General features: G+C 70.5%; 130 protein-coding genes, 3 pseudogenes and 1 riboswitch (2 of these 134 running past the window's edge). Of the genes and pseudogenes, 21 read left to right on the top strand and 112 right to left on the bottom strand.

Annotation, left to right across the window (positions count from 1 at the left end; translation table 11 throughout):
* The 35 genes from HJD23_RS36005 to HJD23_RS35830 all read right to left on the bottom strand — a co-directional run.
* A protein-coding gene (locus tag HJD23_RS36005; RefSeq protein WP_171117779.1) for a hypothetical protein crosses the window boundary here: on the bottom strand, positions 1-1,272 show its 5' portion. 1,527 nt of this gene lie to the left of the window's left edge; the window shows 1,272 of its 2,799 coding nt (coding positions 1-1,272); the start codon lies at positions 1,270-1,272; its stop codon lies beyond the left edge, outside the window.
* Between the two features lie 136 nt (positions 1,273-1,408).
* On the bottom strand, positions 1,409-1,855 hold the full coding sequence (locus HJD23_RS36000) for a hypothetical protein (protein WP_171117781.1): 447 nt from the start codon (positions 1,853-1,855) through the stop codon (positions 1,409-1,411).
* Positions 1,856-1,868: 13 nt separating this feature from the next.
* Complete coding sequence (locus tag HJD23_RS35995) at positions 1,869-2,396, bottom strand: hypothetical protein (RefSeq protein ID WP_171117783.1); 528 nt, start codon at positions 2,394-2,396, stop codon at positions 1,869-1,871.
* A 14-nt stretch (positions 2,397-2,410) separates the two neighbouring features.
* Positions 2,411-2,890, bottom strand: coding sequence for a hypothetical protein (locus HJD23_RS35990; RefSeq protein ID WP_206326326.1), 480 nt, complete (start codon positions 2,888-2,890; stop codon positions 2,411-2,413).
* A complete protein-coding gene (locus HJD23_RS35985) occupies positions 2,890-3,063 on the bottom strand; it encodes a hypothetical protein (protein ID WP_171117785.1) in 174 nt (57 codons plus the stop codon). Before HJD23_RS35985 ends, HJD23_RS35990 begins: the two co-directional genes overlap by 1 nt.
* Positions 3,060-3,392 carry a hypothetical protein gene (locus HJD23_RS35980; protein ID WP_171117787.1) on the bottom strand — a complete coding sequence of 111 codons (333 nt, stop codon included), beginning with the start codon at positions 3,390-3,392 and terminating at the stop codon, positions 3,060-3,062. Before HJD23_RS35980 ends, HJD23_RS35985 begins: the two co-directional genes overlap by 4 nt.
* An 11-nt stretch (positions 3,393-3,403) precedes the next feature.
* Positions 3,404-3,844: a hypothetical protein gene (locus HJD23_RS35975; protein ID WP_171117789.1), complete on the bottom strand. Its 441-nt coding sequence runs from the start codon at positions 3,842-3,844 to the stop codon at positions 3,404-3,406.
* An 11-nt stretch (positions 3,845-3,855) separates the two neighbouring features.
* Entirely contained in the window at positions 3,856-4,671 is an 816-nt protein-coding gene (locus HJD23_RS35970) for a hypothetical protein (protein ID WP_171117791.1), read from the bottom strand.
* Between the two features lie 12 nt (positions 4,672-4,683).
* Entirely contained in the window at positions 4,684-5,097 is a 414-nt protein-coding gene (locus tag HJD23_RS35965) for a hypothetical protein (RefSeq protein WP_206326327.1), read from the bottom strand.
* Positions 5,094-5,405, bottom strand: a complete 312-nt coding sequence (locus HJD23_RS35960) for a hypothetical protein (protein WP_171111918.1) — start codon at positions 5,403-5,405, stop codon at positions 5,094-5,096. The genes HJD23_RS35965 and HJD23_RS35960 overlap by 4 nt, the downstream gene beginning before the upstream one ends.
* Before the next feature lie 70 nt (positions 5,406-5,475).
* Positions 5,476-6,963 (bottom strand): phage major capsid protein, encoded by a 1,488-nt coding sequence (locus HJD23_RS35955; RefSeq protein WP_171117793.1) that lies wholly within the window; start codon positions 6,961-6,963, stop codon positions 5,476-5,478.
* The gene (locus tag HJD23_RS35950) at positions 6,963-7,934 is read right to left on the bottom strand and encodes an HK97 family phage prohead protease (RefSeq protein WP_171117795.1); all 972 of its coding nucleotides are present in this window, start codon (positions 7,932-7,934) and stop codon (positions 6,963-6,965) included. The genes HJD23_RS35955 and HJD23_RS35950 overlap by 1 nt, the downstream gene beginning before the upstream one ends.
* Before the next feature lies 1 nt (position 7,935).
* On the bottom strand, positions 7,936-9,321 hold the full coding sequence (locus HJD23_RS35945; RefSeq protein WP_171117797.1) for a phage portal protein: 1,386 nt from the start codon (positions 9,319-9,321) through the stop codon (positions 7,936-7,938).
* The gene (locus HJD23_RS35940; protein ID WP_171117799.1) at positions 9,318-9,509 is read right to left on the bottom strand and encodes a hypothetical protein; all 192 of its coding nucleotides are present in this window, start codon (positions 9,507-9,509) and stop codon (positions 9,318-9,320) included. The genes HJD23_RS35945 and HJD23_RS35940 overlap by 4 nt, the downstream gene beginning before the upstream one ends.
* Positions 9,491-12,106, bottom strand: a complete 2,616-nt coding sequence (locus tag HJD23_RS43140; protein WP_206326328.1) for an LAGLIDADG family homing endonuclease — start codon at positions 12,104-12,106, stop codon at positions 9,491-9,493. Before HJD23_RS43140 ends, HJD23_RS35940 begins: the two co-directional genes overlap by 19 nt.
* Complete coding sequence (locus HJD23_RS35920; protein ID WP_240981010.1) at positions 12,042-12,326, bottom strand: hypothetical protein; 285 nt, start codon at positions 12,324-12,326, stop codon at positions 12,042-12,044. The genes HJD23_RS43140 and HJD23_RS35920 overlap by 65 nt, the downstream gene beginning before the upstream one ends.
* A 376-nt stretch (positions 12,327-12,702) precedes the next feature.
* On the bottom strand, positions 12,703-13,146 hold the full coding sequence (locus HJD23_RS35915; protein ID WP_171117801.1) for a hypothetical protein: 444 nt from the start codon (positions 13,144-13,146) through the stop codon (positions 12,703-12,705).
* Positions 13,147-13,152: 6 nt separating this feature from the next.
* Complete coding sequence (locus HJD23_RS35910; protein WP_171117802.1) at positions 13,153-13,338, bottom strand: hypothetical protein; 186 nt, start codon at positions 13,336-13,338, stop codon at positions 13,153-13,155.
* Positions 13,339-13,341: 3 nt separating this feature from the next.
* Complete coding sequence (locus tag HJD23_RS35905; protein WP_171117804.1) at positions 13,342-13,632, bottom strand: HNH endonuclease; 291 nt, start codon at positions 13,630-13,632, stop codon at positions 13,342-13,344.
* A gap of 14 nt (positions 13,633-13,646) precedes the next feature.
* Complete coding sequence (locus tag HJD23_RS35900) at positions 13,647-13,919, bottom strand: hypothetical protein (RefSeq protein WP_171117806.1); 273 nt, start codon at positions 13,917-13,919, stop codon at positions 13,647-13,649.
* Positions 13,920-14,052: 133 nt separating this feature from the next.
* Positions 14,053-14,277, bottom strand: coding sequence for a helix-turn-helix domain-containing protein (locus HJD23_RS35895; RefSeq protein ID WP_171117809.1), 225 nt, complete (start codon positions 14,275-14,277; stop codon positions 14,053-14,055).
* A 130-nt stretch (positions 14,278-14,407) separates the two neighbouring features.
* Positions 14,408-14,923, bottom strand: coding sequence for a hypothetical protein (locus tag HJD23_RS35890; protein ID WP_206326330.1), 516 nt, complete (start codon positions 14,921-14,923; stop codon positions 14,408-14,410).
* A gap of 99 nt (positions 14,924-15,022) precedes the next feature.
* Complete coding sequence (locus tag HJD23_RS35885) at positions 15,023-15,478, bottom strand: hypothetical protein (RefSeq protein ID WP_171117811.1); 456 nt, start codon at positions 15,476-15,478, stop codon at positions 15,023-15,025.
* A 9-nt stretch (positions 15,479-15,487) separates the two neighbouring features.
* Positions 15,488-16,096: a zinc finger-like domain-containing protein gene (locus tag HJD23_RS35880; RefSeq protein ID WP_171117813.1), complete on the bottom strand. Its 609-nt coding sequence runs from the start codon at positions 16,094-16,096 to the stop codon at positions 15,488-15,490.
* Between the two features lie 187 nt (positions 16,097-16,283).
* Complete coding sequence (locus HJD23_RS35875) at positions 16,284-18,368, bottom strand: FtsK/SpoIIIE domain-containing protein (protein WP_171117815.1); 2,085 nt, start codon at positions 18,366-18,368, stop codon at positions 16,284-16,286.
* On the bottom strand, positions 18,365-19,660 hold the full coding sequence (locus tag HJD23_RS35870) for a hypothetical protein (RefSeq protein WP_171117817.1): 1,296 nt from the start codon (positions 19,658-19,660) through the stop codon (positions 18,365-18,367). Before HJD23_RS35870 ends, HJD23_RS35875 begins: the two co-directional genes overlap by 4 nt.
* Before the next feature lie 23 nt (positions 19,661-19,683).
* The gene (locus tag HJD23_RS35865) at positions 19,684-19,875 is read right to left on the bottom strand and encodes a DUF4236 domain-containing protein (protein WP_171117819.1); all 192 of its coding nucleotides are present in this window, start codon (positions 19,873-19,875) and stop codon (positions 19,684-19,686) included.
* On the bottom strand, positions 19,875-20,192 hold the full coding sequence (locus tag HJD23_RS35860; RefSeq protein ID WP_171117821.1) for a hypothetical protein: 318 nt from the start codon (positions 20,190-20,192) through the stop codon (positions 19,875-19,877). Before HJD23_RS35860 ends, HJD23_RS35865 begins: the two co-directional genes overlap by 1 nt.
* 15 nt (positions 20,193-20,207) lie before the next feature.
* On the bottom strand, positions 20,208-20,414 hold the full coding sequence (locus HJD23_RS35855) for a hypothetical protein (RefSeq protein WP_171117823.1): 207 nt from the start codon (positions 20,412-20,414) through the stop codon (positions 20,208-20,210).
* A gap of 95 nt (positions 20,415-20,509) precedes the next feature.
* Positions 20,510-20,680 (bottom strand): hypothetical protein, encoded by a 171-nt coding sequence (locus tag HJD23_RS35850; protein ID WP_171117825.1) that lies wholly within the window; start codon positions 20,678-20,680, stop codon positions 20,510-20,512.
* 59 nt (positions 20,681-20,739) lie between these two features.
* Positions 20,740-20,913, bottom strand: a complete 174-nt coding sequence (locus HJD23_RS35845; RefSeq protein ID WP_171117827.1) for a hypothetical protein — start codon at positions 20,911-20,913, stop codon at positions 20,740-20,742.
* A gap of 347 nt (positions 20,914-21,260) precedes the next feature.
* Positions 21,261-21,479 (bottom strand): hypothetical protein, encoded by a 219-nt coding sequence (locus HJD23_RS35840; protein WP_171117829.1) that lies wholly within the window; start codon positions 21,477-21,479, stop codon positions 21,261-21,263.
* 89 nt (positions 21,480-21,568) lie between these two features.
* On the bottom strand, positions 21,569-21,700 hold the full coding sequence (locus tag HJD23_RS44800) for a hypothetical protein (protein WP_277347787.1): 132 nt from the start codon (positions 21,698-21,700) through the stop codon (positions 21,569-21,571).
* Between the two features lie 73 nt (positions 21,701-21,773).
* Positions 21,774-22,109 carry a hypothetical protein gene (locus tag HJD23_RS35835; RefSeq protein WP_171117831.1) on the bottom strand — a complete coding sequence of 112 codons (336 nt, stop codon included), beginning with the start codon at positions 22,107-22,109 and terminating at the stop codon, positions 21,774-21,776.
* Positions 22,106-22,384, bottom strand: coding sequence for a hypothetical protein (locus tag HJD23_RS35830; protein ID WP_240981032.1), 279 nt, complete (start codon positions 22,382-22,384; stop codon positions 22,106-22,108). The genes HJD23_RS35835 and HJD23_RS35830 overlap by 4 nt, the downstream gene beginning before the upstream one ends.
* A gap of 260 nt (positions 22,385-22,644) precedes the next feature.
* Between HJD23_RS35830 and HJD23_RS35825 the strand changes: the two genes are divergently transcribed.
* From HJD23_RS35825 to HJD23_RS35805, 5 genes are all read left to right on the top strand, one after another.
* On the top strand, positions 22,645-22,890 hold the full coding sequence (locus HJD23_RS35825) for a hypothetical protein (protein ID WP_171117832.1): 246 nt from the start codon (positions 22,645-22,647) through the stop codon (positions 22,888-22,890).
* A 162-nt stretch (positions 22,891-23,052) separates the two neighbouring features.
* On the top strand, positions 23,053-23,691 hold the full coding sequence (locus HJD23_RS35820) for an NUDIX domain-containing protein (protein ID WP_171117834.1): 639 nt from the start codon (positions 23,053-23,055) through the stop codon (positions 23,689-23,691).
* Entirely contained in the window at positions 23,688-24,101 is a 414-nt protein-coding gene (locus HJD23_RS35815; RefSeq protein WP_171117836.1) for an NUDIX hydrolase, read from the top strand. Before HJD23_RS35820 ends, HJD23_RS35815 begins: the two co-directional genes overlap by 4 nt.
* Before the next feature lie 280 nt (positions 24,102-24,381).
* Entirely contained in the window at positions 24,382-24,681 is a 300-nt protein-coding gene (locus tag HJD23_RS35810; protein ID WP_171117838.1) for a hypothetical protein, read from the top strand.
* 129 nt (positions 24,682-24,810) lie between these two features.
* Positions 24,811-25,056: a hypothetical protein gene (locus tag HJD23_RS35805; protein WP_171117840.1), complete on the top strand. Its 246-nt coding sequence runs from the start codon at positions 24,811-24,813 to the stop codon at positions 25,054-25,056.
* Between the two features lie 54 nt (positions 25,057-25,110).
* Here the strand turns inward: HJD23_RS35805 and HJD23_RS35800 are convergent, their stop codons facing one another.
* From HJD23_RS35800 to HJD23_RS35690, 24 genes are all read right to left on the bottom strand, one after another.
* Positions 25,111-25,425, bottom strand: a complete 315-nt coding sequence (locus HJD23_RS35800) for a hypothetical protein (RefSeq protein WP_240980886.1) — start codon at positions 25,423-25,425, stop codon at positions 25,111-25,113.
* 28 nt (positions 25,426-25,453) lie between these two features.
* Complete coding sequence (locus HJD23_RS35795; protein ID WP_171117842.1) at positions 25,454-26,086, bottom strand: hypothetical protein; 633 nt, start codon at positions 26,084-26,086, stop codon at positions 25,454-25,456.
* A gap of 47 nt (positions 26,087-26,133) precedes the next feature.
* Entirely contained in the window at positions 26,134-26,385 is a 252-nt protein-coding gene (locus HJD23_RS35790; RefSeq protein ID WP_171117844.1) for a hypothetical protein, read from the bottom strand.
* Positions 26,382-26,555: a hypothetical protein gene (locus tag HJD23_RS35785; RefSeq protein WP_171117846.1), complete on the bottom strand. Its 174-nt coding sequence runs from the start codon at positions 26,553-26,555 to the stop codon at positions 26,382-26,384. Before HJD23_RS35785 ends, HJD23_RS35790 begins: the two co-directional genes overlap by 4 nt.
* Before the next feature lie 104 nt (positions 26,556-26,659).
* Entirely contained in the window at positions 26,660-27,031 is a 372-nt protein-coding gene (locus HJD23_RS35780; RefSeq protein WP_171117848.1) for a helix-turn-helix transcriptional regulator, read from the bottom strand.
* Positions 27,028-27,555, bottom strand: coding sequence for a hypothetical protein (locus HJD23_RS35775; RefSeq protein ID WP_171117850.1), 528 nt, complete (start codon positions 27,553-27,555; stop codon positions 27,028-27,030). Before HJD23_RS35775 ends, HJD23_RS35780 begins: the two co-directional genes overlap by 4 nt.
* Positions 27,556-27,610: 55 nt before the next feature.
* Positions 27,611-27,847 (bottom strand): hypothetical protein, encoded by a 237-nt coding sequence (locus tag HJD23_RS35770; protein ID WP_171117852.1) that lies wholly within the window; start codon positions 27,845-27,847, stop codon positions 27,611-27,613.
* A gap of 97 nt (positions 27,848-27,944) precedes the next feature.
* Complete coding sequence (locus tag HJD23_RS35765; protein ID WP_171117854.1) at positions 27,945-28,286, bottom strand: DNA translocase FtsK; 342 nt, start codon at positions 28,284-28,286, stop codon at positions 27,945-27,947.
* Between the two features lie 74 nt (positions 28,287-28,360).
* Positions 28,361-28,633 (bottom strand): helix-turn-helix domain-containing protein, encoded by a 273-nt coding sequence (locus HJD23_RS35760; RefSeq protein WP_171117856.1) that lies wholly within the window; start codon positions 28,631-28,633, stop codon positions 28,361-28,363.
* The gene (locus tag HJD23_RS35755; RefSeq protein ID WP_171117858.1) at positions 28,630-29,088 is read right to left on the bottom strand and encodes a DUF4326 domain-containing protein; all 459 of its coding nucleotides are present in this window, start codon (positions 29,086-29,088) and stop codon (positions 28,630-28,632) included. The genes HJD23_RS35760 and HJD23_RS35755 overlap by 4 nt, the downstream gene beginning before the upstream one ends.
* Positions 29,088-29,486, bottom strand: a complete 399-nt coding sequence (locus HJD23_RS35750) for a hypothetical protein (RefSeq protein ID WP_171117860.1) — start codon at positions 29,484-29,486, stop codon at positions 29,088-29,090. The genes HJD23_RS35755 and HJD23_RS35750 overlap by 1 nt, the downstream gene beginning before the upstream one ends.
* 43 nt (positions 29,487-29,529) lie before the next feature.
* Entirely contained in the window at positions 29,530-29,760 is a 231-nt protein-coding gene (locus tag HJD23_RS35745) for a hypothetical protein (protein WP_171117861.1), read from the bottom strand.
* Entirely contained in the window at positions 29,757-31,121 is a 1,365-nt protein-coding gene (locus HJD23_RS35740; RefSeq protein ID WP_240980885.1) for a replicative DNA helicase, read from the bottom strand. The genes HJD23_RS35745 and HJD23_RS35740 overlap by 4 nt, the downstream gene beginning before the upstream one ends.
* On the bottom strand, positions 31,118-31,738 hold the full coding sequence (locus HJD23_RS35735; protein ID WP_171117863.1) for a DnaA/Hda family protein: 621 nt from the start codon (positions 31,736-31,738) through the stop codon (positions 31,118-31,120). Before HJD23_RS35735 ends, HJD23_RS35740 begins: the two co-directional genes overlap by 4 nt.
* Positions 31,719-32,603, bottom strand: a complete 885-nt coding sequence (locus HJD23_RS35730; RefSeq protein ID WP_171117865.1) for a hypothetical protein — start codon at positions 32,601-32,603, stop codon at positions 31,719-31,721. Before HJD23_RS35730 ends, HJD23_RS35735 begins: the two co-directional genes overlap by 20 nt.
* Positions 32,604-32,689: 86 nt before the next feature.
* Positions 32,690-34,408 carry a DNA cytosine methyltransferase gene (locus HJD23_RS35725; RefSeq protein WP_171117867.1) on the bottom strand — a complete coding sequence of 573 codons (1,719 nt, stop codon included), beginning with the start codon at positions 34,406-34,408 and terminating at the stop codon, positions 32,690-32,692.
* Positions 34,408-35,247 (bottom strand): hypothetical protein, encoded by an 840-nt coding sequence (locus tag HJD23_RS35720; RefSeq protein ID WP_171117869.1) that lies wholly within the window; start codon positions 35,245-35,247, stop codon positions 34,408-34,410. The genes HJD23_RS35725 and HJD23_RS35720 overlap by 1 nt, the downstream gene beginning before the upstream one ends.
* Positions 35,247-35,375: a hypothetical protein gene (locus HJD23_RS44795; RefSeq protein WP_277347786.1), complete on the bottom strand. Its 129-nt coding sequence runs from the start codon at positions 35,373-35,375 to the stop codon at positions 35,247-35,249. The genes HJD23_RS35720 and HJD23_RS44795 overlap by 1 nt, the downstream gene beginning before the upstream one ends.
* Positions 35,372-35,746: a hypothetical protein gene (locus tag HJD23_RS35715; RefSeq protein ID WP_171117871.1), complete on the bottom strand. Its 375-nt coding sequence runs from the start codon at positions 35,744-35,746 to the stop codon at positions 35,372-35,374. The genes HJD23_RS44795 and HJD23_RS35715 overlap by 4 nt, the downstream gene beginning before the upstream one ends.
* 61 nt (positions 35,747-35,807) lie before the next feature.
* Positions 35,808-36,575, bottom strand: coding sequence for an ATP-binding protein (locus tag HJD23_RS35710; protein WP_171117873.1), 768 nt, complete (start codon positions 36,573-36,575; stop codon positions 35,808-35,810).
* Positions 36,576-36,586: 11 nt separating this feature from the next.
* Entirely contained in the window at positions 36,587-37,411 is an 825-nt protein-coding gene (locus HJD23_RS35705; RefSeq protein ID WP_171117875.1) for a PD-(D/E)XK nuclease-like domain-containing protein, read from the bottom strand.
* Positions 37,408-37,755: a hypothetical protein gene (locus HJD23_RS35700; protein ID WP_171117876.1), complete on the bottom strand. Its 348-nt coding sequence runs from the start codon at positions 37,753-37,755 to the stop codon at positions 37,408-37,410. Before HJD23_RS35700 ends, HJD23_RS35705 begins: the two co-directional genes overlap by 4 nt.
* Before the next feature lie 163 nt (positions 37,756-37,918).
* Positions 37,919-38,293, bottom strand: a complete 375-nt coding sequence (locus HJD23_RS35695; RefSeq protein WP_171117878.1) for a hypothetical protein — start codon at positions 38,291-38,293, stop codon at positions 37,919-37,921.
* The gene (locus tag HJD23_RS35690) at positions 38,290-38,742 is read right to left on the bottom strand and encodes a hypothetical protein (RefSeq protein WP_171117880.1); all 453 of its coding nucleotides are present in this window, start codon (positions 38,740-38,742) and stop codon (positions 38,290-38,292) included. The genes HJD23_RS35695 and HJD23_RS35690 overlap by 4 nt, the downstream gene beginning before the upstream one ends.
* Between HJD23_RS35690 and HJD23_RS35685 the strand changes: the two genes are divergently transcribed.
* On the top strand, positions 38,726-39,121 hold the full coding sequence (locus HJD23_RS35685; RefSeq protein WP_171117882.1) for a hypothetical protein: 396 nt from the start codon (positions 38,726-38,728) through the stop codon (positions 39,119-39,121). The two genes, HJD23_RS35690 and HJD23_RS35685, sit on opposite strands and share 17 nt — an antisense overlap.
* On the opposite strand, the gene HJD23_RS35680 is transcribed toward HJD23_RS35685, so the two are convergent.
* The 6 genes from HJD23_RS35680 to HJD23_RS35655 all read right to left on the bottom strand — a co-directional run bounded on the left by HJD23_RS35680 (position 39,058) and on the right by HJD23_RS35655 (position 41,791).
* Positions 39,058-39,795: a hypothetical protein gene (locus HJD23_RS35680; RefSeq protein ID WP_171117884.1), complete on the bottom strand. Its 738-nt coding sequence runs from the start codon at positions 39,793-39,795 to the stop codon at positions 39,058-39,060. The genes HJD23_RS35685 and HJD23_RS35680 overlap by 64 nt on opposite strands.
* Complete coding sequence (locus tag HJD23_RS35675; RefSeq protein WP_171117887.1) at positions 39,792-40,046, bottom strand: hypothetical protein; 255 nt, start codon at positions 40,044-40,046, stop codon at positions 39,792-39,794. Before HJD23_RS35675 ends, HJD23_RS35680 begins: the two co-directional genes overlap by 4 nt.
* A complete protein-coding gene (locus tag HJD23_RS35670; RefSeq protein ID WP_171117889.1) occupies positions 40,043-40,288 on the bottom strand; it encodes a hypothetical protein in 246 nt (81 codons plus the stop codon). Before HJD23_RS35670 ends, HJD23_RS35675 begins: the two co-directional genes overlap by 4 nt.
* On the bottom strand, positions 40,285-41,121 hold the full coding sequence (locus HJD23_RS35665; protein ID WP_171117891.1) for a phage antirepressor N-terminal domain-containing protein: 837 nt from the start codon (positions 41,119-41,121) through the stop codon (positions 40,285-40,287). Before HJD23_RS35665 ends, HJD23_RS35670 begins: the two co-directional genes overlap by 4 nt.
* Positions 41,122-41,211: 90 nt before the next feature.
* Positions 41,212-41,502, bottom strand: coding sequence for a helix-turn-helix domain-containing protein (locus HJD23_RS43135; RefSeq protein WP_206326332.1), 291 nt, complete (start codon positions 41,500-41,502; stop codon positions 41,212-41,214).
* Positions 41,503-41,506: 4 nt separating this feature from the next.
* Positions 41,507-41,791 (bottom strand): hypothetical protein, encoded by a 285-nt coding sequence (locus HJD23_RS35655; protein ID WP_171117893.1) that lies wholly within the window; start codon positions 41,789-41,791, stop codon positions 41,507-41,509.
* A 240-nt stretch (positions 41,792-42,031) separates the two neighbouring features.
* Here HJD23_RS35655 and HJD23_RS35650 point away from each other — a divergent pair, with 240 nt between their 5' ends.
* From HJD23_RS35650 to HJD23_RS35640, 3 genes are all read left to right on the top strand, one after another.
* The gene (locus tag HJD23_RS35650; protein ID WP_171117895.1) at positions 42,032-42,469 is read left to right on the top strand and encodes a hypothetical protein; all 438 of its coding nucleotides are present in this window, start codon (positions 42,032-42,034) and stop codon (positions 42,467-42,469) included.
* A gap of 160 nt (positions 42,470-42,629) precedes the next feature.
* The gene (locus tag HJD23_RS35645) at positions 42,630-43,073 is read left to right on the top strand and encodes a hypothetical protein (protein ID WP_171117897.1); all 444 of its coding nucleotides are present in this window, start codon (positions 42,630-42,632) and stop codon (positions 43,071-43,073) included.
* A 15-nt stretch (positions 43,074-43,088) separates the two neighbouring features.
* Positions 43,089-44,387, top strand: coding sequence for a site-specific integrase (locus HJD23_RS35640; protein WP_171117899.1), 1,299 nt, complete (start codon positions 43,089-43,091; stop codon positions 44,385-44,387).
* An 87-nt stretch (positions 44,388-44,474) separates the two neighbouring features.
* On the opposite strand, the gene HJD23_RS35635 is transcribed toward HJD23_RS35640, so the two are convergent.
* A complete protein-coding gene (locus HJD23_RS35635; protein ID WP_171134105.1) occupies positions 44,475-45,851 on the bottom strand; it encodes a peptidase C39 family protein in 1,377 nt (458 codons plus the stop codon).
* Positions 45,852-46,010: 159 nt separating this feature from the next.
* On the opposite strand from HJD23_RS35635, the gene HJD23_RS35630 reads away from it, so the two are divergent.
* Both HJD23_RS35630 and HJD23_RS35625 read left to right on the top strand, forming a co-directional pair.
* Entirely contained in the window at positions 46,011-46,667 is a 657-nt protein-coding gene (locus tag HJD23_RS35630) for a hypothetical protein (RefSeq protein ID WP_171107982.1), read from the top strand.
* Between the two features lie 434 nt (positions 46,668-47,101).
* Positions 47,102-48,967: an AAA family ATPase gene (locus HJD23_RS35625; protein WP_171107984.1), complete on the top strand. Its 1,866-nt coding sequence runs from the start codon at positions 47,102-47,104 to the stop codon at positions 48,965-48,967.
* Between the two features lie 21 nt (positions 48,968-48,988).
* On the opposite strand, the gene HJD23_RS35620 is transcribed toward HJD23_RS35625, so the two are convergent.
* The 9 genes from HJD23_RS35620 to HJD23_RS35580 form a co-directional block, all read right to left on the bottom strand.
* Complete coding sequence (locus tag HJD23_RS35620) at positions 48,989-50,068, bottom strand: hemolysin family protein (protein WP_171107986.1); 1,080 nt, start codon at positions 50,066-50,068, stop codon at positions 48,989-48,991.
* The gene (locus HJD23_RS35615; protein ID WP_171107987.1) at positions 50,065-51,390 is read right to left on the bottom strand and encodes a hemolysin family protein; all 1,326 of its coding nucleotides are present in this window, start codon (positions 51,388-51,390) and stop codon (positions 50,065-50,067) included. The genes HJD23_RS35620 and HJD23_RS35615 overlap by 4 nt, the downstream gene beginning before the upstream one ends.
* Positions 51,391-51,595: 205 nt before the next feature.
* Positions 51,596-52,039 carry a PH domain-containing protein gene (locus tag HJD23_RS35610; RefSeq protein ID WP_171107989.1) on the bottom strand — a complete coding sequence of 148 codons (444 nt, stop codon included), beginning with the start codon at positions 52,037-52,039 and terminating at the stop codon, positions 51,596-51,598.
* Between the two features lie 14 nt (positions 52,040-52,053).
* Positions 52,054-52,902, bottom strand: a complete 849-nt coding sequence (gene hisG / locus HJD23_RS35605) for an ATP phosphoribosyltransferase (protein ID WP_171107992.1) — start codon at positions 52,900-52,902, stop codon at positions 52,054-52,056.
* Positions 52,903-52,950: 48 nt separating this feature from the next.
* On the bottom strand, positions 52,951-53,223 hold the full coding sequence (locus HJD23_RS35600; RefSeq protein ID WP_171107994.1) for a phosphoribosyl-ATP diphosphatase: 273 nt from the start codon (positions 53,221-53,223) through the stop codon (positions 52,951-52,953).
* A gap of 34 nt (positions 53,224-53,257) precedes the next feature.
* Positions 53,258-53,743, bottom strand: a complete 486-nt coding sequence (ribH, locus tag HJD23_RS35595; protein ID WP_171107996.1) for a 6,7-dimethyl-8-ribityllumazine synthase — start codon at positions 53,741-53,743, stop codon at positions 53,258-53,260.
* Between the two features lie 25 nt (positions 53,744-53,768).
* The gene (locus tag HJD23_RS35590) at positions 53,769-55,112 is read right to left on the bottom strand and encodes a bifunctional 3,4-dihydroxy-2-butanone-4-phosphate synthase/GTP cyclohydrolase II (RefSeq protein WP_197973007.1); all 1,344 of its coding nucleotides are present in this window, start codon (positions 55,110-55,112) and stop codon (positions 53,769-53,771) included.
* Complete coding sequence (locus HJD23_RS35585; protein ID WP_171107998.1) at positions 55,109-55,753, bottom strand: nicotinamide mononucleotide transporter family protein; 645 nt, start codon at positions 55,751-55,753, stop codon at positions 55,109-55,111. Before HJD23_RS35585 ends, HJD23_RS35590 begins: the two co-directional genes overlap by 4 nt.
* A complete protein-coding gene (locus tag HJD23_RS35580; RefSeq protein WP_171108000.1) occupies positions 55,750-56,352 on the bottom strand; it encodes a riboflavin synthase in 603 nt (200 codons plus the stop codon). The genes HJD23_RS35585 and HJD23_RS35580 overlap by 4 nt, the downstream gene beginning before the upstream one ends.
* Positions 56,353-56,498: 146 nt before the next feature.
* Positions 56,499-56,629, bottom strand: a riboswitch (FMN riboswitch).
* Between the two features lie 213 nt (positions 56,630-56,842).
* Between HJD23_RS35580 and HJD23_RS35575 the strand changes: the two genes are divergently transcribed.
* Together HJD23_RS35575 and HJD23_RS35570 are read left to right on the top strand one after the other, a co-directional pair.
* Complete coding sequence (locus HJD23_RS35575; protein WP_171108002.1) at positions 56,843-59,176, top strand: chitinase C-terminal domain-containing protein; 2,334 nt, start codon at positions 56,843-56,845, stop codon at positions 59,174-59,176.
* Positions 59,177-59,388: 212 nt separating this feature from the next.
* Positions 59,389-60,144 (top strand): SDR family oxidoreductase, encoded by a 756-nt coding sequence (locus tag HJD23_RS35570; protein WP_171108004.1) that lies wholly within the window; start codon positions 59,389-59,391, stop codon positions 60,142-60,144.
* Between the two features lie 2 nt (positions 60,145-60,146).
* Here the strand turns inward: HJD23_RS35570 and HJD23_RS35565 are convergent, their stop codons facing one another.
* Positions 60,147-61,373: an ROK family transcriptional regulator gene (locus HJD23_RS35565; protein ID WP_171108005.1), complete on the bottom strand. Its 1,227-nt coding sequence runs from the start codon at positions 61,371-61,373 to the stop codon at positions 60,147-60,149.
* 184 nt (positions 61,374-61,557) lie between these two features.
* Between HJD23_RS35565 and HJD23_RS35560 the strand changes: the two genes are divergently transcribed.
* Complete coding sequence (locus HJD23_RS35560) at positions 61,558-62,775, top strand: MFS transporter (protein ID WP_171108007.1); 1,218 nt, start codon at positions 61,558-61,560, stop codon at positions 62,773-62,775.
* A 42-nt stretch (positions 62,776-62,817) separates the two neighbouring features.
* Positions 62,818-62,962 (top strand): annotated as a pseudogene (locus HJD23_RS35555) (nitrate reductase); the annotation flags it as partial.
* A gap of 414 nt (positions 62,963-63,376) precedes the next feature.
* On the opposite strand, the gene HJD23_RS35550 reads toward HJD23_RS35555, so the two are convergent.
* Positions 63,377-64,105 carry a hypothetical protein gene (locus HJD23_RS35550; protein WP_171108009.1) on the bottom strand — a complete coding sequence of 243 codons (729 nt, stop codon included), beginning with the start codon at positions 64,103-64,105 and terminating at the stop codon, positions 63,377-63,379.
* Positions 64,106-64,377: 272 nt separating this feature from the next.
* On the opposite strand from HJD23_RS35550, the gene HJD23_RS35545 reads away from it, so the two are divergent.
* Complete coding sequence (locus HJD23_RS35545; protein ID WP_171108011.1) at positions 64,378-66,132, top strand: protein kinase; 1,755 nt, start codon at positions 64,378-64,380, stop codon at positions 66,130-66,132.
* Positions 66,133-66,569: 437 nt separating this feature from the next.
* Here HJD23_RS35545 and HJD23_RS44345 read toward each other — a convergent pair.
* Positions 66,570-66,683 (bottom strand): annotated as a pseudogene (locus HJD23_RS44345) (type II toxin-antitoxin system YoeB family toxin); the annotation flags it as partial.
* Between the two features lie 65 nt (positions 66,684-66,748).
* Here HJD23_RS44345 and HJD23_RS35530 point away from each other — a divergent pair.
* Positions 66,749-67,255: pseudogene (locus tag HJD23_RS35530) on the top strand (solute carrier family 23 protein); the annotation flags it as partial.
* Here the strand turns inward: HJD23_RS35530 and HJD23_RS35525 are convergent.
* On the bottom strand, positions 67,234-68,409 hold the full coding sequence (locus HJD23_RS35525; protein WP_171111385.1) for a glycoside hydrolase family 6 protein: 1,176 nt from the start codon (positions 68,407-68,409) through the stop codon (positions 67,234-67,236). The pseudogene HJD23_RS35530 and the gene HJD23_RS35525 sit on opposite strands and share 22 nt — an antisense overlap.
* Positions 68,410-68,595: 186 nt before the next feature.
* Here HJD23_RS35525 and HJD23_RS35520 point away from each other — a divergent pair, with 186 nt between their 5' ends.
* On the top strand, positions 68,596-69,282 hold the full coding sequence (locus tag HJD23_RS35520) for a DUF5995 family protein (protein WP_171108015.1): 687 nt from the start codon (positions 68,596-68,598) through the stop codon (positions 69,280-69,282).
* Between the two features lie 86 nt (positions 69,283-69,368).
* Entirely contained in the window at positions 69,369-70,298 is a 930-nt protein-coding gene (locus tag HJD23_RS35515; protein WP_171108017.1) for an LLM class F420-dependent oxidoreductase, read from the top strand.
* Positions 70,299-70,311: 13 nt separating this feature from the next.
* Here the strand turns inward: HJD23_RS35515 and HJD23_RS35510 are convergent, their stop codons facing one another.
* The 11 genes from HJD23_RS35510 to fmt form a co-directional block, all read right to left on the bottom strand.
* Complete coding sequence (locus HJD23_RS35510; protein ID WP_171108018.1) at positions 70,312-72,009, bottom strand: NAD(P)/FAD-dependent oxidoreductase; 1,698 nt, start codon at positions 72,007-72,009, stop codon at positions 70,312-70,314.
* A gap of 41 nt (positions 72,010-72,050) precedes the next feature.
* Entirely contained in the window at positions 72,051-72,839 is a 789-nt protein-coding gene (locus HJD23_RS35505) for a carbon-nitrogen hydrolase family protein (protein WP_171108020.1), read from the bottom strand.
* Positions 72,840-73,102: 263 nt separating this feature from the next.
* Complete coding sequence (locus tag HJD23_RS35500) at positions 73,103-74,254, bottom strand: MFS transporter (protein WP_171111387.1); 1,152 nt, start codon at positions 74,252-74,254, stop codon at positions 73,103-73,105.
* 79 nt (positions 74,255-74,333) lie between these two features.
* Positions 74,334-74,786 (bottom strand): Lrp/AsnC family transcriptional regulator, encoded by a 453-nt coding sequence (locus tag HJD23_RS35495; protein ID WP_171108022.1) that lies wholly within the window; start codon positions 74,784-74,786, stop codon positions 74,334-74,336.
* 10 nt (positions 74,787-74,796) lie between these two features.
* Entirely contained in the window at positions 74,797-76,293 is a 1,497-nt protein-coding gene (locus tag HJD23_RS35490; protein ID WP_171108024.1) for an amino acid permease, read from the bottom strand.
* A 321-nt stretch (positions 76,294-76,614) separates the two neighbouring features.
* Positions 76,615-78,060 carry a GuaB1 family IMP dehydrogenase-related protein gene (locus tag HJD23_RS35485; protein WP_180685275.1) on the bottom strand — a complete coding sequence of 482 codons (1,446 nt, stop codon included), beginning with the start codon at positions 78,058-78,060 and terminating at the stop codon, positions 76,615-76,617.
* A 131-nt stretch (positions 78,061-78,191) separates the two neighbouring features.
* Complete coding sequence (locus HJD23_RS35480) at positions 78,192-78,503, bottom strand: barstar family protein (protein ID WP_171108027.1); 312 nt, start codon at positions 78,501-78,503, stop codon at positions 78,192-78,194.
* Positions 78,504-78,578: 75 nt separating this feature from the next.
* Positions 78,579-79,622, bottom strand: a complete 1,044-nt coding sequence (locus HJD23_RS35475) for a sugar-binding domain-containing protein (RefSeq protein WP_141309410.1) — start codon at positions 79,620-79,622, stop codon at positions 78,579-78,581.
* A gap of 89 nt (positions 79,623-79,711) precedes the next feature.
* Positions 79,712-80,398, bottom strand: a complete 687-nt coding sequence (rpe, locus tag HJD23_RS35470) for a ribulose-phosphate 3-epimerase (RefSeq protein ID WP_141309409.1) — start codon at positions 80,396-80,398, stop codon at positions 79,712-79,714.
* 215 nt (positions 80,399-80,613) lie between these two features.
* Positions 80,614-82,032 (bottom strand): transcription antitermination factor NusB, encoded by a 1,419-nt coding sequence (locus tag HJD23_RS35465; protein ID WP_171108029.1) that lies wholly within the window; start codon positions 82,030-82,032, stop codon positions 80,614-80,616.
* Between the two features lie 69 nt (positions 82,033-82,101).
* The gene (gene fmt, locus HJD23_RS35460; protein ID WP_171108031.1) at positions 82,102-83,034 is read right to left on the bottom strand and encodes a methionyl-tRNA formyltransferase; all 933 of its coding nucleotides are present in this window, start codon (positions 83,032-83,034) and stop codon (positions 82,102-82,104) included.
* A gap of 324 nt (positions 83,035-83,358) precedes the next feature.
* Here fmt and HJD23_RS35455 point away from each other — a divergent pair, with 324 nt between their 5' ends.
* Positions 83,359-83,901 carry a hypothetical protein gene (locus HJD23_RS35455; RefSeq protein ID WP_171108033.1) on the top strand — a complete coding sequence of 181 codons (543 nt, stop codon included), beginning with the start codon at positions 83,359-83,361 and terminating at the stop codon, positions 83,899-83,901.
* Positions 83,902-84,029: 128 nt separating this feature from the next.
* Here the strand turns inward: HJD23_RS35455 and HJD23_RS35450 are convergent, their stop codons facing one another.
* From HJD23_RS35450 to pyrR, 14 genes are all read right to left on the bottom strand, one after another.
* Complete coding sequence (locus HJD23_RS35450) at positions 84,030-86,183, bottom strand: primosomal protein N' (RefSeq protein ID WP_171108034.1); 2,154 nt, start codon at positions 86,181-86,183, stop codon at positions 84,030-84,032.
* A gap of 103 nt (positions 86,184-86,286) precedes the next feature.
* On the bottom strand, positions 86,287-87,495 hold the full coding sequence (gene metK, locus HJD23_RS35445; RefSeq protein ID WP_171108036.1) for a methionine adenosyltransferase: 1,209 nt from the start codon (positions 87,493-87,495) through the stop codon (positions 86,287-86,289).
* A gap of 238 nt (positions 87,496-87,733) precedes the next feature.
* Entirely contained in the window at positions 87,734-88,939 is a 1,206-nt protein-coding gene (coaBC, locus tag HJD23_RS35440) for a bifunctional phosphopantothenoylcysteine decarboxylase/phosphopantothenate--cysteine ligase CoaBC (protein ID WP_171108038.1), read from the bottom strand.
* Positions 88,940-89,046: 107 nt separating this feature from the next.
* Positions 89,047-89,319 (bottom strand): DNA-directed RNA polymerase subunit omega, encoded by a 273-nt coding sequence (gene rpoZ / locus HJD23_RS35435; RefSeq protein ID WP_003988945.1) that lies wholly within the window; start codon positions 89,317-89,319, stop codon positions 89,047-89,049.
* A 51-nt stretch (positions 89,320-89,370) separates the two neighbouring features.
* Complete coding sequence (gene gmk, locus HJD23_RS35430) at positions 89,371-89,928, bottom strand: guanylate kinase (protein WP_171108041.1); 558 nt, start codon at positions 89,926-89,928, stop codon at positions 89,371-89,373.
* A 59-nt stretch (positions 89,929-89,987) separates the two neighbouring features.
* On the bottom strand, positions 89,988-90,311 hold the full coding sequence (locus tag HJD23_RS35425) for an integration host factor (RefSeq protein ID WP_003977346.1): 324 nt from the start codon (positions 90,309-90,311) through the stop codon (positions 89,988-89,990).
* A gap of 254 nt (positions 90,312-90,565) precedes the next feature.
* On the bottom strand, positions 90,566-91,408 hold the full coding sequence (gene pyrF, locus HJD23_RS35420; protein ID WP_171108043.1) for an orotidine-5'-phosphate decarboxylase: 843 nt from the start codon (positions 91,406-91,408) through the stop codon (positions 90,566-90,568).
* Entirely contained in the window at positions 91,405-92,511 is a 1,107-nt protein-coding gene (locus tag HJD23_RS35415; RefSeq protein WP_171108046.1) for a quinone-dependent dihydroorotate dehydrogenase, read from the bottom strand. The genes pyrF and HJD23_RS35415 overlap by 4 nt, the downstream gene beginning before the upstream one ends.
* A 98-nt stretch (positions 92,512-92,609) precedes the next feature.
* A complete protein-coding gene (gene carB, locus HJD23_RS35410) occupies positions 92,610-95,918 on the bottom strand; it encodes a carbamoyl-phosphate synthase large subunit (protein ID WP_171108048.1) in 3,309 nt (1,102 codons plus the stop codon).
* Positions 95,911-97,053, bottom strand: a complete 1,143-nt coding sequence (gene carA, locus HJD23_RS35405) for a glutamine-hydrolyzing carbamoyl-phosphate synthase small subunit (protein WP_171108050.1) — start codon at positions 97,051-97,053, stop codon at positions 95,911-95,913. The genes carB and carA overlap by 8 nt, the downstream gene beginning before the upstream one ends.
* Entirely contained in the window at positions 97,050-97,619 is a 570-nt protein-coding gene (locus HJD23_RS35400; RefSeq protein WP_171108052.1) for a hypothetical protein, read from the bottom strand. Before HJD23_RS35400 ends, carA begins: the two co-directional genes overlap by 4 nt.
* Positions 97,616-98,902 (bottom strand): dihydroorotase, encoded by a 1,287-nt coding sequence (locus HJD23_RS35395; RefSeq protein WP_171108054.1) that lies wholly within the window; start codon positions 98,900-98,902, stop codon positions 97,616-97,618. The genes HJD23_RS35400 and HJD23_RS35395 overlap by 4 nt, the downstream gene beginning before the upstream one ends.
* A gap of 5 nt (positions 98,903-98,907) precedes the next feature.
* Entirely contained in the window at positions 98,908-99,885 is a 978-nt protein-coding gene (locus HJD23_RS35390) for an aspartate carbamoyltransferase catalytic subunit (protein ID WP_141309394.1), read from the bottom strand.
* A gap of 104 nt (positions 99,886-99,989) precedes the next feature.
* A complete protein-coding gene (pyrR, locus tag HJD23_RS35385) occupies positions 99,990-100,550 on the bottom strand; it encodes a bifunctional pyr operon transcriptional regulator/uracil phosphoribosyltransferase PyrR (protein WP_141309393.1) in 561 nt (186 codons plus the stop codon).
* 277 nt (positions 100,551-100,827) lie between these two features.
* Here pyrR and bldD point away from each other — a divergent pair, with 277 nt between their 5' ends.
* Entirely contained in the window at positions 100,828-101,331 is a 504-nt protein-coding gene (gene bldD / locus HJD23_RS35380) for a transcriptional regulator BldD (protein ID WP_004990661.1), read from the top strand.
* Between the two features lie 178 nt (positions 101,332-101,509).
* On the opposite strand, the gene nusB is transcribed toward bldD, so the two are convergent.
* From nusB to mltG, 8 genes are all read right to left on the bottom strand, one after another.
* A complete protein-coding gene (gene nusB / locus HJD23_RS35375; protein ID WP_171108056.1) occupies positions 101,510-101,947 on the bottom strand; it encodes a transcription antitermination factor NusB in 438 nt (145 codons plus the stop codon).
* 2 nt (positions 101,948-101,949) lie between these two features.
* Positions 101,950-102,516, bottom strand: coding sequence for an elongation factor P (gene efp / locus HJD23_RS35370; protein ID WP_171108058.1), 567 nt, complete (start codon positions 102,514-102,516; stop codon positions 101,950-101,952).
* A 61-nt stretch (positions 102,517-102,577) separates the two neighbouring features.
* A complete protein-coding gene (locus tag HJD23_RS35365; RefSeq protein WP_171108060.1) occupies positions 102,578-103,684 on the bottom strand; it encodes an aminopeptidase P family protein in 1,107 nt (368 codons plus the stop codon).
* A gap of 208 nt (positions 103,685-103,892) precedes the next feature.
* Positions 103,893-104,756, bottom strand: coding sequence for a Pro-rich N-terminal domain-containing protein (locus HJD23_RS35360; RefSeq protein ID WP_171108061.1), 864 nt, complete (start codon positions 104,754-104,756; stop codon positions 103,893-103,895).
* 184 nt (positions 104,757-104,940) lie between these two features.
* The gene (aroB, locus tag HJD23_RS35355) at positions 104,941-106,584 is read right to left on the bottom strand and encodes a 3-dehydroquinate synthase (protein WP_171108063.1); all 1,644 of its coding nucleotides are present in this window, start codon (positions 106,582-106,584) and stop codon (positions 104,941-104,943) included.
* A complete protein-coding gene (gene aroC, locus HJD23_RS35350; protein WP_171108065.1) occupies positions 106,581-107,765 on the bottom strand; it encodes a chorismate synthase in 1,185 nt (394 codons plus the stop codon). Before aroC ends, aroB begins: the two co-directional genes overlap by 4 nt.
* Before the next feature lie 200 nt (positions 107,766-107,965).
* Complete coding sequence (locus tag HJD23_RS35345) at positions 107,966-108,793, bottom strand: shikimate dehydrogenase (RefSeq protein WP_171108067.1); 828 nt, start codon at positions 108,791-108,793, stop codon at positions 107,966-107,968.
* Positions 108,793-110,379, bottom strand: the 3' portion of a protein-coding gene (gene mltG / locus HJD23_RS35340) for an endolytic transglycosylase MltG (protein ID WP_171108069.1). 105 nt of this gene lie beyond the right edge of the window; only the last 1,587 of its 1,692 coding nucleotides appear in the window; its start codon lies beyond the right edge, outside the window; the stop codon is at positions 108,793-108,795. Before mltG ends, HJD23_RS35345 begins: the two co-directional genes overlap by 1 nt.

Below are 110,379 nucleotides of genomic sequence, written 5' to 3'. Positions count from 1 at the left end.
GCCCAAGGTGATGAGCAGCAGACCAATACCGGTGCCGGCCATGGCGAGCTTGGCGGTACGGGACAGGGCGCCGATGGCTGCTCCGGTCGCGGCGAGCGGACCTGGGGCTGCGGCTGCGGCCGTGCGCATGGCGGCGATCTGGACGCCGAACGCGGCCAGCGCCGTGCTCGCGGCGGCCATGCCTGCAGCGGCCAGCTTCACCGCTTTGATGGCAATGGCCAACTGGAGGATGACGGCGATCGCCTCCGGCGGCACCGCAGAGACGATGCCTGTCAGGACGTTGACGACATCGAGCATGCCGACGCCGACGTCGGCCCCGGCTTCCAGCACGTTGAGCAGGGCGTCGGCGACGTTCTCCAGGGTGTCGGCCACGACGGGCCCGACCTCCCGGGAGTAGTCCCACCACTGCTGCAGCTGGCCACCGTCGTACTGGCCGCTCTGCAGCTTGGCCAGGAAGATCGTCAACCGGTCGACGCCGTTGGTGAGGGTGTCCGTCGCGAAGTGCTCAAACCGTTTGGCCATGGCGTCGAAGCCCGGCGTGGCGATGGCACCACCGACGAGGGTGATCAGGCGGTCGAACTGGCCGGACGCGCCCTCGACCAGCCCGGTCGTCTTGGGCAGCAGTTCATTGGTGACGGCGACGCCCTTGATGAACGGGGCCATCACGTCGTCAGAGAGCGCGTCGCTCCACTCCTGGTAGTTGTCCTTCAGCAGACCTACCGCGACGGCGGCCTCACGGGTGGCAGGCGGCATCTTCGCTAGCTGCCGCTGGTACTCCAACTGCGCCTTGATCGCTTCCTCGGACTGGGCGCCGGACTCCGCGACAGCGTCCTCGTACTTCTGCTGCGCTTCGACGGCCTCGCTGATGGCGGAGATCTGGGGACCGAGTGCGAGCGCGTAGGCGCCAGCCGCTACACCGACAGCGCCGAGCTGCCCGGCCAGCACAGCGGCCGATCCGGCGAGCCCGGCCACAGCCGGGATCGCCGCGGGCAGCAGGCTGATCAAGTTCGCCTTGAGGGACTCACCGAACGCACCGGCCGCGTCCGACATGGACGTCATGCTCCGCCGGACCGCGCCCGCCCTGTCGTCGACCAAACGCTGGGCTTCGGCCAGTGACAGGAACCGGCCTTGCAAGTCGCGCAGGTTTCCGTCAGCGTCGGCGGTGATGCCGGCCAGCCGCAGCCGCAGCCGGTCCGCGGAGTCGGCTGTCCCGTTCATCACGCGCGACAGTTCGTCCCGGCCAGCGAGGGTGAAGGTGAGGCGCTCCGGCACCGGCCACCTCCTTACCGCGTGGCGGCGTGCTGCTGGACCCAGGCGACCAGGCGCAGGAACCGCTCGATGGACAGCCGGTCGATCTCGGATGGCTGGATGTGCAGGTAGTGCATGAGCAGCGGCTCGTACTGCTGGATCAGGCCGCGGAGTCCTTCAGGCGGCGCATCAAGTGGCCTTTTCCCAGGGCGTCGAGGGCAGCGTCGACGTCGTCCGGGTTGTCGGCCAGCTTCCGCAGGTGCGGCGCGACCGCGTCGATGGTGCTGTCCTCGCTCTTGGCGAGCGCCTCGCGCATGATGTTGGTCAGGGCCTCGTCGATCTCGACGCGCTCGATGCGCGCCCTGAGCCGACGCCGCCAGCCCGGAATGTCGAACTTGTCGAACTCAAGGCCGGGGTCGTCACGGCGGCGGAACGCCCACAGGACGGCCCGCATCGCGGTGGGGTCCTGCGCCTGCAGCCTGCCCTCGATAGCCCGCCAGGGCACGTCGCCCATGGCTTCCTCGATGGCCGCCGCCTCCAGCGCCGACAGGTCGTCGGTGGACACGCGGAGCGCGGTGCCGTCGTCCTGCACATGGGTGATGATCATGTGGGGTTCCTTTTCACTGGAGATTCCGGCGGACATCGCCGAGGATCCGCTCCACTTCGGCGCGCATGCGCGGCGTGCCAGCCGCGACGGTGCGCGACCACCAGCCCGCCTGAGACCTCTGGTTCACCCAGCGCTTGCGATTACCGAACACGGGGTGCCGCAACCGGCCGTCCTTGTTGATCTGGTTGAGCACGTTCCTGGCCTTCGGTTCGATCCGGCTTCGGTCGATCCAGATGCGCGCGCCCGGATTGCCCGTGGTGCGCACAGAGAGCCGGACACCGCCAGCGAGCATCTGCCGGAATGGGCGCGTTGTCGGCGATGGCCCCCCGTGCGGAGTGCGGCCGTCTCGGTTTCGCTTCCGCCCCTCGGACTGCAAGGGCATTGTTCGCACTGCGTTCTGCAGGTCCTTGTGCAGCGGCTCGGCCGCCCGCCGGATCCGGCGGCCCATGTTCTGCCGCAGCCTCGGGCCGCCCGCGCTGCGCAGGCGGCGGGAGACTTCCACCAGCTGACCGGTGCCCAGGATCTGTACCGAACTCGGCATCGCCCAGCCTCCTCTCAGGCGGGGATGGTGACGTTCTCGGCCGGCTCGGACGTGATGGCGAACTGGGCCATGATCTGCGCCGCCTGATCGAGCTCACGCACCTTGGCCTGTGAGGTGACCGTCACGGGGTAGACGTCCATCGTCTGCCCGGGCACGTCGCCCTCGTCCATCCACACGATGAATCCCGTGGCCTCGCGGGTCAGCAGGGTGCGGACGTCGTCGCCGTCCTTGGAGGCCCAAAACGTGAGACTGGAGTCAGCGGCAGTGATCTCACCGCCCACGACCGGCGTGAACCGCGAGCCGAGGGCCGGGGTGGGAACGGTGCCGGACGTGGTCTGCCAGCCCGCCATCGCGCCGGTCTCGCCCTCCAGGGCCGTGCCCGCGTTCAGCTCCGCCCGGGTCGGGCTGTTCTTGTTCGCGATCGCCGGTACCCACAGCACCTTCGTGGTGCCGCGCCGGTAGTAGCGGATCGACGCGTTGATCGGAGTCGCCATCAGCTTTCATCTCCCCTCAGGGTCTGCCGGCGGCGCCTCGCCGCGGCCTTCGTGGTCTTGTCCGGCCGCTCCGTGACGACCTGCCAGCCCGACGCCTGGTAGTGCGGCACCGACACCTCGTCAACTTCGATCTGCTGATCAAGATCGGGGTGCGACATCGTCACCTGACTCATGACACCGGCACCCGGATGACAGCGACCGTCACCGAGGTGACCGCGTCGTAGGTGATCGCGGCCCGCCCGGTCGACGGGTCGCGGTAGTCGTTCGTGACGGGAATCGCGACCTCGGCGCCAGCCGCGACGGCCACCTGCCGGTCGGCGATCGCCAGACCGTTGACGGTGCCCGGCGTCACCAGCGTCACGGTGTGGCTGGAGGCATCGTCGTTCTTGACCAGCAGCAGCACACCGGCACCGGTGGCGCAGTCGTCACCGCCCGCCGCCGCCGCGGTGTACGCGACAGCCGCGCCGGTCAGCGGCACCACCGTCGTCGTGAGTGCAGCCATGTCGTGTCTCCTTAGGTGAAGGCGCGGCCAGCCACCGTCAGCAGCAGCACGGCCTGCACGCCCTGATTCGTCTGATCCTGGGTCAACTGGGTGGCTTCGATGCCGGCTTCCAGCGAAGGCAGCCCGATGCTGGGTTCGGCGCGCAGCCACGCCTCGACCCGTGCGCCAATCTCGTAGGCCCGGGCGCGGGCGGCCCGCACATCGGTGTCACCTCGCTGGGAGATCGCCGCGACGGTGACCTGGAACTGCTCCTCGCGGCCAGTGCGCAGGTCGGACCAGCCGCCCACGCTCTGCGCGGCCTGGAAGTCGCCGTTCGGGTCGCCATCAAAGCCGACGATCAGCCAGTCCATGGCCGAGTCGTCGGTGACCTCCGGGCCATCCGACACGCGGACGTCAGACAGGTCCGGATCCGCCTTTCCGAGCATGACCAACTGATCGATGATCTCGGGCACTCGTGAGCCCACTACGCCACCCCCGGGGGAAGTCGGTCCGGCTCCAGCAGCTGAAGCGCGCGGTTCGGCACGGCATAGCCGAGGCCGGGGATGGGTTCGGTGACGCTGTAGTCCTCGCCGCCGCCAGCCAGTCCGCCGCGCGCGGGCCGCTGGGTGCGCCACAGGTGCTCCAGGATGATGCGCGCCCCGGCGGTGATGTGCTCCTGCACGACCATGCGGCCGGCCCGGTAGGTGAAGAGCAGCCGACCCGACAACCGACCACCGTCCAGGCGGAACACCTCGCCGGTGGCGCCGTCCACGTCCAAGTCGTCGACCGCGTAGGCGGTGCCTCCCGCGGTCAAAGTGTCAACGGCTGTCACGGCGATGACAGGTGTCTTGAGCAGCACGACCGTGCGTGCGTCACACACCTGGTGCTGCTCAGTGAAGGAGCGCGGGACGACGGGGCCGACGTAGTACTCCACGGCCTTCGTCGTGGCGTTGTTCCAAAATCGGATCTCGTCGTCATCCCGCGCACTGGTGATGTTGAGATGCTTCTTGGCGTCGGCCAGCGAAAGGATCGCCGGGGCCGCTGCCTCCTGCACGTCGAAGACATCCGTGTAGGCGGCGGCCGGCCCGGTCCACACCCAGCGCACCGAGTGCCGCCCCGGCTGCTCGGTCACGTAGTCGGCCCTGTAGACGCCCGTGTCCTCCTCGGTGACGGCTGGCGTGGCGGCCGTCCCGTCCGGCAGGGTTACCGTCACAACGGCCGTCGCTGCAGTGGTGAGGGTGCCGCCCGGGTCCCGGCACTCTCCGGTCAAGCGCACCGTGGCGCCGAGATCGAACGGCACCGCTGCCCCCCGTCAGGCCCTCGCGGGCGGCATGTGCCGCGGCCAGCCCAGCAGGATCACTGCGTCGTAGAAGCCGCCGGTCACCGGAGAGCCGGTGACGTTGACGACGACGCGAAGGTACCGCTGGTGCCCGGTGTAGCCGATCTCGTAGACGGTGCCGTCGTTCGCCGACGTGATCGCGGGCTCGCTGCCCTGGAGGAACTCGTCCGCAACCGGCGTCCACACCGAGTTGTCCGGGGAGTCCTCCAGTACGACGGTGTGGGTGCCGTCGGTGACCACACCAGCGTTGACGACGGCCATCGCCGAACGGAAACCGCCCTCGTCGGTCATCCGGTCCACAGCGGCCCCGGTCACGGTCGCGGTCCGCTCGGCGGCCGGCGCGATCGTCGGCCGGGTCAGCGCCGTGTTGTACAGGCTGCGCCTCATGATGCCGTCCCCTCCTTGGCACCGTCCGCAGCCTGCGGCCCGGACTGCTCGCTCTCCTGCTTGGCGGGCTTGGGCTTCGCCGCCGCCTTCTTGACAGCCTGCCGGGTCAGCGACCGGCGGCGGCCCGGCGCGGCCGACGCGTCCTCGACGCGGACGGGTTCCTGCACGGCTGCCTCGACATCCTCGAACAGATGCTCCCTCCCCTTCAGGACAGGGTCGTCGTCGCTGACGAGCGCACCCACCCTCATCACTCGGGGCACACCTCGCACCGACGCCGCGAACGACGCCTTGCAGCGCTTGATCGCCACAGCACATCTCCTCTCTGCGCCGCGCGGCCCGGAAGCAGAAGGCTCCCGGGCCGCGCGTCAGGTCGTCGTGTCAGGCGGTGGTTTCGACGTTCAGCAGCCGCATGCCGGCGTTGTTCACGCTGTCGGCACCGACCCGGTACCAGGCGTACCACCCACGCTGCCCCGTGGGCCTGCGGTTGGTGCCCACCAGGTGCGGCAGGAACTCGATCGTCATACCGATCCGGTCGGCGATGACGTAGTTGGACAGGTCGCCGAAGACGAGGATGTAGTTGTCGGCGGTCACGGTGGCACTGAACGTGCCGTCCATGTCCTCAGACTCCAGCGCCGGATAGCCGAGCAGCTCGTTCGGCTGGCCGTTGCCGATCCGCTCCCACAGGTCCGCGCCGCCGGACGTGTCGAACTGGCGCACCAGGTTGTAGATGCGCTTGTTCGCCACCCACGAGCCGTTGCGCCGGTAGCGGGCCGGGAGGGACTCCTCCATCTTGTAGATGTCCGCCGCCGCGAACGTCTCCGGCGTGGTCGGCGCCACCTCGCTGGAGGTGCCGGCGAGGGCGGTGACGATGCCGGTGGGCTGTCCGGAGCCGGTGCCCGTGGCGAACGCCTCGGCCTCCAAGATGTCCTTGCCCTCCGCGAGGAGGCGTCCGACTTCGGTGGTGACGTTGGCTTCGTCCTGGAGGGCTTCGATCGAGATCGGGACGAACCCGTCAGCCTTGTGGACCGGCACGGTCGGCTGGCCGAAGCTGGGGGCGTTGTCCCCGGCCTCGGAGCCTTCCGCCGCCCACCGCCACGACACCGCGCCGGCGGAGACGCCGTTCCACACGTCGCCGGTCGCGATGACCTTGCGGGCAGCCATGCGGATGTCCGACTTGGACCCGTCCGACGTGAGGATGATCGTCGGGTCCAGCTGGAACGGCACCAGGTAGCCGCCCTCATTGTCGGTGAGAGACATCGCCCGCTCCAAGGCGTGCTGCTCCTCCGGCGTGATCATGTGGGCGTGGCCGCGGGCCATCTTCGACCAGGCGCGGAGATACTCCGGGGAGCTGGTGGCAAGGCAGAGTCGGGCGATGGTGCCGTTCTCGTCGTCCCAGCGCTCCATGATGTCCGTCGCGGTGGAACGGATGCGGTCGTTGCAGCCCCGCATCTTCTCGATCGCCGACTTCGCGCGGGATCGCAGCTCGGTACTGATGTCCTCCTTCGACCGGCCGAAGACCCGCATCTCGGACAGGTCCCACGGGTTGCGGAACCGGCAGTCCTCCACCGAGTCCGGGTGCAGGATCGGGTCCAGGTCGTAGGAGTCGCGGGAGTTGACCGGCGTCCCGCCCTCGATCTTCGTGGCGGACGGGCCGCGCTCGATCGCCGTCGTCGAAGACCGCACCCTCTCCAGAGCGGCCTTGCGCTCCAGCTGGCGGCGGTGGTCGTCGACCTCACCGAACTCGCGGGTGAGCTCCTCGAAGGTGCGCTCGTCCTCGGCCGTCAGGTCGGTCTTCTCGCCGAGCCTCTCCAGCTCGTCCTTGATGTCCTTCAGGCGGATCACCGCCTGGGAGTGGCTGAGTTCCATCAGCTCTCGTCCTTATCGATCTCAGCCAGGCGCGCGCCCATGAGATCGGTGATCTCACGGATGTTGCTGCGCAGACGCATGGCATGCGGATTGGGTGCTGACGGGTGCTCTGGGGCGAGCGGCGCGTCGGCGGTGTTCGGGGTAGGCGGGTGCCCGTCCTGGGGCGGCGCGCCAGTCGTGCGTGTCACGGCCGGGTGCTCCTCATGAAGCGGCGCGGCCTTGGGGATCTGGTGGTCCGGCTGCTGGTACAGCAGCACGGCGGCGACCTCGCGGCGAAGCTGCGGATCGTCGGGCACCTGAGGCGCCGCGGTCGCAGCGTCACGCGCCAGCGAGGCACGGATCTGGCGGGTCATCTGGTCGCTGTGAATGAGCCCAGCCGCCATGTCCCGGGCTCGCACAGACACGCTGGTGCCCACGTAAGCGGGGAAGACGACCGGCCCGAGCTCACGGCATTTCAGCTCGATCAACTCACGTTGCAGCGGTCCGCGGTCGCCCGGCATCCACAGAAGGTCCAGGACCTCTTCCGGCTTGACCAGCTTGCCGTTGGCGTCGCGCCACTCCTCACGGACCACCTCGAACCGGAAGCTCATGCCGTTCACGGTCTGCTCGGCGATCGCGTCACGGATCGGCTGCATCAGCCAGTTGTCCGTGATCCGGCCCTCCACGTAGAGGCCCTGATCGTCCTCCCGCAGGTCCGTGATGGAGCCGATCGGGATGCTGCCGATCAGCGGGTGCCGGCCGTGGTCGAACTGCATGACCGGGGTGTTCTCGCGGATCGTCTTACGGAAGGCGCCCTTGCGGATCGTCTCGGTGAAGTTCCCTTCCCACGAGTTGATCTCGGTCGGCTCGCCGAACAGGGCGGCGTACCCGGACAGGGTGCGCCCGTCGCCCTCCTCGTCGGCCTCGGCGCGCAGCATCTGGAACGGCGCCGACCGCTGGAGGTCGCGGGCGACGGACTGCATGACGGGCATCTCAGGCCCCTCCCTCAATGGGTCGAAGTGCGTCCTGGAGTTCACCGATCAGGGCGCGGACGCGGGAGGCCGGCGGCCCTCCCTCTCCGGGTCGCTGAAGCTGCACGGAGAACAAGCCGGTATGGACAAGCAGAGACCAGTCGTTGGCCGTCACCGCGGCCATCACCGACTCGGGGGTGTATCCGGCGTCGACCAGCGTGCGGATTGTGCGGGACTGCACACCCTGGATCTCCGCAGCGTCGCGGGCGTCCTCACGAAGAAACGGCACGTCCCTCGCGTCGTACCAAAGCCGCACCGCCCCAGACAGGCCACCGCCTGGCGGTCGCACAAGGCGGCCGAACGATCCTGCGGCGTTCTGCCACAGCGGATGGATCGTCCCGTCCGCGAAGCGCCGGCGGGCCTGCCCGTAGTTGCTGTACGTCGCCGCCTGCAACCCCTCGGACAGGCCGACGATGATGGGAGGCACCCCCGCGGCAGCAGCCACGCGTGTCTCCCCGGCGCCCTGGACCTTCGCGAAGTCCAACTGCTTAAAGTCGGCACCGACCACGGTGACGTCCGCGCCACCGCCCAGGTAGAGCGTCTTGTAGGCGTTCTCGACGCCGCGGTGGTTGGCCTCCATCTTGGCCTTGAACTTGGCGAACGCGTCTGGGCTCACCTCGCGCGCCAGCCGCACCACCATGTTCGGCGTCGCGGCGTTCTCCAGGAACTTCCGCTTGTGCGTGGCCATCAGGTTGTCGTTCTGCGTCTCCCGGATCACCGGCGTCAGCCACGACATCCCCCGGTACGTCGCAAGCGGGTCCGGAACCGGCGCGAAGTGCGCCACCTCATCCGCGAGCAGCGGCACAGGCTCCTCGCCCGGCTCCTGGTAGACGTAGCCGAGCTTCCGCCAGCCGAGGACACCCCCGCGCAACTGGCGCCGCTCCAGCACGATGTACGTCCAGTCGGGACGCAACCGCACCAGCTCGTCGTCAGCGACCGTCCAGTAACTGTTGCCGCTCAGGTCAGCGTCCTGGATCACCCGAGACAGCAGATCCTGAGTGGTACCGCCCATCCACGGCTCCTCAAGCAGCCGCAGATCCTGAGTGCCGAACATCTGACTGGGGGCACCGTTGTTGAGTCGCTGCCAGATGAACCGCGGCGCCGAAAACACCATCTGCCGGGCCACCATGCAAGCCCAGACCACCGGGTTCGTCGCGAACAACTGGGCGTACCCCGGCAAGTCCCCCGGGGCCTTCTCCGCCGCCTGCCCGGGCTGCGTTTGCGTGATCCCCAGCGCCGACCAGCCGCCGTACCCAAGAGCCTCCTGAAGCGCCATCGCATAGTCGTCGATGGTGCTGATAGCCCGCGTCTCGTCACGTCCGCGAGCGGCCCGCCACAGGCTCGTCACGGGCCGCCACCCCCGCCATCAGCGTCCACGTCCTGCAGCAGCAGGCAGTACGCCACCAACAGCACCCCGCCCACGACCAAACCCACCGCGAGGCCGAGCCCGAGACCGGCACCCACCGCCGCCATCGCACCGCCCGAAACCACGCCCGCCCGAGCGCGGCCCGCCGGCGTCACCCGAATTCGGCCCACGGTTCCACCTCCTCCTCCGGCTCCTCGATCTCCACGAAGACGCCCCAACGTGCCTGCGTCACACCGACCAGGGGCGTGATGTCCACACCAACCCCGCGCCGGGCCCACGCCCACGCCTCACCCAGGTCGCGCTTACGGGCGCCCGCCAATGCGGTCGCCAGCGGCGCCTGGTCCAGGTGACGAACCCGGCCTGAGACCACGGCGTCGTAGAACTGGCCGGTGGCCTGGACGACATCCCGCGTCTTTGTCTGGACGACCGGCATGAGGAGCCGAGGCTCCTCGTCCTCGTCGACCTCGGCGTCCGGGTCGACCTTCAGCTTCTCGACCACCTCGGTGATGAGCGCTCCCGCCGGGCTGCCCGGGTCGATGACCACGCAGCGCGGCCCGTGACGTTCCGCCAGCTCCCGCAGGCGGCCAGGAACCCAGTCGGTGCCGGGCCGGTTGTCGACGACCTCGACGTGCACGAACTCACCGTTCCGGCCGGCCGCACAGATCGACGCGTGCGACCGCTCCGGTGTGACGTCGACGGCCAGGGCCACCGGGTCGTCCATCTGGCTGTCGCCGTCCGCCAGCGCCTCCCAGACGTCCTTGCCGATGACCGCCCACGCGTCGCCCTCGTCGGACGGGTACTCCCCCACCCCGAGCCGCTCGCGGGCATAGCCCTCAGGGCTCAGCGTCGCCCGCTCCTTCGCCACCTTCTCCAGCGTCAGCCGGTATCCGACGGCGGGATTCGCCTTCATTACCGCCTCGTCGGAAGCCGGGTCGTCATGGGCCGTGCAGCCCTTCGGGCACTCCTTGACGTGCAGGTTCGCCGACCACTCAAAGTAGGCGAGCGACGGGTCCGGAGCACCCACCTCGATCGCCGCCAGGGCCCGCTTCCGTAGCCGCGCCAGTTGCACCGACAGCGCGCCAATGCCCGCCGACCCCAGGTACCAGATCTGCGGGTCCTCGACGGCCGCCATCGTGGGCAGCAGGGCGTCCATCTCGTTATCGCCCAGGATCATGTCCTCGTCGAGGATGTTGCAGTGCCCAGTGAAGCCGCGACCCGATCCCTTCGAGCGGGCGATGAAGCGGAGCACCTGGCCGCTGTGCAACTCAATGCCCTCTTCACCGACCGTCTGCCGGTACGTCCTCACACGTTTATGCAGGTCAGGAGTCTGTCGGATCAGGCGCTCGATGCGCTTGAACGCGGCCTTCGCCGTGTTGTGCGTAACCGTGAACCCGCGGCCGACGACGAAGCAGCCGGACTCGTGGGCCACGGTGATGCAGCGCGTGGGCCGCGTCGGGACCAACTCGATACCGACCACGGCGTTGTAGCGCGATCGCCCAGACTTGAGCCGTTTGATGGCAGCGTTCTTCCTCGCAAGTCGGAAGGGCTCGCTGGAGCCGGCCGAGAACTGCACCCGGTGCATCGCACCCGCGTCCTGGCCATTAAGGGACGCACGGAACTCCCGCAGTGTCGCCCGGTAGCCCAGCGAGCGCACCAGCGACGCCACATCCTCCATCAGGTTCCGGTTCACCATGGTCACGGCGACCTGGTGCGCGGACACGGTGCCGTCCGTGTCGAGGACTCCGGCCAACAACGCGCGCCGCTGCTCTATGGACGCCATGGCGTACACGTCAGGGATTCGCTTGTCACCCAGCACACCAACGTCCCGCAGGCGAGCACGCAGGCCATACACGCCCACGCAGTACACGCGGCCATCGGTCCGCTTGTCCGGCGCGACGTGATACTTCTCCCCGAGCGCATCCAGAACAGCAAGGAAGTCCGGCAGGTCCTGCGCGCCAACCGTGAGCCGGCCACCGCTGACGTCGCCATCCCCGAGCCATGCGCCGAGCAGGTATGGGTCTATGGGGAGGTCAGCGCGCGGCGAGTCGAACGGCTCGGACAACTCCACCCGCCACCGGTACACATTGCGATCCCGGCCCCCCTCGCGCTTCCACGTGTGAACCAGGCCCGCCGTGCGCATCGCCTCGGTGGTCACGACGCGCTGCTGCACGGCACCGGAGCGGCTGACCTCGCTGACCTGCCACAGATGGCCGGAGCCAGCGACGAATGACTGTCCGTCGGCAAACGTCACCCGGTAGCAGTGACTCGTGGTCAGCACAGGGTGGGCGGCGAGCACCTTGGTCGGCTGCCCGTCCGGGCCGTACACCTCGTCGCCATCGCGGAGTTCACCCATCGTCGACCAGCCGCGATTCGCGGTCAGAATCGGGGTGGTGACATCCAGGTCTTTGAACTCGTGCGCCGAGTGGAGGATCAGATCCTCGCCGCCAATGAACAGCCCCCACAACTCCCGGGCCTCGATCAGCGCGCCCTTGCCGTTCTGCCGCGGCACGTTGACGGCCACCTCGAACGCCGACCAACTCCCGTCCGGCTTCTCCCCCATGCCGACCCGCAGCACGTGCTGCTGCCACGGGTCCAGGTGCAGGCCGGCTCGCGCCGCGAGATCGATCGCTTCCTGCCCGGCGCTCGACACGGACGGCGGGGCAATCTGGATCGGCGGCGTCTGCCAGCCGTATGCGCTCCCGTCATCCGTCGGCGACCCGCTCGCGGGCTGCCGCTCGGCGCTTCGCTCGCTGCTCAGCAATGTCATCGACCGCGTCCCCCTTCGACTGGACGGGCGCGAGCTTGCGCAGGTCAGCCATGACGGCTCGCAGTTCGCGGGCGGCGACCGCCCGGGCTGTCGGCGCATCGGCTTCGTCGACCGACCGGGCAAGGCTGGTTGCCAGTTCGGCCAGGCCAGGCGAGACCGGTTCGATACCGAGCTGGTTGATCTCTGCATTGATCGCGTCGGTGACCGCCCCCAAGATCACCACCCCCGTCACACAGTGTCACATCACACAGAGTGACGGCCACTAAAATGGTCGAACTCAGTTCGCGCGAATAGATCTTGAAATCGGGCCGCGCAAAAAATCGGGCGACAAGGGCGGTTGGGTCGCCCGGTCTTCAAAATCCACGATGACCAAAGGCCCCCTCCCCTTGCCGCAGAGCACCTGCATCTCTGCTGCTCAGCGCGACAATTGCTGAATGTGACTGAGCTGAGCGTGAGCGTCTCGCCTCGGGTGTCCGGCCACTCGGCCCGCACTCCGTCGGGGGGTGGTGCCGCCTGCCCGGGCCGGGGCCCCTGCCCTGCACCCTGCCTCGGTGGCAGGGTGCACGATGGGTGACCGAGTCCGGGGTAACGGTGCGTCACCAGGCGCGGGAGGCCTGGCGACCGGCTGGCTTACCTCGCGGCTGCTTGGCCTGCTGTGCGTACCAGCGGGTGGCCACGGCCTGCAGTCCTGGCGCGCGCATGTCCTGGATGCGCTGCATCACGATGTCACGGCCTGGGTCCACAGCGACGATCTCAGCGCCGTGCCTGCGGTACCGGGCCAGCCACTTAGGGCTGGGCATGGTGTGGATCAGGTAGACGTCAACCTCGTCGAGGTGCTTCACAGCCTCGTCGATGGCCGCGTACCGGGCGCGGTGCGCAACCCTCATGGCGACTGGGTGCTGCGACCAAGCGGGGGCACCGGGGCCCATCAGAGCCTGGGTGATGCGGTCCAGGTCGATCACGATGTCCGTCGCCCGGGCGCGCGCCTCGATCCACGACGACTTGCCTGCAGCCGGCGGGCCGGTGACGACGTAGAGCACACCGCGTCACCTCCGCCGCTGACACCAGGCGTTGCCGCAGTCGATCAGATCAGGGTTGGCGAGCTGATCGGTGAAGCTGTCAGGCGGGGTGCTGGGCTCCATGCCGAGCTGCCGCTCAAGCCGCGCGGTGACGGCGTATGACGCCCGGTCGTGCGTCTCGCAGCGACGGGCGATCCGGCGTAGCAGGCTCACCGATCACCACCTCCGTGAGGACCGTACCGGCTGACGCATATGGTCGGTGCGGTTCCCGCGGGCGCTGTTGCAGCGGCGGTGTGCGCTGCGGGCGTTGGCCGGGTCGAGGAGGTCACCACCGCGCGAGAGAGGCACGGCGTGATCGAGCGTGAAGGCGTCCCGGTGGCGGCCAGCCAGCGGGCCGGTGATGTCGTAGCGGATCTGCCCGCCGCACCACCAGCATGGCAGCTGGAGTGCGCGCTGAGCGTCGCACAGCCTGCGGTAGGGGCGCCCGTTGCGCGGGTTGCCGGCCACGGGCGCCTCCTTGACTACTGGCTGTCGTCCAGAAGTTCGCTCATGTCGACGTCACCGTTCTCGTCGATCAAGCCGCTGTCCTGTAGCCGCTGCGAGAAGACCAGCGCCTCGTAGTCGTCCTGAGAAAGCCCTTCGCAGGCTTCAGGTCGGTCGTCCTTGAGGTCGACGGTCGTGGTGGCGAGCACCTTCTGGCAGTCCTCTGCGATCTCTTCTTCGGACTTGCCGCAGGCGGCGGTGAGGGCCGCGAGGGCGAACAGGGCGGCTACGGCGGCTGTGCGGGTTCTCATGGTCCCCCCAAGGACGTTCTTTGCTGAGGGGGCATCATCCGGCCTGTGAGGGCGCGGTGTACGCGCCGTGGCCGTGTTGTGACGTTGAAGCCCCGCCGCCCGGGGACCGGAGCGAGCGCGGGCGGCGGGACGATCAGGCGGCGCGGGCGCCGGCGGGAAGCGGAGGTGGGTCGCCGAGGTTCACCTCGCCGGTCCACTCGTCGACCGTGCGGGCGGGCAGCTCGTGCACGTCGTAGCGGACGGTCTTGCCGCTGCCGTAGCGGGTGATGCGGCCTTCGGATGCCCACCGCCAGATCGTGCCTACGGAGCGGCCCGTGTAGTGCGCGGCGTCCATGGCCGTCACGAGGGCTGGAGGCATCGGACACCTCCCCCGGGAACGTCTAAAGGGCCACCGCGCGCGCGATGACCCTTTAGACACGTGTACTAGGTTGATCCGAGTTTGCTTCGGTGCTGGTCAGAATGTCAAGTGGCCTCTGGTGTGCAGCGGGTCAGCCGAGGCTCGCGGCCAGTTCCCCGTTTTCGGCTTCCTCCGCGCTCAGTTGCACGGTGCCGCGATGGGACACTTCGACCTTGTAGAACTTCTCGCCCTTGGGCACGTCTTCGATAGCGATGTCGAACTTGCAGGTGAAGGAGTCGTAGGTGGAGTCGCCGAGCGACCCGGTCGCGATGACGTCTCCCGAGGCGCCGTACACCGTGACGCCGGTACCTTCTGCGATGTCGTCATAGCCGCTGTCGTAAGCCCCTCGACAGCCGCCATTGCCATCGCTGTCGGTGCTCTCAGTAAGTTCGAAGGTGCCTTCGAGCGTGAAGGTGGCGGGCTCCGAGGGGCCGCTGTTGGCGGTGATGGCCCAGATGCCGCCGACGGCCCCGGCGCCGAGTGCGACGCCGAGGAGTCCGGCGGCGAGCGGGCTGAGTCTCTTCTTCGCCGGCTCCGGCGCGGGCATGGCGGGTGGTTCGGCGGGTGGCGGCAGAGTGGTTGGCTGCTCGGGAATGTCGCTCGTCATGGTCCCCCCAGGGATGTACGGAAACGGGATCGTACTGCTGAATGATGTTGGTACGGGATGGTCGCGGCGAGGTTCACCGATTCGAGATGTAAGCCGCACCTACTGCCGGTTGGTGTTCTTGACCCAGACGCCGCTGGTGCGGCTGTGGACGGTGGTCTGCCGGACGTTGCCGTGGAAGTGCTGGTGCACCTCCGGCTCGGGCTTGGCGCCACGCAAGAGCTTGGCAACGGCGACAATCGGCACGGCGATCGCAGCGGGCGCGGCACAGATCATCCCGATGACGACGGGGTCGGCGTACCTAGAGGCCAGCATGACGCCGATGGCGATGGCGCCCGGCGGGATGGTGGCGGCGCCCGCGGACAGCATGACCGTGCTCAGGTCGACGGCCTTCTGGCTCATGGGCGGCCGGCCGGGCTGCGGGACGGGCGGGGCGGTTCCGTGGCGCGGGAGGGGGGTGTCGTCGCGGAAGGCGGTGGGTCGGTAGGCGTCGGCGATGAGACGGTCGGCTTCCTTCTCGGCGACCTCCTCGCTCATCGGGATGGTGGGCTCGGGCATGCGGTTCTCCTATTCGATTTCGCCGGTGCCGTGGCATACGGAGCAGCGGACGTGGGTGTTGCCGTGAAGGCGGGATTCGATGGCGTGGTGGCCCTTGCCGCGGCATGCGGGGCAGGGGTTGATGGGCTCGGGCGTGTGATCGGGGTCGGGCTCGTGGCCGCCGGCTTGTAGACCCCAGGCGGCGCCGAGGGCTGCAGCTTTGGCGGCTGCGACGCCGTTGCGGACGGGCTGCTTGGCCGCACGGATGACGGCGCGCTTCCGCCGCTTTATCGCGGGTTTGATGAGGCGCCGCCAGTAGACGCGAGTCCAAACCTGCTTGATGTCGTCGACGGTGACGTCGGGGTAGAGGATCCCGGCGAGGACCGCACCGCCGACGGTGACCTCGAAGACGTCGTCGTCCTCGGCCCGCGCGCGGCCGGTGGACGCGGCCTTGATCTCCTTCAGCATGCCGAGGGTGATCAGGGGGTCTTCCCAGCTGTGGGACTGCCAGCAGTTGCCCATGACGGGGAAGGCGTCGACGAAGCCGGTGCCGTCGAGCGTGAACGCCTCGGAGGCGCACTCGGGGCACGTGTAGGGGTGCCCGTCGATCGTCATCTGCTGGATCTTCAGGGTGAGCATCGGCTTCGGACCTTCCTCGCATATAGGTCGGACAGGGGTTGGACGGGGCAGGGAAACGTGCAGGTGAGAGGTCGGACAGAGGTTGGACACTGGCGGTCAGTCGAGGGCTGAGCTGTCCTTGCCTGTCCGACCTGTGTCCAACCTGCGACCTGCGGTTATGCGGCGCGTGTCCGACCCCTGTCCAACCTCAGGGCCGGGCATTTCGGGCGGCGGTGATGTCCGCGAGGGTGTAGCCGAGGGTGCGCTCCCCGTCCGGCCCGGCGACCTTCTTCGCCTCCAGGTTGGTGCCGACGGACTCCAGCTCGTCCTTCAGCAGCTTGCCGACGCGGGACGACCAAGCGCGGTCCGTCTCGCCGTCTCGCTGCCCGTACTTGTCGGCCTGCGCCGCGGCCAGCGCGCGGAACACCTCGGCGTTCGTCGCACAGTCACGTCCGGTGGATCGGGCGACGATCTCCAGCCGCTCCAGGAGGGTGACGCGGACGATACGCCCGTTGCCGCGCTCGCCGCCGGCCGCCGAGGAGACGCCGGTCCAGGCGATCAGCTTCTCCTCGATCGGGTCGCGCCACTGGCCGGGCAGACGGCCTGCCGCCTTCCGCAGCTCGTATCCCTCGGCGATGACCGGCGGCCGGTCGTCGTCCTCGACGAGACCTGAGCGGGCGGGGATGGTTCCGGTGTCGGGGGTGGTGAACCAGCAGCGCCCTCGCTGGTTGAGCGGGATCAGCGAGGCGTCGTAGCCCTGCCCGGCCATGCCGTCACCCAGGATCGTGTTGGATGCCTGCGGCGACTCGGTGTTCATCGCCGCTCGCGCGACGAGGTTCTGCCGCAGCCGGCCGCGCACGACATCAACTTCCGGCACCTGCGTGGCCAGCTCCAGGAGAACACCGAGGCCGGCGCCGACGGCGGCGATCTGGCAGAGGTTCTCGACGATCTCCTCGACGAACGGGCTGGTGCCCTTGGCGGTGTAAGTCGCGAGCTCGTCGATCTCGATGACCTCGATGCCACCAATCTCCTCGATCAAGTCCTCGGTAAGCTTGGACTTGCCGCGCTCGTCGAGGAAGTCGGCCCGCCGGTCCAGGTCCTCCAGCACGGCCCGCGTGAACCTCACGAGCCGCTCAGGGTTCTTCTTCACGAACGTGGCCAGCAGCGGGGCGAGGGCGTTGTGCTCGCCGGACGCCTTGCCGTCGAACAGGCGCAGATTGATGCGCACTTCCTTGGCCATGGCGAGGTTCAGGTTGGCGAGGAGCATGCCCTTGCCGCTGCGGGTCCGGCCACCGATCAGCATCATCAGGTCACGCAGACGCATCCGGATGACGTTGCCGCGCTTACCGAAGAGGATCGGCGCGCCGTCGTTCCACAGATCCAGGGCGCCCTTGTGGCCGATGAGCGGGGACCGCCGGACGACACCGAACGGGTCCTCGCTGGCAACCCAGATCAGCAGCAGCGTCTCCACGCTGCCGACACTGAGGTCGAGCCAGTCGGAGTGCACGCCGAGCGCGGCAGCGACCTGCTGCTTCCTCGCGACAGCCACCGCTGCCGGGATGCCGGACGGGGTGTGGGCGGCGTAGGCGATGCCGGGGCCTTCGGTGTGCGGGATACCGACGCCGCGAATCTCATCAGCCCGCTTCTCGGGCACGGCGCCGGCCTCGACGAGGACGCGCCGCATGGTGTCCTCGCCCAGGTGGCTGGTGCGGGTCGGGGCCTGTATCGGTTTCACTGCGGGCTCCGTGGGCCGGCCGAACCAGGCACCGGTGAAGATGACGGCGAGCGCCATGAGGATCTGCACCCACAGCCCGCCCGCCACGGCGCCGACAGTCCCGCCGACGGTGAGGAGCAGGCCGCTGATGCCGGTCTTGATCCAGTGCCGCTTCTTGTGCGCCTTGAACTCGCTGCGGCGGACGTCGACGATCGCCTTGTACTTGGCCTCGTCGGCAGGCTTGCCCTTGGAGGCACGCAGCATCTGCTTGGCGGTGGCGATCTGCTGCCGGTAGTCGTCATTGCGGGCCTCCCACCACCTGAGGCACAGCCACCTGTAGCCGCGGACCGACCATCCGAGGTAGTACGGCGAGTGGGTGGCGTGGTAGCGGATCGCGTCGACCGCGTTGTCGCGGGCGTACACCGTCCACTGCCGCAGCTGCTCGCCGGACATCATCCAAGCCGGGCGGGGTCGCTTCTGGAACTCGAACCGCACCGGCTCGGGGTCTTTGACTAGGGTGGCGGTGATCTGCTCCCACTCCGGGTCCGGCGTGCTGCTCGGGGTCGTCTCGATGCTCACTGCGAGTCCTTCTCGGTGGTCTGCTCAAGGCGCGCCTGGCGCCGGGCGATGGGGCTGTACGGGGCGGTGTCGCCGGGCGTCCGGCGGGGCGGCGTGCCGCCGTTGTTGCGGCGTCCGTCGGGGGCGTTCGGGTCCTTCTTGGCGCGAGGGCCCTTTTGGGAATCGACCAGCGAGAAGTCACCGATTATCGGAACGTCGGTCGCGGCCTTCACGCGGGCCTGCTGGGCGCGTCCGCGAGCCTCGATGTCGAGGGTGATCCCGACCGTCTTGCAGCCGGTGACGAGGAGCCACGCCTCGGCCCAGATCTGCTCGGTGACGAACGCCGAACCGCGGGCAGAGCGAAGGGCGTCGGCGACCGCCCACACCTCCGGGTGGTGCTCCTTGCGGTCGGCGTCCTTGCGCCGCTGCTCCTCCTCGGCGCGCGCCTGCGCGGCTGCCTTCTCGGCGGCGGCCCGGTCCTCGGCGGCCTGCTTTTCGGCGCGGGCCTTCTCGCGGGCGGCGTCCGCCTCGCGCCGGGCGCGCTCGGTCGCGCGGCGCTCCCTGAACGAGGGGATGCCGTCGGCCTTCTGCGCGATGCCGTGCTCGTAGGCCATGAGGACGATCGGCCCGCCGAGGGAGGCGAGGGCGCCGATGAGGCCGGCGTTCAGCCCGATGTGGGGGTCGGTCAGGCCGTGCCACAGGTTGATCCCGGCGGCGATGAGCGCGCCGGCCATGATGCCGATCCGGTACGGCAGGACGTCCCGCCGATGCGCTACGGCCCAGGCGGCGCCGGCCGCGAGCACGAGGGCGAGGCCTTCCAGCAGGGCGGGGGCAGCCACGAGGAACGGCCGCTCGGGGTCCCAGAACGCGAGGAACTGCACAGGGGCGGCGATGATGAGGCCGACGATGTAGATGCCGCGGGCGCCCCACTTCCACAGGTTCTCGCTGCGCTCCTGCTCGGCCAGCTGCTGCGCCTCCCGCTCGGCTTCGTCGGCGGCGGCCTGCTCGGCTTTCTCCTTCTCGGCGTCGGCTTTGGCCTTCTCGGCGGCCTTCTTCGCGAGGTGTGCGGCGTGGTCGGCCTGCTCCTTCTCCAGGCGCATGCGCGCCCGCTCGTTCGCGATGCGGTCCTTCTCGGCTTGCTCGCGGGCGAGGGTGCGCTCGGCGTCGGCCTTACCCTCGGCTTCGATGCGGGCGGCTTCGGCTTCGGCGGCGGCGCGGGTCCGGATCGCCTCCGCCTCAGCCAACGCCACCGGATCGAACCGAGGCTCGGCCGCGGCGTGGCCGTTGACCTTCTCAATCGACGTGGCGGTCACGGGTGATCAGTCCTCTCGGTGGTCTAGCGACGGCGGTGGTTGTGGCGGAACCCGAAGGGGCCGGGCAGGTCGATGGAGGTGGTGCGGCGTCCGGTGCTGCTGATCGTGTGCCGGGGCCCGGACCGGGCGCCGAGCGTGATTGACCAGGAGCGGCGGTTGATGTTCAACCGGACACCGGGCAGGATCCGGAAGCTCTTACGGAACGTGATCGGCATCAGACGGCCTCCCTCTCAGCGAGACCGAAGCTGGCGGTGACCGCCTCGGCGGTGACCTCGAACAGATAGGTAACGTCGAGGTCGGAGTTGAACTTGCTGAAGCCGTGACGGCTGCTGCCTGGCAGGTAGCGGGCGTAAGCCACGTGCATGCGGGTGCCGTCCCTTGCAGCGAACTCGTAGGCGTGGAAAACGTCGGCGTAGCGGCGCCCGGAGCGGACAGCGGCGTGGCCCTCGGTGAGGCTGAGGTTGAGGTGGTCGCGCTGGCCGTTGACAATGGCCCGCTGAATGACGCGGTGACGGCGGGTACTGGCGGACATGGGCGGCTGCTCCTCTCAGGCGGTGGCGGGCTTGGGGGTGGGGCGGTGCTTCAGCCAGGCGACGACGCCGGCAAGCAGCAAGACCGGGCCGGGGACGACGCCGATGACGGTGGCCGCGCCAGCGGCAGCCAGACCGATCGGGGCGGCTGCGGCCGGCCACAGGCCGATCACGACCAGGACCAGCCCCAGCAGCAGCCAACGGGCGAACGGACGACGGAACATGACGACCTCACTCGGGTCGAAGGTGGACGGTGGGGGTTGCTGCGCCAGATCTCCTTGACCGGGCCCGCGCGGCGTCGGGCCCGGCGGACAGCCGGTCAGCTGAGGCGTTCGACCTTGACGTCGAGGTCACGGGGGTCGGTCTTGTCGGCCTTGACGCGGCGGTCGAGGTCGGCCTTGTCGTAGACGGTGACGGTGTCGGTGTCGCCGCCGAAGGGGTTGACCTTCTGGCCGGTGCGGCTGGTGGCGGTGAGCGCCCACTTCGGCATGTGCTGGTCCTCTCTCGGTTCGGTGGTCGTGTGGGTGGTGCTGGCCGGGGGATAGGGGGTCAGTTGCGGATGTCGAAGACGAGGCCGTCGGCGTACTCGACGATCGTCGGGCACGAGCCGCACGCGAAGACCAGACCGGCCCGCAGCATCGGCTCGCCGTGGCAGACCGGAATGTCTCGGTCGTCGACCTCGTCACCGGGCGACAGTTCGACGCCCTGCACGGTGGGGGTCATCAGTTGCAGTCCGGGCAGTGCTGGCCCTGACAGTTGTTGCAGCCGCCGTACAGCTGCTGCTCCTCCTGGATCTCTCGCAACTCCTGTTCCAGACTCTTGTCCTCGTCAGCCATCAGTCCGGCTCCTCTCTTGTTTCAGGGATTGGGGGGTTGGTGCGTGTCCCGGCCTGCGTTCGAGGCGTAGACCCTGGGTCGGTCGGGCCGGGACTTGCTGATCAGATCGGCTTGGACGGGATGCGGATCGGGTACTCGCGCTCGTCGTCGGACATGAACACCTCCCTCCGACTGATCGCGGGGCTAGGTGCCGGGCGCGGCTGGGGGATGTACCGCGCCCGGCAGTCGGTGGGGTCAGGCAGCGGCCGGGTAGTCGGCGTCGCCGTCGCGCAGTTCGTCGACGAGGGGCGGCTCGCCGGGGTGGGCCCTGTCGTAGGCGGCGGCCTCGGCGAGGACGCTCAGCTCGACCGTCCAGTCGCGGGCGGCGTAGAAGCGGGTGACGACGTCCGCCCGGTAGGCGGCGTCCTCGTCCTCGGAACGGGCCGGGGCGGTCGTGACCAGGGACAGAGACATGGCGGGATAGCCCTCTCGGGTCAGTGGATGGGGGGTTGGAGCCGCGGGGCGGAACGGGGGGACGGATACCGCCCCGCGGCGGTCGGGGGTTACTGCTGCTGCTCGGCGGCCCGGCGGGCGGCCTCCGCAGCAGCCTCGGCGGCCTTCTTCGCCGCCTCCAGGGCCTGCCGGGTCTGCTCGGCCAGCCCGCGCGCCAGCGGGCCCTGCTCCGCCGGGGTCACGGCGTCACCCCCTGCGGGTGCGGACGCGGCGGCCGGACCGGAAGCGGCGGCTTCGCCTTCTCGTGCTCGGCGCTCACGACACACCGTCCTCGTCGAGCGGCGGGTAGATCGAGCAGCGGATCGCGCCCCGCACCCGGTCGCCCTGCCACGAGAACTGCGTGTACAAGCGGACGACGCCGTCGTTGGTGCGCTCCGGGAAGACCTTCGCGTCCAGGTGCCGCGCCCACGCCTCGAACGCGGCCCGCTGCTCAGCCGGCGTCGACGTCAGCGAGTCCACGTCCCCGACCAGCGCCCCGGACGTGGCGATCGTCCAAGAGACGGCGGGCAGGTCGTCCGACTGCAGGAACTCGCCGAGCGCCTGGTGCGCGTCACGCTGCCACCGCCGCTCGTACATGGCCGAGGCGCTCACGACGCCACCTCGACGATCACGAGGAAGTCGTCCGTGGCGAGGTCCATGACCACCCGGGCGGGGACACCCTCACGGCGCTTCTGGGCGGCGAACGACTCCGCCGGCCACTGGCCTCGCGGGCCGCCGGCGGGGAACCGCTCCAGGACGGTGCGCTTCGGGCGCGGGGCCGGCGGCGTGGAGCGGACGAAGGACGCGGCCTCATGGGCCAGGCGGTCGGCCAGGGTCATGCCCTGGTGATCGGCGCGCTCGGGCGCCGGTACGATCTGGGTAGCCACAGGATCTCCTCTACAGAACCTGGTGGTCAGGCCCCGGCCAGGGAGTGGAGTCCCTGTGCTGGGGCCGTCTTCGTTTGTGGGTGCGGCCGGTGGAGCGGCTGCTGAAGCTTCGGGCGGTGGAGCGCCGTCGTCTTCAACACCCCCATTGAAAGGGTCTGCCGACGACCTGTCAACTCCCTTGGACCGAAAGGCTGAGACCAACCAGCCGCGATCATCAACACGGGGTTGAAGCGGGTCGAATCGATCCCTACCCTGACCGCATGACCAATTCGCTCACCGACGCCTTTGAGACCGCCACCGCCGCCGTGACGGCCATCGACGATCCGGTCGAGCGCTTCCAGAAGGCGCGCGATCTGCGCAGCGAGCTCGTGGACGCAGACCGCACCCTTCTGGAGATCCAGCGAAACGTGATCTGGGCCCTCTACGAGGGACGGACCTGGGCTGAGGTCGGCCGCATGCTCGGCTTCAGTGGCTCTCGCGCGGAGGCCATCGCGCGAGGCAGGTAGACGTGACTTGACCATGCCGTCCAGCCAACGCCCCCTGCGCGCGCGGTAGAAGGACAGCGCCCCGACACGACAACGCCATAGCGAGCACCACCCGACACCGCGGCGACACCGACCCGCCGCCAGCCCGCCAGACCCGAGCGCCACGAGCACGGGAGCCCCATTGTGGACGTCGTAGAGACCTGGACCGGTCGCTCCGCATGCCTCCTCCAGCAGGCCATGCGGCTGACGAACGAGGCGTTCGCCGAGCGCCTCGGAATCAGCGAGCGGACGATCAGCCGGTGGCATGCGTCACCGGACATGGTCCACCGGACCGAGGTACAGCAGATCCTGGACATCGCGCACAGGGAGGCGGGTGAGGACGTGCAGCGACGTTTCGCACTCCTGCTGCGCCCGCCCAGTCCGCGCATGGAAGCGCAGGCCCTGCGGGTAGCGATAGCGGTCGTGATCCGAGGCGACGACATCCTGCTGGTATGCAGGCGCGGGGACGGGGAGCTGCGCTGGCAGTTCCCGGCCGGCATGGTCAAGCCCGGCGCCGCACCGGAGACCGTGGCCGTGCAGGAGACGCACGGCGAGACCGGCGTGCACTGCACGATCCGCGAACAGCTGGGCGAGCGCATCCACCCGGTCACCGGCGTCGTCGCGTCGTACTACCTCGCCGACCATCTGGCGGGCGACGCGTCGAACCTCGACCCGCTGGAGAACGTTGACGTCGCTTGGGTTCCGCGCGCCGCGCTGACCCGCTTCATCCCGCAGGACCAGATCTTCCCGCCCATCCTGACCGCTCTGGAGGCGATCGCATGACGACCGAGACGACCACCGAGAAGCCTGGCATCAGCGCCGCCATCATCGTCCGGGACGGACGTGTGCTCATGGTCAGGCGCCGGATCTCGGAGGGCGAGCTGATGTGGCAGTTCCCCGCGGGCGCCATCGAGCCCGGCGAGGGCGCGGAGGACGCGGCCGTGCGTGAGGCCGGCGAGGAGACCGGGCTGACAGTGAAGGCGATCCGGCTGCTCGGCGAGCGGGTGCACCCGAAAACGCAGCGACTGATGAGCTACACCGCGTGCGAGGCGGTCGAGGGCGAGGCCCGCGTCGCCGACGCTGACGAGCTCGACGCGGTCGCCTGGGTCGCCCACTCGGAGATCACCGACTATGTGCCGTACCCGTTGTACGACCGGGTGCAGGAGTACCTCGACGAGGTCTTGCCTCACTGACGACTTTCGGCCACCCCTCCGCAGTGTCCGAATTGTTCGCGCTGAGGGGACGGAGGCGCGACGAATCCTACCGGACCAGCCAAATCGCCGATTACCGCAGATGAGAGGTGCGGCGAGTACCGGACCGGATCTACATTCAACGGCCCGAGAGGAGGCCGGAAGTGGCCTAGCGTGTGCCCCACTGAAACGCGAACGGCCCGGTGCTGCGAACACCGGGCCCGTTCTACCGGCGAGTTCAGGCTCGCCGATTCGGAAACCCCACCCGGGAAGGAAGGGAACCTTGAGCCAGCTTACCCATGCCGCGTTAGAGCGGCCCATGAAATCCGCCACGGACTACCTCCTCGACAGCCCGCTCCCCCAGTTGCTGGCCGAGCTGGACGTGGAACTGGCCGACTCGTCGATCACCGACCCGACGTTCTTCGGCGCGCTGGTCGAGCGTCGTGACGGCTCGCTGCTTCTGTCGATGCCGCCGGGCCGGTCCGCGTTCGAGCGAGACACCGCGGCGCGGATGCTGCTCGCAGAGGGTCTGGGGTTGGACACCCCGCCGGTGCCGGCGCCGCTCGCGGTGTCGCGCGGCTGACCCTCTCGCATCTCCCACCCCGCCTGTGTTGCACAGGCGGGGTGTTGTCGTTCGCGCCCTTGTGCGCGCCCTGCACTGCGCTGACCGTGGTCTATCAGCGGGGTGTCGCGACCACGACAGGGGGGATGCATGGCGCGCAGGTTGGATGACGCGGCTGGCCGGCTGCTGCTGGGTGTGGCGGTGGTGCTGCATCGGGCGGTGGCTGGTCGGGTGGCGCGGGTGCGGTGGCAGCAGCGGCGGAATGCGGCGTTGCGGTCCGCGCACCAGCGCGGTGTACCGGTGGAGGAGCTGGCCGTCCGGCTGGGCTTGTCGGCTGGCTGGGTGCGGCAGGTGTTGAACGGGAAGAGGCCGCCGGAAGTGGAGGAGGCCGCGTAGGCGGGCACACGAAAGGGCCCCGACCGCGGGTTGCGGTCGGGGCCCTTCGTCGTGTCAGGGCTGGTCTCGCTGCTGTTTACGCCTCTTGTAGTACTCGTCGCGCTCGGCTTCCTGCCGCTGGCGGTACTGCTCGTTCCACAAGCCGGCGAGTTCGCCGAGAGCGTCGCTGACGCGGCCGAGTTCCCACAGCAGGTAGAGGCTCGCCCCCGCGAAGGGGATCCAGTCGGCCCAACGGAGGATGTCGACCGGGATCCAGAGCAGGAAGGCCAGGACGAGGAACTTGGCGAAGGTCTCGCCCATGTAGGTCGGGTTGCGTTCGACGATGACGTGCTGGCCTCTGGCGTGGATCCACTGCAGGCGCGATTTCACAGGTCCCCCCTCGGGTTGCGGGTGGGCATCATGCCGCAGACCGGGCGGCGAGCGGCAGCCGGAGCGCTTCGCTGTGCCCGTACTGCGCCGAGCACGACGGGCAGCGGACGCCGGCGGTGTCGAGGGTGACGCGGAGGGTGCGTCCGCAGGTGCAGGTGACGCCGACGCGGCGGGCCGGCCGCTCCCCGCCGGTGGCCGCTTCGCACTGCCGCCGCAGGTGCGCGACCTCGCGGGCGAACTCTTCGAAGGCGCCGTGCTGTTCGGCCGCCCAGGGCAGGAGTATGCGCAGCCGCTTGACGGCCTGGTCGCACTGCTGCTGCAGGCCGCCCTCCCACCTCGGGTGCCGGTAGCCGAGCAGGTCGTGCCAGTCGACAAGCCACGTCTGCAGGATGGTCACAACGCCCCCGCGGGCGGCGAGGCTGAGCGGCTCCAGGCGGACGGGCAGCGGTGCGGTGCGGCTGCCGGAGACGACGGGCCCGCCACTGCCCGACCCGGGCGCCAGGCTGTCGCTGAGGCGGGCGTACAGCCCATCAGCCCCGGCGAGCGCCCGGAGCTGCTGATCGACGCGGTCGGTGCAGGGGCGGCAGGCCTGGTGGGTGAGCTCGTGCTCGTACAGGCCGTTGCCGCAGACGGTGCAGGTCGGCGGGAGGGGCTCGTTCACGGCGGTGCCTTTCGTGCGGGGCGGTTCGGTGTTGGGGCGGTGGGCGGCTATTCGCCGTGCTTCTCCAGTGGCCAGCGCCGGTCGTCGGCTGCTGCTTCGCGGACGGTGGGCCCGGCGTCGTGGGCGGGGGCGGGGGTGTCGTCCTCTTCGCCGAGGCGTCGAAGCTCGGCCCGCATGTCGTCGGCCCAGTCGGCGGGTACGGAGACGGGCACGTTGTCGCTGCGGCAGGCCTGTTCGACGAGGCCGTTGCAGCGCCAGCAGTACCAGCCGATGTGGACGAGTTGGGGGTTGTCGGTCACAACTCACCTCGGTGCTGGAGTTCGTCGAGGAACTGGTTGGCGATCTGGTGCAGGGCGTCTTCCTGCTTCTTGGGGCCGGTGCGGGCGTAGTGCTGTGCGTCGCGGCCGACGAGGGTGAGCGCGGTCTTGATGACCTCGGTGGGCTTTTGGCGGTGCGGGCGGTCGGTCATGGGGTGCCCCTTCCAGGTGGCTGGGTTGTTGTCTGACGGCCGTTCGGCCGGTGCTTGGGGTGACGGGCCCGGGCGGGTGTCCCGGGCCGTCTGTGGCCCGCCTGTCATGCCGCAGCCTCTGTGCGCCTCCGTGACGGCCCGGCAGCGCTCCGACCCACCGGAGCCCCACTCGCGCCCTCCGAGGCCGTGAGGCGGGCACTGAGCCGTTCTCCCGGCGGCAGTTCGACGCTCACCGGGTCGAGCAGTCCAGTGACGAGGGCGATGGCTACGGCGTGCGCGCGGTCGCGGGCACCGAGCTTCCGGTACACGCGGTGCAGGCGCTCGTGCACGGTCGACGGCTGAATGCCGAGCCGGGCCGCTGTCTGGGCAGCGGTGTAGCCGGACGCGGCGAGAGCGAGGATCTGCAGCTGCCGACTGGTGACCGCGGCACGGGGCTGGGCGGGTCGGCGGACGGTCGCCCGGTGCACGGCGGTCACTGCCCGGCTCCGTCGTCCGTGGCCGGCCCGTCCTGCCGCGCCCCGGCGGCGCGCGACTTGAAGCCGCCCCGGGCGACGGCCCGCCGGACGGCTCGTGCCTGGTGTTCCCAGAGCGCCTTGTCTTCGTCGGGCACGTCGCTCCAGGGTTGGCCATGCGGACCGAAGCGCCAGTGCAGCCACTCGGGGAGCGTGTCGGGCACGGCCTTGGTGGTGGGCTGCGCCTCGTCGGCCATGCGGCGCAGCTCGGAGACGGCGCGGTTGACGCCCTCCGCGGCCTTCTGGCCCATGTCGTCGTAGACGGCGGGGAACAGCGCGGTGTACAGGCGCTGCGCGGCCTCGCGGAGGACGACGGCCCGGTCGGCGGGCTCGGGCAGCACGGCGGCACGGGCCTTGGTCGCAGCCACAGCGGCAACGGCCCGGGGGTTGGCCAGAACCAGGCCAGTAGCGGACTGCTGAGCGCCCTCGTAAAGGTCCCAGATGGCGGATTCGATCGCCTCGACGAGCGGGTCGGTGGTGTTGTTCACGGTGGGTCTCCAAGGAGGGGGCCGCCCCACAGGCGGGGCGGCAGACGGGCTGGGGTCAGGACTGGGCGTTGAGCTTGCGGGCGGCGGCAAGAGCGGGGGCCAGCCAGTGGGCCGTCTCGTCGAGCTCCAGCCCGTGCCGGGTGACGGCGTCGCACGTTTCGGCCGTGGTGCGCAGCAGGTGCGCGTAGCAGGCGTCGACGTCCGGGTACTCGCCGGTGAGCTTCGGCGGGGTCTCGGGCTCGGGCGCCAGCTTGTCGGCGGCTGCTCGGAGTTCGTCGGCGGGTGTGGTCATGGGCTTCTCCGGTGTGCGGGGTGGGCGGTCGTAGGCTGAACACGAGCCCGCGGCAGATAGCAGCTGCCGCGGGCCGTCTTGCGGAATCACGGGGCGGTCAGTCGTCGTCGCGCGCAGGCTTCGGCCAGCGCTTGCGGCAGGCAGCCTTGTTCGAGCAGACGGTGATGCTGATGCCGTGCTCGTCGTTGCTGAGGGTTCGGTAGCCGCGCTTCCCAATCCGGCCGCACTGCTCGCAGTACCGGACGAGGACGTCGCGGGCCCTGCTGCCATCAGCAGGCCCGACGAAGCCGCGGCGCTCCAGTTCGTCCAGCAGGGCGCTGGCATCACGGAACGAGATCCGCATCCATCGCTGCACAGCGGAAGCGGCGGCGAGGTTGCGGGAGGCGACGAGGCGCAGCGCCTCCTCGACTTGCTCCTCGCTGATGGTCTGTACGGTCACGGGTGTCTCCTCAGGGTTGGTGCCCGGTGTCACGGGCCGGGCCGGGGTGGTCGCCGCACAGCAGGCGGCACAGGTCAAGCGGCGGGCTCGCGGAGCGCAGCGGCAAGGCGTTCACGGTTCGCGGCCTGCTGCGCCGGCGACAACGGCAGCCGACCCGAGGGGGCCTTCAACGCGCGCCCGGTGGGGATGGCTTCGGCGTACAGCCGGCCGAGCTTGTCCGCGGGCGGCAGGTTGAGGGCGTGACGGTGGCGGGCGACGGTGGATCGGGCGCAGCGGAGTTGGTGGGCGATGTGGGCGTTGGTGTGGCCTTCACGGATCAGGGCGGCTATGTCGGCGCGGATCTTCACAACACGGCCTCCTTGGTGGCGGCGTACATGGGCTTCTCGCCCCACGCGATTCGCTGCCGGTTGACGCGGGCCCGCACGACGGTGATCCACGCGGCCAGTTCGGCGGGCGGCATGTTCGCCCTGCGCAGCAGCTCGTCGGCGTGGCAGGCGCGGTCGAGCGGGCAGGTGCAGGCGAGGTCTTTCCCACGCAGCAGGTGCAGTCCGGACAGGATCCGCTCGCGGCGCCGGTCTGCCTCGTCGGTGGGGGCGTCGGAGCGGGACCCGGCGAGCCAGATCCGGAAGTTCTCTGCTGCGGCGGCGTGCGGGTCCTCGTAGCCCATCTCCTGCATCAGGCCGACCTTGCAGGGGTTCCCGAAGCGGCTGGGGCGGCTGACGATGACGCCGCCGTGAATCGGGTGGGCTGCGCCTGCGAGGCGCCATCCCTTGGTGCGGCGGCGCTGGATGCGGTTCGGCATCACGCGGTCTCCCACTCCGGGTCGACCTCGGGGTGCGTGAACCACACGGGCTTGCCCAACTCGCGGGCGTAGGCGATCTCGGCGGTGGTCGACTGGCCGATGTAGTCCCCGACCACCAGCACCTCGTTGGCGAGGCGGATCTTCGCCCGGTGCAGATCGTCCAGGCGCAGCTTCAACGCCTCGGCCTCTGCCGGGTCGGCCCACAACTCGTGCGGCTGCTTCATGTCACAGCCGGGCTTGACGACGATCCGGCCGGCCGCGGTCTCCCGCAGGTCCGCCTCGGCCATCTCCGACATGAAGCGCGTGCTGCCGCAGATGGCCACGATCTTCGGGATGCCCAGCCGCTCCTTTGCGTCGGCGAGCTTCTCCTCGGGGGACAGCAGTTCGGGGTACGACATCGGTTCCTCCTGGTTGGTTGCCGCACAGCGCGGCAGGGCGGGGTCAGGCGGCGGGTGGCTTGCACTCGTCGCAGGGCTGCGGGGTCGGGCCGGACGGGGCGGTCCCGCACGGCCACGCCCCAGGGCGGGGGATGTGGTAACTGGGCGCCGCCCGCTCGGCCTTGGCCGACTTGGGCTTGGTCGGCGTGCGGCCCGTGAGCGAGATCAGGTACGGGAGGAGGTCGCCCTCTGCGCGCATGGCCGCCAGGTCGGCGCGGTCCGGCTGGGCGTTCACGTAGCGGCCATATCCACGAAGCGACTGAAATGGAGCTGCGCGGCGACGGTGATCGTGGCGGTAGGTCCGCCGCGGTGCTTGCCGACGATCAGGTCGGCCTCGCCCGCTCGAGGGCTCTCCCGCTCGTAGGCGTCCTCGCGGTGCAGCAGGATCACGATGTCGGCGTCCTGCTCGATCGACCCGGACTCGCGCAGGTCGGACACCATCGGCTTCTTCTCGGTGCGCTGCTCGGGCCCGCGGTTGAGCTGGGCGAGGACGACGACGGTGATGCCGAACTCCTTGGCGAGGAGCTTCAGTCCGCGCGACAGCATCGACACGGCGACCTGCCGGGACTCGGCGCGGGGTGCCTGCATGAGCTGCAGGTAGTCGATGACGAGGAGGCGCAGGCCGGCGGTGCGGACGAGGTTGCGGACGATGGCGCGCAGGCCGGGCAGCGTGACGAGCGCGTTGTCGTCGATGTGCAGCGGCGCGTCGGCCATGGCGGGCAGCCTGAGCGCGGCTCGAGCCAGGTCGTCGTCCTGGACGATGCCCTGCTTCAGGTGATGCAGGGCGATCTTCGCCTCGCCGCAGAGCATGGTGTTGGCGAGTTCGTCCTTGCCCATCTCGAGCGACGCGAAGTACGTCGGGATCTTGTTGGTGATGGCTGCGGCTCGGGCGATGCCGGACGCGAACGTGGTCTTGCCCATCGCGGGGCGGGCGCCGACGACGACCAGCTGGCCGGGCGCCCAGCCTCCGGACAGCAGGCTGTCCAGGTCGATGAACCCGGTCGGGATGCGGTCCTCTGCGCTCGGCGGGGTGACAGCCCGCTCCAGCACGGCAGGCAGCAGGTCGCCGAGCACGGACGCCTGCGACACGGCGGCCGGGCGGACGAGGTTGTCGATCTCGGCCTGCATCTCGGCGATGTCGGCGGCCGGGTCGAACGCCGGAGACTCGGCCTTGAGCTTCATCGTCACGCCGAGGGCCGCGGTACGCGCGGCGACAGCGACGCGGGCGATCCGTTCAGCCCAGTAGCCGGCGGCACCGGGCATCGCCTGGTTGTACAGCTCGGCAAGCTGAGGGCCGGTCAGCGGGCGGCTGGCCATGCGGCCTTCGGCGTGCCACGTGTCGAGCTTGCGGGCGACGGCTTCCCAGCGGATCTCGCCGGAGGTGAGGGTGGGGGCGAGGTCTTCGACGGCGAACCACACCATGCGCAGACGCTCGTCGCTGATGTCGGCGGGGTCGAAGCCTTCAGCGGCGAGGGTGTCGACGAGGCTCGGCTGGGCCATGACAGTGGCGGCGAGGATGCGCTCGGCCTCGAGGTCGGCGGGCGCCGACGATACGGGCGCGGCGTCCGGGCCCCACATGTCGATGTCGGTGGTCACGCCGCCGCTCCCTTCCGGCGGTCGCTGCCCTGCAGGAGGACGACGCTGCCGCGGCACATCTCGGCGAGGCGGGACGCGACCCGGGGGCCGACGACTTCGGACAGCTGGTTGGGCAGCACGTCGCACGTGATGATCACAGGGCGGCGGTTGATGTACCGCTCGTCGAACAGCTCGAACAGCCGCTCCTGCGTCCAGTCGGAGGCGCGGGCCGCAGCGAGGTCGTCGATGAACAGCAGGTCGCTTTCCTGCAGCTGCTTCACCAGCGCACGCCCCTCGCCCCCGGGGGCGTCCGGGCGGAGCGCGTCGAACAGGGCGGTGGACCGGTAGATGCTCAGAATCGGGGTGCCCTGCCACGGCATGTTCGGCGCGTACTGGGCCTCCAGCCAGCGGCGGCAGGTGTGCCACGCAGTGTGGGTCTTGCCGACACCGATCGGCCCGGTGAGGAAGAGGCTGGATCCGCCCCAGCCGCCGATCCAGTCGGCGACCTGCTTGGGCAGGTCGTAGCGCTGGCGGTAGATGGCGGGGATGCGGGAGTCGAACCGGTCGAGGGCGGCGAGGCGCCGCTCGACGAGGACGGATTCGCGGGGGCTGAGCTCGTCAGCCGAAGCGGAGTGCACTGTCGATCTCCTCCTCGGGGATCTCTCGGGGTGCGGTTGTGGGGCCGGCGGGGCGCTGCTTGCGCTGCTCGGCGAGGGCCTGGCGGCGGAGGGTGTCGTACTTGGCCCGAAGCTTGGCCGGGCTGAGGATGTGCGCCTGCCAGAAGTCGTTGGCGTGGGCCCAGTCGATGGCGGCTACGGCCTGCTCGGGTGTGATGCCGTCCTTGTCGATGAGCAGCCGGATGTCGTTGCGCCACTTCTTGGTGACGGCCGGCTTCTTGCTGCCGCCTTTCTCGATCACGGCGGCGAGGTGTCGGCAGACGCGTTCGACGTCGGCTCGGGGTGGTGCATCCGCGGGCTCCGCAGGAGTTCGCGTATATCTCTTTTCTTCTTCTGTCTCTGTCTCTGTCTCTGCTTCGGTTTTGCTTCCGTTTTGCTTCACCAAAGTCGAAGCAAGTGCTTCGCCGTTTGCTTCGCGGTTCGAGGCGGCTCGGCGGGACTCGCCGGACCGCTTGCCGCCCCTCTGACCTGCGGCGGAGCGCTTGGCGCTGAGCTCCCGCACCTCGGCGGCGGACCGCTGGTGGCCGAGGTAGTCGTGGATGACGTAGGCGTCGGAGGGTGCTGCGGGGCACTTCGGGCAGTCGTGTTCGCCCTCATGCCACAAGCCAACGCGAAGCAGTGCCGAAGCACTTGCTTCGGGTTTGCTTCCGTCCGTGAGCCGGGGCACGAGACGCTTCGGGATCACGCCGTCGGTCAGCTGACGGGAGGCGTAGGCGAGCCCGCAGATGTAGAGCCAGCCGGCCTCGCCTCCCGCTTCGATGATCTTCGGGTGGTCCGGCAGGCCGTCGTGCACCTTGACGTAGGTGCGCTTGTCCTTCTCGGCCATCAGACGTCTCATTCCTGGCTGTTGCGGATGGGTGGGGTGTCGGGGTGTTGCTGGTCAGGGCTGGTCGCGCGGCCGGCGGCCCGCGGTCACGCGGCGGCCTCGTAGTCCGGCTCGGTGTCGCGGTCATGGGGGCTGTGGAGGACGGCACGCAGCCGGTTTCCGATCCAGGTGCCGACCTGTGGGCTGACGGCGTTGCCGAAACCGTCCACTTGATCGCGGGCGGAACCCCAGACGGTGAAGGTGCCGCGGTAGTCACGGAAGTCGACGTCGAATCCGCAGCCTCTGCCGATCTCGTGGGCGCCCATCATGCGGTAGAAGCACTCTTCGAACGGCACCTGGGACAGTGCGGGCCCCCAGTTGGCGGTGAGGAGTGCCGTCGTGTCCCGGGACGTGAGCGTGCCGAGCGGATCGGTCACCGGGTGTGCTGCGGTCTCGGTGCCCGTGGAGCCGTTCTGCTTGAACCAGCCGGCCGCGGTGAGCAGTCCGGGGATCTGCTCGGAGGTGAACGTCGACATCGGCTCCGCGTGCACCGCAGGCACGGTGTGCTTGCGGTACGGGATGACCCCGGAGGTCACCAGCGCGAGCGTCTCGGAGGCGACCTGGGTGGGCAGCGGCTCACCGGCGCCTCGCGGTGTGCCCTGGTAGTTGTCGACGGCGAGCGCCAGCGATGGCTCATCCCACAGCCCCTGGCCGGTCGACAGGAGCGCCGCCTCCTGCTGGCTGGTCTGTGTTGCCAGTGGCTGCAACAGCAGCCGTTCCGAGCCGTGCACGCCCTTGGCGGGCATGAGAATGGCCGGGAAGTCGGCGAACTTCTGGCGACACCGCTCGATTCGGGCTGTCGTCGACGCGGCGAACGGGCCGCGGTGGCCGTCCTTGAACGTCTTGACCGGCCGGTCACCGATGCGGGTGCCGAGGTCGCTGAGGTCGAGCGCGGTGATTGACGGTGTCATGGGCGGGATGACCGCGGTGCGGCAGGACGGGCACCGGTACTCGTACTGTTCGCCGTAGGCGACCTTCCCGGTCGGCGGAATCCCGGTGCGCCAGGTCCAGACCGCTTCGACGTCCTTGTCGCAGCGGTGGCAGCGGGACAGGGGCCGATGCTCCAGGTCCGGCATGGGCAGGGACTTGTGGACGAACACCCAGTAGCCGCGGTTGCGGGACTGCGGCACCCCGAAGAACTGGCTGTTCAGGAACAGCACCGTGTGGTTGTAGTCGAGCAGGTCAAACTGCTTGAGCCACCACCGGTAGGTGGAGCCGTCGCCGACCTTCTTGCTGCCCGGGAGGAGTGGGCCCCAGGACTGCAGCTCGGTCGTGCACTCGACGAGGATCATCCGCGGCCGGTGCGTCTGCGCGTAGTGCAGGACGCAGTTGGCAGTGGCCCGGTCGCGTTCGGAGCGGGTGACCCGTTCCTCGTAGTCGGGGTCTTCCATCCCGAACAGGGTCAGACCCTGCGCGTAGGCCTTGAGCGTGTTGGCTTGCGAGTGGTTGACGCAGCTGACGCCGGCTACCAGCAGATCGGCCGGGGGCAGGTCGCGGACCGAGTGGTAGTCGGACGATTCCGGGTTCACGAGGTTGGCGATCCAGTGCTCGGCTTCCGGGTGGTTCGCTTCGTGAACCTCGACCTTGTAGGTGTTGTGGTTCGCGGCCATGATCGTGGTGAATCCGGCGCGCCTGATGCCCTCGGTGAGGCCTCCGAAGCCGGAGAACAGGTCGACCGCGACGTACTCGTCGTGGCGGAACCGGCGCTGCTTGACTGCCGGCCGGTGCGTGGCGGTACGGGTCTTCTTGGTGGACGCGCGAGACATCAGGCCGCCACCTCCACGGCGTACTCGGGGTGCTCGCGGAAGGCGTGGTCGATGTAGGACTTGCTGACGCCGAGGCGTTCGGCGGCGGCGGCCCGGTCGAGGCCGCTGACACGCATGAGCCAGGTCGCGTTTTCGGCGATGGCCTGGCGCCGCGTGGTGGTCTCGGCGGCCGGCGCGTAGTCCGGGTCGTCGAGGCTTTCCTCGTCCCACCAGGCGGTGCCGAGCCATCCCTTGGCGGCGGCTCGGTCCCGGGTGCGCTTGGCGATGTGGGCGGGGACGCCGTGCTCTTCGGGCTTGAGCCCGTCCAGTTCGATGTACAGGCGGTTCACGTAGTCGGCGACCCAGCGGCGCACGGTCCGGGTGTCGGGCTGGTTCTGCAGGTAGACGATGAACTGCTTGTGCTTGCCGCAGCGGCGGGCGAGTTCGGTGGCGGACCATCCGTCGGCGGCGAGAGCACGGAGGCGGCGGCTGGTGCCGAGGCCGGGGATGCGGTTGCCGGAGCCGGGCAGGTCGGTGGTGGGCCGGACTGCGAGGACGCGGGTTTCGGTGCTGCGGCGGATCGGCCCGTCCTGGCGGATGATGCGGTAGAGGACGTACTGGCCGATGAGTGCGTCGGCCATGATCTGCGTGTCGGGCATGCCAGCGGCGCGGAGGCGTTCGATGTGGCGGGCTGCTCGTTCGGGGGTGGTGAGGTTGCCGCGGCCGGTGGCGCGGAGGTATCGGCCGCGGCGGACTTCGGCGGTGACTGCGCTGGTGCAGGGGCGGCACTTGCAGCCGCGGCGGTAGCGGCGCGGGTCGCCGTGCTGGAAGGCTTCGGCGGGGATGGCGGGGCGGCCCATCAGTCCTCCTTCCGGGCGTTGTTGTTGCGGCGGTTGGCGAGCCAGCCGATGCCGGCGCCGATGGCTCCGGCGGCGACCGCGGCGATGTACAGCCAGGCGAGGTTGAGGTGGTTGAGGGCGTCGATCACGCTGCGGCCCTCCCCTGCTGGGTGCGGGCGGCCTGCCGGTCCTCGATGAACTTCCGGCCCTCGGCGGTGAGGAGGTACAGGTTCACCGGCTTGCCGTGGGCCTTCGGGTTCACGGACGGCTCGTCGCCGACCTTCACCAGCACGCGCGGCTGGCGGCGCTTGGTGAGGTTGGTGAAGTACAGGCCGGCGGTGCCGCGGCCCAGCTCGGGGACGATCGCCCACAGGTCGTTCGCGGAGAACGGGCGGTTGCCGCCGGCTATGGCGAGGACGGCCTGGTCGAGGGTGGCCTCATCCCACTGGGTTACGTTGGCGTAGAGGGTGGCGAGCAGCTGGTTGGCCTGCTCGCGGGCCTGCTCGGGTGTGAGTGTCATGTACGGTCTCCTTTGACAGGCCGCCCGCGATTCGCCCGCGGGCGGCCGTTCGCGTTGCGGGCTACTGCTCGGTGGGCTCGGGGCTGGCGTTGAGCCAGGCGAGGAGCGGCGCAGCAATGTCGCGGGCCCCGTTGGGCCGGTCGAACACCTTGCGGTTCAGGCCGGGGCAGCGGGACTTGAGGACTTCGAGGCGGTTGTCGATGTCCATCGCCACGGCGACGTCGAACTCGTACTCGATGCCCTTGCGCTGCTCGGGCCGGGTGCCGACCTGCTTCGGCTTGCCGTTCTCCAGGACCCACTCGGTGTAGGAGCGCATCGAGGCGACGACGTGGCCGGGGTAGGCGAGGATCGCGGCGACCATGTCGTTCTGCAGTGGGGTGCCGTCCTTCCAGCCGGCGAACTTGTTGCCGCCGTACCTGCTGCTGGCTTTCTCGACTTGGTCGAGGGTGCCGTCGGTGCCCTTCCAGAAGTGGGAGAGGCTGTCGACGAACACGGTCGGGTAGCCGGCCTGTGCGGCGGCGTCGAGGGCGCGGGCGAGGTCGCGGGGGTCGTAGCGGTCCATGGCGAGCGTGTCGAACTGGATGCCGCCGATCCCGGCGTAGAGGCTGGCGGCGCCTTTCTCGGTGTCGATGACGGCGAACCGTCGGCCCTCGGACAGGCCGTGGGAGATGCCGAGGCCGGTCCAGGTCTTGCCGGAGCCGGACAGGCCCTGGATGGACAGGCGGGCCTTGCGGCCGGCCTTGCTGGCGGGTCGGAAGGCGAACTGTTCGGCGGCGGCCTGCTGCTGCGCGGGGCGGGCGGTGCGGACGGGCTGGCCAAGTTGGGACATGCGGGGTGCTCCTAGGCGTACTGGCGCTCGACCCAGGCGGGGAGCGCGATCATCGGGTTGGGCAGGTAGCCGGGCCATTCGCCGCGCTCTCGGCAGATGGCGTAGGTGTTGAGGGCCACGTCGTTGAGGTGGCGGCCGATGCCGCGGGCCATCGGGTCGCAGGTGGTGACGACGACCAGGTAGGGCGGGTCCTTCTCCTGCACGACGAACTGCATGGGCCGCTCGGGGTCGGCGACGTTGATGGCGGCGCCGCCGTCCTCGTACCAGCCCTGCTGTTGGTGGTAGCCGTGTTCGTTGAACGCCTTCTCCAGGTCTTCGCGGCGGCAGGAGCGGGCGGTCTTGTAGTCGACGATCTGGCCGTCGTCGCGCAGCCAGTCGAAGCGGCAGCGGCGCCAGACGCCGTTGTCCTCCCAGAAGGCGGACTGTTCGGCGAGCCCGGACCCGGGCTCCAGGAGCTGGGCTGCTTCGTCGTGCGCGCGCAGGGCGGCGGCCATGGCGCGGACCTGCTCAAGCTCGTGGCGCTTGAGCGGGATGTCGCCGGCCGCCCTTATCGCGGCGACCTCGGCCTTGATGCTGTCGGTGTTCCACTTGTCGGCGTCGACGAGGACCAGCTGGGGGCCGTCGTCGAGGACGAGCTTGTGTGCGGCGGTGCCGAGTTCGAGGGCCTTGTTGTGGGGCTGCGGGTTATCGAGCTGCCACTTGAAGGCGGCCGGGCACTTCTTCACCAGCGTGCGGGCGCCGGTCGAGGAGAGGCTGCCGCCGGGGATCGGGTCCCCGTGATAGACGTCGGCGGGGATGTCGTACAGGCCGGGCTCGACCTCGGTCTCCGTGGTCATGCGACGCCGTCCAGGGGCATCGGTCGGGCGCACGCCTCGCACAGGCCCTCGGGGGTGAACGGCCCGTCGACATCCCAGCAGCGGGTGCAGGTGATGGGCTTCGGCTTGAGCCCGGACAGCCGCTGCAGGGTGGCGATGCCTTCCTCGTCGTACTTGGCGAGCAGGACGGCCGCGCCGTACTCGGGGAACGCGGCGAGGAGCTTGGCGCGGTTGGTCATGTCGGCGCGGTCGATGAGGGTGATCAGGGACTCGGTCCAGTCGCCAGCCGGGTAGCCGCCGCGGCCGAAGTGGCTGAGGACGTGCGCGGCGACGTCGGCTGGGATGGTGGGGCTGCTGGTGCTCATGGTTCTCCGTTTCGGGATGTGTTGGGCCGGGCCCCGCCTCCTTGGGGGGTGGTGGAGGCGGGGCCTCAGCTGCCGCGGAGCGCTGGGGGCGCTGGCACGCGGCGTATTCGGTTGGCTTGGGCGCCGGCCGTGGCAGGAGCGGGCACCGCCAGGGCCGGCGGGTTCAGGTGCGACCGGGGTCGGTGGTCGCGAACGGCGCCTGGTGCAGCGGCATCACGCAGTGCTTCCGGATCTCGTCGACGCTCAGCTCCTGCGTCTTGGCGATGACGTGCTCGGCCTTCACGCCGACGTCGACCTTGCGCTTGAGGTCGGCGATCTCGCGGTCGCGGAGGCGGATGACCTCCTCGGCCTGCTGCAGTTCCTTCTCGGCGGTCTTCCGCCGTTCCTGCTCGTCGGCGAGGTCGCGCCGCAGGAGGGCGATGTCGTCGCCGGCGCGGTGGGTGATGGTGAGGAGGCGCCGGTTCTCGTCGCGGAGCTCGGCGACTTTGTCGACGGCGCGGCGGCGACCGGTGCCCTTCGGGAGCAGGCTGCGGGTCACCGGTTCCCCCACACCTCGATGGCGGCCTCGACGGGGGCCCGCAGGTGGTCGTGCCACAGGCTGGTCATCGGCGTCGCGGTGCCGGTGTGGACTAGGGTGGCGACGGTCGCGGCGAGCATCGCCGGGGCGACCCAGCCGGGCACGGGCAGCGCCTCCAGCTCCCAACTGGAGCCGTCGTCGTTGAGGCGGGCCCACTGCCAGATGGGGCCGCGGTCGTAGTCCTCGTCGCGGCCGGTGTGCCAGTCCCACACGAGGATCAGGCCGTGGCGGAACCGGGTGTCGGGGTAGTCGGAGGTCTCGGGCGTGAGGGTGACGACGCCGCGCAGGTAGGCGACGTCGTAGGAGTCCTCGACGAACGCATCCGTCTGCTCGGGCGTCAGCTTTGCCTCGGTCAGGGCGGCTTCCACGGCCTCGATGTACGGGGCGTGGGGCGTGTGGAAGGTGGTCACTTGGGTTCCCCCTGTTGCGGTGGGCGGTGTGTGCGGCGGCAACCCGCTGCTCAAGCTCGGCGACCCGGGCCCGCTGGCAGACGATGTAGAAGCAGGCAGCGAGCGCGAGCCGCTTCTCGATCTGCCGGAGCGTGGGCTGGTCGCGGGTGACGAGGTCGTCGTCGATGTCGATGAGTCCGGCCTCGATGGACGCGATGACGTTCGGGTCGGTGATCCACGCGGGCACGCGGCGGCGGGTGATGCCGAGGCCGGACAGCAGGCCGGGCACTATCACCGGGGCGGCGGTGGCCGGGGTCGACGGCAGGCCGGTGAGGGTCATGACACGGCCGCCAGTTTCCGGGCCGCGTCGTACTGGCCGATGGCCCACGACGCGGCGTAGCACTGGTAGACGAAGTGGTAGTTCAGCTTGTGGATCGACCAGTCGCCGACGTCCGAGAAGGCGAAGCCGCCGACCTCGCGGACCTTGACCTTGTGCTCACCGCCGCCGCTCCGACGTGCGTGCTCGCCCCACTCCCAGCGGTAGGCGTCGCTCCGGTCGTCGTGATCCTTCGACGTTCCGCATGAGCACTCGGCGCGGTACGTCACTCCGTGCTCGAAGTTGTAGACCGCTTCCATCGCAAGGTCTTTGGAGTCCAGCAGGCCGCTGTCGAGGATCTGCTCACGGACCGCTGCCCGCAGGCCTCGCGGGGCTCCATCCCGGACGGCCTCCGCTACCTCCGCCTTCACCTGCTTGATCAGGCGGTCGGGGTCGTACTCGCGGACCGATTCGCGTCCGTTGACCAGCTTCGACGCCCACCGCGTCGGCTCGACGCGGATGCCGCGCAGCCAGTCGAACATGTCCTTCGTGTCGTCGCCATGACGCTCGAAGTGGTACGAGCCGTGAGAGCCGGCGACCAGGAGGTTGTAGGGCCAGGTCACGAGGATGATCCGGGACCATCCCTGCATGGCCTTGAACTCGACGTGCCGGTACAGGCCGTCCTCGCGGAGCTCGGTCAGCTTGCCGTCCTTCACGTCACGGGCGACGTGAGCGGCGATCTCGGGGTAGTCGGTCACGACGCCTCCTCGGCGGTCGGGTAGGGGAATGCGGGTGTGGTGGCGTCCGCGTCGGCGTCGTAGAGGAGATGGCGCATCTCGGCGAGGTAGCCGGCCTTCGCGGGCTCGCCTTGGGCGGCGCGCTCGGGGTGCGCGAGGAGGTCGGGGAGGCGGGCCATGCGGGCGGCGAACTTCTGCCTGGCCAGCTCGCGGCGCATGGCGGTCTCAACCTCGGCGGCGGGCACGTCCACGGCGGAGATGGGGAGGGTCATGACCGGACCTCCGTCGGCTCGCCGGGGCGGAGGGCGGTCGAGGCCAGCACCTTCTTCGCGCGGTGCCAGTCGGCGAGGACGATCTCCCGGTCGCCCCAGTCCTCCACCGACAACGGCGACATGGGGCGGCTGAGGACACGCTCGGCGTCGTCCATCGCCAGGGCCGCCTCGATCACGTGAGGCCGGGTCAGGCGGGCTGCGAACAGGTGGACCGCCTCGGGGGTCGGGATGGGGGCGCTCACGACGCCTCCCCGAGCCGCTGCTGGGCGGGGTAGCGGTCGGCGTAGAACTCGCCCCAGACCTTGTCGAACATCGGGCGGTCCGCCTCGGTGTACGACTTGACCGTGCGCTCGCGGCCATCGACCAGGCCGATCGAGTCCTTTGGCTTCTCGCCGTGCTGCATCTCGTAGGCCAGCGAGACGCGTCGGCCGAACGATGACCGCACCGAGCGGCGCTCGTCCTTCGACAGGCCGCGGTCCTTCAGGTAGGTGTCGACCAGCAGCGCGCGTTCCTCAGCGGGGATCTCGGCGATCTCGCCGGCCGCCTCCGCGTAGTGGTGCAGTTGCCGGGACCGCTTCCACTTCGGGTCGACGCTGTCGTCCATCGCGGCGATCAACTGGACAAGGCCCAGCGCGCGGCGGATGCGGCGCTCCTCGATCTCCTGCTGCAGCGCATCCAGCTGCTCGTCCGTGGCGCGCTCATTGATGGCGCCCCCGCGTGTCCAGTAGTCGTTGACCGCGGTGGTGGTCTCGCGCTGGTAGGCGACGAGAGTGGGGCGGACCGACTCGGCGACCTTCGTCTCGTTGACGGTGGCGAGCCACATCAGGAAGGTGCGGACGTCCACCGCGGCCATGCGGTAGGTCTTGCCGTCGGCGCCAGTTGTGGGGATATCCCTACGACTGGCCCATGAGCGGTCGCGGAGCTTGCGGAGCTGGGTCGAGTAGTCGAGGCCGATCGCTTCGACGGCCGGACGGAACACAACGTGGGGTTCGCCATCGACCAAGACGGTGTCGATGGAGCCGGCCGACAGGTCTAGCTTCACGACCTTGGTCGACTCGTGGGGCAGAATGGACACAGGCGGTCCCTTTCGCTTCGTGCGTTCTGGGCGTGGGATCGCGAGGTCGTCCCGGGGTTGGCGTTTCGGGGCGGCCTCTTCGTTTGCCGGTTAGGCGGCGACGCGGGCCGGCTTGCGCGACAGGCGCGGCTCCGGCGGGCGGGACTCGTGGGCGCGGTCGGTGTCCGGCTCGGTGGCGGCGCGGTACTGGCCGTCGAGGTAGGCGTCCAGGTCGGCGACCTTGTAGGCGACGTATCGGCCGACCTTGTAGCCGACCGGTCCCTTGCCGAGCAGTCGCCACTTGCGGAGCGTTGTGAGCTCCAGGCCGAGGTGCGCGGCGGCGTCCTCGATCCAGAGGGAGCCCTTCGGGGGGCTCGGGCGGGGCCCCTTCCTGTTGTGCACTGGCTTACTCCTTCTTGGTGGGGGGAGAGCTAGGAGACGCATCGTCCAGTTCTGGAGACGCCTTGGGCGCGAAGAGCACCAGCAGGGCGACACCGAGGGCCTCCACGAGGGAGTGGGCGTCATTGACGTCCGCGTTGTCCTGCCTGCCGGTGGCGAGCTTCTCGATCAGACCGCGACCGCAGCCGCTGGCTTCAGCGAGGCTGTCGTAGCCGTAGGGGGTGCCCCTGCCTGGGTGCTTCATGATCCATCTGAATATTTCTGCACTTCGAAGCAGGTAGCGACGACTCATGGATCCCCCGTGGTGCGGAGCGGCCTTGATGAGACGAGTTAAGCACACGAGAGACGAATCGTCTATGAAACTGGACGACCGATCGTCAGGAACCAGTAAAGATCTTGGCGCGATAACATTGATTTGTAGACGGTTCGTCTCCAACACGAGAAGGTTGTACGGGCCGACCTGCTATTTTTCCGGCGCCCACCCGTATCCCTAGAGACAGTCGGTGCGAACGTGACGCGAGAGGAAGAGGACATGACGGCAGCGGCCCCCGCCCCTGACCAAGGCGCGGCCGAGCGGTCGTCGCCTATCGGCGCGCTCTCCCAGCTCATCCAGGAAGCACTCGACAAGGACGACTCCTACCAACGCATCGCCGACCGGGCCAGCAAAGCCAACACGGGAGAATCCGTCTCCAAGGCGTATCTGCAGCGAATCGTGAAGAACCCGCCAGCGAACCCCCCCTCCGCCAAGCAACTCGCCGCCATCGCCTACGCACTCGGCAAGCCGGTCAATCGCGTCCGGGAGGCCGCAGCGGAACAGTGGCTGCAGTACGAGGCGACCGAGCTGGCCGGCTACGACGCCGAGGTCCGCATCATCGTCGGCCACCTCGCCGGCAAGTCCCCGGAGGAGATCCGGCGCTGGCGCTACATGATCGAGGCAGACGAGAAAGCCCGCCGGGAATCAGGAGATTGACGGACTGTCACATTCCGCTGCGGGCATCCGATCGCGAATGTCCGTAAGTAGACATTTCTCGAACCGATTGTCGACGACACAGAGTAGACGTACTCTTCACCAACCGTGCACATTCGGCCAGTCTGGCTCAGTGTGCACCGTTGCAACGTGGGGAGGGCTCATGCTGGACGTCGCCTACGAAGCGGTTGACGATCTGCCGCCGGGAAGACTGGCACGCATCGACGAGGACCGCGGGCGGGTGCGCATCCGGCTCGACAGGGCCGCGCCCCTCGCCGCCGTCGTCCGCCAGCTGAACATAGAGGTCGACGACCTCATGCGGCGAGCCAACTGGTTCCAACTGTGGGGCGACGAGATCGTCTCCCACGACACCCCCGGCTGCCCGCTCCGGGTCGAGTATCTCCTCACGTCGGAAGCGCCGGACGGCGTAGCGCTCGGGGAAGGCCGAGGCGTGGTGCGTATCTACATCAACCCCGACCAGACCGTGACGCAGTTCGCCGCCGCCATGAACCCGGTAACGAAGGACCAGCTCAGCGGGGGCCGCTGGTTCCAGTTGTTCGGCGGGGAGATAATCGACAACAGCCCGGAGCCAATGAGCCAGGTGTGACGAACGGGGGCCGCGTTGCCCGGATACATCGAAGACCGCTGGTGGACGAAGAAGCCCGACCCGAAGACGGGGAGGAAGCGCAAGACGACCCGCTACGGGCAAGGGAAGCGCTATCGGGTCGCGGGCATCCCAGGCGTCAAGGACCGCTCCTTCGAGAAGCTCGAAGGCCCCGAAGGCGCCAAGGCCTGGCTGGCGAAGGCGCAGCACGAGTCCACGGCCGGCGAGTTCGTCGACCCCCGCCGTGGCCAGATGCTCCTCAAGGACTACATCGAGCAGGAGTGGTGGCCTCGCCGGGACTACGACAATCCGTCCACCGAGGCGACCGTCAAGGGCCGCGTGTGGACGCACATCGTGCCGCATCTCGGCCACTACCAGCTGAACGCCATCAAGACGAAGCAGCTCGGTGAGTGGCTGAAGACGCTCAAGGAAACGGCTGGCGCCGGTACCGGGAACGAGGCCTGGCGATATCTGTCGGCCATCTTCCAGGCCGCGATCGACGATGAGCGGCTCACCCGCAACCCCTGCAGGAAACAGACGACGCTGCGAGTGCCTTCCAGGCCGCCAGCCAAAGCCCGGGCGTGGCCCAAGAATCAGGTCCTCGCCGTGCAGGCCGCGATGGACGAGCGGTTCCAGTTGTGCGTCGACCTCGGCGTGGGCGCAGGGCTGAGGTCCGGTGAAGTCTTCGGTCTGTCGGTGGACGACATCGACTTCACCGGGCAGCGCATCCTGGTGCGCCGTCAGGTGAAGAAGGTGGGCGCCAAGCTGGCGTTCGCTCTACCCAAGGGAGAGAAGACGCGGGAGGTGCCCGTGCCTGACTACCTTCTGAAGCGGATTGAGGACTCGCTGAGTCGACGGCCCGCACGGCCGGTGACGCTGCCGTGGAGGGATCCCCGGCCGCCGAAGACGGACCGGGAGGCGGAGGAACGCGCACCGCAGACCCACGCGCTCATCCTGACGGCCGCGCGAGGTGGAGCGATCCGGCGGGACGGATTCGACTTCCGAATCTGGAAGCCGGCCCTTGCGGCGGCCGGGGTCATCCCTCCCCCGCGGGAGGAGAAGCAGCCCATCAAGCATCGCCCTGGGGTGTTCCGCACGGTGCTCACCTTTGAGGAGAGTCGGGAGAACGGCTTTCACGCGTTGCGGCATACTTTCGCTTCGGTGCAGCTGGACGCGCGCGAGCCGATCGTGGCAGTCTCGAAGTGGCTGGGCCACGCCGATCCGTCGATCACGCTCCGGATCTACGCGCACATGATGCCCGAGGCGGACGGTCGGGGCCGTTCGGCGATGCAGAACTGGTTTGAGACTCCCTCGTAGTGGATCTCCCCAGATTCTCCCCAGTGTTTGTGGATCAAGGAAAGTGAAGGGCTCCCTGACGGCTACGGGGAGCCCTTCAACATACCCTTACCGGATGCCCACGGAGTCCAGTGCACGCCTCTGAGCTGCTGAAACCCGCGCCGGGAAATACAGGTAGCAGACGCCGCCGGTGCCGGAGACGACCTTGCCGGAGGCGTTGTACCGCTTGGTCCTCAGCCAGATGTTCTCCCACTCGCGCCGGTCGTAGACCCGCCGCACCGCCTCGTTGCTCGGCGACGCCGGGTCGTTGGCGATCACGTCGCCGTCGGCGGTGAAGCCGATCACGGTCATCAGGTGGCCCGCGGTGCCGTAGCCCGCGCCCGTCAGCTCCTTCTCCAGGAAGGACTGGGACGTGATGGCCGGGATACCGGCCGCGATCAGCGTCTCCAGGTCGGTGAGCGAGCCGAGCCGGGTGACCACGCCCTGCAGGCCCTGGAAGGTGGCCGCGTAGGCGGCGTTGAAAGGCCAGTTGCCGCATCCCGCGTACTGGTAGTCGTACGTGTACCGGGCCGCGTGGCACACCTGCGGGTCGGCGTAGCTCGGGTCGACCCAGGCCAGCTGCTCCTCGGTGAGCCGGCCGCCCCAGTACTCGATGATCATCTGCGAGGAGGTGGGGCTGCACCAGGCCTCGCCGCCGTTGTCGTACTCGGGGTACTGCCCCTTGTGAATTTCCTGGGAGTACCTCGGCACGATCAGTTCTCTGGCGAGGCGGGGCGTGGAGGCCGGGACCGTGAAACGGTCCGGGACGTCGGAACCCATCGCGCCGAGCCGCCAGACCGTGGGGGTGAGCGTGGTGCCGGGCTTGCGGTAGAGGGTCAGACGCAGCCGGTAGGAGGTGAGGCGCAGGCCCGACGCCGGGTCGTCGACGGCGAAGGTGTCCGTCCAGATCGTGCTCTTGCCGTCGGTCTGATCGTCCACCGAGGTGCGCCTGATGTCCCGGTCGCCGGCCGCCCAGCGGCCCATGACGTACCAGGGCGTGTCCGTGCCGTCGGAGTAGGTGCCGCGCAGATCGACCTGGATCCAGGTGCCGGCCGGGGTGTGCGCGTTCCAGGAGGCGATCACCTCGGTGGCGGGGACGGCGAGCTGGTGGACCGGGGAGGTCCAGGTCGCGTACTCCCAGGGGGAGGACGTACCGGTGTGCGGGTCGGGGTAGGTGGTGGTGCCGGCCGGGCCGGCGATCACCACGCCGGGGCGGATGCCGGGGACGGCACGGGTGCCCTGGACGGTGCCACCGCGCCAGTCGGCGTACGTCGTCCAGAAGCGGTTGTCGACCGGGCGGGCCGGCGCCTTGGCGGGGTCGGCCGTCGCCGGGTCCTCGGCATGGGCGGACGGGGCGGCCACCGCCGGGCCCGCGCCGCCCGCGACGGCGGCGGCGACCGCGGCGGCCAGGAGGGCTCTGCGGGACGGCTGTTCGGCTCTGCTCATGGGCGGATGACTCCCAGGGTCCGAGTCGGGGCAGGTCCAGTGCACGGATGTGTGCGCCAACTATGGCCGCACAAGGCCGCCACGGCCAGCACTTCGGGGCATGCCACGCCCGGCAATATTGGTCGGGACCACTGGCATGAGCTGGGAGATGATGAGGGCGTGTCGCACTCGTACCGCCTCGCCCCGGCCACCGCCCTGTCCGCACTCGCCCGCCTGCTGCGCGACCTGCCCCCGTCCTGCGGCCCCGTTCGGCTGATCGGCGTCGACGGGCACGCGGGCTCCGGAAAGACCACGTTCGCCGGGCAGTTGGCGAACGCGCTGGGCGGCGCGCCGGTGCTGCACCTCGACGACATCGCCAGCCACGACGAGCTGTTCGCTTGGACCGACCGCCTGCTCGGTCAGGTGATCGAGCCCCTCCGCCGGGGCGAGACCGCCCACTACGCCCCCTACGACTGGCGGACCCGCCGCTTCGGCCCACCCCGCCCGCTGCCGCCCGCGCCGGTGATCCTCGTCGAGGGCGTCGGCGCCGGCCGGCGCGCCCTGCGCCCCCATCTGGCGCGACTGCTGTGGCTGGAACTACCGCACGAGGAGGCCTGGGCACGAGGGCAGTTTCGGGACGGGGATGAACAGCGCGAGTTCTGGGCCGGATGGGTTCAGGCGGAACGGCGCCATTTCGCCGAGGACCCCTCGCGCCCCTTCGCCGACCTGCTGGTGCGCCCGTTGCCCACGGGGTATGAGGTGCTGCCGGGGCCCGCGGGGTCTTCTGGTCCGGACCAGGATATGACGCACGGTGACGGGCCATCCGCAATGTGCTGAACCTGTGAAGACCCTTGCGGCTGAACTTGGCCGAGTGCTTCAACTCGGCTTGACCGGGGGGCCGTACAGGACTTACGTTCTCAATGTGCGACCGAACACGGTCGCCGACAGACGCGAAGCCCCCGGTTGTTCCCCCGTGATCGGGGGCTTCGTTCTGTCCTCTTCACTTACGCCGGGCGCTCCGAGGCGCTTTCCGCTCACCCTCGGTCACCATGCGCGCCGCGCCCCCTCCGCTCCCCACCTCGCCAAACGCCTCTCGCGGCACCCTACGGCGGGCACCGACCCGCAGGTACGATGCCCTCGGTGCGACCTGTGGACGGCTGCTCCGCGCACCGTCGCAACTCCGGTCCGCTGCACAGCGGTTCGACCAAAGTCGGCCGACGGGTGACGGCCCGGCGGCGAACCAGCGGGGGCACGGTTTGTGGGGGGACGTGATGGACTTCGGCACGCAGGGCCCCGAGGCCCCGGCCGACCTGGCCTGGCTGCGCGGCGTGGACGCCTACACCATGGGCGCGTATCCGCAGGCGGAGGAGGAGTTCCGGAGCGCGGTCCGGCTGGACCCGGGGATGGCCGACGGCTGGCTCGGGTTGCACGCGCTGCGGGTGGACACGACGACCGCGCTGCTGCGGATGTTCCGGCACCGGGACCGCTTCGGTGAACAGCGCACCCGGCACCGGCGCACGCTCAACTCCTGGTACTGGCTGGGCTGGTGGGTGCAGCCCGTGCTGGAGAGCCCGCGCGACCTGCTGCTCGCCCACGCCTCGCACTGGCTCGACGGCCGCCACGTCCCCGAGCTGGATCGTGCCCTCGCGGGCCTGCCGCCCATCGACACCGACCCGCAGGTGCGCTTCCTGCACGCCTGCCGCGCCTACCTGGTCAAGGACTGGGAGCAGTTGGTACGGCACACCGACCCGCTGCTCGACGACCCCCTGCTCGGTATCGAGGCCGGTCTCTTCGGCGGTATGGCCCGGGTCCGGCTGGAGATGTACGGGCAGGCCGAGCCGCTGCTGTCGGCGGCCCTGATGCGCTGCCGCAGCGAACAGCCGCAGCGCAAGGAGCTGCGCTACTGGCTCGCCCGCGCCCACGAGGGCACCGGCCGCTCGGCCGCCGCGCTCCCCCTGTACCGGGCGGTGCACCGCGTCGACCCCGCCTTCATGGACACCTCCGCCCGGCTCGCGGCGATCGCCGAGGGCGACGGATACGACGACGCCGCCGACCTCGCCTCGATCGCGCTCACCGGCGCCGGGCAGGACAGCGTCGACGGCCCCGACGTGCTCGATCCGCTGTTCGGCACCGAGGGCCGGGACCTCAGACTCTCCGACCCGGCCCCGCCGCCCACCGGTCCGCCGCCGTCGGTCACCGATCCGGCGGTGCGGGAGAAGACAGCGGTCCCCTCCCCGCCGCTGCCCGCCGGTCCGACCGACCCCGCGTTACTTGAGGAGGCGCTCGCCGAGCTGGAGCGCATGGTGGGCCTGGAGCCGGTGAAACGCCAGGTCAAGGCCCTGTCCGCACAGTTGAACATGGCCCGGCTGCGAGCCGTTCAGGGCCTGCCGGTGCAGCCGCCCAAGCGGCACTTCGTCTTCTCCGGCCCCTCCGGCACCGGGAAAACCACGGTCGCCCGCATCCTGGGCCGGGTCTTCTACGCCCTCGGGCTGCTCGGCGGCGACCACCTCGTGGAGGCCCAGCGGGCGGACCTGGTCGGCGAGTATCTCGGGCAGACCGCCGTGAAGGCCAACGAGCTGATCGACTCCGCGCTCGGCGGCGTCCTCTTCGTCGACGAGGCGTACTCGCTGTCCAACTCGGGCTACGGCAAGGGCGACGCGTACGGCGACGAGGCGCTGCAGGTGCTGCTGAAGCGGGCCGAGGACAACCGCGACCACCTCGTGGTGATCCTGGCCGGCTACCCGGAGGGCATGGACCGCCTCCTCGCCGCGAACCCCGGACTGTCCTCCCGCTTCACGACCCGCGTGGACTTCCCCTCGTACCGGCCCCTCGAACTCACCGCGATCGGTGAGGTGCTGGCCGCCGAGAACGGTGACGCGTGGGACGCGGAGTCGCTGGACGAGCTGCGCTCGATCGCGGGGCATGTGGTCGACCAGGGGTGGATCGACGAGCTGGGCAACGGGCGGTTCCTGCGCACGCTGTACGAGAAGAGCTGCGCGTACCGGGATCTGCGACTGTCGGCCTACCCGGGGACGCTGTCGCGGGAGGACCTGTCGACACTGCGGTTGCCGGATCTGATGCAGGCGTACGGCGAGGTGCTGTCGGGGCGGGGCCCGCAGGATCCGTCGGCCATGTGACGGATCCCGCGGCCCCGGCCTTCAGCCCGCCAGTACTTCCTCGCCGGAGCGGGGCTCGGACACCGCGGGTGCGGGAGGCGTCTCCCGGTGCGCCGGATCCCGTACCTCACCGACCAGCAGCTCCAGTACGTCCTCCAGCGCGACGAGCCCCAGCACCCGTCCGGAGCCGTCCGCCACCTGCGCCAGGTGGGTCGCGGCGCGGCGCATGACGGTGAGCGCGTCGTCCAGGGGCAGCTCGGACCTGAGCGTCGTCATGGGCCGCCACACATGCTGCGGAACGGCCCGTTCCGACTCCTGGAGATCCAGTACGTCCTTCACGTGCAGATAGCCCATGAAGGCCCCGTTCTCCGCGGCCACCGGAAAGCGGGAGTACCCGGTGCGGGCGGTCAGCTCGATGATCCGGCCGGGCGTCACCGAGGGGCTGACCGTGATCAGCGACTCGCGCTTGAGGAGCACGTCGGTGACCGGGCGGGAGCCCAGCTCCAGCGCGTCCTCCAGGCGTTCGGCCTCCTCGGGGTCGAGCAGGCCGGCCTGCCCCGCGTCCTCCACGAGCCGGTTGAGCTGCTCGCTGGTGAACACGGCCTCGACCTCGTCCTTGGGCTCGACCCGGAACAGCCGCAGCACACCCTGGGCGCAGGCGCCCAAGGTGACCGTGATCGGCCGGCAGAGGCGGGCGAAGGCAACCAGGCCGGGGCTCAGCCACAGCGCGGCCTTCTCCGGCGCCGCCATCGCCAGGTTCTTCGGCACCATCTCGCCGATGACGAGGTGGAAGAAGACGACCGTGGCGAGGGCGATGACATAGCCGAGCGGGTGGACCAGCCCGTGCGGCAGGTGGATCCATGCGAAGAACGGCTCCAGCAGATGCGCCACCGTCGGCTCGGCGACCGCGCCCAGGGTCAGTGAGCAGACCGTGATGCCGAACTGGGCGGCGGCCATCATCTGCGGCAGCCGCTCCAGGCCGTAGAGGACCTGGCGGGCCCGGGCCGTGCCGAGCGGTTCGATCTGGCTGCGGCGGACCGAGACCAGCGCGAACTCGGCGCCGACGAAGAAGCCGTTGGCGAGCACGAGCAGCGCCGCGAACAGCAGTTGGAGCACGCTCATCGCACGGCCTCCCGGACGGGGGCGGTGCGCACGAGGCGTACCCGCTCGGCGCGGTAGTGCCCGACCTGGCGCACGGCCAGCCGCCAGCCGGGCAGCTCGGCGCGGTCGCCGACGGCCGGGATCCGGCCGAGCAGGTCGGCGACCAGACCGGCGACCGTCTCGTACGGGCCCTCGGGCACGTCGAGGCCTATCCGCCGCAGGGTGTCGATCCGGCAGCTGCCGTCGGCGTCCCAGGCGGGGCGGCCGTCCTCCGGCGGCGCGGAGGCCAGTTCGGGCAGGTCGTGACCGTCGTGCTCGTCACGGACCTCGCCCACGATCTCCTCGACGATGTCCTCCAGCGTGACGACTCCGGCCGTGCCGCCGTACTCGTCGACGACAACGGCGATCGGCTGCTCGCTGCGCAACCGGGCGAGCAGCGGCCGTACCGGCAGCGTCTCGGGGACCAGCAGCGGCGGCTTGGCGATCCGGCCGACGGGGGTGCGCAGCCGCTCCGGCGCGGAGACGGCAAGGGCGTCCTTGAGGTGGACCATGCCGACTATCTCGTCGATCCGCTCGCGGTAGACCGGGAAGCGGGACAAGCCGGTGGCGCGGGTCAGGTTGACCACGTCCTCGGCGGTCGCCGTGGACTGCAGGGCGCTCACCTTCACGCGCGGGGTCATGACGTGCTGCGCGGTCAGCTCGCCGAGCGACAGCGTGCGCACGAACAGGTCCGCCGTGTCCTGCTCCAGCGCACCGGCGCGTGCGGAGTGCCGGGCCAGGGAGACGAGTTCGTCGGGGGTGCGGGCGGAGGCCAGTTCCTCGGCGGGCTCGAAGCCCAGGGTGCGGACCAGACGGTTGGCGACGGCGTTCAGACCGGCGATCACCGGCCTGAACACGCGTGCGAAAAGATGCTGCGGACCGGCGACGAAGCGCGCGACCTGCAGAGGGCGGGACACCGCCCAGTTCTTGGGGACGAGTTCACCGACCACCATCTGTATGGCGGAGGCCAGCAGCATGCCGATGGCCACGGCCACCCCGGACACCGCGCCGTCGGGGATGCCGACGGCCGTGAGGGGGCCGTCCAGCAGCTGGGCGAGGGCCGGTTCGGCGAGCATGCCGACGACCAGGGAGGTGATGGTGATGCCGAGCTGGGTGCCGGAGAGCTGGAACGACAGCTCCTTCAGCGACTCGACGACCCGGCGGGCCCGTCGGTCGCCCTCGGCGGCGGCCCTCTCGGCGTCCGGGCGGTCGACCGTCACAAGGCCGAACTCGGCCGCGACGAAGAAGCCGTTGGCGAGGATGAGCAGGAAAGCGGCTGCGAGCAGCAGCAGGGGGGTGGTCATGATGCCGCCGCCTCCGCGCTATGTCGGCAGGGGGCGGCGCAGGTACTGCAGGACGATCCGTCCATCGCCGGAGAGGGTCACTCCTCGGGTAGCAGGGACCCCTGTGCGCCGGCCGGCACAACAGGGGCGGAGGCGTCACGGACAACGCCTCCGCCAACAGATTAATCAAGACACCGGCCGGTACGGCAGGGTGAATGGGCCCGAGTCAGTCCCGAGGCCCGCCGGAACGGGCCTCGACCAGCGCCCGCAGGGTGCGCGCGTCGGCGACGGCCTGCGCCTTGGCGATACCGGGCTGGATACCGATCGCGGCCAGGCTGGTGCCGTCGCTCAGGTCCAGGAACACCCACGGGTCGCCGACCCGCAGATGCACCTGCACGATCTGCGCCCACTCCAGCCGGCGGGTGCTCGCGAAGTTCACGACGGTGACACCGGTCTCGTCGGCGACGACCTTCGGGCGGGCCAGCAGCAGCGCCACGGCCGACAGCATGGCCGCCGTGAGGACGAAGCTGATCCGCTCACCGGGTCCGAGCCGGTCCAGCAGCAGTGCGATCGTCGACACGACGACGAAGACCGCGCCGGCCGCGGAGAGCAGGACGGCGCGGGTGCGGCCCGGCCGGAAGGTGACGGGCAGCGTGGGCAGGTCCGACATCGGTGCGGTGTCCCTCAGAGGCGGCAGGCGTGGATGGCGGTGGTCAGGATGGCCCGGGCGCCGATGTCGTACAGGTCGTCCATGATCCGCTGGGCGTCCTTGGCGGGCACCATCGCGCGGACGGCGACCCAGCCCTCGTTGTGCAGCGGGGAGACCGTGGGGCCCTCCAGGCCGGGGGTGATGGCGACGGCCGCTTCCAGGTGCTCGGCGCGGATGTCGTAGTCCATCATCACGTACGTCCGTGCCACCAGGACGCCCTGGAGCCGGCGCAGGAACTGCCGCACCTTGGATTCCTCGCCGTCCGCGCCGGTACGGCGGATGACGACGGCCTCCGACTTCATGATCGGCTCGCCGACGACCTCCAGGCCCGCGTTGCGCAAGCTGGTGCCGGTCTCCACGACGTCGGCGATGACCTGGGCGACGCCGAGCTGGATGGCGGTCTCGACGGCGCCGTCGAGGTGGACGACGGAGGCGTCGATGCCGTTGTCGGCGAGGTGCTTGGCGACGATGCCCTCGTAGGAGGTGGCGACCGTCTTGCCGTTCAGGTCCGCCAGGCCGCTGATGCCTCCGGGTTTGGTGGCGTAGCGGAAGGTGGAGCGGGCGAAGCCGAGCGGCAGGATCTCCTCGGCGTTGGCGCCGGAGTCGATCAGCAGGTCACGGCCGGTGATGCCGATGTCGAGCTGACCGGAGGCGACGTAGATCGCGATGTCGCGGGGGCGGAGGTAGAAGAACTCGACGTCGTTCGACGGGTCGACGATCCGCAGTTCCTTGGAGTCGCGGCGCTGCTGGTAGCCGGCCTCATGCAGCATGTCCGCCGCAGGGCCGGAGAGGGAACCCTTGTTGGGGACGGCGATGCGCAGCATGAGGTCGGCTTCCTTTGTGTGAAGGGGTGTTCTTGTGCGGCGTGTGGTTCACAGGTGGGCGTAGACGTCGTCGAGGGAGATCCCGCGCGCGACCATCATCACCTGGACGTGGTACAGCAGCTGCGAGATCTCCTCGGCGGCCGCGTCCTTGCTCTCGTACTCGGCGGCCATCCAGACCTCGGCGGCCTCCTCGACGACCTTCTTGCCGATGGCATGGACGCCCTTCTCGACCAGTTCGGCGGTGCGGGAAGTGGCGGGGTCGCCGTGGGCGGCCTTGTGCTGGAGCTCGGTGAAGAGCTCCTCGAACGTCTTCTTGGACATGGTGGCGCCCACTTTACGCGGTGTGCCGGGCCACCTAACGCCATGGTTCGGATACTGAGCGGAGGGTGGCCGCGGTCGCGACCGCCGCCGTCACCGCCTCGTGCCCCTTGTCCTCGTTGGAGCCGTCCAGTCCGGCCCGGTCCAGGGCCTGCTCCTCGGTGTCGCAGGTGAGTACGCCGAAGCCGACGGGGACGCCGGTCTCGACGGAGACCTGGGTGAGGCCCTGGGTGACGCCCTGGCACACGTAGTCGAAGTGGGGGGTGCCGCCCCGGATGACGACGCCGAGGGCGACGATCGCGTCGTAGCCCCGTCCGGCGAGTACCTTGGCGACGACCGGGAGCTCCCAGCTGCCGGGGACCCGCAGGAGGGTCGGTTCGTCGATGCCCAGGTCGTGCAGGGCGCGCAGGGCGCCGTCGACCAGACCGTCCATCACCTTCTCGTGCCACTGCGCCGCGATGACGGCGACCCGCAGGTCACCCACGTTGCGTACGGACAGTTCCGGTGCGCCCTTGCCGCTCACGTTCTCGTGTCTCCTCGGTGTGCTCTTACTGGGTGCTGCAGGTGGACACGGGGGCCGTGTCCAGCCACGGCAGATCGTGACCCATCCGGTCCCGCTTGGTGCGCAGGTAGCGGAGGTTGTGCTCGCCCGCGGTCACGGGCATCGGCTCGCGCTCGGTGACCTCGATGCCGTGCCCCACGAGCGCGTCGGTCTTCTCGGGGTTGTTGGTCATCAGGCGCACGCTGCGCACGCCGAGGTCGGTGAGGATCTGCGCGCCGGCCGCGTAGTCGCGGGCGTCGGCGGGCAGGCCCAGCTCCAGGTTGGCGTCGAGGGTGTCCCGGCCGCGCTCCTGGAGCTCGTACGCCCGGAGCTTGGACAGCAGGCCGATGCCGCGGCCCTCGTGTCCGCGCAGGTAGACCACCACGCCCCGGCCCTCGGCGTGGATGCGCTCCAGGGACGATTCCAGCTGGGGGCCGCAGTCGCAGCGCAGGGAGTGGAAGACGTCGCCGGTGAGGCATTCGGAATGGACGCGGACCAGGACGTCCTCACCGTCGCCGATCTCGCCGTGCACGAGGGCGACGTGCTCGACACCGTCGACGGTGGAGCGGTAGCCGTACGCCGTGAAGGTGCCGTGGGCGGTGGGGAGCCGGGTCTCGGCCTCGCGGCGGACGGTGGGCTCGGAGCTGCGGCGGTAGGCGATCAGGTCCTCGATGGAGATGATCGTCAGGCCGTGCTTGCGGGCGAACGGGATCAGCTCGGGCAGGCGCAGCATCTGGCCGTCCTCGCCGGCGATCTCGACGATGGCGCCGGCCGGGCGCAGGCCCGCGAGGCGGGCGAGGTCGACGGCGGCCTCGGTGTGGCCGTTGCGGGTGAGGACGCCGCCGGGCTTGGCGCGCAGCGGGAAGACGTGGCCGGGGCGGACGAAGTCCACGGGCTCGGCGGTGCCGCTCGCGAGCAGTTGCAGTGTGGTCGCCCGGTCGGAGGCCGAGATGCCGGTGGTCACACCGTGGGCGGCGGAGGCGTCCACGGAGACGGTGAACGCGGTCCTCATCGACTCGGTGTTGTCCTCGACCATCTGCGGGAGCCGCAGCCGGTCCAGTTCCTCGCCCTCCATGGGGGCGCAGATCAGGCCGCGGCACTCGCTCATCATGAAGGCGACGATCTCGGGGGTCGCCTTCTCCGCGGCGATGACGAGGTCGCCCTCGTTCTCGCGGTCCTCGTCGTCGACGACCACGACGGGCCGGCCGGCCGCGATGTCGGCGATGGCCTGCTCCACGGGATCGAGGGTGAGGTCGTCGAAGTCTTCGGTGCTGTAGAGAACGGGTGGAATCGAAGGAGCGGCGCGAAGCGCCTCGTTTGGGGTGGTGGCGGGAGACGGGGGGGCGGTCATGCCGGTGCTCCTTCCAGGACGGGCCGCGCGTCCTTGCGGGAGCGCAGCCACCAGTCGCGCATGCCCCACAGGACGAGCGCGCCGTAGATGACGTAGACGAAGCCGGAGAAGGCGAAGCCGTTGGCGAAGTTCAGCGGCACGCCGACCAGGTCGACGAGCAGCCAGGCGAACCAGAACTCGACCATGCCGCGCGCCTGGGCGTACATGGCGACGACGGTGCCGACGAAGATGTAGGCGTCCGGCCAGGGATCCCAGGACAGGGACGGGTACGCGGTGAACAGGCCGCCGACCGCGAGGGTGCCGAGCGCCGCCGCGCCGAGCAGCACGCCGCGCTCGCGCCAGGTGGCGAACCGGACGGCGATCGAGCCGTCCTGTGCCTGCTGTCTGCCGCGGTTCCACTGCCAGAAGCCGTAGCCGGCGACGAGCATGACGACGATCTGCTTGCCCGCGCTGCCGGAGAGGTGGGCGGTGGCGAAGGCGGCGAAGAGGATGAGGCCGGAGACGAACTGGGCGGGCCAGGTCCAGATCGAGCGGCGCCAGCCGAGCGCCAGGGCGACCAGACCGATCACGTTGCCGATCATGTCCGACCACTTGATGTGCTGCCCGAAGACGGTGAAGGCCTCGGAGTTGAGCCAGTTCACCGGTTGGCCCCCTGACCGGCCAGCAGCCGCTCCACGTACTTGGCGATGACGTCGACTTCGAGGTTGACCGGGTCGCCGGGCTGCTTGCGGCCGAGGGTGGTCAGGGCGAGGGTGGTGGGGATCAGGCTGACGGTGAAGTAGTCGGGGCCGGCTTCGACGACCGTGAGGCTGATGCCGTCGACGGTGATGGAGCCCTTCTGCACGACATAGCGGGCGAGGTCCGCCGGGAGCGAGATCTTCACGATCTCCCAGTGCTCGGACGGGGTGCGCTCCAGGACGGTGCCGGTGCCGTCGACGTGACCCTGCACGATGTGGCCACCGAGGCGGGCGCCGACGGCGGTGGGCCGTTCGAGGTTGACGCGGGAGCCGACGGTGAGGACGCCCAGGCTGGAGCGCTTGAGGGTCTCGGCCATGACGTCGGCGGTGAACTCGTCGCCCTCGTGGTCGACGACGGTGAGACAGACGCCGTTGACGGCGATGGAGTCGCCGTGCTGCGCCCCCTCGGTGACGACGGGGCCGCGCAGCCGGAAGCGGGAGGCGTCGCCGAGGTTCTCGACGGCGGTGACCTCGCCCAGCTCTTCGACGATTCCGGTGAACACTTCCCGGGTCCTCCTGCCTCTTCGGGCACGGACTCCGGGGCTGTCACGACGACAGATGTACGAGCGAGGACACCGGGAGCGACGCCGGACGGACTCGTCCCCCTACGGGACGATCACAGTCGGCGGCGCGCACGAATGCCCGCTCGCCGCGCACTGCCTCCCATCCGGACTTTAACCGTCGGTCCAGGAATTTCACCTGGTCAACCGGCCGCTGGAGGCGACCGGGTCGCGGACTGTAACCGCCGGTTCGGACTTTCACCGACCCCGGAGTGCGCTGCTTCTGGTACAGGGCCAGTGTGCCACGACCGATCGACATCCATACGGGCGAGCGATGTGGAGTGGCTCACAGGCCGCGTCGCCGACCCGCTCGGGCGGGCCGAACCGGTCCCAACTACCGCACAGCAACACCCGCTTGAATTGGTCCATACCTATTGACGCACTGGTCTAGTCCTCTCTAGGGTCTGCGCAACTCCGTGGAGAGGAACCGACCGTGCTGTCCCCCTCACGTCACAGATCCAGATCCGCCCTGCTCACGGCCGCCGGGGCCGTCGCGGGCCTGGTCCTCGCCGGCCTGCCGGCCACCGTCTCGCACGCCGCCGACCAGGAGTCCTGCCGCCCCGACGGGCTCTACCGGACGCCCGGCGTGGACGTCCCGTACTGCTCGGTCTACGACTCGGCCGGCCGGGAGAAGATGGGCGCCGACCACCAGCGCCGGGTGATCGGCTACTTCACCGGCTGGCGCACCGGCAAGGACGGCACGCCCGCCTATCTGGCCTCGGACATCCCGTGGGACAAGGTCACCCACATCAACTACGCCTTCGCGCACGTCGACGGCGGCAACCAACTCTCCGTGGGCACGGACGGCCCCACGAATCCGGCGACCGGGATGACCTGGCCCGGTGTCACCGGCGCCGACATGGACCCGGCGCTCCCCTACAAGGGCCACTTCAACCTGCTGAACAAATTCAAGAAACAGCACCCTGACGTCAAGACGCTGGTTTCGGTGGGCGGTTGGGCCGAGACCGGCGGCTATTTCGACGACAGCGGCACGCGGGTGAACTCCGGCGGCTTCTACTCGATGGCCACGAACGCCGACGGCTCGGTCAACCAGACCGGTATCGACACCTTCGCGGATTCGGCGGTCGAGTTCATCAGGAAGTACGGCTTCAACGGCGTCGACATCGACTACGAGTACCCGACGACCATGAAGGACGCGGGCAACCCGCTCGACTGGTCGATCTCCAACGCCCGCCGGGCCGGGCTGGTCAAGGGCTACGCGGCCCTGATGAAGACCTTGCGCGAGAAACTCGACCGCGCGGGCGCGGCGGACGGCCGGCACTATCTGCTGACGGTGGCGGCGCCCTCCTCCGGCTACCTGCTGCGCGGCATGGAGACCTTCCAGGTGCAGAAGTACCTGGATTACGTGAACATCATGTCCTACGACCTGCATGGTGCCTGGAACGAGTACGTCGGCCCGAACGCCTCGCTCTTCGACGACGGCAAGGACGCGGAACTCGCGGCGGCGGGCGTGTACTCCACATCCCAGTACGGCGGTATCGGCTATCTGAACACCGACTGGGCGTACCACTACTTCCGCGGCTCGATGCCGGCCGGGCGGATCAATATCGGTCTCCCCTATTACACCCGAGGGTTCAAGAACGTCACCGGCGGCACCGACGGACTCTGGGGCAGGGCACCGTCCACCGACTGCCCGGCCGGGTCCGGCCTGACCAAGTGCGGCGACGGCGCGATCGGCATCGACAACCTCTGGCACGACCTGGACACGAGCGGCAAGGAGTCGCCCGCCGGTTCCAACCCGATGTGGCACGCCAAGAACCTGGAGAAGGGGATCGTCGGCGACTACGTCACGCGGTACGGCTTCCCGGCCGACACCACGCTGACCGGGACGTACGCCCGGAAGTACGACGCCACGCTGGTCGCGCCCTGGCTGTGGAACGCCCAGAAGAAGGTGTTCCTGTCCACGGAGGACGAGCAGTCGGTGGCCGCCAAGGCCGACTACGTCGTGGACCGGGGCATCGGCGGCACGATGGTGTGGGAGCTGGCCGGTGACTACGCCTGGAACGCGGCCGAGGGGCAGTACGAGCCGGGGTCGGCACTGACGACCCTGATGTACGAGAAGTTCAAGTCGGCCTCGCCGTACGGCGCGCAGCGGTCGACCATCGACCTGCCGGCCGAGGCGCTGGACATCGACGTGGAGTTCGGGCAGTTCCCGCTCGGCGACTCCAACTACCCGATCAGCCCCAAGCTGAAGATCACGAACCGGACGCAGACGACGCTGCCGGGCGGTACGGAGTTCCGGTTCGACTACGCCACCTCGGCGCCCGGCAACGCCAAGGACCAGTCCGGGTGGGGGACTTCGGTGATCCGCAGCGACCACACCGGGACGAACGTCGGCGGTCTCAAGGGTGACTATCACCGGGTCTCGCTGAAGCTGCCGAGCTGGCAGACGCTGGCGCCGGGCGCGTCGGTGGAGCTGGACTTCGTGTACTACCTGCCGGTGTCGACGCCGTCGAACTGGACGGTGACGTTCGGCGGGACGACGTACGCGCTGGCCGGGGATCTGGCGCGCGGGACGACGGTGGTGGAGCCGGGGACGGCGACACCGACGCCCACGCCCACGCCGACCCCGACGGGCGGCACGGGGCAGTGCACGGCTCCGGCCTGGGACGCCGTGACGGAGTACGGCGGAGGCAGCACCGTGGCCCATCGTGGGCACTCGTGGAAGGCGAAGTGGTGGACGAAGGGCGAGGAGCCCGGCACCACCGGTGAGTGGGGGGTCTGGCAGGACCTCGGCGCCTGCTGACCCCGGCCAGGACGGGCCCGGCGGCGGTGACGACGGCCCTTGCCCGCCGCCGGGCCTCCCCAGGGCGGCCCCGCACACACGCCGGGCCTTCCCCGGAGGGGGGAACGCCTGACGACCGCTCCGGCGGTTGTCACATTCCACCGGGGCTACTCGGTCCGTGTTGGCGAAGGGCGCTCCCCGGGAGCGCACGGCGTCCGAAGGGGCTGAACGGCATGACCACGATCCTGGTGACCGGCGGTACCGGAACCCTCGGCCGGTTCCTCACCGAGCGGCTGCAGGCGGACGGCCACGACGTGCGGGTGCTCAGCCGGCACGCCCAGCCGTACGCCGTCGACCTGCGCGAGGGCGGCAGCGCGCTCGACGCGGCCGTCACGGGCGCGGACACGATCGTGCACTGCGCGACCACGCCGCGCGGCGGTGACGAGGAGGCGGCGGCCCATCTCGTCGCGGCGGCGCGCCGGGCCGGAGTGGGCCACCTGATCTACATCTCGATCGTCGGGGTCGACCGGGTGCCCCTCGGCTACTACAAGACGAAGCTCGCCGTGGAGCGGCTCATCGAGGAGTCGGGGCTGGGCTGGACCGTGCTGCGCACGACCCAGTTCCACGATCTGATCGTCCGGCTGTTCGACACCCTGGCCAGGCCGCCGGTCATGCTGCTGCCGGCCGGGCTGAAGGACCAGCCGATCGAGGTCGCCGAGGTCGCGGCACGGCTCGCGGAGCTGGCGTCGGGCGGACCGGCGGGGCGGGTCGAGGACATGGGCGGACCCGAGGTGCGGACGTTCGCGTCGCTGGCCCGCTCGTACCTGAGGGCCACGGGCCGCCGACGGCCGATCGTGAACGTACCGATGTGGGGGCAGACGTACCGCGCCTTCCGCGGCGGCGGTCACCTCACGCCGCTGCGGGCCGTGGGGAAGGGCACGTTCGAGGAGTACCTGGCGGTGCACATCGGGGGTGGCCGGAGGGCGTGAGCCTAACGGCCAGGGGGCGTGAACAGCTCGTCCTGGGCCCGGTCCCGCGCGGTCAGCAACGCCCCGCGCAGTACGGCACCGCCGCCCAGGACACTCGCCCGTACCTCCGTGACCAGCGGTGACAGTCGCCGCACGCGCTCCTCAACCAGCCCGGCGAGCACCTCACCGCCGGCCTGCCCGACCTCTCCGCCGAGCACCACGCAGCCGGGGTCCAGGACGGCGACGACGGAGGCGACGCCGATGGCGAGGCGGTCGGCGAGCGCGTCGAGGAAGCGAGCGGCGGCCCCACCCGATGCCGCCGAACCGCCGACGGCCCCGCGCACCAACTCCGCGGCGCCCAGTCCTCCCCCGTCCGCCCCCACCCCGCACTCGTCCGCCAACCGCACGATCGCCCCCGCCGCCGCCAGCGAGTGGAATCCACCCGCGCAGTCCGTCGCCGACGGCAGCCCACCCGTCCCCGGCACCGGCAGAAACCCGATCTCCCCGGTACCCCCGGACGCGCCCCGCCGCAGCGCCCCGTCCAGCACGACGGCCGCGCCCGCCCCCTGCCCCAGCCACAGCAGCACGAACGTGTCCCGGTCCCGGGCAACCCCGTCCCGCTGTTCCGCCAGCGCCGCGAGGTTGGTCTCGTTCTCGACGATGACGCGCGCGTCGGGCAGACGTTCCTGCAGGGCCGCCACCAGCCGCCGGTGCCAGGCGGGCAGGCCGGAGGAGTCGCGCAGTTCCCCGGTCGCGGGGTCGATCAGACCGGGCGCCCCGATGCCGACGGTGTGCAGCCTCCCCCACGTTCGAACGCCCTCGCGCGGGGGCGCCCCCACCGCCCCCGCCTCCTTCGCGGCCCGCTCCACCAGCGCGACCGCCTGCTCCACCGCGGGCCCGGTGCCCGTGTCGTCGCCGATCGGCACGGACGCCTCGGCGAGCACCCGGCCGAGCAGGTCGGACACGATGACGGAAACGCCTTCGGTGCGGACGTCGAGCGCGGCCAGGTACGCCCGGTCGGCGACGATGCCGTACAGCTTGGCGTTGGGTCCGCGCCGCTGCTCGCCCGCCTCGCCCACCACCGCGATCAGGCCGGCGACGGACAGGCGTTCGACGAGGTCGGCGACCGTGGGCCGGGACAGGCCGGTCAACTGCTTCAGCTGCCCGGCCGTCAACGGCCCCTCCTGCTGCAACAGCCGCAGGGCGAGCCGGTCGTTGATGGCCCGGGCGGTGCTCGGGGATGCGGGCATGCCGTGATCCTTCCAGATGGGCCTGTCCCATGCCCTCTATCTATCAGGCAGGGTCCCTGATAATTTACCGCCGAACGTGGTCGGCGCCGGGACTGGACGGGACCCGGGGCGGGACTGGACGGGACCCGGGACGGGACTGGACGGGACCCGGGACGGGACTAGGGGCGGGGACATGGGCGGGAACATGAAAGACGTGGTCTACGAGCACCGAGAGGTGAAACGCGCCCGGTACGCCGTGGCCGCCGTGTTCGCCGTGCACGGCGCGGTCACCGGCTCGTTCGCCACCCGCGTCCCCTGGATCCAGGACCACGCCTCGGTGAGCCCCGGCCAGCTAGGCCTCGCGCTCGCCTTCCCCGCCCTCGGCGCGTCCGTCGCGATGCCGCTCGCGGGCCGGATCAGCCACCGCTTCGGCGCCCGTACGGCCCTGCGCGGACTGCTCGCCCTGTGGACGCTGGCGCTGGTCCTGCCGGCCCTCGCGCCCAACCTGCTCGCGCTCTGCCTGGCCCTGTTCACCTTCGGCGCCACGGCCGGCATGTCGGACGTCGCGATGAACGCGCTCGGCGTGGAGGTCGAGAACCGCCTCGGCCGCTCGATCATGTCCGGCCTGCACGGCATGTGGAGCGCGGGCGCCCTGATCGGCTCGGCCGGCGGCACGCTCGCCGCGCACCTGGGCACGGACGCCCGGCTGCACCACGCGCTGGCGGCCGCGTGCCTCACCCTGCTGGGCCTGCTCGCCTGCACCTGGGTGCTGGACCTCCAGCCCGCCGAGGACGAGGAACCCCCGCCCCGCTTCGCGCTGCCGCCGAGGTCGGCGCTGCTGATCGGCGCGGTCGGGTTCTGCGCGGTGTTCGCGGAGGGCGCGAGCCTGGACTGGTCGGCGGTCTATCTGAAGGACGAACTGGGCACGTCGGCCGGTCTCGCGGCCGCCTGCACGACCGGCTTCACCCTCACCATGGCGCTCGCCCGGATCGCGGGCGACAAGGTGGTCGACCGCTACGGCTCGGTCCGCACGGTCCGCACGGGCGGTGTCCTCGCCACGGCGGGCGGTCTGCTGATCGTCCTCGCGGACCACCCGGCGGCGGCCATGGCGGGGTTCGCGCTGATGGGTCTGGGCATCGCCGTGGTCGTCCCGCTGTGCTTCGCGGCGGCGGGCCGCAGCGGACCCAACCCGAGCCAGGCCATCGCGGGTGTCGCCACCATCACGTACACCTCCGGCCTGATCGCGCCGAGCGCGATCGGCACGCTGGCCCAGGCCACGAGCCTGGTGGTGTCGTTCGGTCTGGTGACCTTCCTGTCCTGCGGGCTCGCGGTGTTCGCGGGCGTGCTGCGCTCCGGGGACCGGGACCGCCCCAAGGTGGTGGCCGACCGACCGCGTGTACGAAGCACCCGCGACCAGCCCTGACAATGGTCCGGCACTGCTGTTGCGACGAGAGCGGCACCTGCCCTGGATCTCGGCGTCCGCTGGAAACTGCACGGCGACGGACGCACCCCCGGCACCCGGAGCGGTGGTCCGGCCCGACGAGCGGCTGTCCCGGCCGCGCACGGCCGGGCTCGGCGCCCAGCACGTGGTGGCGATGTTCGGGGCCTCTGTTTAGCGCCACAAGAGGGACGGACGCGACGTGTACGCACTTTCCTGAGCTTCAGGTCGGGCACGCTCAGCAGCCGGCAGATGCCAACGACATCGACGTCATCCTCGAGCCGATCATGGACCTGGCCATTCCGGTCGAGCCGCTCAACATCACGGCAGCGCCGGTCGCGGAAAGTTCGGCTACTACCGCTGTGACACTTGCCCGCCCCCGAGAAGGGCAAGCCCATGGACAAGTGCCCGAAGTGCAAGGAAGGCATTCTCAAGCTGGACGAGCGCCAGCGATCGTAAGGGGGTCCACCTCCGGCAGAGGTGGACCAGAATCAGCACCGTGACGGGCCGCCCAGCACACCAGATCACCGCGCCTCGCTCAGAGGGAATCTCCAGCGTCTTCGAGGGCTGGGCCGCACCACTGCGGTCAGCCGAAGGTGACCATTTCCGGTGCCCAGTGCGACACTGCCGCGCAGGTGAGGACCGAGAGGACAAGGGACACACCGACCAGCGCGACGGCCTCACCGCGCACCCGCTTGCGGGACGGCCGTGCGGCGCGTGACGGCCCCTTCGGACGGAAGGTGAGGCCACTCACCCACTCCACCCGAACCTCGGGGGCGAACCGCTCCACCACCTCGGCCAGTTCATGTGCCCGGCTCCGCCAGACCTCCCCGGTCACCCGCAGCGTGTCCGTTTCGGTGCACACCTCCAGGTGGCACTTCTTGATCGAGCCGGGCCCCTCCAGGTCGTTCGCCGCCCCGACCTCGATGTCCTCGTACCCCAGGCGCAGCACGCGGACCGTGTTCCAGGGATGGATGTCCCCCTTGATCGTGATGCCCTCGCGGGAGCAGTGAACGACCACCGCGCCCAAGCCCCACCCGAGGTGCAACGGCATCCACAGACCCACCGTCAGTATTCCGCCGCCCACGATGAGCAGGCTGCCCATCAGCAACGCCGCATACCAGTCGCCCACCTGAGCAGCGTTCCGCACCACGGCATACGTGATCAGGGCCCCGAAGGCCGTCGACAGCGGGGACAGAACGACAGGCCAGAAATAATCGCGCCAGTCCTCCCAGAACTCGGCCTCGTCGGCGTGCGCCCTCGGCTCGTCGGGCAAACGCTCGCCCTCGGGAGCCCAGACCCCTTCGGCATCCATGGAAGCCACCCCTTCCCCCCGTTCTCCCCCGTTCAACAGCAGCGCACGCCTTGCCGCTCCCCTACCGTCGCCCGACATCCACCGATCGGTCAATGCCCGACTCTGGGGGGCGCCTTGATGACCAGTCATCCGTACTTGGGCGAGCCGGTACTGGCTCCAACAGGTGGACCACCTGGCCCAGCTGTGGTTTCTGGCCCTGCACGTTCGTCTCCAGTAGCCTGCTCGGTTGTCCGTGCGCCGGGGGCGCGCGCGAGACGGGGAGGCTTTGGGCAGTGCGCGCGCTAGGAGTGGAGGATCCGGAACGGGTCGCGGACTACCGGCTGCTCGGCCGGCTGGGCGAGGGCGGGATGGGCGTGGTGTACCTCGCCCGTTCCCCCCGGGGCCGGATGGTGGCGGTGAAGTCGATCCGTGCCGAGCTTGCGGCGGTGCCGGACTTCCGGAGCCGGTTCGCCAAGGAGATCGCGGTGGCCCGCCAGGTCGGCGGTGACTGGACGGCTGCCGTACTGGACGCCGACCCGCACGCGGAGCGGCCCTGGATCGCCACGGCCTACGTGCCCGGGCCGACGCTGGCCGAAGTGGTGGCCCGGCACGGCCCGCTGCCGGAGGAGTCGGTGCGCGGCCTGGCGTCCGGACTGTGCCGGGCGCTGGGTGACATCCACGGCGCCGGGCTCGTCCACCGTGACCTGAAGCCGTCCAACATCATGATCACCATCGACGGCCCGAAGGTGATCGACTTCGGTATCGTCCGCGCCCTGGACGGCTCGACCGGCGGCGGACTGACATCAACCGGGGTGATCGTGGGTTCCCCCGGATTCATGGCCCCCGAGCAGGTCCTCGGAGAGCGGCTCACTGGGGCGGCGGACATCTTCTCGCTGGGTGCGGTGCTCGCCTTCGCCGCCTCCGGCCACATGGCGTTCGGTTCGGCCGAGGTGCATCCGCATGCCCTGATGTATCGGGTGGTCCACGAAGAGCCAGACCTCGCCGGCGTCCCGGAACCCCTGCTCGCACTGATCCGTGACTGTCTGGCGAAGGACCCGGCCGCACGTCCGACCCTGGCGGATCTGTGGGCCCGAGAAGGGACATCGCACCGCCGGCTCGGGCCGTGGCTGCCGGCCGAGGTCCTGGCCCGGCTCGGCCAGGACGCGGCACAACTGCTCGCGCACGAAGATCCACACACCCGGGCCACCGTCGGTGCCGTCACCGCTCAGCCGGACCCGCCTTCGTCCGAGAACGTGACCGTCCGTCCCGCCCAGCCGCCGACAGCCCTGGCTGCGCCCGAGCACACGGCCGAGCACACGGCCGAGTGGCCGGACCGCAGCGAGGAGCCCGCGGAGCCGCGGCCCACTCTGGCCGAGGAACGCAACGCGAGAAAGGGCGCAAGACCCTTCGCCGTTGCCGTGCACGTGTGGCTGGCCCTGTACGCCGCGGTCGTCGCGGGGGCGTTGCTTCACCTGCTCGAAGTGCTGAACGGCAGGTACGACGACAGCATCGGCGAGGAGTACGTGTTCGGCTGGACGACGGCCCAGGGCATCGCCTGCCTCGGCCTGGTCGTGAGCTGGCTGCTCTGGTTCGCCAAGGCGCGTGCCGTTGCAGAGGGCTTTGCTCCGGGGCGCCTGCGCCACCGGCCGTCCATGGCAGTACTGGCGTGGTTCATACCGATCGGCAACCTCTACCTGCCCAAGCAGATCGCCAACGACGTCTGGCACGCATCCAGCCCACCCCGGCCGGACGGCGGGACAGCCCCGGCCGGACGGCTTCACACCTGGTGGGTCTTCTGGCTCGTCACCTTGCTGACCTGGCCGCTGCTCTGGGGCCCCGTCTTCCTGGAGGAGGAACTCGGCGAAAAGTGGCACAGCACTCAGGAGGACCCTTCCGACCGGGACTACGTCACCTGGTACACGTACGACCTCGACGAGTTCGGGGCGATAGGCCTGGTGCTCCGGATCCTCGCCATCCCCACGGTCGTGGTCACAGCCCGCTACGTCCACGGGCTGACGGCTTTGCAGACCGCCCGCCTCAGCGCATGACCGAGCCGGACGCATCCATCTCCAGGTAGCCGTCGCTCCAGATCCCGAGGATGTCACGGGTGCCGTCCACGGTTACCGCCATCATGAGATGGACCGGACGGTTCCCGACGTGCCCGTCCCGGATCTTGACGTCCCTCTGGCCACCCCCTACGCGGCAGCACTGCCATGCCCGGGGCACGAGGTGCCCGTAGATGTCGGCGATGACCTTGACGGGCCTGTGGGCAGCGGGCCTGGGTTCATTCGTCGTTCTGCTCGGCCGGCACCACGCCGGTTGGGCGGATGGAGAGCGGTGCGGTCGGGGAAGATGCCGACCACGCCGGTGCGGCGGCGGATGACGCTTCGGCTTACGTTCCGCGTACACCATCCCGGCCGCCGCTCACTCGTCTTCGCCGTCGTGGGTCACCCTGCCGTTCCACGGTCAGTAGTGGTAGCGAGCGGGGGTCCCGCTTGACGTCCTCGATGAGCTTGTTGATCCGAGCCAGCACATTGGGACCGTTCTTGAGCCAGGACGTGCAGTCCTCCCAGCCCTGATCCTCAAAGACGAGCCTCACGCTCCACTCTCACGTGCCGCATCGGGCGAGTCAGGGTCGATCAGCTCCCGCTCAGACACCGAGACGAGTACGGCGGCCTGCCCACCTTCCACGGGTCGTCCTTCGAGTGGTCGGCGATCCTGGTGGCGCTGCCGGTCGTGATCGGCGTGATGGCCGCGACCCGCGTCTACTCGACGGCCGCCTACTGGGCAGCCGCCGGTTTCGCCCTGCTGTTCGGCCTGTGCCCGAAGTTCGGCGCGGTGGTGGCCGCGATCCCGGGCGGGGTCCTCGGCGGTATCACCGTCATCCTGTACGGCATGATCGGCCTGCTCGGCGCCCAGATCTGGATCAACGCCAAGGTGGACCTGCGCAATCCGCTCAACCTGGTACCGGCCGCGGCGGGCATCATCATCGGCGTCGGCAACGTCTCCATGGAGTTCACCGACACGTTCTCGCTGAGCGGCATCGCCCTCGGCACGCTCGTCGTCATCACCGGCTACCACGCGCTGCGGGCGTTCGCCCCCGCCCACCTCACGACGCAGCAGCCGCTCCTCGACGAGGGCACGTCCCGCTACGACGAGGCCAAGTCGTAGGCGTACGACGGTGAGAAGGTCCCCGGCGTCCCCTTGCACCCGTCCGACTCCCCCGGCAGCTTGACCCACAGGTAGGCGTCGATCCGCGCCTCGCCGGTGTGCAGGGTGGGCGTCCGGCCGATCTTCCGCCCGGCCGGGTCGCACCACGCCCCGTTTGCCGGTGCCCCGTTGCCGTTGCGGCTGGTGTCGATGACGGCGCCGAGGCTCTCCGGGCCGCCGAGCGCGTCCAGCACCTGCCGGTCGTAGGCGATCTCGTCGGCCGTGCGGTGGAAGTTGGAGACATTGCTGAAGATGCCGTCGGAGGAGGCGGGCGAGGCCGCGCCCGCCCGCCTCAGCAGCGCGGCCTGCTTCTCGGCGGGGTTCCAGCCGGAGTGCCCGGCGTCGTAGTACACCCGCGCCTTGGGGTTGGCGGCCTTCAGGACGCGGCCCGCACGGGCCAGTGAGGCGAAGCGGTCGGCGCGGTCGGCGGCGGGAAGACAATCGGCCTGGGCGACGGAGTCGGGCTCCAGGACCACGATGACCTCACCGGAGCCCAGCCCGGCCGCGAACCGCTCGATCCAGTCGTCGTAGGCGGCCAGATCCGGTGCGCCGCCCTGGGAGCGGCCGCCGCAGTCCCGGTTCGGGACGGCGTACGGCACGACGACCGGTACCCGGCCCCGGGCGGCGGCGCCGGAGGTGACGGCCGCGACCCGGGAGGTGATGGTGCTGGGCGTGAAGTCCGCGAACCACACGGAGGCGGGCTGGTCGGCGATCCGGACGATGACCGCGCGCCGGGGATCGTCGGGGTGGGCGCGGACCCAGTCCAGGATCTGGGACTCGGGGTGGCGGTAGAGGCGGGTGTGCCCGGCTCCGGTCCGGCGCTCGCGCTCGGTACGGCTGGGCGAGGGCGTGGCGGTCTCCTTCGTGGGGGCGGTCTCCTTCGTGGGGGCGGACTCGTTCGTGGCGGCGGTCTCCTTCATGGACGCGGAAGGTGTCGGTGACGCCGGTGCCGGAGAACGCCTGACCGCCGACGGCACGACGGGCAGCCGATCCAGCCGCGCAGAGGCGGACACCTGCGACGGCCTCGCCTGCTGCGGACCGTCCCCCTCGTCCAGCGCGGTCAGCGTCCCGGTCACGGTGCCGACCACGACCACCACGGAGGCCGCCGTCACCATCGCGCCTCGCCGGGCGGCACGCCTGCGCGCGGCCCTGCGGGCAGCCAGGCGCTGAGCACGTAAGCCTGACACGGTGCTGTTCCCCCCTCGTGCTCTCCCCCACGCGCGGCGGCCGCGTTCCCCCGTTCTGGGGAAGCGTCGGGCTCGTCGGCGCCCGGGCCAGCCTAGGGCTGGGACCCTGCCCCCATGACGCAGTTGGAAGAGTTCACCACCCCCGTCGACGCGGTCGTCTCCCGGATGCGCGCGCTGGCCGCGGCCCTGCCCGCACAGGACGGGGTCGCGGTCTTCAACCGCGTCTACCTCGCCGTCACCGAGGCCGTCGACCACCGCATCGACACCGGGGCTTTCCCCGACGCACGGGCCGCGATCACGCTGGACGTACGGTTCGCGGAGCGCTATCTGGCGGCCGTCGACGCGGTCGCGGCGGACCGGCGTCCACCGGCCTGCTGGCGGCCGCTGTTCCAGTTCCGCCGCCATCCCGGCGTACGGCCGCTGCAGTTCGCGCTCGCGGGCATCAACGCGCACATCGGGCACGACCTGGCGCTCGCCGTCGTGGACGCCTGCCGTACGTTGGACTGCGAACCGGCGGAGCTGGAGGACGAGTTCGACCGCGTGGGCGACCTCCTCGTGACGCTGGAGGAGCGGGTCCGCGAAGATCTGATGCCGGGTCCCGACCTGCTCCAGATCGCCGACCCGCTCACCCATCTGCTGAGCGCGTGGAGCCTGGAGCGCGCCCGGGACGCCACGTGGTCGGCGGCGCGGGCGCTGTGGGCGCTGCGCAGGCTACCCGACCTCGCCGCGGAGTTCGCCGAGCGCCTGGACACGGCGGTGGGCTTCGCGGGCCGGATGATGCTCACCCCGCTGCCGGACTGATCCGGCCTCGGCCCTGCCGCGCCCCGGAACTCCTGTGTGAGAGCTGTATTCGACAGAAACGGACCGCTTGCAAAGGAGCACAAGGTATGGCGACACGCCTCGGACTCAGCCTTCCTCAGAACAAGCAGTACGACCTCGGACGGGACGTGCCCGACGTGGCGCGCGCCGCCGAGGGGACCGGCTACGACAGCCTGTGGGTGTACGAGCGGGCGCTGTTCCCCGAGCCCGCCGCCCAGGGCCTGTACGGCATCGAGGGGCTCCCCTGGCCCGACTCCTACCGGGGCGTGGCCGACCCGCTGGTCACCCTCACCCTGGCGGCCGCGGCCACCGAGCGTGCCGAGTTGGGCACCAGCGTGCTGGTGGCACCGCTGCACGTGCCGTTCCAGCTCGCCAAGGGGCTCGCCTCGCTGGACGCGGCGAGCGGCGGCCGGGTGGTCGCCGGGTTCGGCACGGGCTGGTCCCACGACGAGTACGCGGCGGCGTCGGTACGGCCCTTCGAGGAGCGCGGCCGGATGCTGGACGAGCTGATCGGGGTGTGCCGCGCGGTGTGGGGTCCGGACCCGGTGTCGTACGACGGGCGCGTCACGAAGATCGCCTCCGCCGTGGTCGGCCCCAAGCCGGCCCGGCCGATCCCGATCCTGCTGGCCGCGAGCACCCCGAGGGCGCGGCGTCGCCTCGTCGACCACGCCGACGGCTGGATGCCGGTGGGCATGGGCGCCGAGGCCGTGGCCGCGCAGTGGCGGGAGCTGCAGGACCTGGCGGCCGAGCGCGGCCGCAAGGAGCCGATCCGCACGGTGCTGCGGGTGAACCCGCAGTACACGGCCGCGGCCTACGACGGCCCCGACCGGGGCCCCTTCCAGGGCAGCGTCGACCAGATCGTCGAGGACCTGGTCGCGCACGCCGAGGTCGGCCTGGAGGAGATCTTCCTCGACCTCCAGTCCAGCGTGCGGGACGCCCAGGAGCTCAAGGACGTCGCCGCCCAGGTGTACGAGCAGGCGCGAGCGGCCGGAATCTAGGGCCGGACAGGTCCTAGTCCTCGGGCAGTTCCACCGGCGCGATCTCGTCGTAGCGGTCGCCGGGGCCGGGGTTGGTCGGGTCGGTGGTGCCGCCGAAGTGGTGCATGACGCCCCAGACCGCGTTCAGCGCGGTCTGGACGGCGCCCTCGGCCCAGCCGGCCGTCCAGGAGATGTCGTCACCGGCGAGGAAGATGCCCCGCTTGTCCTCGGGCAGCCGGTCCTGCATGAAGTGCGTGAACAGGCGCCGCTGGTAGCGGTAGTGCCCGGGCAGGTTGGCCTTGAACGCGCCCATGAAGTAGGGCTCGTTCTCCCAGGAGACCGTCACCGGGTTGCCGATGATGTGCTTGCGGATGTCGACGTTCGGGTAGATCTCGCCGAGCGACTTCAGCATGACCTCCATCCGCTCGTTGGCGGACAGCGGCAGCCACTTCAGGCTGTCGTCGCACCAGGTGTACGACAGACAGATCACGGCGGGCTTGTCGGGACCGTCGTCCAGGAGGTAGGTCCCGCGCGTCATCCGGTCGGTGAGCGTCATCGACATGACGTCCCGCCCGGTCTGCTCGTCCTTGTCCAGCCAGAACGGCCGGTCCACGGGCACGAAGAGCTTGGACGACTCCATGTAGTGGGTGCGCTCGATCGCGGTCCAGTGGTCGATCGGGAAGAGCGAGTCGTCGCAGGCGATCTTCGACAGCAGCATCCAGGACTGCGCGGTGAAAATCGCCGCCTGGTAGGTGCGGATGTCGCCGTTCGCGTCGGTCACGGTGATGCGGTTGCCCGCGGTGCGGTGCAGCCGGGTCACGGCCGGGCGGGGCTCACCGCCCTCGTGCAGCGTGGCCAGCGAGGTGCCGTACGGCCAGTGCACGATCTTCTCCGGCTCGCGCTCCCACAGCCGCAGCGGCAGCTGCTGGGAGCCGCCGACGATGCCGCGGTGGTGGTCGTCGGCCTCGGTGTAGACGACCCGCAGGATCTCCAGGATGGAGTTGGGGAAGTCGGTGTCCCAGCCGCCGGTGCCGAAGCCGACCTGGCCGAAGATCTCCCGGTGCCGGAAGGACTTGAAGGCGTCGGAGTCGCAGAGGAAGCCGTAGAAGGTCTGGTTGTCGAGCTTCTCGACGAGCTTCGCCCAGATCTCGCGGATGCGCGGCACGTCCCGCTCGCGCATGGCCCGGTTCATGTCGGAGAAGTCGGCGCCCTCTTCCAGGCACTTGTTCCACGCATCGGCCACGTCCCGGTAGACCTGCGGCAGGTCGTCGATGGTCTCGGCGTAGTGCGACTCGCCCTTGAGGTCGACGACGGTCGAGGGGGTCGCCTCGGCCAGCGGGTTGGGGAAGGGACGGGTCTCCAGGCCCACCAGGTCGATGTAGTGCTGCAGCGCCGTGGAGGACGGCGGGAAGCGCATCGCGCCCATCTCGGCGGTCAGCGACGGGTCGCAGCCCTCGAAGCCGACGGTCCGCAGCCGACCGCCGATCTTGTCGGCCTCGTACACGACCGGCTTGAGGCCCATCTTCATCAGCTCGTACGCGGCCACGATGCCGGACAGGCCGCCGCCGATGACCGCTACCTCGGTGCCGTGCTCGGTCGCCGGAATCTGGCCCAGGCCCGCGGGGTGGGCGAGGAAGTCGTCGTAGGCGTACGGGAAGTCCGGGCCGAACATGGTGATCGGCGGCTGCTGCTCGCCGGCGTGCTCGACGGCGTTGGGCACCGTGGACGTCATGGGGTACGGACTCCTTGCGCGAAAACGGGGGGTGAGGGGGTTCAGACCAGGGACCCGTAGAGGCCGGGGCGGCGGTCCTTCAGGTACGGGTTCGCCTCCCGGGAGGCGGCGAGGAAGGCGGGGTCCACATCGGCGAGGACGAGTTCTTCACCGCGCCCGGCGCGGGTGCGGGCGAACCCGTCCGGCCCGGCGAGGGTGGACAGCCCCACGAACTCGAACTCGCCCTCGTGGCCGACCCGGTTGACGTACGCCACGTACATCTGGTTCTCGAAGGCCCGCACCGGCACCAGCGACTCGGCGACGAACTGGAACGGGTGCATCTGCGCGGTCGGCACCAGCAGCAGGTCGGTGCCGGCGAGGGCGTGGGCGCGGACGTTCTCCGGGAACTCCACGTCGTAGCAGATCATGATCCCGACCCGCACCCCGTCCAGCTCGGCCTGGACGACCGGCTGCTCGCCCGGCGTGAAGTGGTCGTGCTCGAAGCAGCCGAAGAGGTGGGTCTTGCGGTAGTTGGCGAGCCGCGTGCCGTCGGCGGAGATCAGCTGGGCGGAGTTGAAGACGACGTCCGCGGCGCGCTCCGGGTAGCCGTACGCGATCGCCAGGCCGTGCCGCGTGGCGATCTCGGCGATCGCGTCGGCGGCGTCACCGTCGGCGGGCTCGGCGAGGCGGGCGATGTCGTCGCCGATCGCGTAGCCGGTCAGGAACATCTCCGGCGCGACCAGCAGCCCGGCACCGGCGGCAGCGGCACGGCCCGCGGCCTCGTCGAGGACCTTGAGGTTCTCGACGGTGGAGCCGGGCCGGCCGGAGCTCTGGAGCAGGGCGGTGCGCATGCGTGTTCCTCACCAGGACGGATGGGTGTGGGGGCCACGTAGACGGTACGGGCGGCGGGCACGGCGGGACAAGGAGGAGCCGTTGCGCGCTGATGGCCGGATTGTTGCGTCCGTTCCGCATGGCCCGGCGATTCGTTGCGCGCCTCCGCCGTAGTGCCCTCCTCCTCGGGGCACCCGGCGCGGCCGGGTCCCCGCCGGGCGTCGGAGACGCGTTGCCGCCCGGCACGGTGGGGCGCGGACATGCCGCCGGTCAGTTCCCTGCCCTAGGAGGGCTCACTCCGCCGACGGGTCACCCTTCCCGCACTCGCCACCAGCGCCGCGGTCACCAGATACGGCACCCCGAACACCGCGAAGGCCGTACTGTGCCCGGTCGCCGAGCCGATCGCCGCATAGGCGCCGAACACCGCGACCGTGGCCAGTTCGGTGCCCAGCCCCGCGATCGAGGTGACCGTGGCCCGCGCGCTGTCGTCGATGCGCCGCTGGAGCCGGGCGTCGGCCAGCACACTCGCCAGCTGGAAGCCGCCGAAGGCGACCGCCACCAGCACGAGACCGGCCGGCGCCCGGGCCAGGGCGCCCGCGGCGAGTGCCAGCGCGGAACCGGCGAGCAGGCCCGCGAACCCGGCCGCGCCGAGGCGTTCGCCCGGACCGGCGAGCAGGCTCCCGGCGGTGGCGCCCGCCCAGATCAGCAGGAGCAGATAGGGACCGGCCCAGTCCGGCACGCCGGTGTCCCGGACCAGCAGCGGCGTGTACTCGTCGAGCGCGCCCCACACCGAGCCGACGGCCGCGACGAGCAGCAGGGCGGCGGTGACCGGCCGGTCGGGGCGGCGTACGGCGCGCAGGGTGCCGTACCAGCTCTCGCTCCCGGACGCCGTGGAGCGGTGCTCCGGGAAACGGGTCGCCACCGCCGCCGTCAGCAGACAGGTCAGCACGCTCGCCACCCCGACCAGCGGATAACCGCCCAGCGCGAGCACCGGCCCCGCCAGCCCCATCGCGGCCATCACCGCCACCAGGCCCGCGGCCCGCGCCCGGCCCGTCACGCGGGCGTAGTCGTCGGCCGCGCCGAGCCGGTCCAGTTCCTCGTACACCAGCGCCTCCAGCGCGCCGGAGCCGAGCGCTCCGCCCGCGCCCCAGAGGACGAAGCCGAGCGCGAACGCCCCGTACGAGGGGATGAGCACCCACAGGGTGAAGCCGAGGGCGGTCAGCAGCGGGCCGAGCCACAGCAGCAGCCGGCGGGAGACGGCGTCGGCCCAGGCGCCGGAGGGGACCTCCAGCAGCACGCCGGTGATCGACCACAGGGCGAAGAGGGAGGAGATCTGCCCGAGGGACAGGCCGGTGTCGCCGAAGAGCAGGGCGTAGACCGGGTACAGCAGGACGAAGTCGTCCAGGAAGGCGTAGCCGTACAGCGTCCGGGTCAGTCGCCGGACGCCGGGCTCAGGGGCGCGTGAAGGTCAATGTCGCCAGGTCATGCGACCGATGGTAGACCGCACGCCGGGATCAGGTGGGCGATCCCGAGGAAAAGCGCCGCAGCAGCGGCGACAGGACGAGCACGGACTTGGTCCGCTCCACGAACGGCTCCCCCGCGATCCGCTCCAGGACCCGCTCGAAGTGCCGCATGTCGGAGGCGAAGACCTGGGCGACCGCGTCCGCGTCCCCGGTGACGGTGGACGCGGCCACGACCTCCTGGTAGCGCTCCAGTCCCCGCTGGATGACCTCCGGCGAGGTGTTGCGGCGGCAGTAGATCTCGACGAACCCCTCGGTCTCCCAGCCGAGCGCCGACGGGTCCACCCGGACGGTGAACCCGGTGATGGCGCCGGTCGCGCGCAGCCGGTCCACGCGCCGCTTGACGGCCGGCGCGGACAGGCCGACGAGCTGCCCGATGTCCGCGTAGGAGCGGCGGGCGTCCTCGGCGAGGGCGTGCACGATGCGTTCGTCGAGATCGTTCAGCACTGCGGGTGGTTCACTTCACTTCTGATGCGACTGATGCGTCTGCTGCGTCTGCCGCGGCGAGACGGGAACGGCGGTAGCCGTACAGGAAGTAGAACACGAGACCGGCGGCCATCCAGAACCCGAAGACCACCCAGGTCACGGTGTCGAGGCTGAACATGTTGTACGCGCAGAAGACGAAGCCCAGCACTGGCAGCACCGGCCCGAACGGCACCTTGAACGTGCGCTCCAGCTCCGGCCGCCTGTAGCGCAGGACGATCACCGCGATGTTGACCAGCGCGAAGGCGAACAGCGTGCCGATGCTGGTGGCGTCGACGAGCTTGCCGAGCGGGATCAGCGCGGCGAGCACACCGCAGAACAGGGAGACGATCACGGTGTTGAGGCGGGGCGCGCCGGTCTTGTGGTGGACCTTGCCGAGCGCCTTGGGGACCAGGCCGTCGCGGGACATCGCGAAGAGGATGCGGGTCTGGCCGTAGAGCACGGTGAGGACGACGCTCGCGATGGAGATGACCGCGCCGAGGGCGAGCAGGGTGCCCCAGAAGCTCTGGCCGCTGACGTCGTTCATGATCGCGGCGAGGGAGGCGTTCGAGCCCTCGAACTTGGTCCAGTTCCAGGCACCGACGGCGACGGCCGCGACGAGCACGTACAGCGCGGTGACGATGATCAGCGAGAGCATGATCGCGCGGGGCAGGTCCTTCTTGGGGTTCTTGGCCTCCTCACCGGCGGTGGAGGCGGCGTCGAAACCGATGTAGGAGAAGAACAGCGTGGCACCGGCGGCGCTGACGCCGGCCATGCCGAGCGGCATGAAGTCGGCGTAGTTGCCGGACTTGAAGCCCATGAAGCCGACCGCGCAGAACAGCACCAGCGCGGCGATCTTCACCACGACCATGATGGTGTTGGCGCGGGCGGACTCGCGGACGCCGCCGAGCAGGAACACCATCGCGAGCAGGACGACGAGCAGCGCGGGCAGGTTGACGATGCCGCCCTCACCGGGCGCCGAGGACAGCGCGGCGGGGATGGTGACGCCGATCGTCCCGTGGAGCAGCTCGTTGAGGTACTCGCCCCAGCCGACCGCGACGGCGGCCACCGACACTCCGTACTCCAGGACCAGGCACCAGCCGCAGACCCAGGCGACGAGTTCGCCCATCGTTGCGTACGCATACGAGTACGAGGACCCGGCGACCGGGATGCTGCCGGCCAGCTCGGCGTACGACAGGGCCGAGAACAGTGCCGTCAGACCCGCGATGACGAACGCCAGGGTGACCGCCGGGCCGGCCTCGGGGACGGCGTCGCCGAGGACGACGAAGATGCCGGTGCCGAGCGTGGCACCGATGCTGATCATGGTGAGCTGCCACAGTCCGAGGGAGCGCCGCAGTGAGCCTCCCTCACCCTGGCCACCCTCCGCGACCAGGCGTTCCACGGGCTTGCGGCGCAGCAGGCGGGCGCCGACCCCCAGGGACGTGGGGTCGGTCTGGCTGCTGTGCTGCGGGGGTGCGCCTTGGTCGAGCACGCGCTGGCTCCTTTGTTGCTGCCGATCAGGGGGACGGGGACCGGCGGCATCCCCACAAGACGGGGGACCCACCGAGCGGGGTCCCCGCCACGCCACGTACGAGGCGACAGCCTATGAGCTGGGGCGTTGCCGTTGTAATGCAGCAACCTTGCGCATGCCCGCAAGATCATTGCGTTCCTGGGGGCTGGGCGTGCGTTCGTTGCACGACCGCTGTGGACCGTTGCGTGCGGGCCCTCGCAGGACGTGCGACGAGGTACGTGCGCTGCGGGAACGCCGAACGGCCCCCGATGTTCACCGGGGGCCGTTCGTAAGGCGGTCGGGTCAGTCCCAGCTGGCGTGCAGCGGCTTGCCCTCGGCGTAACCGGCGGCGCTCTGGATGCCGATGACGGCCTTGTCGGCGAACTCCTCCAGGGAGGCGGCGCCGGCGTAGGTGCAGGAGGAGCGGACGCCCGCGATGATCGAGTCGATCAGGTCCTCGACGCCGGGCCGGTCCGGGTCGAGGAACATGCGGGAGGTGGAGATGCCCTCCTCGAACAGGCCCTTGCGGGCGCGGTCGTACGCCGACTCCTCCGCCGTGCGGTTGGCCACCGCGCGCGCGGACGCCATGCCGAACGACTCCTTGTACGCACGCCCGCCGGCGTCGTGCTGAAGGTCGCCCGGCGACTCGTACGTGCCCGCGAACCACGAGCCGACCATCACGTTGGACGCACCGGCGGCCAGCGCCATCGCCACGTCACGCGGGTGCCGGACACCGCCGTCCGCCCACACGTGCTTGCCGTACTTCCTCGCCTCGGCGGCGCACTCCAGCACGGCCGAGAACTGCGGCCGGCCCACGCCGGTCATCATCCGGGTGGTGCACATGGCGCCCGGGCCCACACCGACCTTGACGATGTCCGCGCCCGCCTCGATCAGGTCGCGCACGCCCTGGGCCGAGACGATGTTGCCGGCCACGATCGGCACCTGCGGGTCGAGGGCGCGCACCAGCTTGACGGCGCTGATCATCGACTCCTGGTGGCCGTGCGCGGTGTCGATGACGAGCGTGTCGACGCCCGCGTCGAGCAGCTGCTTGGCCTTGCCCGCGACATCGCCGTTGATGCCGACGGCGGCGGCGATGCGCAGCCTGCCCCGCGCGTCGACGGCCGGCTTGTACAGCGTGGCGCGCAGCGCGCCCTTGCGGGTGAGGATGCCGGCGAGCTTGCCGTCGGCGTCGACGGCGGGGGCGTAGCGCCGGTTGTGGTGGTCGAGGGTGTTGAAGGCCTCGCGGGGGTCCATGTCGGCGTCGAGCAGAAGCAGCTCGTCCTTGGACATGACCACTTCGAGCTGGGTGAAGCGGTCGACGCCGGTGAGGTCCCGGTCGGTGACGACACCGATCGGGCGGTGCTCCTCGTCGACGACGACACCGGCGTTGTGCGCCCGCTTGGGCAGCAGGGAGAGCGCGTCGGCGACGGTCTGGTGCGGGGCCAGCACGATCGGGGTGTCGAGGACCAGGTGGCGGCTCTTCACCCAGGAGACGACCTCGGTGACGACGTCGATCGGGATGTCCTGCGGGATGACCACGAGGCCGCCACGGCGCGCCACGGTCTCGGCCATGCGGCGGCCGGCGATCGCGGTCATGTTGGCGACGACGAGCGGAATCGTGGTGCCCGTGCCGTCCGGGGAGCTGAGGTCCACGCCCTGACGGGAGCCGACCGCGCTGCGGCTCGGCACCATGAACACGTCGTCGTACGTCAGGTCGTACGAGGGCTGGATGTCATTGAGGAAACGCACGTGCTGCACATCCCAGTCGTTCAGAGGTGGCCCCCGGACAGGTCAGCCAGGGGGAAGAGCACGTACTTCATTGTCCCATGCCGACCGGAACGCCCTGCACGGTCGCTTCATACGAGCAGGTCAGAGGGGCCTTAGGAGGATCCTCCGAGAGCGAGCATCACCGTGAGTGACGGCGCCCGGTTCACAGCCGCGGAGAACACCTCCTGGGCGATCTCCCAATCCTCCGGCCGCGCCTTCGCGTACGGCTGCCAGTTCCGTACGACGACCAGGAGCCCGTCCGCGGCCTCCGCGGGCCACACGGAGGGGTCGGAGAGGCTGTCGGCGAGTGCGTCCCAGTTACGGCCGAACCAGTCGGGCAACTCCAGGGTCTCGGCGCAGCGGTCCATCAGGTCCGCCTTGTCCATGACCCCGTCGAGGTCCAGAGTGACCACGAGTTCTGTCATCTCGGTACCGCCCAGGTCGTAGTGATCGTCGATGAACGAGGGGGCGGCCGTGGCCGCCCCCCTGCTGATGTTCTGTCAGGGTCCGTCCGGGTCGGCCCGGTTCAGCGCCGGTCGCGGTGTCGGGCCGACCGTCATCAGGTAGTCGGCCGCGGAGGTGTCCGTGACCAGGCTGGTGACGAGCCCCGACCGCAGCACCGCGTCGATCGCGGCCGCCTTGCGCTGCCCGCCCGCGATCGCGACGACCTCGGGGATACGGCGCAGCTGGTCGGCCTTGACCGTGATGCACCGCTCCCCCAGGTCCCGGCCGACCCGGCGGCCGTCGGCGTCGAAGAGGTGCGCGGACATCTCGGCGGCGACACCGAGGGACGCGTAGTGGGAGCGCTCCTCGTCGCTGAGCATGTCGTGCACCGTGGAGATGCCCGGCTCCCAGGAGCCGATGGAGACACAGGCGACCGTGACCTTGTCGAAGTACTCGAAGGCCCGGGCGATCCCCGTCTGGTGGCGCAGCGCGGCCGCGGTGGCGGCGTCCGGCAGCAGCATCGGCGCGTAGATGGGGTGGGCGTCGCCGCCGGAGACCTGCGCGGCCCGGCGGACGGCCTCGACGGAGCCGCGCTCGGCGGTCCCGGCGTCGTACACGCCCGTCAGCTGCACCACCGTGCAGGGTGGCAGCTTGTCGAGGGCGGCGGCCATGTGGATGGTGGACCGGCCCCAGGCCAGCCCGAGCACATCGCCCTCGTTGACCAGCTCGCCGAGCAGGTCGGCGGCCACCTCGCCCAGGTTCTCGGGGTCGGGGGTCTCCTCGGCCTCGGCCGGGGACTCGACCACGACGGCGTGCCTGAGGCCGTAGCGGGCGCGCAGCGCGTCCGAGCGCTCGGCGTCCAGCTCGGCCGGCACACGGATCTCGATGCGTACGAGATCCCGTTCGAGGGCGGTCTCCAGGACCCGGGCCACCTTGAAGCGGCTGACGCCGAACTCCTCCGCGATCTGGATCTTGGATTTGCCCTCGAGGTAGAAGCGGCGGGCCATGGCCGCCGCCTGCACCAGCTCAGCGGGTCCCATCCGCATGGCTGACCGGCCCGCCGACATACCCGACACGGCGATCTCCTCACTGCTGTTCACACTCTGGATTCGCCGTTCATCCTTGCAGATACGGCGCGCTTGATCAGCCCTGCTGGGCGCCCGATGGGCGCCGTTCACGTAACCGTGGCTCAGTGGTCGCACGCCCATGCCGCATGCTTCGTCGCGGTCTCCGCCTTGGCGCGCAGGGCACGCACCGCGGCGGCCGGGTCGGCGGCCCCGTACACGGCGGAACCGGCCACGAAGACATCGGCGCCCGCCTCCGCGCAGCGCTCGATCGTCGCGTCCGAGACCCCACCGTCGACCTGCAGCCAAAGCTCCAGGCCGTGCTTGCTGATCAGTTCCCGGGTGCGGCGGATCTTGGGAAGCATGATGTCCAGGAACGCCTGCCCACCGAAGCCCGGTTCAACCGTCATGATCAGCAGCATGTCGAGTTCGGGCAGCAGATCCTCGTACGGTTCGATGGGCGTCGCCGGCTTCAGCGCCATGGACGCCCGGGCGCCCTTGGCCCGGATCTCCCTGGCCAGCCGTACCGGCGCGGCGGCCGCTTCGACGTGGAAGGTGACCGAGGATGCGCCCGCCTCCACGTACTGAGGGGCCCACCGATCGGGGGCCTCGATCATCAGATGGCAGTCCAGCGGGGTGTCCGTCGCACGGGCCAGGGACTCCACGACCGGCACGCCGAGCGTGAGGTTCGGGACGAAATGGTTGTCCATGACGTCGACGTGGAGCCAGTCGGCCCCTTCGACCGCCCGCGCCTCGTCGGCGAGACGGGCGAAGTCGGCGGACAGGATGCTGGGGTTGATCTGCACGGCCATGCCCTAAGCGTGCCATGTCCCTGCACGGATGTTCGCGCCGTTCGGCATATCGGACGCTCTTCGGATGTTCCGGGCGGCACCGCAAGGGACTTGAGACGGCGGTGACCGCGTCCGCCGGGACCCGAGGAACCCCGACCTGTACCTGACCGGCGCGTCCGACGGGGCACCGCTCACCCTGCAGCACGCGGCCGGTGACGGCTCGCAGGAGCGGAAGCTCAGGCGGTCCGGCGGATGATCGCCAGATACATCGCGTCCGTCCCGTGCAGATGCGGCCACAGCTGTACGTCGGGACCGTCCCCCAGGTCCGGTACGCCCGGCAGCAGCGGGCGGGCGTCGACCAGTTCGGCCTCCGGGACCTGCTTGAGCACGTCGGCGACCACGGCCCGCGTCTCCGCGAGATGCGGCGAGCAGGTGGCGTACCCGACGATCCCGCCGACCCGCACGGACTCCAGGGCGGTGCGCAGCAGCCCGCGCTGGAGCGGAGCGAACCCGTCCAGGTCCTCCGGGCGGCGCCGCCACCGGGCCTCGGGCCGACGGCGCAGGGCGCCGAGCCCGGTGCAGGGCACATCCATCAGCACCCGGTCGAACGAGCCGGGCCGCCACGCCGGCCGGGTCCCGTCGGCGGTGATGACCTGGTACGGCCCGGGGTTGCCGTGCAGTGCCTTCGCCACCAGCCCCGCCCGGTGCGGCTGCTTCTCCGCGGCGAGCAGCGAGGCGCCCCGCTCGGCGGCGAGCGCGCCGAGCAGCGCCGCCTTGCCGCCCGGCCCGGCACACCCGTCCAGCCACTTCTCGTCGGGCCCGTCGAGCGGCGCGTTTGCCAGGGCCAGCGCGACCAGCTGGCTGCCCTCGTCCTGCACACCGGCCCGGCCTTCCCGTACGGCCTCGATGGCCCCGGGCTCCCCGCCCTCGGTGAGCCGTACGGCGTACGGTGACCAGCGCCCCGGCACGGTGGCGTCCTCGCGCAGCAGCTCGTCGGTCGTGGCCCGGCCCGGCCGCGCGACCAGCGTCACCTCGGGCCGCTCGTTGTCGGCGGCGAGCAGCGCCTCGACACCGGCCCGGCCACCGCCGAGCGAGTCCCACAGCGCGGAGACGACCCAACGCGGATGCGAGTGGACGACGGCGAGGTGGTCCTCGGGGTCCTGGTCGTAGGGCGGCGCGACCCGCTCCAGCCATCCGTCGAGGTCGTGCTGCGCGACCTTGCGCAGCACGGCGTTCACGAACTTGGCGCGTCCGTCCCCGAGCACGACCCGGGCCAGCTCCACCGTGGCGGACACGGCGGCGTGCGAGGGGATCCGCGTCCCGAGCAACTGGTGCACGCCGAGGCTCAGCACATCCAGGACCGGCGGATCGACCTCCCTGAGCGGCCGGTCGACGCACTCCGCGAGCACGGCGTCGTACGTCCCCTGCCGCCGCAGCGTCCCGTACACCAGCTCAGTCGCCAGCGCCGCGTCCCGCCCGTCGAACTCCCCGCCCTCCCGTGCCTTCCGCAGCAGCGGCGGCAGTACGAGATTGGCGTACGCGTCCCTCTCGTCGACGGCCCGCAGCGCCTCGAAGGCAAGGATGCGGACGGGGTCCTTCTTGGGCCGACGATAGGGCTTGCCCGGTTTGCGGGGCCGACGGGAGGTGTCGCTCACGTAAAGGTGCTCCGGATTTCTGTATACGGTGTGCACCCCAGCGTACGTCGAACGACCTGCGGCTCGGGCTCAGCCCCCGAGCGTCTCACCGTCCGCGATCCGCACGCCACGGGCCCAGTCCGCGGCCCGCATCGGCTTCTTGCCCTGGGCCTGCACCCACAGCAGCTCGACGGCGTGCGAGCCGGTGCCGACGTACACATTGTTCTTGCCGACGGACAGCTGCCGCGGGGCGAGGTCCGTCCGGTCGGGTACGAGCGCGACCTGCACGAGCTTGAGCCGCTCACCCCGGAAGGTGGTCCAGGCACCGGGCGCGGGCGTGCAGCCGCGCACCACCCGGTCCACGCGCAGAGCGGGGGCCGACCAGTCGACCTGGGCGTCCTCGACGGTGATCTTCGGTGCGACGGTCACGCCGTCGGCGGGCTGCGGTACGGCCTTCAGGGTGCCGTCCGCGATGCCGTCCATGGTCGCGGCGAGCAGCCCGGCGCCGGCGAAGGCGAGCCGGGTCAGCAGGTCGCCGCTGGTGTCGGTGGGGCGGATCGTCTCGGTCACGGTGCCGTAGACGGGCCCCGAGTCGAGCCCCTCCTCGATGAGGAACGTGGACGCGCCCGTGATCTCGTCGCCCGCCATGATGGCGTGCTGCACGGGCGCGGCGCCGCGCCAGGCGGGCAGCAGCGAGAAGTGCAGATTGACCCAGCCGTGGGTGGGGATGTCGAGGGCGACCCGGGGCAGCAGCGCCCCGTACGCCACGACGGGGCAGCAGTCGGGCCCGATCTCCCGCAGCCGCTCCAGGAACTCCGGCTCCCGCGGCCTGACCGGCTTCAGCACCTCGATACCGGCCTCCTCCGCCCGCTCCGCCACGGGGGATGCGACCATCCGGCGCCCACGCCCGGCCGGGGCGTCCGGCCGCGTGACGACGGCGACCACTTCGTGCCGCCCGGAGTCGAGCAGGGCGTCCAGAGCGGGAACGGCGACCTCGGGGGTACCGGCGAAGACGAGCTTCATGTGCGGACACGGGCCTCTCGGCTGGGATGGTCAGGGGCAACGCACAAGTCTAGAAGCCCGGCAAGCCGCCGACGGCGATCAACCCCCACGGGAGAGGCCAGCCTCTTGCCCGACTGGAAACGGGTGGTGCGCGGGTGGGTGACAGCGGCGAAGCCGAAGGCGAGCCGTCCAGCGCAGACCGGCTTCAACGGCGCACGCATATGCCCATACGCCCCCACAGCGTGACCCGCGGAGCGAATCTGCGTTGGTCAAGAAAGAGTTGACCAACGGGCCGCCCCAGCGGCCCGATCCTTTCTCTTCAACGCCGGTTCGAGAGGCTTGTTCATGGCCGACCACGCAACCCACGACGCCCAGGCTCGGGCCAGCCTGCACTTGCTGGTGCGGGACATCGAGCGGGTCCGCCGGCAGGTGGACGCACTCCGCACGCTCACGGCCCAGTTGGGCAACGTCTACCGCCCGCGCCGCTCCGGCCCCTCCACGGGCTTCGTCGTCTACGGACGCGCCCCCGCCCCGACGGTCCGTCTGGCACAGGAACTGCGGGACAGCGTCGAGACCCTGGTCACGGCCGCGGTGGACTTCGACCGTTCGCTCGGCTTCTCGTGGGACGCGGTGGGCTCCGCCCTCGGAGTCACCAAGCAGGCGGTGCACCGCCGCTACGGCTCCCGCCGCGCCACCGCCCAGGCGACCGCCGAGGCCGAGCGCACCACGGAGCCGTCGGGCACCCGCACGGTGAACGTCGGCACCGGCATCTCCACGGTGCCGACGGTCCCCGCGGCCCGTTCCATGCCGACCCAGCCGACGGCGGGCAGCCCGGCACTGCGCGACGAGGCCAGGCCGACCGCCTTCCCCGGCCCTCGCAACGGCTGACCCCGATGGCTGGCCCTGGGGCTGATCCCAAGGGCTGACCCACCCCGGCTGCCAGACCCGCCCTCCCGGCCGCGCCCGGGAGGGCAGCCGTATACCCCGCCGGGATCCACCCCGGCCAATGGGGCAACTCAGCCGATGTCGGGCGGATCGATCCGCACCCACACCGCCGCCCCACTCCCCCGAGCCATCCGCGCGGCCTGCGCGGCCTTCAGCGCCGCCGCCAGCGCGGCCCCCCGCCCCGGCGGCACGCGGACCAGCGCCCGCACCCACTGTTCCCCGGCGGGCGGCGCCCCCGCCCGCCGCGACCGCCCCGCCGCGACCGGCGTGACCGGCAGCGGCACGGGCCCCAACACCTCGGCCTGGGTCGGTAGTTCGACCATCGCCAGGAACTCGGCGACCGCCTCCGCCGTCCCCGACACGGCCGCCATCCGCGATACCGGCGGAAACCCCAGCTCCGCCCGCTCGGCCAGCTCCCGTACCGCATGCCCCACGGGGTCCCACCGCACCAGCGCCTGCACGGGCCGCAACGTCGCCTCGGCGACCACGACCACGGTGCCCCCGGCACCCTGCGGCCGTACGAGCGCCGAGGCCGCGATCCAGCGCCGCAACGCGTCCTCACCGGCGCGCAGATCGGGCCGCCCGAGCATGGCCCACCCGTCGAGCAGCAGCGCCGCAGCGTACCCGCCCTCGGCGACGGGCTCGGCCCCCGGCGTGCTCACCACCAGCGCGGGCGCCCCCGGCACCGTGTCCAGCACATGCTCCCGCCCGGACGTCCGCACCGGCACGGCCGGAAACGCCCGCCCCAGTTCCTCGGCGGTCCGCCGCGCCCCCACGACCTGCGCCCGCAGCCGGAACGCCCCGCACTCCGGGCAGTGCCACGAGCCCTCCTCGCGCCCGCACCACCCGCAGCGCAGCGCCCCGGCGTCCCGCGCCTGAAGCGGCCCCGCGCACTGCCGGCACCGTGCGGGCGCCCGGCACTGCGCACAGGCCATCCGCGGCACGTAACCCCGCCTCGGCACCTGCACCAGCACCGGCCCGTGCCGCAGCCCGTCCCGGACCACCTGCCAGGCGAGGCTCGGCAGCCGGGCGGCGCGCGCGGCCTCGTCCCGCGCCAGATCCTGATCGCCCACGGTCCGTATCAGCGGCGCCGCGGCCCGCACCTGGTCCCGCACGGCGACCAACGGGCGCGCCCACCCGCTCTCCACCAGCTGTGCCGCCTCCACGGTGCAGCTCCAGCTGCCCAGCAGGAAGGCGCACTTGTCCTGGGCGGCGCGCAGCAACAGCACGTCCCTGGCATGCGGCTGCGGCGCGTGCTGCTCGCTGTGGCTGTCGTCCCCGTCGTCCCAGATGGCGACCAGCCCGAGGTCCTGAACGGGCGCGAACATCGCGGCCCGCGTCCCCACCACGGCCCGTACCGACCCGCGCCGCACGGCGAGCCACTCCCCGTACCGCTTCTCGGGCCCCGCCTCGGCCGTCAACACCGCATGCCGCCCCTCACCCAGGAGAGCCGTCAACTCGGCGTCGACCCGGGAGGCGGTCCGGCCATCCGGTACGACAACCAGCGCACCGCGTCCCGAGGCCAGGGTCGCGGCGACGGCGCGGGCCAGCTCCGTACTCCACTCGGGCCCGGGCAGGGCGTTCCACACGGCCCGTGGAGCGCCACCGGAGGCCAGCGCCTCCAGGAATGCGGCCCCCCGCTCGTAGCGCGCCCAGGACCCCGCCTCGGGCGCCGGGGGCGGAGGCAGCGATGCGGGTGACGGTCGCTGCTCGGCCCGGGCGCTGCGCGGCGGCACGGCGAGCTGCAGCACATCGGCGAGGCTCCCGGCGTACCGGTCGGCCACGGCGCGGGCCAGTCCCAGCAGTTCCTCACTCAGCACCGGCTCCGGCGACACCACCTGAGCCAGCGCCGCCAGCGGCCCCGAGTAGTCCGACTCGGCCCGCCGCTCCACGAGGAACCCGTCGATCAGTCCCCCGCCCTCACGGCGCCCTTCGCGCACTCGATGCCGTCCGGCCCCGAACCGCACCCGCACCCGCACCCCGGGCTGCGCGTCGGCGTCGAGCTCCTCGGGCACGGCGTAGTCGAAGTACCGGTCGAGATGGAGCACGCCCTTGTCCACGAGCACCCGTGCGACGGGCAGCTCCTTGGCCAGCGCGGCCCCGCGCCACGTACGGGGCTTGGCCCGGGGCTCCTTGGCCTTGCGGACGCTCTCCCGGATGAACGCGAGCTGCTCCGGCGGCGCACCCTCGGCGCCGCCGTCCCCCCGGCTGTTGTCGCTGCTCACGCTTGCATTCTTACCAAACGCCACTGACAACCGACGCCGGCCCGGGAACGCACCGAGGCCCGGCCCCCGAAGGGAACCGGGCCTCGCGCAGGGCGAAGAAGGCTTACAGCCCCGCGGCCGCGCGCAGCGCGTCCACGCGGTCCGTGCGCTCCCAGGTGAAGTCGGGAAGCTCACGGCCGAAGTGGCCGTACGCCGCGGTCTGGGCGTAGATCGGGCGGAGCAGGTCGAGGTCGCGGATGATGGCGGCCGGGCGGAGGTCGAAGACCTCCTCGATCGCCTTCTCGATCTTCTCGGTCTCGATCTTGTGGGTGCCGAAGGTCTCGACGAACAGACCGACCGGCTCGGCCTTGCCGATGGCGTAGGCCACCTGGACCTCGCAGCGGGACGCCAGGCCCGCGGCGACGACGTTCTTGGCGACCCAGCGCATCGCGTACGCCGCCGAGCGGTCGACCTTGGACGGGTCCTTGCCGGAGAAGGCGCCGCCGCCGTGGCGGGCCATGCCGCCGTACGTGTCGATGATGATCTTGCGGCCGGTGAGGCCGGCGTCACCCATCGGGCCACCGATCTCGAAACGGCCGGTGGGGTTGACCAGCAGGCGGTAGCCCTCGGTGTCGAGCTTGATGCCGTCGTCCAGGAGCGCCTTCAGCTCCGGCTCCACGACGAACTCGCGGATGTCGGGAGCGAGCAGCGAGTCCAGGTCGATGTCGCTGGCGTGCTGCGAGGAGACGACGACCGTGTCGAGGCGGACGGCCTTGTCGCCGTCGTACTCGATGGTGACCTGCGTCTTGCCGTCCGGGCGCAGGTAGGGGATCGTGCCGTTCTTGCGCACGTCGGACAGGCGCTTCGACAGGCGGTGCGCCAGGAAGATCGGCAGCGGCATCAGCGTCGGCGTCTCGTCCGAGGCGTAGCCGAACATCAGGCCCTGGTCACCGGCGCCCTGCCGGTCCAGCTCGTCGTCGTCGCCCTCGACCCGGGTCTCGTACGCCGTGTCCACACCCTGCGCGATGTCCGGGGACTGCGCGCCGATCGACACCGAGACGCCGCATGAGGCGCCGTCGAAGCCCTTCTTCGAGGAGTCGTAGCCGATGTCCAGGATCTTGTCCCGGACCAGCTGCGGGATCGGCGCGTAGGCCTTGGTCGTGACTTCGCCGGCCACGTGCACCAGACCGGTCGTGATCAGGGTCTCGACAGCGACCCGGGACGTCGGGTCTTCGCGCAGCAGCGCGTCGAGAATGGTGTCGCTGATCTGGTCAGCGATCTTGTCGGGGTGACCCTCGGTCACGGACTCCGAGGTGAACAGGCGACGGGACACAACGCTCCCTGGGGTTGCAGCGGCTGCTGGCTGATCATTGGTGGACGGGACGGGGGCTGCGCCCGACGACGTCCGACAACAGTTTATCGGTCGCTCTCCGCCACGAGGTCACCCGTCTCGCCTCTCGGGAGCCCTGTGACCTGCGGCACGGGCATTCTGCCCAATGCGCGGTGACGTTGGCCAGGGGGCCACACCGCGAATGGGCGGGTCCGGGTGCGGCGTACAGAACGTGTGGCCGTCACCCCAGACGTTCCGCGACGAGATCCCAGACCGTGTCGGCCAGCGCCTCCTTGGGGCCGTACGGCACGGGGGTCTCGGTGCCGTCGGCGCCCAGCACCACCGCTTCGTTCTGCTCTGAGCCGAACGTCTTGCGCTCGCCGACCTCGTTCACCACGAGCAGGTCGCAGCCCTTGCGCTGAAGCTTCCTGCGGCCGTTGGCGAGGACGTCGTCGGTCTCGGCGGCGAAGCCGACGATCACCTGTCCCGGGCGGGCGCGGTCGGCCGAGATCTCCGCAAGGATGTCCGGATTCCGAACGAGCACGACCGGTTCCGGTTCCTGGCCGTCCTGCTTCTTGATCTTCCCGGCCGCGTACGTCGCCGGGCGGAAGTCGGCGACCGCCGCCGCCATCACGACCGCGTCGGCCTCCGCGGCCGCCTTCAGCACCGCCTCGCGCAGCTGCACGGCCGTGCCGATCTGGACGAGGTCCACGCCCGCCGGTTCGGGCAGCCCGGTGGTGTTCGCGGCGACCAGCGTGACGCGGGCGCCCCGCGCGGCGGCCGTACGCGCGAGGGCGTAGCCCTGTTTGCCCGAGGAGCGGTTGCCGAGGAAGCGGACGGGGTCGAGCGGCTCACGGGTGCCGCCGGCGCTGACGACGACGTGGCGGCCCTTGAGGTCCGGCTCGGTGACACCGCGGGCCAGCACGCTGCGGCAGACCTCGAAGATCTCGGCGGGCTCGGGCAGCCGGCCCTTGCCGGTGTCGACGCCGGTGAGGCGGCCGACGGCGGGCTCGATGACGACCGCGCCCCGGCGGCGCAGCGTCGCCACGTTCTCCTGGGTCGCCGGGTGCTCCCACATCTCGGTGTGCATGGCGGGGGCGAAGACGACCGGGCAGCGGGCGGTCAGCAGGGTGTTGGTCAGCAGGTCGTCGGCGAGGCCGTGGGCGGCCTTGGCGAGCATGTCGGCGGTGGCCGGGGCGACCACCACCAGGTCGGCCTGCTGGCCGATGCGGACGTGCGGGACCTCGTGGACGTCGTCCCAGACCTCCGTGGAGACGGGGTGGCCGGACAGCGCGGACCAGGTCGCGGCGCCGACGAAGTGCAGCGCGGAGGCGGTGGGGACGACGCGCACGTCGTGGCCCGACTCGGTCAGCCGCCGCAGCAGCTCACAGGCCTTGTACGCGGCGATGCCACCGCTCACCCCCAGAACGACCTTGGGCTTGTCCACCGTCTCTCCCCGGACTCGACACGTACGGCGTACGCGTCTATGACACACCACAGGCCCGACAGTCGTGCTGCCGGGCCTGTGGATAAGTCTGCTGCGAGCAGGAAATATTACTGCGCCGGGCCCTCGACGGCCTCGGACGTCAGCAGCCCCGCATTGATCTCACGAAGGGCGATCGAGAGCGGCTTCTCGTGGACGTGGGTGTCCACGAGCGGACCGACGTACTCGAGCAGACCCTCGCCGAGCTGCGAGTAGTACGCGTTGATCTGGCGGGCCCGCTTGGCCGCGTAGATCACGAGGCTGTACTTCGAGTCGGTGGCCTCGAGAAGCTCGTCGATCGGCGGGTTGATGATGCCCTCGGGCGCGGAGATGGAAGAGGACACGCTCTACCTTCCGATGGATGGGAAAGATTCAGTGTGAATGATCGGTGACGATCACACAACGTCCATCAAGGCTAGCAGCTCACGCGCCACGTCCTCGACGGAGGTGTTGACCAGGGTCTCGTCGAACTCCGGCTCCGCCGCCAGTTCGACCTTCGCCGCGGCAAGCCGGCGCTCGATCACCTCGGGCGGCTCGGTGCCCCGGCCGGTGAGTCTGCGCACCAGCTCCTCCCAGGAGGGCGGAGCCAGGAACACCAGCTGGGCCTCGGGCATGGACTCCCGCACCTGCCGGGCACCCTGGAGATCGATCTCCAGCAGGACGGGCTCACCCTTCTCCAGCCGCTCCAGCACGGCCGTCCGCGGCGTGCCGTAGCGATTGCCGGCGAACTCGGCCCACTCCAGCAGCTCGCCGTTGGCGATCAGCTTGTCCATCTCCTCGTCGGTGACGAAGAAGTAGTGGACTCCGTGCCGCTCGCCGGGGCGCGGCTTGCGGGTCGTCGCCGACACCGAGAGCCAGACCTCGGGGTGTTCCTTGCGCATATGGGCGACGACCGTGCTCTTGCCGACCCCGGAGGGTCCGGAGAGCACGGTCAGCCGCGGACGTTCACTCATGCAGCGATTATTCCAGCTGTACCGGAGTGCCCGGGACCAGTCCCGGAGTCCTCCGAAGGTCAGGAACCGGTGCTGCCGAACTCACGCTCGAGCGAGGCGATCTGGTTGGAACCGAGACCACGCACGCGGCGGCTCTCGGAGATACCGAGTCGCTCCATGATCTGCTTGGCGCGGACCTTGCCCACGCCCGGCAGGGACTCAAGGAGGGCGGAGACCTTCATCTTGCCGATGACGTCGTTCTCCTGGCCCTGCTTGATGACCTCGTGCAGGGAGGCGCCGGAGTGCTTGAGTCGATTCTTGACCTCGGCCCGCTCCCGGCGAGCCGCGGCGGCCTTTTCGAGCGCGGCTGCGCGCTGTTCGGGGGTAAGGGGCGGAAGAGCCACGCCTACGTCACCTCGGATGTCGAACTGTCGGATACGGACCGGTGAGGAACCTAGTCGCCCCACACCTGGGGAGCCACGAGCAACACGCTTGCCCGTTCTCTCGTCGGAGACTAGCGGTCAAGTCCGCCAGAGTCAGCGAGAACAGCGGAAAAGTCCTGGTCAGCCTCTGTCAGGACCGGATATTTCAGACATACTGCCCTGGATTTGAGGATGTATCCAGCCTCAAGGCGCCTCCGAACCCCTGGTCGGGACCCTCAGGCCCCCGCCACCGCGGCCCGGATCTCCTCCGCGAAGCGGTCCGCGGCGGTACGCAGAGCGACCACGTCGGGACCGTGACGCAGCACACCCCGGCTGACGTTCGGCACGACGTTGCGCACGGCGGCCCCGAAAACCCCGGCCAGATCGGCCGCAGTGGCTCCCTGGGCGCCGATTCCGGGGGCGAGGAGGGGACCGTTGATGTCGAGGTCGTACGACGAGAGGTCACCGAGCGTGGCGCCGACGACCGCGCCGAAGGAGCCCATCGGCTCCTCCCCCGCGTTCTCGGCGGCGAGGTGGGCCAGCATGGTCGCGCCGACGGTGCGGCCGTCGGCGCGGACGGCGTGCTGGACCTCCGCGCCCTCGGGGTTGGAGGTCAGCGCGAGCACGAACAGGCCCGCGCCGTTCTCCCGCGCCAGCTCCACGGCGGGCCGGAGCGACCCGTAGCCGAGGTACGGCGAGACGGTCAGCGCGTCGGAGAACAGCGGGGCGTCCTTGTGCAGGAAGGACTCGGCGTACGCGGCCATGGTGGAGCCGATGTCGCCTCGCTTGGCGTCCATGACGACCAGCGCGCCCGCCGCCCGGGCCTCGGCGACCGCCTGCTCCAGGACGGCCACGCCGCGCGAGCCGAAGCGCTCGAAGAACGCGCTCTGCGGCTTCAGGACGGCGACCCGGTCCGCCATCGCCTCGACGACCGTGCGGCTGAACCGCACCAGCCCTGCCACGTCGTCGTTCAGCCCCCAGTCGGCGAGCAGGGCGGCGTGCGGGTCGATGCCGACGCACAGCGGGCCGCGCTCGTCCATGGCACGGCGCAGGCGTGCGCCAAAGGGTTCCTGGCTCATGCGACCTTCCTCACATCGGCGCCGACGGCGTCGGCGAGCGTGGCGTACGGGCTCGTGCGCAGGCGTGCGGCGAGGCCCTTGTGAATCGCGCGGGCCCAGAAGGGGCCCTCGTAGATGAAGGCGCTGTAGCCCTGCACCAGCGTGGCGCCGGCCAGGATGCGCTGCCAGGCGTCCTCGGCGTTCTCGATGCCGCCGACGCCCACCAGGGTGATGCGGTCGCCCACGCGCGCGTAGAGGCGGCGCAGCACCTCCAGGGAGCGGGCCTTCAGCGGGGCGCCGGAGAGGCCGCCGACCTCCTTGACCAGGGCGGGTTGGGATTTCAGACCGAGTCCCGCGCGCGCGATGGTGGTGTTCGTGGCGATGATCCCGTCCAGGCCCAGCTCGACGGCGAGATCGGCGACCGCGTCGATGTCCTCGTCGGCCAGGTCGGGCGCGATCTTCACCAGGAGCGGAACGCGCCGGGAGGTGGCGGTCCGGTCGGCGGCCTCACGGACGGCGGTCAGCAGGGGCCGCAGATGCTCGACCGCCTGGAGGTTGCGCAGTCCGGGCGTGTTGGGCGAGGAGACGTTCACGACCAGGTAGTCCGCGTACGGCGCCAGCCGCTCGGCCGACTTCACGTAGTCCGCGACCGCCTCGGCCTCGGGAACCACCTTCGTCTTCCCGATGTTGACGCCCACGACGGTCTTGAAGACCGGCTCGCGCGACGCCAGGCGGGCGGCGACGGCCAGCGAGCCGTCGTTGTTGAAGCCCATGCGGTTGATCACCGCCCGGTCCGGGACCAGCCGGAACAGCCGCTTCCTGGGGTTGCCGGGCTGCGGCTCCCCCGTCACCGTGCCGATCTCGACGTGGTCGAAGCCGAGCATCGACATGCCGTCGATCGCGACGGCGTTCTTGTCGAAGCCGGCAGCGAGCCCGAAGGGGCCGTGCATGCGCAGTCCGAGGGCCTCCGTGCGCAGCTCCTTGTAGCGGGGCGCCAGCACGGCCGCGACGAAGGTGCGCAGGACGGGGATGCGGACGGCGAGGCGGATCCAGCGGAAGGCGAGGTGGTGCGCCCGCTCCGGGTCCATGCGCCGGAAGACGAGACTGAAGAAGATCTTGTACATGTGTCCTCACGAAGACAGGTGCGAAGACAAGGTGTCCTCACGAAACAGGTGTCCTCACGACGAGGGGGACACCGTTTCCGGCGTCCCCCTCGGGGCTGCTAGTCGCGGGCCGCGGTCAGGAGTTCCGCGTGTTCCTGGAGCGATCGGACGCCCACGTCTCCGTGGTTGAGCGCGTCGATGCCCTGGACGGCGGCGGCGAGCGCCTGGACCGTCGTCAGGCAGGGCACGGACCGCGCCACGGCCGCCGTACGGATGTCGTAGCCGTCGAGGCGGCCGCCGGTGCCGTACGGGGTGTTGACGATCAGGTCGACCTCGCCGTCGTGGATGAGCTGGACGATGGTCCGCTCGCCGTTCGGGCCGGTGCCCTCGGACTGCTTGCGCACGACGGTGGCGTGGATGCCGTTGCGCTTGAGCACCTCGGCCGTGCCGGACGTGGCGAGCAGTTCGAAGCCGTGGGCGACCAGCTCACGGGCCGGGAAGATCATCGAGCGCTTGTCGCGGTTGGCGACCGAGATGAAGGCGCGGCCCTTGGTGGGCAGCGGGCCGTAGGCGCCGGCCTGCGACTTGGCGTACGCCGTGCCGAAGACGGAGTCGATGCCCATGACCTCGCCGGTGGAGCGCATCTCCGGGCCGAGGACGGTGTCCACGCCGCGGCCGGAGGTGTCCCGGAAGCGGGTCCAGGGCATCACGGCCTCCTTGACGGAGATCGGCGCGTCCAGCGGCAGCTCACCGCCGTCGCCCCGCGCGGGCAGCAGGCCCTCGGCGCGCAGCTCGGCGATGGTCGCGCCCAGCGAGATCCGGGCGGCGGCCTTGGCCAGCGGCACCGCGGTCGCCTTCGAGGTGAAGGGGACCGTGCGCGACGCGCGCGGGTTGGCTTCGAGGACGTACAGGATGTCGCCCGCCATCGCGAACTGGATGTTGATCAGGCCGCGGACGCCGACGCCCTTGGCGATCGCCTCCGTCGAGGCGCGCAGCCGCTTGATGTCGAAGCCGCCGAGCGTGATCGGGGGCAGGGCGCACGCCGAGTCGCCGGAGTGGATGCCGGCCTCCTCGATGTGCTCCATGACGCCGCCGAGGTACAGCTCCTCACCGTCGTACAGCGCGTCGACGTCGATCTCGATCGCGTCGTCGAGGAACCGGTCGACCAGCACCGGCCGGGAGGGGCTGATCTCGGTGGACTCGGCGATGTAGGACGACAGCCGGGCCTCGTCGTAGACGATCTCCATGCCGCGGCCGCCGAGGACGTACGACGGGCGGACGAGGACCGGGTAGCCGATCTCGTCGGCGATGGCCTTGGCCTCGGTGAAGGTGGTGGCCGTGCCGTGCTTCGGGGCGGGCAGCCCGGCCTCCTTCAGGACCTGGCCGAAGGCGCCGCGGTCCTCGGCGGCGTGGATCGCCTCCGGGGGCGTACCGACGATCGGCACGCCGTTGTCCTTCAGCGCCTGCGCCAGGCCCAGCGGGGTCTGGCCGCCCAGCTGCACGACCACGCCCGCGATCGGGCCGGCCTGCTGCTCGGCGTGCACGATCTCCAGCACGTCCTCCAGCGTGAGCGGCTCGAAGTACAGCCGGTCGGAGGTGTCGTAGTCCGTGGAGACCGTCTCCGGGTTGCAGTTGACCATCACGGTCTCGTACCCGGCGTCCGACAGCGCGAAGGAGGCGTGCACGCAGGAGTAGTCGAACTCGATGCCCTGGCCGATGCGGTTGGGCCCGGAGCCCAGGATGATCACCGCGGGCTTCTCGCGCGGCGCGACCTCGGTCTCCTCGTCGTAGGAGGAGTAGAAGTACGGCGTCTTCGCGGCGAACTCGGCGGCGCAGGTGTCGACCGTCTTGTAGACCGGGCGGATGCCGAGCGCGTGCCGCACCTCGCGGACGATGTCCTCGCGCAGGCCGCGGATCTCGCCGATCTGCTGGTCGGAGAAGCCGTGCCGCTTGGCCTCGGCGAGCAGGTCGGTGGTCAGCTCGGGCGCCTGGGCCAGCTCGTCGGCGATCTCCTTGATGAGGAAGAGCTGGTCGACGAACCAAGGGTCGATCTTCGTCGCCTCGAAGACCTCCTCGGGCGTGGCGCCCGCGCGGATGGCCTGCATGACGGTGTTGATCCGGCCGTCGGTCGGGCGGACGGCGTCGGCCAGCAACTCGGCCTTGTCACCGGGCTCGCCCACGAAGGTGAACTGGCTGCCCTTCTTCTCCAGCGAGCGCAGCGCCTTCTGGAACGCCTCGGTGAAGTTGCGGCCGATGGCCATGGCCTCGCCGACCGACTTCATGGTGGTGGTCAGCGTGGAGTCGGCCTGCGGGAACTTCTCGAAGGCGAAGCGGGGCGCCTTGACGACGACGTAGTCCAGGGTCGGCTCGAAGGATGCCGGGGTCTCCTGGGTGATGTCGTTGGGGATCTCGTCGAGGGTGTAGCCGACGGCGAGCTTGGCGGCGATCTTCGCGATCGGGAAGCCGGTCGCCTTGGAGGCGAGGGCCGAGGAGCGCGACACGCGCGGGTTCATCTCGATGACGATCACGCGGCCGTCGTCCGGGTTCACCGCGAACTGGATGTTGCAGCCGCCGGTGTCGACGCCGACCTCGCGGATCACGGCGATGCCGATGTCCCGCAGGATCTGGTACTCGCGGTCGGTGAGCGTCATCGCGGGCGCGACGGTGATCGAGTCGCCGGTGTGCACGCCCATCGGGTCGAAGTTCTCGATGGAGCAGACGACCACGACGTTGTCGTGCTTGTCGCGCATCAGCTCCAGCTCGTACTCCTTCCAGCCGAGGATGGACTCCTCCAGGAGCACCTCGGTGGTCGGGGAGAGCGTGAGGCCCTGGCCCGCGATGCGTCGCAGTTCCTCCTCGTCGTGCGCGAAGCCGGAGCCGGCGCCGCCCATGGTGAAGGAGGGGCGGACCACGACCGGGTAGCCGCCGAGCTGCTCGACGCCGGCGAGCACCTCGTCCATGGAGTGGCAGATGACCGAGCGGGCGGACTCGCCGTGCCCGATCTTCTTGCGGACCTCCTCCACGACGTCCTTGAACTGGTCGCGGTCCTCGCCCTTGTGGATCGCCGCCACGTTGGCGCCGATGAGTTCGACGCCGTACTTGTCCAGGACGCCGTTCTCGTGCAGCGAGATCGCCGTGTTGAGCGCCGTCTGACCGCCCAGGGTGGGCAGCAGCGCGTCGGGCTGTTCCTTGGCGATGATCTTCTCGACGAACTCCGGGGTGATCGGCTCGACATACGTGGCGTCGGCGATCTCCGGGTCGGTCATGATCGTCGCCGGGTTGGAGTTCACGAGGATGACGCGCAGGCCTTCGGCCTTCAGGACGCGGCATGCCTGCGTGCCGGAGTAGTCGAACTCGGCGGCCTGGCCGATGACGATCGGGCCGGAGCCGATGACCAGGACGGACTGGATATCGGTGCGCTTAGGCACGCTGGCCCTCCATCAGGGAAACGAAGCGGTCGAACAGGTAGGCGGCGTCGTGCGGGCCCGCTGCCGCTTCGGGGTGGTACTGGACGCTGAAGGCCGGCTTGTCGAGGAGCTGGAGGCCCTCCACCACGTTGTCGTTGAGGCAGACGTGGGAGACCTCGGCGCGGCCGTAGGGGGTGTCGGACACCTGGTCGAGCGGGGCGTCGACGGCGAAGCCGTGGTTGTGCGCGGTGACCTCGACCTTGCCGGTCGTACGGTCCTGCACCGGCTGGTTGATGCCGCGGTGGCCGTACTTCAGCTTGTAGGTGCCGAAGCCGAGGGCGCGGCCCAGGATCTGGTTGCCGAAGCAGATGCCGAACAGCGGCGTGCCGCGCTCCAGGACGCCCTGCATCACGGAGACGGCGTGGTCGGCGGTGGCCGGGTCGCCGGGGCCGTTGGAGAAGAACACGCCGTCGGGGTCGACCGCGTACACGTCCTCGACGCTCGCCGTGGCGGGCAGCACGTGCACCTCGATGCCACGCTCGGCCATCCGGTGCGGGGTCATGCCCTTGATGCCGAGGTCGACGGCGGCGACGGTGAACTTCTTCTCGCCGATCGCGGGGACGACGTACGGCTCGGTGGTGGCGACCTCTGCGGAGAGGTTCGCGCCCTTCATCTCGGGGGCCTGGCGCACCTCGGCGAGCATGGTGCCCTCGTCCGGCAGCGCGTTGCCGGAGAAGATGCCGACGCGCATGGCGCCGCGCTCCCGCAGGTGCCGCGTCAGCGCGCGCGTGTCGATGCCCGAGATGCCGACGACGCCCTGGTGGCGGAGTTCCTCGTCCAGGGAGCGCTGGGCCCGCCAGTTGGAGGGCACGCGCGCGGGGTCGCGTACGACATAGCCCGCGACCCAGATGCGCTTGGACTCGGGGTCCTCGTCGTTGACGCCGGTGTTGCCGACGTGCGGGGCGGTCATCACGACGACCTGGCGGTGGTACGACGGGTCGGTGAGGGTCTCCTGGTAGCCGGTCATGCCGGTGGAGAACACGGCCTCGCCGAAGGTCTCCCCCACGGCCCCGTAGGCACGGCCGCGGAAGATCCGGCCGTCCTCCAGGACGAGTACGGCGGGGACCTTCGTGGTTCCCCCTGTGGAGGTCGTCATCGTTCGGCGCCTTCCGTGGTGCTGGTCTTGATCATGGAGTTGATTGCGTCGACCCACTCGGTGTGCTCGGCCGCGCGGTCGGAGCGGAACCCGGAGTCGATCAGCTTCTCGCCGTGCGCCCAGGTCACGACGAGCAGTCCGCCCTCGGTGAGGACCTTGCCGGCGATGCCCTTGTCGAGCCGGGCCTCGCGCAGGGCAGCCGCGGGGACGAAGAAGTCGGTCGCGCCGGGGCGTACGACGTCCAGTCCCGCGTCCGTCAGCGTGAGCTCGACCCGGCTGCGGGTGCCCAGGCCGTGCGCCACGATGCGGTCCAGCCACTGACCGGCGGTGGTGGAGCCGTGGTAGCGGCCGGTCATCGTCAGTTTCGCCTCACCCGGCTCGCTCGGCGCGCCGGGCAGCTCCGGCAGGTCGCCCTGGAGGGTGCCGCGCCACTTCCAGCCCTCGCGCATCAGCCAGTAGACGAGCGCGACGAACAGGACGAGGCCGACGACCCAGCCGATGCGGGCGGCCCAGTCGGTCACTTCCGCCGATTCCTTCTCGGCGGCCAGCAGGATTACAGGTGTCACGTGAGCTTCCCGTCGACGAGCGTGGCCTTGCCCCGGAGCCACGTGTGCGTGACACGGCCCGGCAGCTCACGACCCTCGTACGGGGTGTTGCGGCTGCGCGAGGCGAAGCCCGCGGGGTCCACGGGCCCACGGTATGCCGTGTCGACGAGGGTGAGGTTGGCGGGCTCACCTGCCGAGACGGGACGTCCGTGCCCCGTGGCCTGCCCGATCCGGGCCGGCGCGAAGGACATGCGGTCCGCCACGTCGGCCCAGTCGAGCAGCCCTGTGTCGACCATCGTCTCCTGGACCACTGACAACGCGGTCTCCAGGCCGACCATCCCCATCGCGGCGGCGGCCCACTCGCAGTCCTTGTCCTCGTGCGGGTGCGGGGCGTGGTCGGTGGCGACGATGTCGATCGTGCCGTCGGCGAGCGCCTCGCGCAGCGCCAGCACGTCCCGCTCGGTGCGCAGCGGCGGGTTCACCTTGTAGACCGGGTTGTAGGTCCGCACCAGCTCGTCGGTGAGGAGGAGGTGGTGCGGGGTGACCTCGGCGGTCACCCGGATGCCGCGGGACTTGGCCCAGCGCACGATCTCCACGGACCCGGCGGTCGACAGGTGGCAGATGTGCACACGGGAGCCGACGTGCTCGGCGAGCAGGACGTCCCGGGCGATGATCGACTCCTCCGCCACCGCGGGCCAGCCGCCGAGCCCCAGCTCCGCGGAGACGACACCCTCGTTCATCTGGGCGCCCTCGGTCAGCCGCGGCTCCTGCGCGTGCTGGGCGACGACCCCGTCGAAGGCCTTCACGTACTCCAGGGCCCGACGCATGATCACGGCGTCGTCGACGCACTTGCCGTCGTCGGAGAAGACGGTGACGCCCGCCGCCGACTCGTGCATGGCGCCCAGCTCGGCGAGCTTCCTGCCCTCCAGGCCGACGGTGACGGCGCCGATCGGCTGCACATCGCAGTAGCCGTGCTCCCGGCCCAGTCGCCAGACCTGCTCGACGACACCTGCGGTGTCCGCGACCGGGAAGGTGTTGGCCATGGCGAACACGGCGGTGTAGCCGCCGGCGGCGGCCGCGCGCGTGCCGGTCAGCACGGTCTCGGAGTCCTCGCGGCCGGGCTCGCGCAGATGGGTGTGCAGGTCCACCAGGCCCGGCAGCAGCACCTTGTCGCCGGCCTCGACGACCTCGGCGCCCTCGTCCGGCAGGCCGTGGCCCACGGCGGCGATCGTCGAGCCCTCGATCAGCACGTCCTGCGGCTCGCCGCCGAGCACCTTCGCACCACGGATCAGGATCTTGCTCATCTGTCTTACTTCTCCTCGGTACGGGTGTTCGTGAGGGCGGGTTCGTTTCCACCGAGCAGCAGATACAGAACGGCCATCCGGATGGAGACTCCGTTTGCGACCTGCTCGATCGCGGTGCAGCGCTCGGAGTCGGCGACCTGGGCGGTGATCTCCATGCCGCGGACCATCGGGCCGGGGTGCATCACGATGGCGTGCTCGGGCATCTTCGCCATCCGGTCGCCGTCCAGGCCGTAGCGCCGCGAGTACTCGCGCTCGGTCGGGAAGAACGCGGCGTTCATGCGCTCGCGCTGCACGCGCAGCATCATCACCGCGTCGGACTTGGGCAGGGTGCTGTCGAGGTCGTACGACACCTCGCACGGCCAGGTCCCGATGCCGACCGGCAGCAGGGTGGGCGGGGCGACGAGGGTGACCTCGGCACCGAGGGTGTGCAGCAGGTCGACGTTGGAGCGGGCGACCCGGCTGTGCAGGACGTCGCCGACGATGGTGACGCGCTTTCCGGCCAGGTCGTGGCCGAGTCCGGCGTCCCGGCCGACGAGGCGGCGGCGCATGGTGAACGCGTCGAGCAGTGCCTGGGTGGGGTGTTGGTGGGTGCCGTCGCCGGCGTTGATCACGGCCGCGTCGATCCAGCCGGAGTTGGCCAGTCGGTACGGGGCACCGGAGGCGCCGTGCCGGATGACCACCGCGTCGACGCCCATGGCCTCCAGGGTCTGCGCGGTGTCCTTCAGGGACTCGCCCTTGGACACCGACGATCCCTTGGCGGAGAAGTTGATGACGTCCGCGGACAGCCGCTTCTCGGCGGCCTCGAAGGAGATCCGGGTGCGGGTCGAGTCCTCGAAGAAGAGGTTCACCACGGTGCGGCCGCGCAGGGTCGGCAGCTTCTTGATCGGCCGGTCGGCGACCCGGGACATCTCCTCGGCGGTGTCGAGGATCAGGACGGCGTCGTCGCGGGTGAGGTCGGCGGCCGAGATGAGATGGCGCTGCATCTGTCAGGCTCCGTAAGGCAGTTCATTCGGGAGAATTCGGGCAACCGGGCGCATGCTGGGGCGCGCCGAGCCGGCGCACGGCAGCGGCCGTACGCCCGCGGTTGCTACTGGGCGGTCTGCTTCACGCCGAGCAGCACGGTGTCGCGACCGTCCTCCTCGGCGAGCTGGACCTTGACCGTCTCCCGCAGCGACGTGGGGAGGTTCTTGCCGACGTAGTCGGCGCGGATGGGCAGTTCGCGGTGGCCGCGGTCGACGAGGACCGCGAGCTGGACCGCGCGCGGGCGCCCGATGTCGTTCAGGGCGTCGAGGGCGGCGCGGATGGTGCGGCCGGAGAAGAGGACGTCGTCGACGAGGACGACGAGCCTGCCGTCGATGCCGTCACCGGGGATGTCGGTGCGGGCCAGCGCACGCGGCGGGTGCATGCGCAGGTCGTCGCGGTACATCGTGATGTCCAGCGAACCGCACGGGACTTTGCGCTCGGTGATCTCTTCGAGCTTGGCGGCGAGCCGCTGGGCGAGGAAGACGCCTCGGGTCGGAATGCCGAGGAGCACCACGTCGTCGGCGCCCTTGGCGCGCTCGACGATCTCGTGGGCGATGCGGGTCAGCACCCGCGCGATGTCGGGACCCTCGAGAACGGGCCTCGCATCGGACGCTTGCGTGTCCATACGAAACGGACCTCCTTCTCCGCCTCACGGGACGGACCTTAAAGGACGTCGGGATTGCGCCATCCACCGTAGCAGGCCGCGGCGACACCCCGGATCACCCCCCCTCGGGGCCTCGGGATCACCCGCTCGGCGCAACCGGCCGCCGTTACCACGGAAGAGTCGGTGCGGACCATTCGGCTTGACGCAGGAGAGTAACGCTGCGTAACCTCACAGTGAGTTACCAGCCGCGCGGCATGGAATCACTCCAGTCGCGTCGACACAGTGTCCGGGGAGCCATATGTCCAGCGAATACGCCAAACAGCTCGGGGCCAAGCTCCGGGCCATCCGCACCCAGCAGGGCCTTTCCCTCCACGGTGTCGAGGAGAAGTCCCAGGGACGCTGGAAGGCGGTCGTGGTCGGGTCCTACGAGCGCGGCGACCGCGCCGTGACCGTGCAGCGCCTTGCCGAGCTGGCGGACTTCTACGGCGTTCCCGTGCAGGAGCTCCTTCCGGGCACCACCCCGGGCGGCGCCGCCGAGCCGCCGCCGAAGCTGGTCCTGGACCTGGAGCGGCTGGCCACGGTGCCGGCCGAGAAGGCGGGCCCCCTGCAGCGGTACGCGGCGACGATCCAGTCGCAGCGCGGTGACTACAACGGCAAGGTGCTCTCGATCCGCCAGGACGACCTGCGCACACTCGCCGTCATCTACGACCAGTCGCCCTCGGTCCTCACCGAGCAGCTGATCAGCTGGGGCGTGCTGGACGCGGACGCGCGCCGCGCGGTGGCCTCGCACGAGGAGAGCTGAGCACTCCACCGCCTCAGCAGAAACGTGCCGCCGGGGTGGCCGGAACTTCACGGTTCCGGCCACCCCGGCGGCTTTCTGAGCGCCTCGGGCGCCACGGACGTATCCGTGGGGCACCGGTGATATGAAAACGCCGGAGGGCCGCAGCGTGGGCTGCGGCCCTCCGGCGTTCTTGGGTGTCTCAGTCCTCGGCGGTGCGTCGCAGCGAGGGCTTGAGGTCCTTCAGCCGGCCGAGCAGACCGTTGACGAACGAGGGCGACTCGTCCGTGGAGAACTCCTTCGCCAGCTGCACCATCTCGTCCAGCACGACGGCGTCCGGGGTCTCGTCGACCCAGATCAGCTCGTACGCGCCGAGACGCAGGATGTTGCGGTCGACGACCGGCATCCGGTCGAGCGTCCAGCCGACCGAGTACTGGGAGATCAGCTCGTCGATCCGGGTCGCGTGCTCCGCGTAGCCCTCGACCAGCTGCATCGTGTACTCGCTCACCGGCGGCTGCCGGGTGTCGGTCCGCGAGAGCCGGATCCAGTCCGCGAGGACGGTCAGGACGTCGGCGCCGCGCTGGTCACCCTCGAAGAGGATCTGGAAGGCGCGCTTGCGGGCCGTGTTACGGGCAGCCACGGTTAGCTGCTCACCCGGCCGAGGTAGTCGCTCGATCGCGTGTCGACCTTGATCTTCTCACCGGTGGTGATGAAGAGCGGGACCTGGATCTGGTGACCGGTCTCCAGCGTGGCGGGCTTGGTGCCACCGGTGGAGCGGTCGCCCTGGACACCCGGCTCGGTCTCGGCGATGGTCAGCTCGACGGCGGCGGGCAGCTCGACGAAGAGCACCTCGCCCTCGTGCTGGGCGACGGTCGCCATGAAGCCCTCGACGAGGAAGTTCGCGGCATCACCGACGGCCTTGCGGTCGACCATGAGCTGGTCGTAGGTCTCCATGTCCATGAAGACGAAGTACTCGCCGTCCATGTAGGAGAACTGCATGTCGCGCTTGTCGACGGTGGCCGTCTCGACCTTCACACCGGCGTTGAAGGTCTTGTCGACGACCTTGCCCGAGAGCACGTTCTTGAGCTTGGTGCGCACGAAGGCCGGGCCCTTGCCGGGCTTGACGTGCTGGAACTCGACGACGGACCAGAGCTGGCCGCCTTCGAGCTTGAGCACCATGCCGTTCTTGAGGTCGTTCGTGGAAGCCACGGTTGCTTCAATCTCCTGGACTTACGTGGACGACCCCGGGGCAGGCGCGACAGCTCTGAGGCTAGAGCGCGAGCAGCTCCTTGGTCGTGATGGTGAGTAGCTCGGGTCCGCCGTCCGCCTCTGGGCGTACGACGAGCGTGTCATCGATCCGGACACCGCCCCGGCCCGGGAGGTGGACCCCCGGTTCGACGGTGACCGGCACGCAAGCGTCCAGTTTACCCATGGCCGTGGGGGCCAGCTGAGGGTCCTCGTCGATTTCGAGTCCCACACCGTGGCCGATGAGCGCGGGGAGGCCCGCTCCGTACCCGGCGGAGTCCAGCACCTGGCGTGCGGCGCGGTCCACATCGCGGTAGGCGGCGCCCGGGGCGAGCATCTCGCGGCCGGCGCGCTGGGCGGCGAAGACCAGGTCGTACAGCTCGATCTGCCAGTCCGCCGGGGAGGTGCCGATGACGAAGGTGCGGCCGATCTCGCAGCGGTAGCCGCGGTAGGTGGCCCCGAGGCAGACGGAGAGGAAGTCGCCCTCCTCGACGCGGCGGTCGGTGGGGCGGTGGCCTCGTCTGCCGGCGTTGGCGCCGGTGGCGACGGAGGTGGGGAAGGCGGGGCCGTCGGCGCCGTGGTCGACGAGGCGGCGTTCGAGTTCGAGGGCGAGGTGGCGTTCGGTGCGGCCCACGAGGATGGACTCCAGGAGTTCCCCGAGGGCCTGGTCGGCGATTTCGGCGCCGATGCGGAGGCAGGAGATCTCTTCCTCGTCCTTGACGACTCTGAGCTGTTCGACCGCGTTGCCGAGGTCGGCGAGGCGGAGGGCGGGCGCGACCGAGCCGATGGCTCGGTGGCGGGAGACGGTGAGGTGGTGTTCCTCGACGGCGAGGGAGTCGGCGCCCTGAGCCGTGGCGAGGTCGGCGGCGACGACGGCGGGGTCGCCGCCGGGGGTGGGGAGGGTGTGCAGGCGCAGGGTCTCGTCGGGGCGGCCCTCGGTGGGGCGGTCGTCGGGTGGGCCGGCGCAGACCAGCAGGTCCTCGCGCTTGCCCAGCAGCAGTACGGCAGCGTGGGGCGCCGCGCCCGCGAGATAGCGCACGTTGGCGGGCCGGGAGACCAGCGCCGCCGCACTGCCGCCCGCGTTGCAGCGCTCCCGTAGCCGGGTTCGGCGGGTCGCGTACACCTCTGACATGTGCCGAGCGTACGAGCTTCGCCGGGTTCGCGCCGGTTGAGGGCGGCTGAGTGGGCGGTGTCTGGATTGTGCCGGTTGGGAGAGTGCCGGTTGGGGAGGGTGCCGTTCGGAGGGAGGGGTGCCACCGAATGTTGTGTGCCGTCTGCGGGTGCGTGCGGGCTTGGCGCGCAGTTCCCCGCGCCCCTGAGGTGGGTCCACTCCCCTGCGTCTACCAGTTCGGCGGGCTTGCTATCGACCTCGCCAGGACCTCGTCCAGGACGCGTGCTGTGCCGGGGACGTCGAGTTGGGAGTTGTCGATGATGGGGAGGCCCGAGCCGTACCAGCCGGCCATGCGGCCGTGGATGCGGGCCACCTCCTCGTCGGTGAGGCGGCGGTTGCCCGTGCGTTCGGCGTTGCGTTCCAGGACGATGTCCAGGCCGGGCAGGAGGACGACGGGCAGCAGGCCGGGGCCCACGTGGCGTTTCCAGCCGCCGAGGCCCACGACGGGGCGGTCGGGGAAGACCGCGTCGTCGAGGATGCACGAGATGCCGTTGGCCAGGAAGTTGCGTGCGGCGAAGCCGCAGGTGCGGCGGGCCAGGCGGTACTGGGCCTCGGAGTGGTCGTTCCAGCCGGACTGGGGGTCGGCGAAGCCCGAGCGGACCCATTCGCGCACGTCGTCGAGGCTGATGTGGGCCGTGGGCACCCTGCGGTGGTCCGCCCAGTACTTCGCCACGCTCGTCTTGCCCGCGCCCGCCGGGCCGATGAGCAGTACCGCGAGGGTGGTGGTCGCCGGGTCGTGGACGGTGCTGGCGGGTGCGGGCGGCATCGTCACCGGGCCGCCGGGTGGCAGTCGGACGTGGCCCGTGGTGTCCGGGGGCGGCGGGGGTGCCATCGGGGGCTGGTGCGGGGCCGATGGCGGGGCTCCGGTGAAGCCCGGGGGCGGGGGCACGGGGGCGGAGCCCTGCGGCACGGGCGGGGGCCCCTGGTGGTGGGGACCCGGACCCGGGTGGTGTGCGGCCGGCGACCAGCCGGCGGCCGGCCCGTGCCCCGGCTGGTGGGGCGGCGGCAGCGGAGACCCCACTGCGTGCTGCATCCGGTGCCACTCCGTCTCGTACAGGCAATTGGCGCTGGCGGCGGGGCGAACCCCACGCGCTACCGAACGGTACCGTCCCCCACCGCTGTTTGGTGAACGGCGGGGGACGGCCCGAAGTGCCCGGCGGGGCAAGGAGAATCGGGCGGAAGGGGCCCCGGGGGACGTACCGGGCGCCGCCCCGGACCTACTGGCCGACCTCGCCGTATGCCGCCAGCAGCATCGCCGGGTCGGGGCCCTCCAGGACCGTCGGCTTGGCCAAGCCGTCGAGGACGATGAAGCGCAGCATGTCGCCGCGGGACTTCTTGTCGACCTTCATCGTCTGCAGCAGCTTGGGCCACTGGTCGTAGCGGTAGTGCAGCGGCAGCCCGACCGACTCCAGGATCGTGCGGTGGCGGTCGGCCGTGGCGTCGTCCAACCGGCCTGCCAGGCGGCCGAGTTCGGCGGCGAAGTGCATGCCCACGGCGACCGCGGCGCCGTGCCGCCACTTGTAGCGCTCGTTCTTCTCGATGGCGTGGCCGAGGGTGTGGCCGTAGTTGAGGATCTCCCGCAGACCCGACTCCTTCAGGTCGGACGAGACCACTTCGGCCTTCACTCGGATGGAGCGCTCGATGAGTTCGGCCGTGTGCGGGCCCGCCGGGGTGCGCGCGGCCTGCGGGTCGGACTCGATGAGTTCCAGGATCACCGGGTCGGCGATGAAGCCGGCCTTGATGACCTCGGCCAGTCCGGAGACGTAGTCGTTGACCGGGAGGGAGTCCAGCGCCGCGAGGTCGCACAGGACGCCCGCGGGCGGGTGGAAGGCGCCCACCAGGTTCTTGCCCTCGGCCGTGTTGATGCCGGTCTTGCCGCCCACGGCCGCGTCGACCATGGCCAGGACGGTGGTGGGGATCGCGATCCAGCGCACCCCGCGCAGCCAGGTCGCGGCCACGAACCCAGCGAGGTCGGTGGTCGCGCCGCCGCCGACGCCCACGACCACGTCGGTGCGGGTAAAGCCGGACTGGCCCAGTGCCTTCCAGCAGTACGCGGCGACCTCGGCCGTCTTGGCCTCCTCCGCGTTGGGCACCTGGATGGCGACCGCCTCGTAGCCCTGTTCGGCCAGGTCGGCGCGCAGCGCCTCGCCGGTCTCGGCCAGCGCCTCGGGGTGGATGACGGCGACCCGCTTGGCCTTCTCGCCCACCAGACCGCCGAGTTCGCCGAGCAGCTGACGGCCGACCAAAACCTCGTACGGCTCACTGCCCGCGCTGCCGCCGACCTGCATCCTTGTCACTTGGCTAGCCACAACGTCCTCCGGCCGGGGGTCCGGGGGTTGTCCCCCGGGAATTGCAGTCAACTCCAGGGCGTTCAGCACCTCTTGGGTGACCTCTTCGGGCGTACGGTCGTCGGTGGCCACGACCGATCGCGCCACCTCCTCGTACAGGTGCCGTCGGGCCTCCATCAGCTCCCGCCACTGCTTGCGCGGGTTGATGGCCAGCAGCGGCCGGGCGGTGTTCAGCCCGGTGCGCCGGGCCGCCTCCTCGACGTCCATGGACAGGTACACGACGTGGTGCCCGGCGAGCAGCTCGCGCGTGCCTGCGTCGAGGATCGCGCCGCCGCCCAGCGCCAGCACCCCGGTGTGCTCGGCCAGCGCCGTGTGCACCGCCTGCTTCTCCAGCGCGCGGAAGGCGGGCTCGCCGTCCTCGACGAAGATGTCGGCGATGGCGCGGCCCTGCCGGGCCACGATGTCCTCGTCGGTGTCCCGGAAGCCGACGCCGAGCCGCTCGGCGAGCAGCTGGCCCACGGTGGACTTGCCGACCCCCATCGGGCCGACCAGCACGACCACCGGCCCGCTCATCGGATCGCCAGGTTGTCGAGGTAGGACCGCACATTGCGGGCGGTCTCGGTCACGCTGTCGCCGCCGAACTTCTCCGCGACCGCGTCCGCGAGGACCAGCGCGACCATCGCCTCGGCCACGATCCCGGCGGCCGGGACCGCGCACACGTCCGAGCGCTGGTGGTGGGCCTGGGTGGCCTCGCCGGTGACCACGTCGACCGTCTTCAACGCGCGCGGCACGGTCGCGATCGGCTTCATCGCGGCCCGCACCCGCAGCAGCTCACCGGTGGTCAGTCCGCCCTCGGTGCCGCCGGAGCGGCCGGTGGCGCGCCGGATGCCCTCGTCCGTGCTGACGATCTCGTCGTGCGCCTTCGAGCCCGGCACCCGGGCCAGCTCGAAGCCGTCGCCGACCTCGACGCCCTTGATCGCCTGGATGCCCATCAGCGCGGCGGCCAGCCGGGCGTCCAGCCGGCGGTCCCAGTGCACGTGCGAGCCGAGGCCGACGGGCACGCCGTACGCGAGCACCTCGACCACACCGCCGAGCGTGTCGCCGTCCTTGTGGGCCTGGTCGATCTCCGCGACCATCGCCTTCGACGCGTCGGCGTCCAGGCAGCGCACGGGGTCGGCGTCGAGCTTCTCGACGTCGGCCGGGGTCGGGTAGACGCCGTACGGGGCCTTCGCCGCCGCGAGCTCCACGACATGGCTGACGATCTCGATGCCGGCGGTCTCCTTCAGGTACGACCGCGCCACCGCGCCCAGTGCCACGCGGGCCGCGGTCTCCCGCGCCGACGCCCGCTCCAGCACCGGACGCGCCTCGTCGAAGCCGTACTTCTGCATGCCCGCGAGGTCGGCGTGACCGGGGCGCGGGCGGGTCAGCGGCGCGTTGCGGGCCAGCTCGGCCAGCTCGGCCGGGTCCACGGGGTCGGCCGCCATGACCTTCTCCCACTTCGGCCACTCGGTGTTGCCGACCATGATGGCGACCGGCGAACCGAGGGTCAGCCCGTGCCGGACGCCGCCGAGGAAGGTGACCTGGTCCTGCTCGAACTTCATGCGCGCACCGCGTCCATAGCCGAGCCGCCGCCTCGCCAGGTGGTCCGCCACCATCTCCGTGGTGATCGGCACGCCGGCGGGAAGGCCCTCCAGCGTCGCGACGAGTGCGGGACCGTGGGACTCCCCCGCGGTCAGCCAGCGCAACCTGCTCAACGGTGCTCCTCTGTGCTCGCGCCCGGTACTGCCCCGCGTACGCGTCTGCTCGCGTATCGCGATGGCGCGACCGGGGTGCGCGGCCCTGGCCCGCCATGTTCGATCCTCCCACGTCGCGGCCGCCGACCAGGCCGCCGGTCCAGCAGGCGGACGCGAATATGTCAGGAAGAGACCGAAGGCACGCCGTCCGGCTGGGACCGCTAACGACCGGCGAGGGCGTGCTCACCGGCCTTGCGCATCGCCTCCAGCGGCGCGGGTGCGCGGCCCGTCATCTGCTCCACCTGGAGCGCGGCCTGGTGCACCAGCAGGTCGAGCCCGCTGACGACGGCCCCGCCGTACGCCGACCAGCGCGCCGCCAGCATGGTCGGCCACGGGTCGTACAGCACGTCGAAGAGCGTCGCGGGCCGCTCCGGCACGGCGGCGGCGAGCGCGTCGGTCGTACCGGCCGGGGTGGTCGCGACGACCAGCGGCTGGTGCAGCGCCTCGGCCGCGTCCGCCCAGTCCGCGATCCGTACCTCGGCCTCGAGCCGCTCGCCCCACTGACGCATCTCGGCGGCCCGGGCCGCGCTGCGGACGTACACGACGATCTCGCCGGTGCAGATCCGGGCCAGCGCGGCGAGGGCCGAGGACGCGGTGGCGCCGGCGCCGAGGATCGCGGCCGAGCCGGCCTGCTCGATGCCGTGCTCACGCAGGGCCGCGACCATGCCGGGGATGTCGGTGTTGTCGCCGACGCGGCGGCCGTCGTCGGTGAACACGACCGTGTTGACCGCCTCGACCGAGGCGGCGGTGTCGCTGATCTCGTCGAGCAGCGGGATCACGGCCCGCTTCAGTGGCATGGTCAGCGACAGCCCGGCCCACTCGGGGCCGAGCGTGCCGAAGAAGCCCGGCAACGCCGCCTCGTCGATCTCGAAGCGGTCGTACGTCCACCCCTCCAGGCCCAGTTGGGCATACGCTGCGCGGTGCAGCACCGGGGAGAGGGAGTGGGCGATCGGAGAGCCGAGTACCGCGGCCCTTCGAGATACGGGCATCAGTTGTTCCTCGACGCGTTGAACTCGTCGACCAGCCTCTGGTGTTCCTCGATCGTCTTGGCGAACTCGGTCTTGTGCTTGCCGTCCGTGGCGACGAAGTACATCCAGCCGTCGTCCGTCGGGTTCAGCGTGGCCTTCAGTGCCTCGTCGCCCGGGTTGCCGATCGGGCCGGGAGGCAGGCCCTTGTTGGTGTACGTGTTGTACGGGTCCTGGTTGCTGTTGATCTCGTCTGCACCGATGTCGATGTTGCTCTCGCCCTTCAGGTAGTTGAAGGTCGAGTCGAACTGGAGCAGCTGGTTGGTCTCCGTGTTGTCGGACGAGAGGCGGTTGTAGACCACCTCGGCCATCTTGCGGAAGTCGTCCTCGGTCTTGCCTTCGGCCTGGACGAGGCTGGCGACCGTGATGACCTGCAGCGGGTTCTTCAGGTCCAGCGCTTTGGCCTTGGCGGCGAGGTCGTACTGGGCGTACCGCCGGTTCGCCTGGGTGACCATTTCCTTGAGGACCGCCTCGGGCTTCATGCCCTTGGCCGCGGGATAGGTGCCCGGGAAGAGGAATCCTTCCAGCGGGTCCTTGATGTCGCCGTTGTTGTTCGCCCAGCTGGGCAGACCGAGGCTCTTGTACTTCTTCTCGGCGATGTCCTTGGTGGTGCCGGACTCCAGGCCGAGCTTCTCGTCGATCTTGTTGTAGACGGCCACGTTGCGCTGGCCCGGGGTGACCATCACGTTGTTCTGGCTCTTCGGGTCGAGCATCATCTCGACGGCGCTCGCGGCGGACATCTGCTTGTTCAGCAGATAGGCGCCGGCCTGGATCGAGTCCCCGTCGGGGTTCTGCGACTGCGCGGCCACGAACGCGTCGACGCTCTTGACGACACCGGCCGCCTTCAGCCGGCGGCCGATCTCGGCTCCGCTCGCCCCCTTGGGGACCTCGACGGTCACCTGCTCGCTCGTGCCGTCGCCCGCGTAGTCCGGGGCCGCGCCGAAACGATCCTGGTAGAACTGGTAGCCGAAGTAGCCGACCCCGGCCAGGCCGCCGCCGAAGACCAGGGCCACCACCAGGCAGGCGCATCCGTTGCGGCTCTTCTTGCCCTTGCCGCCGCGGCCCCGCCGCTCACCGCGTCCGCGCCGGTCCGCCGGCTCGTCGTCGTCATCGCCCTCTCCCGAGAAGAAGGCGTGCTCGCCCTGGTCGGGGCCGGGGTCCCAGTCGGTCCTGGGCTCCGGCTCGGCGCGCCGGCGGCTGGGCGGCTCGGGCGGCGGATAGGCGTCGGGCGTGCCGTACAGGTCGGGCTGTTCGCCGCCATAGGCAGCCGTCTGCTGGGGGTACGGGTCCGTCGGGTCGCCGGTGTACGGCAGGTGCGGCTGTGGGCCGGTGGCCCAGGTGCCGGTGCCGTACTGCTGCTGGGTGTCGTACGACTGCTGCGCCTGTCCGGCGTACTGCTGCTGGCCGTACTGCTGCTGGCCGTACTGGTGCTGGTGCTGGTACTGCTGCTGCGCCTGACCGTATCCGGGGTGCTCGCCGGTGCCCCAGTCGCCGTACTGCGGCTGCTGCGGCTGCTCTGGATGGTGCTGCGGCTGGCCGCCGTAGGGGGA

It is taken from the genome of Streptomyces sp. Z423-1 (genome assembly GCF_013009255.1).
Classification (GTDB): Bacteria; Actinomycetota; Actinomycetes; order Streptomycetales; family Streptomycetaceae; genus Streptomyces; species Streptomyces gossypiisoli.
The sequence above is the reverse complement of the archived record's forward strand: the minus strand, read 5'-3'. Positions and strand labels throughout refer to the sequence as shown.

Excerpts from the sequence above, each read along its gene's own strand:
- HJD23_RS35505 (WP_171108020.1), bottom strand. The coding sequence starts at position 72,839 with ATGCGCACCGCCCTGCTCCAGAGCTCCGGCCGGCCCGGCTCCACCGTC.
- HJD23_RS35345 (WP_171108067.1), bottom strand. The coding sequence starts at position 108,793 with ATGCCCGTATCTCGAAGGGCCGCGGTACTCGGCTCTCCGATCGCCCAC.
- HJD23_RS35900 (WP_171117806.1), bottom strand. The coding sequence starts at position 13,919 with ATGAGAACCCGCACAGCCGCCGTAGCCGCCCTGTTCGCCCTCGCGGCC.
- HJD23_RS43140 (WP_206326328.1), bottom strand. The coding sequence starts at position 12,106 with ATGACATTGCTGAGCAGCGAGCGAAGCGCCGAGCGGCAGCCCGCGAGC.
- HJD23_RS35645 (WP_171117897.1), top strand. The coding sequence starts at position 42,630 with ATGCTGGACGTCGCCTACGAAGCGGTTGACGATCTGCCGCCGGGAAGA.
- HJD23_RS35980 (WP_171117787.1), bottom strand. The coding sequence starts at position 3,392 with ATGGCTGCACTCACGACGACGGTGGTGCCGCTGACCGGCGCGGCTGTC.
- HJD23_RS35845 (WP_171117827.1), bottom strand. The coding sequence starts at position 20,913 with ATGACCCCCACCGTGCAGGGCGTCGAACTGTCGCCCGGTGACGAGGTC.
- HJD23_RS35360 (WP_171108061.1), bottom strand. The coding sequence starts at position 104,756 with ATGCAGCACGCAGTGGGGTCTCCGCTGCCGCCGCCCCACCAGCCGGGG.
- hisG (WP_171107992.1), bottom strand. The coding sequence starts at position 52,902 with ATGCTGCGCATCGCCGTCCCCAACAAGGGTTCCCTCTCCGGCCCTGCG.
- HJD23_RS35710 (WP_171117873.1), bottom strand. The coding sequence starts at position 36,575 with ATGTCCCAACTTGGCCAGCCCGTCCGCACCGCCCGCCCCGCGCAGCAG.
- HJD23_RS35610 (WP_171107989.1), bottom strand. The coding sequence starts at position 52,039 with ATGTCGGACCTGCCCACGCTGCCCGTCACCTTCCGGCCGGGCCGCACC.
- HJD23_RS35755 (WP_171117858.1), bottom strand. The coding sequence starts at position 29,088 with ATGCCGAACCGCATCCAGCGCCGCCGCACCAAGGGATGGCGCCTCGCA.
- HJD23_RS35655 (WP_171117893.1), bottom strand. The coding sequence starts at position 41,791 with ATGAGTCGTCGCTACCTGCTTCGAAGTGCAGAAATATTCAGATGGATC.
- HJD23_RS35715 (WP_171117871.1), bottom strand. The coding sequence starts at position 35,746 with ATGACACTCACACCCGAGCAGGCCCGCGAGCAGGCCAACCAGCTGCTC.
- HJD23_RS35730 (WP_171117865.1), bottom strand. The coding sequence starts at position 32,603 with ATGGCCGAGAAGGACAAGCGCACCTACGTCAAGGTGCACGACGGCCTG.
- HJD23_RS35985 (WP_171117785.1), bottom strand. The coding sequence starts at position 3,063 with ATGAGTCAGGTGACGATGTCGCACCCCGATCTTGATCAGCAGATCGAA.
- HJD23_RS35395 (WP_171108054.1), bottom strand. The coding sequence starts at position 98,902 with ATGAGCAAGATCCTGATCCGTGGTGCGAAGGTGCTCGGCGGCGAGCCG.
- gmk (WP_171108041.1), bottom strand. The coding sequence starts at position 89,928 with ATGAGTGAACGTCCGCGGCTGACCGTGCTCTCCGGACCCTCCGGGGTC.
- HJD23_RS35515 (WP_171108017.1), top strand. The coding sequence starts at position 69,369 with ATGGCGACACGCCTCGGACTCAGCCTTCCTCAGAACAAGCAGTACGAC.
- HJD23_RS35825 (WP_171117832.1), top strand. The coding sequence starts at position 22,645 with ATGACCAATTCGCTCACCGACGCCTTTGAGACCGCCACCGCCGCCGTG.
- HJD23_RS35520 (WP_171108015.1), top strand. The coding sequence starts at position 68,596 with ATGACGCAGTTGGAAGAGTTCACCACCCCCGTCGACGCGGTCGTCTCC.
- HJD23_RS35770 (WP_171117852.1), bottom strand. The coding sequence starts at position 27,847 with ATGACCACACCCGCCGACGAACTCCGAGCAGCCGCCGACAAGCTGGCG.
- HJD23_RS35625 (WP_171107984.1), top strand. The coding sequence starts at position 47,102 with ATGGACTTCGGCACGCAGGGCCCCGAGGCCCCGGCCGACCTGGCCTGG.
- HJD23_RS35415 (WP_171108046.1), bottom strand. The coding sequence starts at position 92,511 with ATGTACAAGATCTTCTTCAGTCTCGTCTTCCGGCGCATGGACCCGGAG.
- HJD23_RS35675 (WP_171117887.1), bottom strand. The coding sequence starts at position 40,046 with ATGACCCTCCCCATCTCCGCCGTGGACGTGCCCGCCGCCGAGGTTGAG.
- HJD23_RS35955 (WP_171117793.1), bottom strand. The coding sequence starts at position 6,963 with ATGGAACTCAGCCACTCCCAGGCGGTGATCCGCCTGAAGGACATCAAG.
- HJD23_RS35895 (WP_171117809.1), bottom strand. The coding sequence starts at position 14,277 with ATGCCTCCAGCCCTCGTGACGGCCATGGACGCCGCGCACTACACGGGC.
- HJD23_RS35860 (WP_171117821.1), bottom strand. The coding sequence starts at position 20,192 with ATGTCCGCCAGTACCCGCCGTCACCGCGTCATTCAGCGGGCCATTGTC.
- HJD23_RS35510 (WP_171108018.1), bottom strand. The coding sequence starts at position 72,009 with ATGACGTCCACGGTGCCCAACGCCGTCGAGCACGCCGGCGAGCAGCAG.
- fmt (WP_171108031.1), bottom strand. The coding sequence starts at position 83,034 with ATGAAGCTCGTCTTCGCCGGTACCCCCGAGGTCGCCGTTCCCGCTCTG.
- HJD23_RS35560 (WP_171108007.1), top strand. The coding sequence starts at position 61,558 with ATGAAAGACGTGGTCTACGAGCACCGAGAGGTGAAACGCGCCCGGTAC.
- HJD23_RS35885 (WP_171117811.1), bottom strand. The coding sequence starts at position 15,478 with ATGCCCGAGCCCACCATCCCGATGAGCGAGGAGGTCGCCGAGAAGGAA.
- HJD23_RS35565 (WP_171108005.1), bottom strand. The coding sequence starts at position 61,373 with ATGCCCGCATCCCCGAGCACCGCCCGGGCCATCAACGACCGGCTCGCC.
- HJD23_RS35850 (WP_171117825.1), bottom strand. The coding sequence starts at position 20,680 with ATGCCGAAGTGGGCGCTCACCGCCACCAGCCGCACCGGCCAGAAGGTC.
- HJD23_RS35805 (WP_171117840.1), top strand. The coding sequence starts at position 24,811 with ATGGCGCGCAGGTTGGATGACGCGGCTGGCCGGCTGCTGCTGGGTGTG.
- HJD23_RS35995 (WP_171117783.1), bottom strand. The coding sequence starts at position 2,396 with ATGCCGAGTTCGGTACAGATCCTGGGCACCGGTCAGCTGGTGGAAGTC.
- HJD23_RS35600 (WP_171107994.1), bottom strand. The coding sequence starts at position 53,223 with ATGTCCAAGAAGACGTTCGAGGAGCTCTTCACCGAGCTCCAGCACAAG.
- HJD23_RS35965 (WP_206326327.1), bottom strand. The coding sequence starts at position 5,097 with ATGAGGCGCAGCCTGTACAACACGGCGCTGACCCGGCCGACGATCGCG.
- HJD23_RS35455 (WP_171108033.1), top strand. The coding sequence starts at position 83,359 with ATGGCCGACCACGCAACCCACGACGCCCAGGCTCGGGCCAGCCTGCAC.
- HJD23_RS35705 (WP_171117875.1), bottom strand. The coding sequence starts at position 37,411 with ATGACCACGGAGACCGAGGTCGAGCCCGGCCTGTACGACATCCCCGCC.
- HJD23_RS35550 (WP_171108009.1), bottom strand. The coding sequence starts at position 64,105 with ATGGATGCCGAAGGGGTCTGGGCTCCCGAGGGCGAGCGTTTGCCCGAC.
- HJD23_RS35725 (WP_171117867.1), bottom strand. The coding sequence starts at position 34,408 with ATGTCTCGCGCGTCCACCAAGAAGACCCGTACCGCCACGCACCGGCCG.
- HJD23_RS35590 (WP_197973007.1), bottom strand. The coding sequence starts at position 55,112 with ATGACCGCCCCCCCGTCTCCCGCCACCACCCCAAACGAGGCGCTTCGC.
- HJD23_RS35785 (WP_171117846.1), bottom strand. The coding sequence starts at position 26,555 with ATGACCGACCGCCCGCACCGCCAAAAGCCCACCGAGGTCATCAAGACC.
- HJD23_RS35570 (WP_171108004.1), top strand. The coding sequence starts at position 59,389 with ATGACCACGATCCTGGTGACCGGCGGTACCGGAACCCTCGGCCGGTTC.
- HJD23_RS35650 (WP_171117895.1), top strand. The coding sequence starts at position 42,032 with ATGACGGCAGCGGCCCCCGCCCCTGACCAAGGCGCGGCCGAGCGGTCG.
- bldD (WP_004990661.1), top strand. The coding sequence starts at position 100,828 with ATGTCCAGCGAATACGCCAAACAGCTCGGGGCCAAGCTCCGGGCCATC.
- HJD23_RS35815 (WP_171117836.1), top strand. The coding sequence starts at position 23,688 with ATGACGACCGAGACGACCACCGAGAAGCCTGGCATCAGCGCCGCCATC.
- pyrF (WP_171108043.1), bottom strand. The coding sequence starts at position 91,408 with ATGAGCCAGGAACCCTTTGGCGCACGCCTGCGCCGTGCCATGGACGAG.
- HJD23_RS35865 (WP_171117819.1), bottom strand. The coding sequence starts at position 19,875 with ATGCCGATCACGTTCCGTAAGAGCTTCCGGATCCTGCCCGGTGTCCGG.
- HJD23_RS35615 (WP_171107987.1), bottom strand. The coding sequence starts at position 51,390 with ATGACCACCCCCCTGCTGCTGCTCGCAGCCGCTTTCCTGCTCATCCTC.
- HJD23_RS35365 (WP_171108060.1), bottom strand. The coding sequence starts at position 103,684 with ATGTCAGAGGTGTACGCGACCCGCCGAACCCGGCTACGGGAGCGCTGC.
- HJD23_RS35840 (WP_171117829.1), bottom strand. The coding sequence starts at position 21,479 with ATGTCTCTGTCCCTGGTCACGACCGCCCCGGCCCGTTCCGAGGACGAG.
- HJD23_RS35480 (WP_171108027.1), bottom strand. The coding sequence starts at position 78,503 with ATGACAGAACTCGTGGTCACTCTGGACCTCGACGGGGTCATGGACAAG.
- HJD23_RS35880 (WP_171117813.1), bottom strand. The coding sequence starts at position 16,096 with ATGCTCACCCTGAAGATCCAGCAGATGACGATCGACGGGCACCCCTAC.
- aroB (WP_171108063.1), bottom strand. The coding sequence starts at position 106,584 with ATGAGCGGGCCGGTGGTCGTGCTGGTCGGCCCGATGGGGGTCGGCAAG.
- HJD23_RS35890 (WP_206326330.1), bottom strand. The coding sequence starts at position 14,923 with ATGACGAGCGACATTCCCGAGCAGCCAACCACTCTGCCGCCACCCGCC.
- HJD23_RS35390 (WP_141309394.1), bottom strand. The coding sequence starts at position 99,885 with ATGCAGCGCCATCTCATCTCGGCCGCCGACCTCACCCGCGACGACGCC.
- HJD23_RS35855 (WP_171117823.1), bottom strand. The coding sequence starts at position 20,414 with ATGTTCCGTCGTCCGTTCGCCCGTTGGCTGCTGCTGGGGCTGGTCCTG.
- HJD23_RS35950 (WP_171117795.1), bottom strand. The coding sequence starts at position 7,934 with ATGCCCGTCATGCAGTCCGTCGCCCGCGACCTCCAGCGGTCGGCGCCG.
- HJD23_RS35750 (WP_171117860.1), bottom strand. The coding sequence starts at position 29,486 with ATGTCGTACCCCGAACTGCTGTCCCCCGAGGAGAAGCTCGCCGACGCA.
- HJD23_RS35620 (WP_171107986.1), bottom strand. The coding sequence starts at position 50,068 with ATGAGCGTGCTCCAACTGCTGTTCGCGGCGCTGCTCGTGCTCGCCAAC.
- HJD23_RS35700 (WP_171117876.1), bottom strand. The coding sequence starts at position 37,755 with ATGAGCACCAGCAGCCCCACCATCCCAGCCGACGTCGCCGCGCACGTC.
- carA (WP_171108050.1), bottom strand. The coding sequence starts at position 97,053 with ATGACGACCTCCACAGGGGGAACCACGAAGGTCCCCGCCGTACTCGTC.
- pyrR (WP_141309393.1), bottom strand. The coding sequence starts at position 100,550 with ATGGACACGCAAGCGTCCGATGCGAGGCCCGTTCTCGAGGGTCCCGAC.
- rpe (WP_141309409.1), bottom strand. The coding sequence starts at position 80,398 with ATGGCCGTGCAGATCAACCCCAGCATCCTGTCCGCCGACTTCGCCCGT.
- HJD23_RS36000 (WP_171117781.1), bottom strand. The coding sequence starts at position 1,855 with ATGATCATCACCCATGTGCAGGACGACGGCACCGCGCTCCGCGTGTCC.
- HJD23_RS35525 (WP_171111385.1), bottom strand. The coding sequence starts at position 68,409 with ATGGTGACGGCGGCCTCCGTGGTGGTCGTGGTCGGCACCGTGACCGGG.
- HJD23_RS35990 (WP_206326326.1), bottom strand. The coding sequence starts at position 2,890 with ATGGCGACTCCGATCAACGCGTCGATCCGCTACTACCGGCGCGGCACC.
- HJD23_RS35635 (WP_171134105.1), bottom strand. The coding sequence starts at position 45,851 with ATGAGCAGAGCCGAACAGCCGTCCCGCAGAGCCCTCCTGGCCGCCGCG.
- HJD23_RS35720 (WP_171117869.1), bottom strand. The coding sequence starts at position 35,247 with ATGGGCCGCCCCGCCATCCCCGCCGAAGCCTTCCAGCACGGCGACCCG.